This is a genomic window from Aureitalea sp. L0-47, assembly GCF_026126405.1.
In the GTDB taxonomy this organism is placed as follows: domain Bacteria; phylum Bacteroidota; class Bacteroidia; order Flavobacteriales; family Flavobacteriaceae; genus Pukyongia.
This window is the reverse complement of record NZ_JAFMTQ010000012.1, coordinates 1-113,683: the sequence shown is the minus strand read 5'-3', so window position 1 is coordinate 113,683 and position 113,683 is coordinate 1. Positions and strand designations below refer to the sequence as shown.

113 protein-coding genes are annotated in these 113,683 nt (G+C 43.6%); 78 read left to right on the top strand and 35 right to left on the bottom strand.

Going from position 1 to position 113,683, the window contains the following annotated elements; translation table 11 throughout:
- Positions 1-367: 367 nt before the first annotated feature.
- From J1N09_RS12005 to J1N09_RS11995, 3 genes are read right to left on the bottom strand one after another with little or no spacing between them, the layout of a single operon-like run.
- Complete coding sequence (locus J1N09_RS12005; RefSeq protein WP_265200475.1) at positions 368-1,129, bottom strand: hypothetical protein; 762 nt, start codon at positions 1,127-1,129, stop codon at positions 368-370.
- An 11-nt stretch (positions 1,130-1,140) separates the two neighbouring features.
- Positions 1,141-2,064, bottom strand: coding sequence for a zinc ribbon domain-containing protein (locus tag J1N09_RS12000; RefSeq protein ID WP_265200474.1), 924 nt, complete (start codon positions 2,062-2,064; stop codon positions 1,141-1,143).
- 20 nt (positions 2,065-2,084) lie between these two features.
- Positions 2,085-5,750, bottom strand: coding sequence for a hypothetical protein (locus J1N09_RS11995; protein WP_265200472.1), 3,666 nt, complete (start codon positions 5,748-5,750; stop codon positions 2,085-2,087).
- Between the two features lie 349 nt (positions 5,751-6,099).
- Between J1N09_RS11995 and J1N09_RS11990 the strand changes: the two genes are divergently transcribed.
- The 3 genes from J1N09_RS11990 (at position 6,100) to J1N09_RS11980 (ending at position 8,750) form a co-directional block, all read left to right on the top strand.
- Positions 6,100-6,831, top strand: a complete 732-nt coding sequence (locus J1N09_RS11990) for a sulfite exporter TauE/SafE family protein (RefSeq protein ID WP_265200471.1) — start codon at positions 6,100-6,102, stop codon at positions 6,829-6,831.
- Positions 6,832-6,883: 52 nt separating this feature from the next.
- Positions 6,884-7,804 carry a mechanosensitive ion channel family protein gene (locus tag J1N09_RS11985; protein WP_265200469.1) on the top strand — a complete coding sequence of 307 codons (921 nt, stop codon included), beginning with the start codon at positions 6,884-6,886 and terminating at the stop codon, positions 7,802-7,804.
- A gap of 61 nt (positions 7,805-7,865) precedes the next feature.
- On the top strand, positions 7,866-8,750 hold the full coding sequence (locus J1N09_RS11980) for a mechanosensitive ion channel family protein (RefSeq protein ID WP_265200467.1): 885 nt from the start codon (positions 7,866-7,868) through the stop codon (positions 8,748-8,750).
- A gap of 228 nt (positions 8,751-8,978) precedes the next feature.
- Here J1N09_RS11980 and J1N09_RS11975 read toward each other — a convergent pair whose 3' ends face one another.
- Genes J1N09_RS11975 through J1N09_RS11955 form a run of 5 tightly spaced genes read right to left on the bottom strand, consistent with a single transcriptional unit; the run spans position 8,979 to position 12,123 of the window.
- On the bottom strand, positions 8,979-9,389 hold the full coding sequence (locus tag J1N09_RS11975; protein WP_265200466.1) for a cyclic nucleotide-binding/CBS domain-containing protein: 411 nt from the start codon (positions 9,387-9,389) through the stop codon (positions 8,979-8,981).
- A gap of 55 nt (positions 9,390-9,444) precedes the next feature.
- Positions 9,445-10,020 carry a 2-oxoacid:acceptor oxidoreductase family protein gene (locus J1N09_RS11970; RefSeq protein ID WP_265200465.1) on the bottom strand — a complete coding sequence of 192 codons (576 nt, stop codon included), beginning with the start codon at positions 10,018-10,020 and terminating at the stop codon, positions 9,445-9,447.
- The gene (locus J1N09_RS11965; protein ID WP_265200464.1) at positions 10,017-10,799 is read right to left on the bottom strand and encodes a thiamine pyrophosphate-dependent enzyme; all 783 of its coding nucleotides are present in this window, start codon (positions 10,797-10,799) and stop codon (positions 10,017-10,019) included. The genes J1N09_RS11970 and J1N09_RS11965 overlap by 4 nt, the downstream gene beginning before the upstream one ends.
- On the bottom strand, positions 10,753-11,877 hold the full coding sequence (locus tag J1N09_RS11960) for a 3-methyl-2-oxobutanoate dehydrogenase subunit VorB (protein WP_265200462.1): 1,125 nt from the start codon (positions 11,875-11,877) through the stop codon (positions 10,753-10,755). Before J1N09_RS11960 ends, J1N09_RS11965 begins: the two co-directional genes overlap by 47 nt.
- 18 nt (positions 11,878-11,895) lie before the next feature.
- Positions 11,896-12,123, bottom strand: a complete 228-nt coding sequence (locus tag J1N09_RS11955) for a ferredoxin family protein (RefSeq protein WP_265200461.1) — start codon at positions 12,121-12,123, stop codon at positions 11,896-11,898.
- Positions 12,124-12,326: 203 nt separating this feature from the next.
- Here J1N09_RS11955 and J1N09_RS11950 point away from each other — a divergent pair, with 203 nt between their 5' ends.
- The 7 genes from J1N09_RS11950 (at position 12,327) to J1N09_RS11920 (ending at position 18,676) form a co-directional block, all read left to right on the top strand.
- A complete protein-coding gene (locus J1N09_RS11950; RefSeq protein ID WP_265200459.1) occupies positions 12,327-13,568 on the top strand; it encodes a hypothetical protein in 1,242 nt (413 codons plus the stop codon).
- A 41-nt stretch (positions 13,569-13,609) separates the two neighbouring features.
- Positions 13,610-13,897 (top strand): hypothetical protein, encoded by a 288-nt coding sequence (locus J1N09_RS11945; protein WP_265200457.1) that lies wholly within the window; start codon positions 13,610-13,612, stop codon positions 13,895-13,897.
- Positions 13,898-13,966: 69 nt separating this feature from the next.
- On the top strand, positions 13,967-15,463 hold the full coding sequence (locus J1N09_RS11940) for a hypothetical protein (protein ID WP_265200455.1): 1,497 nt from the start codon (positions 13,967-13,969) through the stop codon (positions 15,461-15,463).
- Between the two features lie 45 nt (positions 15,464-15,508).
- Positions 15,509-16,018 carry a DinB family protein gene (locus J1N09_RS11935; protein WP_265200453.1) on the top strand — a complete coding sequence of 170 codons (510 nt, stop codon included), beginning with the start codon at positions 15,509-15,511 and terminating at the stop codon, positions 16,016-16,018.
- A 211-nt stretch (positions 16,019-16,229) separates the two neighbouring features.
- Positions 16,230-16,832 (top strand): hypothetical protein, encoded by a 603-nt coding sequence (locus tag J1N09_RS11930; protein ID WP_265200451.1) that lies wholly within the window; start codon positions 16,230-16,232, stop codon positions 16,830-16,832.
- A gap of 43 nt (positions 16,833-16,875) precedes the next feature.
- Positions 16,876-17,226, top strand: a complete 351-nt coding sequence (locus J1N09_RS11925; protein WP_265200450.1) for a ribose-5-phosphate isomerase — start codon at positions 16,876-16,878, stop codon at positions 17,224-17,226.
- A 28-nt stretch (positions 17,227-17,254) separates the two neighbouring features.
- Positions 17,255-18,676 (top strand): CotH kinase family protein, encoded by a 1,422-nt coding sequence (locus J1N09_RS11920; protein ID WP_265200449.1) that lies wholly within the window; start codon positions 17,255-17,257, stop codon positions 18,674-18,676.
- 9 nt (positions 18,677-18,685) lie between these two features.
- On the opposite strand, the gene J1N09_RS11915 is transcribed toward J1N09_RS11920, so the two are convergent.
- Positions 18,686-19,033 (bottom strand): 4Fe-4S dicluster domain-containing protein, encoded by a 348-nt coding sequence (locus J1N09_RS11915; RefSeq protein ID WP_265200447.1) that lies wholly within the window; start codon positions 19,031-19,033, stop codon positions 18,686-18,688.
- Positions 19,034-19,095: 62 nt separating this feature from the next.
- Between J1N09_RS11915 and J1N09_RS11910 the strand changes: the two genes are divergently transcribed.
- From J1N09_RS11910 to J1N09_RS11865, 11 genes are all read left to right on the top strand, one after another.
- Positions 19,096-20,103, top strand: coding sequence for an acyl-CoA reductase (locus tag J1N09_RS11910; protein WP_265200446.1), 1,008 nt, complete (start codon positions 19,096-19,098; stop codon positions 20,101-20,103).
- A gap of 483 nt (positions 20,104-20,586) precedes the next feature.
- Positions 20,587-21,651 (top strand): 3-phosphoserine/phosphohydroxythreonine transaminase, encoded by a 1,065-nt coding sequence (gene serC / locus J1N09_RS11905; protein WP_265200445.1) that lies wholly within the window; start codon positions 20,587-20,589, stop codon positions 21,649-21,651.
- Between the two features lie 110 nt (positions 21,652-21,761).
- Positions 21,762-21,914 carry a hypothetical protein gene (locus J1N09_RS15520; RefSeq protein ID WP_321160813.1) on the top strand — a complete coding sequence of 51 codons (153 nt, stop codon included), beginning with the start codon at positions 21,762-21,764 and terminating at the stop codon, positions 21,912-21,914.
- Complete coding sequence (locus J1N09_RS15515; RefSeq protein WP_321160812.1) at positions 21,856-22,017, top strand: four helix bundle protein; 162 nt, start codon at positions 21,856-21,858, stop codon at positions 22,015-22,017. The genes J1N09_RS15520 and J1N09_RS15515 overlap by 59 nt, the downstream gene beginning before the upstream one ends.
- Positions 22,018-22,052: 35 nt before the next feature.
- Entirely contained in the window at positions 22,053-23,009 is a 957-nt protein-coding gene (locus J1N09_RS11895; RefSeq protein ID WP_265200444.1) for a D-2-hydroxyacid dehydrogenase, read from the top strand.
- 44 nt (positions 23,010-23,053) lie between these two features.
- Entirely contained in the window at positions 23,054-23,689 is a 636-nt protein-coding gene (locus tag J1N09_RS11890) for a DUF937 domain-containing protein (RefSeq protein ID WP_265200443.1), read from the top strand.
- Between the two features lie 111 nt (positions 23,690-23,800).
- Positions 23,801-24,235, top strand: a complete 435-nt coding sequence (locus J1N09_RS11885) for a DUF6146 family protein (RefSeq protein WP_265200441.1) — start codon at positions 23,801-23,803, stop codon at positions 24,233-24,235.
- On the top strand, positions 24,232-24,543 hold the full coding sequence (locus tag J1N09_RS11880) for a DUF6787 family protein (RefSeq protein ID WP_265200440.1): 312 nt from the start codon (positions 24,232-24,234) through the stop codon (positions 24,541-24,543). The genes J1N09_RS11885 and J1N09_RS11880 overlap by 4 nt, the downstream gene beginning before the upstream one ends.
- Positions 24,533-24,841, top strand: a complete 309-nt coding sequence (locus J1N09_RS11875; protein ID WP_265200439.1) for a hypothetical protein — start codon at positions 24,533-24,535, stop codon at positions 24,839-24,841. Before J1N09_RS11880 ends, J1N09_RS11875 begins: the two co-directional genes overlap by 11 nt.
- Positions 24,842-24,884: 43 nt before the next feature.
- Positions 24,885-27,287 (top strand): TonB-dependent receptor, encoded by a 2,403-nt coding sequence (locus tag J1N09_RS11870; RefSeq protein ID WP_265200437.1) that lies wholly within the window; start codon positions 24,885-24,887, stop codon positions 27,285-27,287.
- Positions 27,288-27,297: 10 nt separating this feature from the next.
- The gene (locus J1N09_RS11865; protein ID WP_265200436.1) at positions 27,298-27,858 is read left to right on the top strand and encodes a type 1 periplasmic binding fold superfamily protein; all 561 of its coding nucleotides are present in this window, start codon (positions 27,298-27,300) and stop codon (positions 27,856-27,858) included.
- Positions 27,859-27,888: 30 nt separating this feature from the next.
- Here J1N09_RS11865 and J1N09_RS11860 read toward each other — a convergent pair whose 3' ends face one another.
- The 3 genes from J1N09_RS11860 to msrA are packed head-to-tail and all read right to left on the bottom strand — an operon-like array spanning position 27,889 to position 29,387.
- Positions 27,889-28,197, bottom strand: coding sequence for a hypothetical protein (locus J1N09_RS11860; RefSeq protein ID WP_265200435.1), 309 nt, complete (start codon positions 28,195-28,197; stop codon positions 27,889-27,891).
- Between the two features lie 49 nt (positions 28,198-28,246).
- Positions 28,247-28,846, bottom strand: coding sequence for a GTP cyclohydrolase I FolE (gene folE / locus J1N09_RS11855; protein ID WP_265200434.1), 600 nt, complete (start codon positions 28,844-28,846; stop codon positions 28,247-28,249).
- 1 nt (position 28,847) lies between these two features.
- On the bottom strand, positions 28,848-29,387 hold the full coding sequence (gene msrA, locus J1N09_RS11850) for a peptide-methionine (S)-S-oxide reductase MsrA (protein ID WP_265200432.1): 540 nt from the start codon (positions 29,385-29,387) through the stop codon (positions 28,848-28,850).
- 134 nt (positions 29,388-29,521) lie between these two features.
- On the opposite strand from msrA, the gene J1N09_RS11845 reads away from it, so the two are divergent.
- The 10 genes from J1N09_RS11845 to J1N09_RS11800 all read left to right on the top strand — a co-directional run bounded on the left by J1N09_RS11845 (position 29,522) and on the right by J1N09_RS11800 (position 40,116).
- The gene (locus J1N09_RS11845) at positions 29,522-31,939 is read left to right on the top strand and encodes a carbohydrate binding family 9 domain-containing protein (RefSeq protein ID WP_265200430.1); all 2,418 of its coding nucleotides are present in this window, start codon (positions 29,522-29,524) and stop codon (positions 31,937-31,939) included.
- 65 nt (positions 31,940-32,004) lie between these two features.
- The gene (locus tag J1N09_RS11840; RefSeq protein WP_265200429.1) at positions 32,005-32,658 is read left to right on the top strand and encodes an ABC transporter ATP-binding protein; all 654 of its coding nucleotides are present in this window, start codon (positions 32,005-32,007) and stop codon (positions 32,656-32,658) included.
- Complete coding sequence (locus tag J1N09_RS11835; protein WP_265200428.1) at positions 32,659-33,423, top strand: TIGR02757 family protein; 765 nt, start codon at positions 32,659-32,661, stop codon at positions 33,421-33,423.
- Between the two features lie 127 nt (positions 33,424-33,550).
- Positions 33,551-34,111 (top strand): hypothetical protein, encoded by a 561-nt coding sequence (locus J1N09_RS11830; protein ID WP_265200427.1) that lies wholly within the window; start codon positions 33,551-33,553, stop codon positions 34,109-34,111.
- 130 nt (positions 34,112-34,241) lie between these two features.
- A complete protein-coding gene (locus tag J1N09_RS11825) occupies positions 34,242-35,450 on the top strand; it encodes a sensor histidine kinase (protein ID WP_265200425.1) in 1,209 nt (402 codons plus the stop codon).
- Between the two features lie 70 nt (positions 35,451-35,520).
- Entirely contained in the window at positions 35,521-37,446 is a 1,926-nt protein-coding gene (locus J1N09_RS11820) for a BatA domain-containing protein (RefSeq protein WP_265200424.1), read from the top strand.
- A gap of 3 nt (positions 37,447-37,449) precedes the next feature.
- The gene (locus J1N09_RS11815) at positions 37,450-38,706 is read left to right on the top strand and encodes a dihydroorotase (protein WP_265200423.1); all 1,257 of its coding nucleotides are present in this window, start codon (positions 37,450-37,452) and stop codon (positions 38,704-38,706) included.
- A gap of 3 nt (positions 38,707-38,709) precedes the next feature.
- Positions 38,710-39,027, top strand: a complete 318-nt coding sequence (locus tag J1N09_RS11810; protein ID WP_265200422.1) for a hypothetical protein — start codon at positions 38,710-38,712, stop codon at positions 39,025-39,027.
- 47 nt (positions 39,028-39,074) lie between these two features.
- Complete coding sequence (locus J1N09_RS11805) at positions 39,075-39,404, top strand: DUF4870 domain-containing protein (RefSeq protein ID WP_265200421.1); 330 nt, start codon at positions 39,075-39,077, stop codon at positions 39,402-39,404.
- 58 nt (positions 39,405-39,462) lie between these two features.
- A complete protein-coding gene (locus J1N09_RS11800; protein ID WP_265200420.1) occupies positions 39,463-40,116 on the top strand; it encodes an alpha/beta hydrolase in 654 nt (217 codons plus the stop codon).
- On the opposite strand, the gene J1N09_RS11795 is transcribed toward J1N09_RS11800, so the two are convergent.
- Together J1N09_RS11795 and J1N09_RS11790 are read right to left on the bottom strand one after the other, a co-directional pair.
- Positions 40,109-40,603, bottom strand: a complete 495-nt coding sequence (locus J1N09_RS11795; protein WP_265200419.1) for a hypothetical protein — start codon at positions 40,601-40,603, stop codon at positions 40,109-40,111. The two genes, J1N09_RS11800 and J1N09_RS11795, sit on opposite strands and share 8 nt — an antisense overlap.
- 1 nt (position 40,604) lies before the next feature.
- Entirely contained in the window at positions 40,605-41,369 is a 765-nt protein-coding gene (locus J1N09_RS11790) for an MBL fold metallo-hydrolase (RefSeq protein ID WP_265200418.1), read from the bottom strand.
- Between the two features lie 150 nt (positions 41,370-41,519).
- On the opposite strand from J1N09_RS11790, the gene J1N09_RS11785 reads away from it, so the two are divergent.
- The 4 genes from J1N09_RS11785 to J1N09_RS11770 all read left to right on the top strand — a co-directional run bounded on the left by J1N09_RS11785 (position 41,520) and on the right by J1N09_RS11770 (position 45,936).
- Entirely contained in the window at positions 41,520-42,632 is a 1,113-nt protein-coding gene (locus J1N09_RS11785) for a Re/Si-specific NAD(P)(+) transhydrogenase subunit alpha (RefSeq protein WP_265200417.1), read from the top strand.
- 9 nt (positions 42,633-42,641) lie between these two features.
- Positions 42,642-42,950 carry an NAD(P) transhydrogenase subunit alpha gene (locus J1N09_RS11780; protein ID WP_265200416.1) on the top strand — a complete coding sequence of 103 codons (309 nt, stop codon included), beginning with the start codon at positions 42,642-42,644 and terminating at the stop codon, positions 42,948-42,950.
- On the top strand, positions 42,950-44,341 hold the full coding sequence (locus tag J1N09_RS11775) for an NAD(P)(+) transhydrogenase (Re/Si-specific) subunit beta (RefSeq protein ID WP_265200415.1): 1,392 nt from the start codon (positions 42,950-42,952) through the stop codon (positions 44,339-44,341). The genes J1N09_RS11780 and J1N09_RS11775 overlap by 1 nt, the downstream gene beginning before the upstream one ends.
- Before the next feature lie 140 nt (positions 44,342-44,481).
- Positions 44,482-45,936 (top strand): TonB-dependent receptor, encoded by a 1,455-nt coding sequence (locus tag J1N09_RS11770; protein ID WP_265200414.1) that lies wholly within the window; start codon positions 44,482-44,484, stop codon positions 45,934-45,936.
- A gap of 27 nt (positions 45,937-45,963) precedes the next feature.
- Here J1N09_RS11770 and bcp read toward each other — a convergent pair whose 3' ends face one another.
- On the bottom strand, positions 45,964-46,419 hold the full coding sequence (bcp, locus tag J1N09_RS11765; protein WP_265200413.1) for a thioredoxin-dependent thiol peroxidase: 456 nt from the start codon (positions 46,417-46,419) through the stop codon (positions 45,964-45,966).
- A gap of 28 nt (positions 46,420-46,447) precedes the next feature.
- On the opposite strand from bcp, the gene J1N09_RS11760 reads away from it, so the two are divergent.
- Entirely contained in the window at positions 46,448-47,110 is a 663-nt protein-coding gene (locus J1N09_RS11760; RefSeq protein ID WP_265200412.1) for an endonuclease III domain-containing protein, read from the top strand.
- A 118-nt stretch (positions 47,111-47,228) separates the two neighbouring features.
- Here J1N09_RS11760 and J1N09_RS11755 read toward each other — a convergent pair whose 3' ends face one another.
- Both J1N09_RS11755 and J1N09_RS11750 read right to left on the bottom strand, forming a co-directional pair.
- Positions 47,229-47,381 (bottom strand): hypothetical protein, encoded by a 153-nt coding sequence (locus J1N09_RS11755; RefSeq protein ID WP_265200411.1) that lies wholly within the window; start codon positions 47,379-47,381, stop codon positions 47,229-47,231.
- 58 nt (positions 47,382-47,439) lie between these two features.
- On the bottom strand, positions 47,440-48,024 hold the full coding sequence (locus J1N09_RS11750; RefSeq protein WP_265200410.1) for an RNA polymerase sigma factor: 585 nt from the start codon (positions 48,022-48,024) through the stop codon (positions 47,440-47,442).
- Between the two features lie 346 nt (positions 48,025-48,370).
- Between J1N09_RS11750 and uvrA the strand changes: the two genes are divergently transcribed.
- The 4 genes from uvrA (at position 48,371) to J1N09_RS11730 (ending at position 54,803) form a co-directional block, all read left to right on the top strand.
- On the top strand, positions 48,371-51,145 hold the full coding sequence (gene uvrA / locus J1N09_RS11745) for an excinuclease ABC subunit UvrA (protein WP_265200409.1): 2,775 nt from the start codon (positions 48,371-48,373) through the stop codon (positions 51,143-51,145).
- 99 nt (positions 51,146-51,244) lie between these two features.
- Entirely contained in the window at positions 51,245-52,138 is an 894-nt protein-coding gene (locus J1N09_RS11740; RefSeq protein WP_265200408.1) for a T9SS type A sorting domain-containing protein, read from the top strand.
- A gap of 380 nt (positions 52,139-52,518) precedes the next feature.
- A complete protein-coding gene (locus J1N09_RS11735; RefSeq protein ID WP_265200407.1) occupies positions 52,519-53,145 on the top strand; it encodes a hypothetical protein in 627 nt (208 codons plus the stop codon).
- 338 nt (positions 53,146-53,483) lie between these two features.
- Complete coding sequence (locus J1N09_RS11730) at positions 53,484-54,803, top strand: MSCRAMM family adhesin SdrC (RefSeq protein ID WP_265200406.1); 1,320 nt, start codon at positions 53,484-53,486, stop codon at positions 54,801-54,803.
- Positions 54,804-54,871: 68 nt separating this feature from the next.
- On the opposite strand, the gene J1N09_RS11725 is transcribed toward J1N09_RS11730, so the two are convergent.
- From J1N09_RS11725 to J1N09_RS11715, 3 genes are all read right to left on the bottom strand, one after another.
- Positions 54,872-56,149: a glycosyltransferase family 4 protein gene (locus J1N09_RS11725; RefSeq protein WP_265200405.1), complete on the bottom strand. Its 1,278-nt coding sequence runs from the start codon at positions 56,147-56,149 to the stop codon at positions 54,872-54,874.
- 149 nt (positions 56,150-56,298) lie between these two features.
- Entirely contained in the window at positions 56,299-58,743 is a 2,445-nt protein-coding gene (locus J1N09_RS11720) for a YfhO family protein (RefSeq protein WP_265200404.1), read from the bottom strand.
- 28 nt (positions 58,744-58,771) lie between these two features.
- A complete protein-coding gene (locus J1N09_RS11715) occupies positions 58,772-59,038 on the bottom strand; it encodes a DUF4834 family protein (protein WP_265200403.1) in 267 nt (88 codons plus the stop codon).
- A gap of 104 nt (positions 59,039-59,142) precedes the next feature.
- On the opposite strand from J1N09_RS11715, the gene J1N09_RS11710 reads away from it, so the two are divergent.
- The 3 genes from J1N09_RS11710 to J1N09_RS11700 are packed head-to-tail and all read left to right on the top strand — an operon-like array spanning position 59,143 to position 62,273.
- The gene (locus tag J1N09_RS11710) at positions 59,143-60,159 is read left to right on the top strand and encodes a transporter (RefSeq protein ID WP_265200402.1); all 1,017 of its coding nucleotides are present in this window, start codon (positions 59,143-59,145) and stop codon (positions 60,157-60,159) included.
- A gap of 12 nt (positions 60,160-60,171) precedes the next feature.
- Positions 60,172-61,290, top strand: a complete 1,119-nt coding sequence (locus J1N09_RS11705) for a GTP cyclohydrolase (protein WP_265200401.1) — start codon at positions 60,172-60,174, stop codon at positions 61,288-61,290.
- A gap of 29 nt (positions 61,291-61,319) precedes the next feature.
- On the top strand, positions 61,320-62,273 hold the full coding sequence (locus J1N09_RS11700) for a transglutaminase domain-containing protein (protein WP_265200400.1): 954 nt from the start codon (positions 61,320-61,322) through the stop codon (positions 62,271-62,273).
- A 49-nt stretch (positions 62,274-62,322) separates the two neighbouring features.
- On the opposite strand, the gene J1N09_RS11695 is transcribed toward J1N09_RS11700, so the two are convergent.
- The 3 genes from J1N09_RS11695 to J1N09_RS11685 all read right to left on the bottom strand — a co-directional run bounded on the left by J1N09_RS11695 (position 62,323) and on the right by J1N09_RS11685 (position 66,972).
- The gene (locus tag J1N09_RS11695) at positions 62,323-63,582 is read right to left on the bottom strand and encodes an aminotransferase class I/II-fold pyridoxal phosphate-dependent enzyme (RefSeq protein WP_265200399.1); all 1,260 of its coding nucleotides are present in this window, start codon (positions 63,580-63,582) and stop codon (positions 62,323-62,325) included.
- Between the two features lie 134 nt (positions 63,583-63,716).
- The gene (locus J1N09_RS11690; RefSeq protein ID WP_265200398.1) at positions 63,717-64,754 is read right to left on the bottom strand and encodes a PLP-dependent cysteine synthase family protein; all 1,038 of its coding nucleotides are present in this window, start codon (positions 64,752-64,754) and stop codon (positions 63,717-63,719) included.
- A 79-nt stretch (positions 64,755-64,833) separates the two neighbouring features.
- The gene (locus J1N09_RS11685) at positions 64,834-66,972 is read right to left on the bottom strand and encodes a S9 family peptidase (protein ID WP_265200397.1); all 2,139 of its coding nucleotides are present in this window, start codon (positions 66,970-66,972) and stop codon (positions 64,834-64,836) included.
- 65 nt (positions 66,973-67,037) lie between these two features.
- On the opposite strand from J1N09_RS11685, the gene J1N09_RS11680 reads away from it, so the two are divergent.
- Positions 67,038-67,364 carry a YbaB/EbfC family nucleoid-associated protein gene (locus J1N09_RS11680; protein WP_265200396.1) on the top strand — a complete coding sequence of 109 codons (327 nt, stop codon included), beginning with the start codon at positions 67,038-67,040 and terminating at the stop codon, positions 67,362-67,364.
- 2 nt (positions 67,365-67,366) lie between these two features.
- On the opposite strand, the gene J1N09_RS11675 is transcribed toward J1N09_RS11680, so the two are convergent.
- On the bottom strand, positions 67,367-67,813 hold the full coding sequence (locus J1N09_RS11675; RefSeq protein ID WP_265200395.1) for a thioredoxin family protein: 447 nt from the start codon (positions 67,811-67,813) through the stop codon (positions 67,367-67,369).
- Between the two features lie 111 nt (positions 67,814-67,924).
- Entirely contained in the window at positions 67,925-69,028 is a 1,104-nt protein-coding gene (locus J1N09_RS11670) for an OmpA family protein (protein WP_265200394.1), read from the bottom strand.
- A 219-nt stretch (positions 69,029-69,247) separates the two neighbouring features.
- On the opposite strand from J1N09_RS11670, the gene J1N09_RS11665 reads away from it, so the two are divergent.
- Entirely contained in the window at positions 69,248-69,568 is a 321-nt protein-coding gene (locus J1N09_RS11665) for a YegP family protein (protein WP_265200393.1), read from the top strand.
- Positions 69,569-69,616: 48 nt separating this feature from the next.
- Here the strand turns inward: J1N09_RS11665 and J1N09_RS11660 are convergent, their stop codons facing one another.
- The 3 genes from J1N09_RS11660 to J1N09_RS11650 all read right to left on the bottom strand — a co-directional run bounded on the left by J1N09_RS11660 (position 69,617) and on the right by J1N09_RS11650 (position 73,879).
- Entirely contained in the window at positions 69,617-70,639 is a 1,023-nt protein-coding gene (locus J1N09_RS11660; protein ID WP_265200392.1) for a threonine aldolase family protein, read from the bottom strand.
- 193 nt (positions 70,640-70,832) lie between these two features.
- Complete coding sequence (locus tag J1N09_RS11655; protein WP_265200391.1) at positions 70,833-71,459, bottom strand: hypothetical protein; 627 nt, start codon at positions 71,457-71,459, stop codon at positions 70,833-70,835.
- 11 nt (positions 71,460-71,470) lie between these two features.
- The gene (locus tag J1N09_RS11650; protein ID WP_265200390.1) at positions 71,471-73,879 is read right to left on the bottom strand and encodes a zinc-dependent metalloprotease; all 2,409 of its coding nucleotides are present in this window, start codon (positions 73,877-73,879) and stop codon (positions 71,471-71,473) included.
- A 103-nt stretch (positions 73,880-73,982) separates the two neighbouring features.
- Here J1N09_RS11650 and prfB point away from each other — a divergent pair.
- The 10 genes from prfB to J1N09_RS11600 all read left to right on the top strand — a co-directional run bounded on the left by prfB (position 73,983) and on the right by J1N09_RS11600 (position 83,116).
- Positions 73,983-75,090 (top strand): peptide chain release factor 2 gene (gene prfB, locus J1N09_RS11645; protein ID WP_265200389.1). Its coding sequence is split into 2 segments (ribosomal slippage): positions 73,983-74,045 and positions 74,047-75,090, totalling 1,107 coding nucleotides; the frame shifts between segments, so codons are not numbered across the junction.
- 21 nt (positions 75,091-75,111) lie between these two features.
- Positions 75,112-75,816 carry a hypothetical protein gene (locus tag J1N09_RS11640; protein ID WP_265200388.1) on the top strand — a complete coding sequence of 235 codons (705 nt, stop codon included), beginning with the start codon at positions 75,112-75,114 and terminating at the stop codon, positions 75,814-75,816.
- 79 nt (positions 75,817-75,895) lie between these two features.
- A complete protein-coding gene (locus J1N09_RS11635; RefSeq protein WP_265200387.1) occupies positions 75,896-76,984 on the top strand; it encodes an amidohydrolase family protein in 1,089 nt (362 codons plus the stop codon).
- 3 nt (positions 76,985-76,987) lie between these two features.
- Positions 76,988-77,491 (top strand): cupin domain-containing protein, encoded by a 504-nt coding sequence (locus J1N09_RS11630; RefSeq protein WP_265200386.1) that lies wholly within the window; start codon positions 76,988-76,990, stop codon positions 77,489-77,491.
- Between the two features lies 1 nt (position 77,492).
- Positions 77,493-78,113: an HAD family hydrolase gene (locus J1N09_RS11625; RefSeq protein ID WP_265200385.1), complete on the top strand. Its 621-nt coding sequence runs from the start codon at positions 77,493-77,495 to the stop codon at positions 78,111-78,113.
- Positions 78,114-78,134: 21 nt separating this feature from the next.
- A complete protein-coding gene (locus tag J1N09_RS11620) occupies positions 78,135-79,112 on the top strand; it encodes a carbohydrate kinase family protein (protein ID WP_265200384.1) in 978 nt (325 codons plus the stop codon).
- Position 79,113: 1 nt separating this feature from the next.
- Complete coding sequence (locus J1N09_RS11615) at positions 79,114-79,596, top strand: hypothetical protein (protein WP_265200383.1); 483 nt, start codon at positions 79,114-79,116, stop codon at positions 79,594-79,596.
- Positions 79,593-80,222: a YceI family protein gene (locus tag J1N09_RS11610; protein WP_265200382.1), complete on the top strand. Its 630-nt coding sequence runs from the start codon at positions 79,593-79,595 to the stop codon at positions 80,220-80,222. The genes J1N09_RS11615 and J1N09_RS11610 overlap by 4 nt, the downstream gene beginning before the upstream one ends.
- Entirely contained in the window at positions 80,219-80,560 is a 342-nt protein-coding gene (gene arsC, locus J1N09_RS11605; protein WP_265200381.1) for an arsenate reductase (glutaredoxin), read from the top strand. The genes J1N09_RS11610 and arsC overlap by 4 nt, the downstream gene beginning before the upstream one ends.
- A gap of 75 nt (positions 80,561-80,635) precedes the next feature.
- Positions 80,636-83,116: an outer membrane beta-barrel family protein gene (locus J1N09_RS11600; RefSeq protein ID WP_265200380.1), complete on the top strand. Its 2,481-nt coding sequence runs from the start codon at positions 80,636-80,638 to the stop codon at positions 83,114-83,116.
- Positions 83,117-83,182: 66 nt separating this feature from the next.
- Here J1N09_RS11600 and J1N09_RS11595 read toward each other — a convergent pair whose 3' ends face one another.
- Complete coding sequence (locus J1N09_RS11595; protein WP_265200379.1) at positions 83,183-83,353, bottom strand: hypothetical protein; 171 nt, start codon at positions 83,351-83,353, stop codon at positions 83,183-83,185.
- Between the two features lie 146 nt (positions 83,354-83,499).
- Between J1N09_RS11595 and fumC the strand changes: the two genes are divergently transcribed.
- Positions 83,500-84,891, top strand: a complete 1,392-nt coding sequence (gene fumC / locus J1N09_RS11590; protein WP_265200378.1) for a class II fumarate hydratase — start codon at positions 83,500-83,502, stop codon at positions 84,889-84,891.
- Positions 84,892-85,161: 270 nt separating this feature from the next.
- A complete protein-coding gene (locus J1N09_RS11585) occupies positions 85,162-86,475 on the top strand; it encodes a 7TM diverse intracellular signaling domain-containing protein (protein WP_265200377.1) in 1,314 nt (437 codons plus the stop codon).
- 106 nt (positions 86,476-86,581) lie between these two features.
- On the opposite strand, the gene ccsA is transcribed toward J1N09_RS11585, so the two are convergent.
- Positions 86,582-89,749, bottom strand: a complete 3,168-nt coding sequence (gene ccsA, locus J1N09_RS11580) for a cytochrome c biogenesis protein CcsA (protein ID WP_265200376.1) — start codon at positions 89,747-89,749, stop codon at positions 86,582-86,584.
- Between the two features lie 150 nt (positions 89,750-89,899).
- On the opposite strand from ccsA, the gene J1N09_RS11575 reads away from it, so the two are divergent.
- The 9 genes from J1N09_RS11575 to J1N09_RS11535 all read left to right on the top strand — a co-directional run bounded on the left by J1N09_RS11575 (position 89,900) and on the right by J1N09_RS11535 (position 99,200).
- Positions 89,900-90,664: a Rossmann-like and DUF2520 domain-containing protein gene (locus J1N09_RS11575; protein WP_265200375.1), complete on the top strand. Its 765-nt coding sequence runs from the start codon at positions 89,900-89,902 to the stop codon at positions 90,662-90,664.
- Positions 90,648-91,181 (top strand): KdsC family phosphatase, encoded by a 534-nt coding sequence (locus tag J1N09_RS11570; RefSeq protein ID WP_265200374.1) that lies wholly within the window; start codon positions 90,648-90,650, stop codon positions 91,179-91,181. Before J1N09_RS11575 ends, J1N09_RS11570 begins: the two co-directional genes overlap by 17 nt.
- Before the next feature lie 6 nt (positions 91,182-91,187).
- Positions 91,188-92,093: a geranylgeranylglycerol-phosphate geranylgeranyltransferase gene (locus J1N09_RS11565; RefSeq protein ID WP_265200373.1), complete on the top strand. Its 906-nt coding sequence runs from the start codon at positions 91,188-91,190 to the stop codon at positions 92,091-92,093.
- A gap of 7 nt (positions 92,094-92,100) precedes the next feature.
- Entirely contained in the window at positions 92,101-92,703 is a 603-nt protein-coding gene (locus J1N09_RS11560; RefSeq protein ID WP_265200372.1) for a GNAT family N-acetyltransferase, read from the top strand.
- Entirely contained in the window at positions 92,696-93,283 is a 588-nt protein-coding gene (locus J1N09_RS11555) for a Maf-like protein (protein WP_265200371.1), read from the top strand. The genes J1N09_RS11560 and J1N09_RS11555 overlap by 8 nt, the downstream gene beginning before the upstream one ends.
- A gap of 32 nt (positions 93,284-93,315) precedes the next feature.
- Positions 93,316-94,263 carry a septum formation inhibitor Maf gene (locus J1N09_RS11550; RefSeq protein ID WP_265200370.1) on the top strand — a complete coding sequence of 316 codons (948 nt, stop codon included), beginning with the start codon at positions 93,316-93,318 and terminating at the stop codon, positions 94,261-94,263.
- 8 nt (positions 94,264-94,271) lie between these two features.
- A complete protein-coding gene (locus J1N09_RS11545) occupies positions 94,272-94,826 on the top strand; it encodes a mechanosensitive ion channel family protein (protein WP_265200369.1) in 555 nt (184 codons plus the stop codon).
- A 54-nt stretch (positions 94,827-94,880) separates the two neighbouring features.
- Entirely contained in the window at positions 94,881-97,370 is a 2,490-nt protein-coding gene (locus J1N09_RS11540) for a PIG-L family deacetylase (RefSeq protein ID WP_265200368.1), read from the top strand.
- Positions 97,371-97,478: 108 nt separating this feature from the next.
- On the top strand, positions 97,479-99,200 hold the full coding sequence (locus J1N09_RS11535) for a sodium:solute symporter (protein ID WP_414826849.1): 1,722 nt from the start codon (positions 97,479-97,481) through the stop codon (positions 99,198-99,200).
- 50 nt (positions 99,201-99,250) lie between these two features.
- On the opposite strand, the gene J1N09_RS11530 is transcribed toward J1N09_RS11535, so the two are convergent.
- Positions 99,251-99,589, bottom strand: a complete 339-nt coding sequence (locus J1N09_RS11530; RefSeq protein ID WP_265200367.1) for a hypothetical protein — start codon at positions 99,587-99,589, stop codon at positions 99,251-99,253.
- Positions 99,590-99,784: 195 nt separating this feature from the next.
- Here J1N09_RS11530 and J1N09_RS11525 point away from each other — a divergent pair, with 195 nt between their 5' ends.
- Complete coding sequence (locus J1N09_RS11525; RefSeq protein ID WP_321160811.1) at positions 99,785-100,657, top strand: helix-turn-helix transcriptional regulator; 873 nt, start codon at positions 99,785-99,787, stop codon at positions 100,655-100,657.
- A 110-nt stretch (positions 100,658-100,767) separates the two neighbouring features.
- Entirely contained in the window at positions 100,768-101,925 is a 1,158-nt protein-coding gene (locus J1N09_RS11520; RefSeq protein WP_265200366.1) for a T9SS type A sorting domain-containing protein, read from the top strand.
- Positions 101,926-101,977: 52 nt separating this feature from the next.
- Here J1N09_RS11520 and J1N09_RS11515 read toward each other — a convergent pair whose 3' ends face one another.
- The gene (locus J1N09_RS11515; RefSeq protein WP_265200365.1) at positions 101,978-102,823 is read right to left on the bottom strand and encodes a DUF2911 domain-containing protein; all 846 of its coding nucleotides are present in this window, start codon (positions 102,821-102,823) and stop codon (positions 101,978-101,980) included.
- 207 nt (positions 102,824-103,030) lie between these two features.
- Between J1N09_RS11515 and J1N09_RS11510 the strand changes: the two genes are divergently transcribed.
- The 5 genes from J1N09_RS11510 (at position 103,031) to J1N09_RS11490 (ending at position 106,501) form a co-directional block, all read left to right on the top strand.
- A complete protein-coding gene (locus J1N09_RS11510; protein WP_265200364.1) occupies positions 103,031-103,492 on the top strand; it encodes an SRPBCC family protein in 462 nt (153 codons plus the stop codon).
- A gap of 1 nt (position 103,493) precedes the next feature.
- The gene (locus J1N09_RS11505) at positions 103,494-104,189 is read left to right on the top strand and encodes an SDR family NAD(P)-dependent oxidoreductase (RefSeq protein ID WP_265200363.1); all 696 of its coding nucleotides are present in this window, start codon (positions 103,494-103,496) and stop codon (positions 104,187-104,189) included.
- A gap of 4 nt (positions 104,190-104,193) precedes the next feature.
- A complete protein-coding gene (locus tag J1N09_RS11500; protein WP_265200362.1) occupies positions 104,194-105,495 on the top strand; it encodes a cryptochrome/photolyase family protein in 1,302 nt (433 codons plus the stop codon).
- A 100-nt stretch (positions 105,496-105,595) separates the two neighbouring features.
- Entirely contained in the window at positions 105,596-105,832 is a 237-nt protein-coding gene (locus J1N09_RS11495; RefSeq protein ID WP_265200361.1) for a (4Fe-4S)-binding protein, read from the top strand.
- A gap of 87 nt (positions 105,833-105,919) precedes the next feature.
- Positions 105,920-106,501, top strand: a complete 582-nt coding sequence (locus J1N09_RS11490) for a tRNA (guanine-N1)-methyltransferase (RefSeq protein ID WP_265200360.1) — start codon at positions 105,920-105,922, stop codon at positions 106,499-106,501.
- A 31-nt stretch (positions 106,502-106,532) separates the two neighbouring features.
- On the opposite strand, the gene murA is transcribed toward J1N09_RS11490, so the two are convergent.
- Genes murA through J1N09_RS11475 form a run of 3 tightly spaced genes read right to left on the bottom strand, consistent with a single transcriptional unit; the run spans position 106,533 to position 108,851 of the window.
- Positions 106,533-107,843, bottom strand: a complete 1,311-nt coding sequence (gene murA / locus J1N09_RS11485) for a UDP-N-acetylglucosamine 1-carboxyvinyltransferase (protein WP_265200359.1) — start codon at positions 107,841-107,843, stop codon at positions 106,533-106,535.
- An 18-nt stretch (positions 107,844-107,861) separates the two neighbouring features.
- Positions 107,862-108,500 (bottom strand): DUF4290 domain-containing protein, encoded by a 639-nt coding sequence (locus J1N09_RS11480; RefSeq protein ID WP_265200358.1) that lies wholly within the window; start codon positions 108,498-108,500, stop codon positions 107,862-107,864.
- 60 nt (positions 108,501-108,560) lie between these two features.
- A complete protein-coding gene (locus J1N09_RS11475; RefSeq protein ID WP_265200357.1) occupies positions 108,561-108,851 on the bottom strand; it encodes a DUF493 family protein in 291 nt (96 codons plus the stop codon).
- Between the two features lie 187 nt (positions 108,852-109,038).
- On the opposite strand from J1N09_RS11475, the gene J1N09_RS11470 reads away from it, so the two are divergent.
- The 5 genes from J1N09_RS11470 (at position 109,039) to J1N09_RS11450 (ending at position 113,577) form a co-directional block, all read left to right on the top strand.
- A complete protein-coding gene (locus J1N09_RS11470) occupies positions 109,039-109,584 on the top strand; it encodes an ATP-binding protein (RefSeq protein ID WP_265200356.1) in 546 nt (181 codons plus the stop codon).
- Positions 109,581-111,482, top strand: coding sequence for an ATP-dependent DNA helicase RecQ (locus tag J1N09_RS11465; RefSeq protein WP_265200355.1), 1,902 nt, complete (start codon positions 109,581-109,583; stop codon positions 111,480-111,482). Before J1N09_RS11470 ends, J1N09_RS11465 begins: the two co-directional genes overlap by 4 nt.
- Complete coding sequence (fmt, locus tag J1N09_RS11460; protein ID WP_265200354.1) at positions 111,479-112,426, top strand: methionyl-tRNA formyltransferase; 948 nt, start codon at positions 111,479-111,481, stop codon at positions 112,424-112,426. Before J1N09_RS11465 ends, fmt begins: the two co-directional genes overlap by 4 nt.
- A 186-nt stretch (positions 112,427-112,612) precedes the next feature.
- The gene (locus J1N09_RS11455; RefSeq protein WP_265200353.1) at positions 112,613-112,885 is read left to right on the top strand and encodes an HU family DNA-binding protein; all 273 of its coding nucleotides are present in this window, start codon (positions 112,613-112,615) and stop codon (positions 112,883-112,885) included.
- A 131-nt stretch (positions 112,886-113,016) separates the two neighbouring features.
- Positions 113,017-113,577 carry a YqgE/AlgH family protein gene (locus J1N09_RS11450; RefSeq protein ID WP_265200352.1) on the top strand — a complete coding sequence of 187 codons (561 nt, stop codon included), beginning with the start codon at positions 113,017-113,019 and terminating at the stop codon, positions 113,575-113,577.
- Positions 113,578-113,683: the final 106 nt, after the last annotated feature.

The following is a 113,683-nucleotide window of genomic DNA, read 5'->3' as shown; positions in this document are numbered from 1 at the left end:
GTTAAGAAATCGCGAAGCCTTGTAGTGATTTTAGGAAATTACGAATGGTTTTAGGCTTTCAGCCTAAAAATACCTACGAAAAGGCGTCTTTTCTTCCCGCCCGTACCGAACGGTACATTCGGGCGGGTTGCTTCGTTTTCTTTGGACGAGCAAAGAAAATGAAGATAAAAATTTTAGGTAGTACTATTTGTTAAGTAGATGCTCGACATCGGACACCCGACACTGGACAATAATCAGTTGATTCGTTTATGTCTGGATTTGTCATGCTGAACCTGCCCGAAGGTCATGGCGGGCTTGATTCAGCATCTTTAGTCTTAGAAGGATTCCGAATCAAGTTCGGAATGACAGGCTTTAGGTTCCTATGACTTTAGCCCTCCAACTCATCAACAACTGCCTCAACATCTACCTCCTTCGGCGCAGGAATGAACAGTTCCTCCGTGTTCGTTAATGTGCGATCGGTATAGTAGTATACGAGTCCGAGGCCGTGAAAGGGTTTTTCCATTTTCCAGGCTTTTGTTAGTCCCGAAAGCGGGTAATCCCAGTTGTGGAAGATACCGTTTACGTAGGCATAGTTCTTCCCAACGAGTACCTGCCCGTCCCCTCTCAGGTTTCTGCGTTCGTAGTAAACGGGCATTCCGAATGCGAATAGTGCCAATATGGCTATAAGGCCCACCATCACAAGGGCCATAAACCCCTTTCCATCTTCGATAAATAGTATGAACCCACCAAATATCAGCAATATAAGGACAGTCGTCACTCCAAACATCACCCGGTTCTTTTGCTTTTCGTGTTTTACCATTTGCTCGGCGTAGGCCTTTTTTTCTTCGGAAGTCAGGCTCCAGGCAGCCACTATATTCTCACCTGTGATAAGCTTTTTCAACTTCTTAGCCCGTCCCCTGAACATCAGGGCAACGACAAGGGTTACCACGAACACGAAAAAACTTAGGACCGAGATGGCTGGATGCACCGGAAGTATTTCCAGGTCCATAAAGGCTACTATTATGATCACCAGCATGATCCCGGCAATGATCAGGGACCATTTCACAATGCCCAACTGGTTGTTTTTAACCTTCATCTTGCTGTTGATCCTCGAAAGATCTGAGGTTGCTATGTTTTTATGTCTTTCCATCCTATACTTCTTTAGCGTAGTTTATGTCCGCATTTTGCGCAGAAATTACTCTCGGGCTCGACATCAGCACCACATTCCGGGCAAAAGTTGATCTCTTTTTCTTCGGATACTTCTTCATCGTCCAGGTCCAAAGTGATCATGGAGTTTTCAAGAATTTTATTCCGAAGTAAAACAGGATAGGTATAACCGTCAATATCGAGGTAAGGACAATTCTCTATACTATCCTGCAGTTCGAGGGTCTTATCACCTATCGGAATCCATTTCAATTTTCCTTTTTCTATCCATGGGGCGATATCGAAATCGTAATCGGCGGGTTCGTCGAAGGTGCTTCCCATCACCGCTGCTCCGTCAATATCTTGCGAAAAGTAAGCATCGGTCCCCCAGGTATTGATCCGCTCTATCTCATAGCTCCTGTCTTTGGAAAAATAGACCACTACATAGGCATCGTACAATCCAACTTTCAGGTGCGACAACACTGCGCAGATATCTTCGTTCTCCAGGAGTCGTGGTGAAACCCAGGGCACGGCGGGACCAGGTTTTACAGCAAATGGAATATCCGGCGCTGCGCCTATGATGTTCACACTCCCGGTGAGTGCATAATAAGTTTCACTTTCCTCATCCACTGCCCGCAAGGGTTTTTCAGCATCCCACCAGGGGCCGTCCAGTCCGTTCGTGTCGCAGGAAAAACTATAGGATTCCCCGGTAAATGGACAGCGGGATATCTCAATTCGAGGCAATCCATTGGTGTAAGTCTCTGAAATCTCTTCGAGTTCAGCCATGGCCCTGTCGTATTCCTCGTCCAAACGAACTTGCAATGCCTCATCCCCAGGGTTCTCCTCCATTTGGTTGGTCAGGTCTTCAACCTGGCTCCTGAGTCGGTAGAAATCTGCGACCAGCTTTTTCCTTTCTTCCATGGTAAATTGAACTTCCCTCATAGTTGTTTTCCATTTTTCAGTTATGCGGCCCCTTTGTAGAATATCGTTTTAATCTTAACGCCTCCCCCGCTTCCGGGTTCAAATTCTACCAGAGGTTCTCCTCCCTTAGAATGTCCCTTAGCGATCTTCTTGTATATACCTTTGTTTACTTTGATATCCTTCGAACTGCCGGTTTTCATATACTCCCACCACAGGTGTGCGCCGTGTTCAACATTGGTCACACCCGAATCGACCAGGTGTTTTATGGCCCGATCGTACTGTGCTCGGGTGAGGCGTTCGCCATTCGGTCCCCTGATATCGAAAATATCAATGTCGCCTGTGAAGGGTTTGCCTTTTCCCCCTTTTTTTCCGGAATAAACCACTCCATCTTCAACATGTAGTTTTCCGGCATCGGTATACTTCTCGATGTGATCTTTTTGATTCTGCCACTCCCTGTGCCTTTGTTTGTAGCGTTTGACTATTGCATCCCGTTTGGCCGGCGACAGGTTCTTCATCATTTTCTTGTTGAATTCAGGGTGGAAACTACCCACTTTTCCAATATTCCCTTTCTTGGCTCCGATGTAGGTGTCCAGTTCGCTAATGGTCTTATTCTTTACGAACATCTTCTTGGGAACGGCCTGGCCTGATTTCAAAAGTTTTCGTGCCGCCGCATTGGTAGGCCTTGTGATTATCTTAATGTTTAGCTTATTAGCGATCCTCTGAATGGCCTTCATACTGGCACTGGTATAACCGCTCACATCAGGTGGATGTCCTGCTTTTTCATAGTCCCCTTTGCCTTTCCTGATCTTCTTCGCTAGTTTCTCTGCTTTGGCATCTGCGGTTTTTTGGGCCTTCTGCTTCATCACCTTTCCTTGCAAGAACCTAATAATGGCCTCATCCCTCAACTGGCGAGCAGTGAACTTGGCTGCTTCAGGCACGGATCCCAGTCGTTTATATGCCATAGCAAAGGTGGCAACCGCGTAGATGGCCCATACCTTGGTCTTACTGCCTTTGTAGAACTTTTCGATGGTGCGGGTGCTTACGATCTGACCTTTTGAAGCACTGTACACCATCTGTTTATAGGTTTCCAGTTGTGCGTCGATGTATTCATCCACCGACTTACCTTCTATCGCCATCTTGTAACCGGTAAGCGCCGTTTCTTTAAAAGCGCTGGCAGCAAAGCCCGCAAAGGAGCCGGTGTAGGTCGCCACAACTACCTGGAAGGCAATATCGCCCATCCAAACTACCCATTCCAGGGTATCGATTATTGCTGTATGCCAGTTGGCGATGGCGAGGTAACCATCCCTTTTGTTGATCATGAGGTCGTGGGCGGCACTCCATATCTTCCTTCGGAATTCCACCATTCCCTCTATATCCATCTTGTATTTGTGGCGCTCTAGCAGTTCCAGGAGTTGCTTGCGTTGGTCCGACTCCGGAACCAGGTAAATAGCCTTAATACAGTTATCGTATGCCTCCCGCCATTTCGGGAACTTCTCACCTATACCATAGGTCTGTACTTTCAGTTTCAGTATCTTTTCGAAGGCTTCCGGACGATCGGTTTCTGTAACCGGAGCCGAAACCTTGTAAAGGAGTTCGTGGACATCACCAAAGCCGGGGAACTTCAGCGGGGCATTGTAGAAATACCTGGCACGAGGGATTGTGGTGACCAGGCTGTCGAAAACAAACTCAGTTTGCATGGCTTGGTCTATATTCCTGTGCACCAGCTTATCACCCTGCAGTTCGAAAGTAAGGTTCTTTAAGGCTGCGGCATCGACTTCCAGCTTGTTTGTATTCTCATTCAGATAATACAGGCTGAATTCCAGTTCCTTCTGAATATCTCCCTTGGCCAGGTATGCCAACTCCCCTTTTTTATCGAGCCCTTTGGTAATGTAGAGTCCTTCGTGGGATACGTACACATAGAGGTGTCGTTCCAGCGGTTCTTCGTCCTTTTGCTGTGCGGAGATCACCAGTTTTTTCTGAATGGACTGCTCATCCTCTGAAGGAATTATCTCAGGCCCCACCAGCGTTACTTTCGCTTTGGTATCGGATACTTTCAGGACAGACACCAGGGAAAGTGCCGTATCAGGTTCCCCTTCGTCATTTTGATACGAGGCTTTGAAATCCCAAGGTTCGCTGCCATCACAGCCTTCAATAAAGGCATCGAAATTAAGCTCTGTTTTCTCTCCTGAAGCGGTAAAGTTCAGATCGTGGGTATCTACACTGGTATCTATCTTACAATCCAGCAACTGTATCTCTATGTCTTCTTGTAAAATTTGCTCATCTTCCGGCACCTTCTCCATGAGTACTGAAACCACAACCGATTCCGGTGGGTGGGACACAGCCGCATTGGCATCCGGATCTGAAGCTTCAATATTAATGGCCTTCCAACCATCGTCTTCAACGGCTTCCGAAAGGTCCAGCCACTCACTTTGTTTTTTGAATTGTATTTCAGCAGTGAGATCAGGCATGTCATCGCCCCGTTCGTCCACAACCTTGGCATAGCAGCCCAGTTTTAAGTCTAAGTTGGGGCGTAAGCTCCGCTTGTTGTTAGGCGAGGTCTTAACTACTAATTTCTTCTCTGTGCTTGCTTTTATTAGCACTTCCGCCTTGTGATTGCTACCCGCGGCTGATGCGAAAACCGTTATTTTAAATTCGTTGTTTTGCGGTTTATCTAAAAGGGTAAGCGTACTGTTAAGTGTTCCAACAGTGGTAAACGGCATGATCTTCAATGCTCTTTCTGAATTCTGAACGCTGATATTCGCACTAACTACCTTTTTATCCTTTTCGGTAACCCTCCAAACCTTGGCCTCCAGGGTTTGTGGTTTCTGAAGGTCCAGGGCAAATTCACCCTGGTTCAATTGAAGCACATAATAGGTCTGTTTTTTCTGCTGCTTCTTTTGTTTTTGCTGTTTTGGTTGGGGTTTGGTTTTTTCCGGCTGTTTCTTTGGTTTTGACTTGGTTAAAAGTTTGGCCAAACCAATCACGGAAGCAATGATGACTGCCCCTATCACCACTACCCAGATAATACCGTCGTTATCGGAACTGGAAGGTGTTGTTGTTGGCGGAGGCGCATCGATAAGTTCAAACTCCAATTCCTGCACATGCTGGAACATTAGATCCTGGTACTGTCTGAACGTCAATGGACTTTTGTCCTTGATGTAATTCACACCAGATCTAATGAACACACCGAGGTTGTTGTTCAGAAAAATAAAATAGCAATATTCTACGTGATTAGGGTCTGACCTATCCGCATAAAAAATCGTAGTCCTGCCACTTATCTCACCCATTTGCACATTGGGAGCCCGGTTATTCGGGTATTTTCTTTTGAAGTACTCTTCATAGGATAAGATGGCATTGTTTTGCCGGTTATATTCCTGGACCGCCTCAACGTACTGCGGATATTCATAATCAACCACATAAGCATTGTAAAAAGAACTGGGGGGTGCTCCTGAAGCACCGATCCTGATTCCTCCAGTGTTTCCCAGGTAATTCAGGAATAATTGAGCTACATCATCTCCCTGCCCCATATTGAGATTGCTGGTATAGTAGACAGAATAACTAGTATCTGTGGAATTCGGATTGTAGATCCAGGAATCGGATAAATTCCCGGGGTGGGTAATACGAACTGTTTGAGCAAATGAAAGTAATGTGTATAAGAAAAGTAGTGAAAAAAGCAGCGTTTTTCGAAGAGGTGCGGATCTATTCATGGAGCTAAATTTAACCCGTTACTAACAGCAAAAGGCCATGCAGACAGTCCCTGGAACGAACTTCACATGAGCCAGAATAAAACTAAGCGCATATCAAAATCTACGCAATGATATTCATCAGAAGTGAATAAATAATTAAAAAAACATTGTAATTTTTGTGGAGGACATGACAAAATTCAAGGTATTGATCATTCATCCCACACGAGGTTTTCGGATTTTGGTTTCATGCATGAAAATTCAGAATAAATACTTTAAACACGCCTCGAACAACAGGCGTTTAGTATCTTTAATGCACGGTACTATCAATTGGTACGGCGGTTAAATTCTTTTAATTGGCAGATCGGTCCCAATGAAGGATATTAATTACATCTTCTTGTTACTTGCCCTGGTGGCAGAGGTGATCGGGACTATAGGTGGATTTGGTTCTTCTGTGTTCTTCGTACCACTTGGGAATTTCTATTTCGATTTTTATTCGGTGCTGGGACTAACGGCTCTCTTTCACCTTTCGAGCAACCTCAGCAAGATCATGCTGTTCAAGAAAGGGCTGAATAAGAAATTATTACTCACCATAGGAGTTCCCTCAGTACTATTTGTGATCGTTGGGGGCTATCTATCCAAGATCTTTCAGAGCAACTACCTGGAACTTATCCTGGGGATCTTCCTGATCGCGTTCAGCCTGCTTTTCATCATTTTCAATAAGATTGTGATCAGCCCCAAAACAAGGAACGCTATCCTGGGAGGCTCTGCATCCGGTTTTTCAGCCGGTTTCCTGGGAACGGGAGGGGCTATCCGAGGCCTCACCATGGCTGCCTTCAACCTGGAAAAAAGCGTATTCATCGCCACATCGGCATTTATCGACTTTATGATCGATTTCTCCCGAACCTTTGTCTATTACAACAATGGGTATATCCATGCTCATGATCTGAAATATGTGCCTTTCCTTTTTGTTATCGGTTTGCTGGGTTCCTATATTGGCAAACGGATTTTAAAATATATACCTCAGGATAAATTCCGAAAGTTGTCTCTATTCTTCATCCTTATAATAGGAATAGTCACTATCTTTAATATACTATTGAAGTAATCACGGAATCAGGGCCTTACAATACATTTAGAGGCAGTAAACCTATTCAGAAATGAAAGAATTTGAACGTATTTTACTGGAATTCAAAAGCCTTGAATCAAGCGATCTCCTGATACAGCTCGCCCAATTCCTGCTGTGGACGTTTTTTATCATTTTTGTCACCTGGCTAGTCCGAAAAGCAATCACCCGAACGGTTGCCGATAACACTATGCGTTATCGTGCACGTAAGGTTGTAAGACTTTTTAGTTACACACTTGTTGTACTGCTGGCCATTATTACTTTTACCGGTAACGTACAGTACTTTACCATTGCCATCGGACTCATAAGCGCCGGTCTGGCGTTTGCCCTTCAGGAGGTGATACTGAGTATAGCCGGATGGATCGCTATTTTCGCTTCCAATATCTACAACCCAGGTGATCGTATAGAGATCAACAATGTGAAAGGCGATGTGATAGATATAAGCATTACCAAAACAACACTGATGGAAATCGGGCAATGGTCCAATAGTGACAATTACAGTGGTCGTATTGTGCAGGTGAGTAACGCCTTCGTTTTCAAAGGCAATGTGCACAATTATTCGACCGACTTCCCTTTTGTTTGGGATGAGATCATCTTACCGGTCAAATATGGTTCAGACGTTCAATTAGCCCAGCAGATCGTATTGGAAAACGCGCAAACCATGCTGGCTGAATACACCAAATTCGCTAAAGAACATTGGAAGAAAATGGTTAAAAAATATCTTATTGAAGACGCCAATGTTGAACCTACAATTTCAATAAAACTAACCGATAACTGGATAGAGTTCACCCTCAGGTATGTAGTTGATTACAAAAAAAGGCGACTGACAAAAAGTGCCTTATTCAAACAAATAAATGAAGGCCTGCAAGCTACGGAAGGCAAGGTGTCCCTTGCTTCGGCTACATTTGAATTGGTTGGTTTACCCGAAGTACAACTGGACATTAAAAAACAGTGACGAATCCAACAAGCGAAGCCTGAAGGCTACCATAATTTATTCACTTTAAAACTGAAATAAGATGACAATAGATCTCGGAACGATCTTTAAAGAATACTATATAGAGCTAACTAATTTGCTCCCAAAGATCATAACGGCACTAATAGTAATTGTGCTGTTTATTTTGCTGGGTAAATTGTTCTATATCATCCTGGGAAAACGGATACAGCGTAAATGGCAGGACAGTATCATTTCGAATTTCATTTCCCAGTCTGTTAAATGGTCGTTTTACATTTTCGGATTAATTATCGGGTTGAATATTGTAGGCTTTGGTGCAGTAGCGGGTAGTTTGGTAGCCGGTGCGGGAATTGGAGCCATTATCATAGGTTTTGCTTTCAAAGATATTGGTGAGAACTTCCTTTCCGGAATCATACTGGCAATTAAAAGACCTTTCGAGATTGGAGACATCATCGAGGTGGATACGTATAAAGGGAAGGTGGAAGATCTTGATCTTCGTCTCACCCACCTTCGGAATTTTGAAGGAAAGGACATTTATATTCCAAACGCCACCATCATAAAGAATACACTTATAAACTATACGAAGGACGGATTTCTACGTATAGAATTTAATATTGGGATCGCCCCGGAATGTTCTCTGGACCAGACCCGTGAACTTATTATGGATTACTTCGGAACAAATAAAGAAGTGCTGAAGAAACCCGCACCCTATGTCCTTGTTCAGGAACTCGGCGAATTCACTACCGATCTCCAGGTTTTGTTCTGGGTGGATATAATGTCGAATAAGAAATTACCGGACAGTTACCTGGGTCATACCATCCGAAGTAAAGTGATAACGGATGTCAAAAGCATTTTAGACAGCAATGGAATTGAAATGCCTTCTCAGGTGCTGGAGCACAAAATGTATAGAGATCACAAGCTGCGACTCTCGAAGGAGGAAACAACATAGGGTTCTTTAAATTCATTCAGATCAATATAAAAGTAAAACAACCCGGCCTGAACCGGGTTGAACTTAAATAAATCAACTATACTGATATACAGGTAAATCAATATATCATTATGACATGCTATGTCCTACTCGACCGATTTTATCGGACGTACTTCCAGCATCGGACTTAACCGACTACGATGACCGGCGATTACCATGGGTAATACCAGTGCCGCCCCTCGTGAGGCTCTAGATAACTGTATCCGTTTTCGTGTCCAACGCATAATTCGCAATTAGCTTAACAAAATCCTGGGAACTTATCATCCCAACTATCTTTCCATCATCCATTACCACCAGGTGGTGTATCTTGTGCTTCAGCATATTCTTTGCTGCACTTTGGGCATTGGTGTTCGGAGGGATCACATGTACCAATCCCGGTTTCAACACCTCTTCAATGATACGGGAATCGTCCATTTCAAGGCAGAGATCGGTGGCCGTCACTATACCTCGAATGTTTAACGCACCTAATGGGATCGCTTCTACTATCGGAAGGGCGTGTATCCCTTCCCTTTTCATCAGCGTACGCACTTCACCTACAGTGGTATTACCCGCTGCGGTGAGCACCGATGTGGTCATAAAGTCTTTTACCTGTATACTCATAATTTTAGTCTTTATGTTTATTGGGCGGCTTTCCCGCCTATTGGTTTTCCAAAGGCTAGACGTGTTCCGCGGTTAACGCCTTCTCAACGTCGTAAGGGAACACGTTCTCCATACCCTTGGTAATTGCTTCTTCGTTCAATGGTAACAAGTGATGGTAGCGTTCCGGTAAGGATTCTTTTAGTCCTTTGAGAACATTCTTAATAGTCACTACCGGGCGTATTTTCAGGAATGCACCCAACAATATCATATTAAATACCTTTCTGTTACCCATTTCCGTTGCAAGTTTATAACCATCTACCCGGAAGATCCTAATGTCTTTCCGCGTTGGATGTGATACAATGCCGTTGGGATCGTAGATCAATATACCTCCCGGTTTTACGGCATTTTCAAACTTATCCATGGATTGTTGGTTCAGGATAATGGCGGTATCGTATACCTTTAGGTATGGCGAACTAATACGGTCGTCACTTAAGATCACCGTCACATTCGCGGTTCCACCTCGCATTTCGGGTCCGTAAGACGGCATCCAGCATACTTCTTCACCTTGCAGCATCCCTGCATAGGCTAAGATCTTTCCCATGGACAATACTCCCTGGCCACCAAATCCCGCTATGATCATTTCTTGTGTCATGCTACTTGTTTTATTTTTCCATTTACCTTAATATCACCTAGTGGATAGTATGGGAACATATTTTCCTCCATCCATATATTCGATTCATTTGGCGTCATCTTCCATCCGGAATTACAATTGGAAACGATCTCAATGAAGGATAAGCCTTTCTTCAATCGTGTATTCTCAAACGCCTTCTTAATCGCCTTCTTGGCCTTGCGCACATGTTTGTGTGTATGTACCGACTGCCGCGTCACATAATAGGTTCCGGGCAGATTGGCCACCAGTTCACTCATCTTGATAGGTGATCCCATGGTGTCAATCTCACGTCCGTATGGTGACGTAGAGGTTCGCATACCTGGCAAAGTGGTTGGTGCCATCTGGCCACCGGTCATCCCGTAGATCCCGTTATTCACGAAGAGCACCACGATATTCTCACCCCTGTTACAGCAGTGAATGGTCTCGGCAGTACCTATGGCGGCAAGGTCACCATCTCCCTGGTAGGTGAAGACGTATTTCTCGGGCCAAATCCTGGCGATACCGGTCGCTACCGCAGGTGCACGCCCGTGAGCTGCCTGGGTCATATCCACGTTCATAAAATCGTAGGCAAATACCGAGCATCCTACGGGAGCTACACCGATAGTATCCTCGGCGATACCAAGTTCATCGATCACCTCCATGGCGATATTATGTGCTGTCCCGTGACCACAACCCGGACAATACGTCAAGGTAGTGTCGGTCATTAATTTGGTCTTACAAAAGACTTGGTTCTCGGGTCGTATGATGTCTAATACTTCCATCTTTCACGATTTTTTGTTCTAATGCTTCTAATATTTCTTCAGGGGTATGAATGATACCACCGGTTCTTCCGAAGTGCTCTGCCGGCACCTTGTGTTCTATTGCCAGGCGAACATCATCTATCATTTGCCCTGCATTCATTTCAACGCTGAGCACACCTTTTACCTGGTCCGCCAGTTTGTTCAATGGTTTCGTTGGGAATGGGAAAAGCGTGATCGGACGTAGAAGTCCGGCGCGAATTCCTTTCTTACGAGCAAGCTCGACGGTCTTTTGAGCGATACGTGCGCTCGATCCGTAGGCTACGATAAGATATTCGGCATCATCGCAGAAAATAGTTTCATAACGCATATCTTCTTGCTCCATGCGTTCGTATTTTTTCATCAAACGTCTTACGCGTTGTTCCATTCGCTCAGGTTCCAGGTACAAGGAAGTAATGATGTTTCTTTCCCTGTCTTTTTTACCAGTCGTAGCCCAGTCGCCATAACGCTCGGCTACCTCTTCGTCGGTCAATCGCTTTTGCTCATCTTTCAGCACCACTTTCTCCATCATTTGGCCAATTAGCCCGTCGGAAAGTATCATTACAGGTGTGCGGTACTTAAATGCCATTTCGAAGCCATCAGAGACGAAGTCGGCCATTTCCTGAACCGAAGCCGGTGCCAGGACATACATATGATAGTCGCCGTGGCCTCCACCTTTCACAGCCTGGTAGTAATCCGCTTGCGAAGGTTGGATAGTCCCTAAACCAGGACCACCACGTACTACGTTAACAATAAGAGCAGGAAGTTCCGCTCCCGCCAGATAGGAAATACCTTCCATTTTCAGGGAGATCCCGGGACTAGAGGATGAGGTCATCACTTTTTTTCCCGTACCAGCCGCTCCGTAAACCATGTTGATAGCGGCTACTTCACTTTCAGCCTGAAGCACAACCATACCCGTGCGTTCCTCGGGGCGTTCTGTCATCAGGTATTCGATCACCTCCGATTGAGGTGTGATGGGGTAACCAAAGTAGGCGTCGGCTCCGGCGCGTATAGCCGCCTCGGCCAGTGCTTCGTTACCCTTCATTAATCTTAACTCAGACATAATTTCGTTTTACTTTAGTTATGCTACCTTAACTCGATACACTGCTATCGCCCTGTCCGGGCAAACGATAGCGCAGTTAGTACATCCGGTGCAGGCTTCAGGATCGCTCATATAAGCGTAGTGATAACCCTTGCGGTTCACTTCCTGGGACATGCTTATCACATCTGGCCCACAAACCGGAATACAAACTTCACATCCTTTACAGGCTTCAGTGTCGACTACGATAGCTCCTCTTACTTTTGCCATATTCTTAATTTTAGATGCAATTCTTGCAGGTTATTTTTAAGATTCTGAAAATTAGGCAGGTTTTGATGAATTAACTATGATAATTATCAGTTACGATTAATTTGAGAGCTTGTGATTTTTACCTAGTTTTAATACTCTGAAAGTGGCGAATTATGTACTTTTAGAGTACTTCTTCCATGTCGATTGTTTAAACCGAATGTCCAGTGAAAGATCTAGCGCAGTTTATCCATAAAATAATAGAATCCAACCCTAAGGAAGTTGACCTTACCAGTGATCTGCATTCGGAATTGATCATTGAGACCGTAGAATCAATTTTGGAGCAGGTTTCCAGTATAAAGGATATAGAAACCATCGAAAGCCAACTCATAGAAAAGAACGATCCTTCGCTAATATTCATTTTGCTTGCCCTGAAAATTGTACGATCCAAACTGCTCGCTTCCGAAGTGAAAAAAACCATACATGTTTCAGTTGTTTTTGCCGTCTACAAGGAGCACAACCGAATACTCAAGAGCAGTGAACATCCTCATGGAGAGGATTTCCTTTTAAAAAAGGTTCGACAGCTGGAATGGTTGTTCAGTGATACACCGCAAATTAGCTGGGAATTGATGGTAGTAGACGACGGATGCCCGGAAGGGAGCGGTAAAATAGCCGAAGAAATCATAAAAGAGAACGATCTCGGTGAACAGGTTCGAGTGTTGTTCCTGGAAGAGGCGATTGCCAAAGGATATGCTCCCGCTAAGCAGTTGAACTCAACAAATGAGAGTCAGAAAGGCGGTTCCATAGTCTACGGTATGTGGGATGCGGTGCGAAGGCATGGAAAGGAAGATCATGTAGTGGTCTATACCGATGCTGACCTGTCCACGCATTTAGGGCAGCTCATGCTGCTGATCGATCCTATTCAGCATAAAAACAAAGCGGTGGCAATAGGTTCCAGAAGGGAAAAGGAATCGGTGGTTATTAAAAAAGGAGCGCGAAACGATAGAGGAAAGCTGTTTATCTATCTATGGAAACGACTCATTCCGAATTTAGGGCATGTAGTGGATACCCAATGTGGTTTTAAGGCATTTGAAGCCAGAATGGTTTCAGAAATAATAGATAATCTTATTGAAAAGAAATTTGCTTTCGATATAGAACTCCTACTACGGTCCGAGCTGGTTAAAAAAGGTTCAGTGATCAAAGTTCCAATCGCGTGGATAGATAGTGAAGCGGCATCGACCACTACCGACTTACAACCTTATTTGCCCATGCTGAAAGCCATAGTTAAAATGAACCGAAGGTATTTCCCGGATGAGGCTAGAAGGAATTATTTTGCCGATTTTATCGCTCAGCTGGATCCAGAGGCATTTGACATACTCCTTGAAAATATCCCGCAAGCAATTGTATCCAGGGAACCGGCTGAGTTCGCGGATTTCGACGGTGTAAGAGTTTCAGATTTGACCACATGACCCATTCGTAATAAAACAAGATAATTTCAATAGTTTTAAACATGACTCTTACCAAACGACTTCTCATCATTATTGGAACAGTGATAATTCTGCTCCTCATCCCTTTCACAGCCATGCAGTTCACGGATGAAGTGAACTGGGGCGTAATGGATTTTGTGATCATGGGCGCATTGCTACTGGCGATGGGATTGCTCATCAATATGATCGGCAAACGAATACGAAAGAAAACCTCAAAAATATTACTTATCGCTGCAGTGGTGGTTGTCTTCATGCTCGTTTGGGCCGAATTGGCTGTGGGGCTCTTCGGAACACCAATCGCGGGCAGTTGATCTAGAATCAATCTATATTTCTAGGTATCTAATGTTATTTTTTGAAACTAGCATGTATCTTCGTTACGTATGAAAAAAATTCACTTCGCGCTCTGCATTCTAATCAGTCTGTCTTGTTATTCACAAAACCGATCCGAATTTGACATCTATCGCAGTCCGGAATACAGGGATGCGCATAAGATAGACAGCATACTGGCGGTTCATACTTCACCAGATGGAAAGACGGGATTTATCCGACATGACAATAAGCGAATCTATTTTGATCTATTTGACGAGCGGTTGGTAAATATCCATACTGAAGAGATAAAAAAGGCCCGACGAGAGCAGGTTGTGGGGGAAATATTTTATAATAACGAAATTAAGGTGTTCACCCAAAGTTATCCGGAAAAAGATGAGCTTGTACTTTCATGCTATCAAATGAATTTTGAAGAAAAGTCGCATAATAGGATTGATCTTACTAGTTGGAACGTGGATAAAAAAATGGGGCTATTTTCAAACAAAAGAGGAACCAGCGTTGCATTATCTCCTGATGAGAAGTTTTTTTCGGTTAGTTCATTTACCATCAACCGGAATATGATCTATTTTCAGGTGACTGTCTTTAATGCTGAGACTCTGGAGGAGGTGTTCAGTAAACAAACCAGCCGAAATGAGAACAAATTCTACAGTGTACTTGAGTCATACCTGGACGACGAATTGAATGTTTTTATTCTGGGAGAATCGTATTACAATGAAGAGACGGAGATGGAGATATCTATTGAAAACCGTCACTTCCGCCTCGAGAAATATTCGGCAGACAATGTAACTGAAGTCAGGATTCAGAAGGCGGACAAGTACATAAACGTTGTGAAATCGATTCAAATGGATAGGAAACTCAACTTTTATGGTTTTTATTCTGAATCTGGCGACAATAGGATCAAAGGTGTGTGTAACTTCCATATTGACATGTTTGATCTTAGCTTATCTGAAATTAAATTGCAAGGTTTACCAACTGAAGTCTACGAAGGCATCTATGGTAAAAATCGAGCTGAGAGGAAGAAAAGGAAGGGTAAGGAATTATACGGTTTTATTGTGAACTATATACTTGAAGACGACGAAAAGAACAGCTATTTACTAGCCGAGGAATATTCTCCGGGAACCCATGGTGCCTTACCTCCAGCCGCCGGTGTACTAGGTGGTGCGTACCAATCAACACCATACTATGGGAATATTGTAATAATTAAGTTTGATAAAGCAGGGACCATGCAATGGGGACGAAGTATTTCTAAAAATGATTCAAGAGCTACCTATAATGCCTTTGTAAAGGATAATAATTTGCATGTTTTAGCTAATGCCGCCACTAACTTAAAGCAAAAGGACGACGGCCGAACCCGTGCCACTAAGAGTTTTTTTGGCCCAACAACACTCTACGATTTCAAATATGATGCGAATGGAGAGGTAATAATTAAAAGAATACAGGATAATAAAGGTAAAACATTGTACATTCCGCATAATGGAAATTATGTGAACGGACGTTTTATTATGCTAAGTGATTCCTGGACAGAGCGTCGTTTTTTGGTGCTGGAGTAATGTATGAGTTAATAGGGGCATTCTCCGTATCTTTATTTCTGAAGTATGGATCATCATAAAATAATTAGCGAACTCACAAGGAATTCACAGGTCTTTCATGATCTGCTGAAAGACAGCTCCAAAGAGATGGTGCTTTGGAAACCGGCACCAGACAAATGGTGCCTGTTAGAGATCGTTTGTCATCTTCACGATGAAGAATGTGAAGATTTTCGAGCCAGGGTGAAACATGTGCTTGAATGTCCGAATGAACCCATGCCACCCTTTGATCCTTTGGATTTGGTCAAGGCTCGGAATTACATAGGGCAGGATTTCCAGGTCATGCTAGATAAATTTTCAGAAGAACGATCAAGGTCCCTAAAATGGTTGAGCTCCCTTAAAGCACCTAATTGGGATAATTCCTATCAACACCCGAAATTAGGGCCTATGTCCGCCGAACTCTTCCTTACCAATTGGCTGGCGCATGACTACATTCACATCAGGCAGATCCTTAAGGTAAAGTTCGCTTATCTGCAACAATCCACAAATGAACCTCTGTCCTACGCAGGTTCATGGTAGGCTGGTACACTAAGCTTCAGGCCACTGATTATGAATATTAGAATTATTAATCTTTAAAAGGTGGTATAAATTCTTTTCGCCCAATTTTGTTATATTTATCTAAGATTGAGACTACTATCCCCTACTAGTCATAGTATAATTGCACAATGTTTCTGACCATTTTTAATGGTTTTTGCCAATTACTTATGTTAATCCATCTAAACACAGATTCATGAAAAAGACCATCCTCCTTATCGGCTTATTTATTACATGTATTTCAATATCATTTGCCCAAGTTGGTGCAGATCCCAATGCACCTGTATGGGGCTTATATGCATCCGGCGTGGGTGAAAGATTATCTCCGTGCATGGATCCGTGCTGGGTAACATATGGCGTAGCAATGACCACAGATCCGAATATTGTAGCCAATCTCGAATACGGAACCATGGCACCCATAGTTACCGGTGTGACCTGGGCAGAGGCGACCGCTCAACAAAGAAGATTTGGCCGCTACTTCGATGATGAGCCGGACGGAACCTGGAAATGCACACCTTGCGATGTTCCTCAGCCTGACTTGTCATGTGCCTGGAGTTCTACCTACGGCAAAATTCATTGGGGTGAAGGTTATTACGGATCCACTACAAAAACAATTTCAGGAAAACTTTTCAAAAAAGAAGGCGTCTGGGTATATGAGGGAACCTGGGGAAGAACAAATAGCAGTCGTTCAGGTAAAGTGGTTTTTACTTTTACGTCGGCAACATCCTTTAAAGGGTACTGGACAGAAGGAAATTCAGGAAAAAATACCACATGGACCGGTTCAGGTGATTGCGAGTAGGATCAGAGAAGTATTGATATAATGTTCATCCGATAGTTAATAAATGGCTAAGCCCCTATACCGCGTATACGTTATCGAATTAAAAAAGAAGGTCTTTACCGAGCATCGCCGTTTTAGGGAGACCAATCCGCAGTTTAACGGAGTCCTGGAATGTCTTTACGTGGGAATGACCTCAAAGACGCCCAAAGAACGGTTCCTTCAGCATAAAACAGGACATATCAGCAAAAAGGGGCACAATATCTCATCGAGCATAGTTCGGAAATACGGTTCTTATCTTAGACCCAGCCTGTACAATCATATCCCTCCTTTAGCCACAAGAGCCGAGGCTTTAAAGATGGAAGAACAGCTCGCAAAGGAGTTGCGAAGAAAGCGGTATGCGGTTTGGTATAACTAGTAGAATTATTTACTTTCATCGCTCTATTATGAAAGTGATAATTACTATTCTAATTACTGTCATAGCAATTCTGTTTTCTACTGAACTGAATGCGCAGGACCGTAGAGGCATTCAGCCCGAGAAAGGCAGGTATGCTATAGATTCCACGCTTAAATTAGCCGTGTGGTCGCCCGGGTTAGACGCTCGAAATTATTTGTGGCGGAATACAGGAGACAGCATCCTGGTGAATAAAAGTCTGTACGCCATGTCTTCAGATTCGAAGTGGCTCTACAATTATAAAGATTCTATTAAGCTCGTTAAAACCAGGCTGCCTTTTATTCAAATTCATACCGAAGAACCCATAGTGGATGAACCAAAAACCCTGGTCCGAATTCAATACACTCACAATGACACACTGCTAGATATGACCGCCGGGATCGAGTTGCGTGGTAACAGTGCCTTGCTATATCCGAAGAAGTCCTACGACCTCGAATTCAGGGACCCGAAGAACACCCGGGAATCCATAGACGTTCGACTTGAAAATATGAGGGAAGACGATGATTGGATCCTGAATAGCATCTACAACGAACCTCTCAGGTTGCGCTCACGATTCAGCAATGCCTTGTGGCTTGATATGCAAAGCGCTACCAAGGAACGAAAAGGCCAGGCAGGGGTGCGCATGCGCTATGCCGAAGTCTTCCTGGATGATAAATACCAGGGGATCTATCTGATCTCGGAACAGGTGGATCGAAAATTACTTGATCTCAAAAAAAAGAAAGGCGACACCGTAAGAGGGGAATTATTTAAAGCGTCCAGCTATCAACCGGGCTGCATGTTCACTGATGCGCCAGCATTCAACAACGCCTTTCCTACCTGGGCGGGATTCGAAATGAAATACCCTTATGAAGATTATACCGCGCACTATGACGATCTCGTAGCGTTTGTACGCATCGTAAGTAAGCGTAGTGACGAAGAGTTCAACAACTCGGTTTCCAAATGGTTGGACATCGAAAACGCTGTGGATTATTTCCTGTTTGTCAATTTACTCCGAGCCACGGATAATCTGGGTAAGAATTATTATTTAGCAAGAATGGATGAAGGGAAACCTTATTTTTTCATTCCCTGGGATCTGGATGGAGTGCTTGGAACAATTCAGGACGGTAAACGCATTCCAACCACTGATGACATCCTTTCCAATGGTCTATTCGACAGGCTTTGGGAAAACAATCCATTCAACTACAGGGAGAAAGTTATAAATCGGTGGAAGGAGTTGCGAACAGGTGAATTCTCCAACGACCACCTATTCAGCAAATTGGAACGACTGTACGTGGCCTTGTCGGATGCAGGTGTCTACGAACGGGAGCAACTGGTATGGAATAAAACCATGAATCCAAGCGAGGATTATGAATATCTCACTACCTGGCTGGAGGCCCGACTTGAATTTTTGGATGGGTATTTTTTAGCTAAGTAGGCTATCAGACTACTGGTGCATAAACGACTGCTTACCGAGTAGTTCCTCTTCGGTCTCTACATTATCCTCGTCAGGCACACAACAGTCCACCGGACATACAGCTGCACACTGAGGCTCATCGTGGAATCCTTTGCACTCCGTACACTTATCGGCTACGATATAGTAAAGCTCGTCGCTTACTGGTTCCTGTGTCTCATCTGCGTCTACCTCTTTTCCATTGGGTAAAACAACCTTCCCGGATAGATCCGTTCCATCGGCATAACGCCAGTCGTCAGCTCCTTCGTAAATAGCGGTATTCGGGCATTCGGGCTCACAAGCCCCGCAGTTGATGCATTCGTCTGTTATAATGATTGCCATAGCATTTCTTTTTCTAACTTTGCTCAAATTTAAAACCTGGAAAGGGGAACTCCAAACGTAAAATGCAATTACAACAAAGAATTAACGCTTTCGTGAAGCTGGGTGAAAAACTCAACAGCACCTTGCAGAACGAAAAGGAACTCTTTGAAACCGCCTCGGCGCATAACGGCTGGTTTACCCTCGAAAACCTGGAATTCGCCCTAAAAAGCTGGAATGAGGCCCTTTCCGAAGAAAATATCAACCAATGGTTAAAGGATTATACCATCCCTGAGACCGATCCCAAAACCGTCGCCATCATAATGGCGGGAAATATTCCACTGGTTGGATTTCACGATTTTATTTCAGTCCTGATCACAGGGAACCACGTACTAGCAAAGCTTTCTTCTCACGATACCATTTTGCTACCTTTTATTGCTGAAAAGCTCATAGAGATCGAACCGGGATTCAAGGACCGGATAGAATTTACGGATGGACGCCTTACCAACTTCGATGCTGTGATTGCCACGGGTAGTAATAATACGGCTCGTTATTTTGATTATTACTTCGGAAAGTACCCACATATTATAAGAAAGAACCGTAATTCAGTGGCTGTACTATCGGGAGAAGAAACACAGGAACAGCTGAAAGGTCTGGCAAATGATATTTTCAGGTACTTCGGACTCGGTTGCCGAAATGTCTCCAAGATCTTTATTCCGAAGGAATATAACTTCGATCCTTTTTTCAATGCCATGTTCAGTTGGAAAGAGATCATCAATAACAATAAGTACATCAACAACTACGACTACAATAAGGCCGTTTACTTAATGAGTGACATTGATTTGCTGGACAATGAGTTTATGCTGCTAAAAGAAGACAGCAACTACTCCTCTCCTATTTCGGTGGTGTTCTACGAATACTACGATTCGATCGATTCCCTGAAAAATAATCTCCGGGAAAATTCGGAACAGATCCAGGCTGTCGTTTCAAACACGGAACTTCCCAATGCTATTCCTCTTGGAAATGCCCAAACACCACAACTCTGGGACTACGCAGATGGGGTTGACACGGTGGAGTTTTTACTGAATCTTTAGGAGATTCGTTTATTCGTTTATTCGTTGATACGGTTAGGTGTAATTGTTGTTTCATAGATTCGGTACTTCCGCTTTCGACTTCGGACTTTTAACGTGGGGATTATCGTATCATGGCGTTATTAGTATCGCTACGCCCATGGAATCTTGGATCACAAGATGATAAACCGTCAACATTGGACAACTCACAACCCACAACCCACCATTCACAACCACAAAAATGTTGATGCGTTGATTCGTTGATTCGGGAATATTCACCATTCACTACTCACTCTTCACATCGGACAATCCACAATCCACAACTCGCAACCCTCAGCCGTTCACTGAGCCAGTAGCCAAGATATTTAAAACAACGAATCCACAAATAAACAAATCAACACCCTTCTTACCGGTTAATTTCCTGTTGAAACTTTTCCTAACAAATATCATTTTATTTACACTAAATAATTGGTTTCTTCACATCTTTGTATTCTGAAAAAATCTCTCATGAAAAAACACAATTTCAGCCCGGGCCCTTGTATCCTTCCTCAATCAGTTTTTGAAAAAGCCTCACAGGCGGTATTAGACTATGAAGGCGTAGGACTATCTATCCTTGAAATGTCGCACAGAAGTAAAGAATTTGTAGAGGTGATGGAGCGTGCAAAATCGCTTGCCCTGGAACATTTAGGACTACAGGGAAAGGGATACCAGGCACTCTTCCTTCAGGGTGGTGCAAGTACTCAATTCCTAATGGTTGCTTACAACTTACTTGAGAACAAGGCTGCCTACCTGAACACAGGAACCTGGGCGAATAAGGCGATCAAAGAGGCGAAACTCTTTGGTGAAGTGGTTGAAGTAGCTTCCTCCAAAGAAGCCAATTTCAATTACATTCCTAAGAACTATTCGGTTCCTTCCGATGTAGATTACTTTCACTGCACCAGTAACAATACCATCTTCGGAACCCAGATGAAGCAACTTCCGGATACGGATGCACCCATTGTCTGCGATATGAGTAGTGATATTTTCTCTCGTCAGATGGATTTCAGTAAGTTCGGTCTGATCTATGCCGGTGCCCAGAAGAATATGGGTCCTGCCGGAGCTACATTAGTGGTGGTTAAAGAAGACATCCTTGGGAAAGTAAGCAGAGTCATTCCATCCATGTTGGATTATAAGATTCATATAGGTAAAGACAGTATGTTCAATACCCCTCCTGCTTTTGCAGTATATGTTTCCATGCTTACGCTGGAATGGTTGAAAGATCAGGGTGGTATCGCAGGAATTGAGTCAGTAAACAACGCCAAAGCGGAACTGCTATATAACGAAATAGACCGCAACCCATTGTTTGTTGGTTTTGCAGCTGAAGAAGATCGTTCACCCATGAACGCAACCTTTAACCTTACGGATGAAAGCGTCAAGGACCGATTCGATTCTTTATGGCAAGAAGCAAATATCAACGGAATCAGCGGTCATAGAAGCGTAGGTGGTTACCGCGCTTCCATGTACAACGCTTTACCACTATCCAGTGTACAGGTGCTGGTGGATGTGATGCGGGAAGCTGAGCGTATATCTTAGTTTTAAGTGCTAAGTTTTAAGTGTTAAGTATGATTGAGGAGAAGAGTTTTGATTTTGCGTTGAAGATCTTAAAACTTGTGAAAATACTTAAAGAAGCATAAGAATTTGTTATTGCAGATCAGCTTTTAAAGTGCGGGACTAGTATTGGAGCGAATGTGAGCGAAGCCGGGGGCGGGACAAACCAGAAGAGATTTTATAGCAAAGATGTCCATAGCCTCCAAAGAAGCCAGAGAAACGAGATATTGGTTGCGGCTAATAAATGAAGGAAAATTAGTCAACTTTGAACTGGAAGAATATTTTGATGAAATAGACCAAATCATCAAAATGTTGACAAAAATTGTTAAAACGAGCCAATCAAATACTTAAAATTTAACATTTAACACTTAACGCTTAACACTGTTATGAAAGTACTAGCAAACGACGGAATATCACAAAGTGGGATCGATGCATTAGAAGCTGGGGGATTTGAAGTGATCACTACCAAAGTCGCCCAGGAACAACTGGAAAATTACATAAACGAAAACCAGGTAGATGTGATCCTGGTACGAAGTGCCACCAAGGTTCGAAAGGACCTGATAGACGCCTGCGAATCGCTTAAGATCATCGGCCGTGGTGGTGTGGGTATGGACAACATAGATGTTGATTATGCTCGCAACAAAGGCTTGCATGTTATCAATACCCCTGCAGCTTCGTCGTCTTCCGTTGCTGAACTGGTATTTGCTCACCTTTTCGGAGGGGTGCGTTTCCTCTACGATGCCAACCGAAATATGCCACTAGACGGGGATCAGAAGTTCAAAGAATTGAAAAAGGCTTATGCCGGGGGTCGGGAGCTTCGAGGAAAGACCATTGGTATCATTGGCTTTGGAAGAATTGGACAGGAAGTGGCTAAGATTGCATTAGGCTGTGGAATGCGTGTATTAGCCAGCGACATGTTCGTGGAAGAAGCGAATGTTACTGTGGACTTCTACGATGGGCAGAAGGTAACCTTTACTATTAAGTCGGAACCCATTTCAGAAGTATTAAAGCAAAGTGATTTTATTACCCTGCACGTCCCTGCACAAAAGGACTACGTGATCGGTAAGTCAGAATTAGCAATGATGAAAGACGGAGCTGCTCTTATCAACGCTGCCCGCGGTGGCGTTATAGATGAAGATGCCCTGCTCGCAGCCCTTGAAAGTGGAAAGCTTTCTTTCGCAGCCCTGGACACATTTGAGGCAGAACCGACACCTCCAGTAAAGGTACTTATGAATAGTAGCATTTCGCTAAGTCCACACATCGGCGCTGCTACAAAGGAAGCCCAAGACAGAATTGGTACGGAACTTGCTAGTCAGATCATTGAAATCCTAAAACCTGCTTAAGCAGATTTTTAGTACATTAATAACTTAATCTAAACGTAAAGATAATGGCAGGAATACTAGAATTATTAAATAGTGACCTTGGTAAGCAACTCGTAAATGGTGCTAGCCGGGAAACTCATCAACCTGAGGACAAAACTGCGCAGGTAGTACAAATGGCGCTTCCGCTCCTTATGGGGGCCATGAAGCGAAATGCCAGCACACCGGATGGTGCTGCGGGCCTTATGGGCGCACTGGATAATAAACACGACGGAAGCCTACTCGATAATCTTGGAGGGTTTTTCGAAGGTGGGGTTTCTGAAGAACACAAGGTAGATAGCCTTGGGATTCTTGGACATGTACTGGGAGGCTCCCAGGACAATGTTGTGGGTGCCCTATCCAAAAAATCGGGTATGGACTCAAGTTCGGTAATGAAGATATTGCAGGTAGCTGCCCCTATCATCTTAGGTTATCTAGGAAAACAAAAGAAGCAGCAGAATGTTTCTTCCCAAAGCGGAATTGAAGGATTACTAGGCGGAATGCTGGGTGGTGGACGCAAACAACAAAAGAAACAGCAATCGATGATCGAGATGCTACTCGATGGTGATAACGATGGGAGTGTTGTAGACGACATCGCTGGTATGGTGCTAGGCGGAAACAAAAAGAAAGGCGGCGGTTTGCTCGGCGGCCTCTTCGGAAATTAATATTGTATAAAAACAATTGAAACGCCCCGGACGATAGTTTGGGGCGTTTTCTGTTAAAGGGCGTTAAAAAACCTCAGTAAGCTCGGCTGATTCGTAATTTTGTTACATCCCATGAAATACTGTATCGGCATATTATTGTTTGGATTACTGATCTTCGGCTGTGAGTCGGGAAGGAAGCCCATTGATGGTGGAGCGAAAGCGACTTCAGAAGAAATGGATACCATCCGGATCGCGAACGACAGCCTGGAATACGAGATCATCATTATGGATCTTGGCTTCAACAACTGGCTGGTTACCCAACCACCGGAAGGATTCTACAGTCAGACATTTTTGGAGAATCGCAACCGACTATTTGTTACTGAATACAACAGGCGCGTTCAGAATTTCCAACTCTACGACAGGAATCTCTACTGGCAGGAGATCAATTACGATTTCAATATAGATTACGGATACGAAGTAAATTATTTGTTGTATAACTATTTTATGTTCTTCCAGGAACGGTACAGACAGTCGTTCGTGGGAGGCAGACAAGGCCCCAAAGGATGAAGAAACTAAAGGAGCGTTGGAATATTGATAGCGACTGGCAATTGTTTGTGATTTTTCTCGCGTTTGCAATTACCGGTAGCACGTCTGCAAAGTTCTCCGGACCGATTATGGAAAGTTTAGGCTTTGGCTGGGAATCAACACGCTGGTACATTTATATGCCTATATATGTGATGGTGCTGACTCCTTTGTATCAAATTATTCTAGTAATTGTGGGGTGGATTTACGGGGAAACCAATTTTTTTTGGAACTTTGAAAAGAAAATGCTCAGGCGATTAGGACTTGGGTTTTTGATAAAAAATGAATCTTAATACGCGTTTCATAGGGATCTTCATGTTACTGTCATTGCTTAGTCCATTGACAGTGCAGACTGTTCATGCTTTGGATGGGCATACCCACGAAATTTGTACGGATTTCTCTACACACGTTCACGAGCAGGAAATCGATTGTAGCATCGACCTGTTTCAGTTCTCGTCCTTTGATTTCAATCCCATTGATTCCGAAGTAGAATACATCGCCATTTTTATTGGCGACACTCCGGAGATCACAAATCTTCATATTACTTCTAATACCAGGTACGCAAACCATTTACGGGGTCCCCCGGCTTAAAGGATACTTCCGCTAATATCTTTTAATAATTAAATGGTTGATAATGCGATTAACCCTGTTTCTCCTGTTGCTTGTTTTTAGTTCAACAGGTATTGCTCAAAACTGTGACAACATCCTTTCTGGTCGGGTCACCGATCAACACGATGGCACTCCCCTCTCGGGAGCTACTCTCGTATTGATGGATACCGACAAAGCCTCGCTGTCCGACATCGATGGTACTTACCAGTTTTCCGATCTATGCGAAGGAACCTATTCTATTCAGGTTAGTCACCCGGAATGCGACCCGAAAGTATTTTCGGTTAAAGTTCCAAGAAGAGGTGGCTTCAATATAGAATTGGAACATCATGTTGAGTTGCTCAAACAAGTAACCGTAGTGGGCACTGCCTATAGCACGAAATCTGAAACCTTACTGGAAAACAGGATCAATCTCGCCACGCTTGAAGAGTTTTCCGGTGCATCATTTGGAGATGCTATTAACACCTTGAGTGGTGTAAGCTCCCTTAACACGGGAAATACGGTGGTTAAACCTATGATCAACGGCTTACATTCAAGCAGGGTTACCATTATCAATAACGGTGTTCGCTTACAGGACCAGGAATGGGGTGCGGAGCATGCTCCTACCATCGATATTAACACGGCCGGGGCTATAACAGTACTAAAAGGCGCCTCTGCGCTTCAATATAGTGGTGATGCCATTGGAGGTGTTATTATTTCTGAACCTACCAGAATACCAATAAAAGATACTATTTACGGTAAAACCATACTCTATGGTGCCACAAATGGACGTGGCGGGGCTTTGACATCCAGTCTCACCAAATCCTACGGAAGCGGCTGGTATGGAACCATACAGGGAACGTTTAAGCGATTCGGAGATTTTGAAGCGCCGGATTATATTTTAAGTAATACGGGCTTGTTCGAAAGAGACGGCTCGTTACGAGTTGGGTACAAGCAATTCGATCAGGGAGTTGAGGGATATTATTCTTACTTCAGAAATGATATCGGTATACTTCGCGCCTCTCACCTGGGAGGAGCTCAGGATCAAATTGCAGCCATTTCCAGCGAGCGACCATTGATAATTCGAGATTTCACCTACGACATCGGTTCGCCAAGGCAGGAAGTGACCCATCACGTGGCGCAGTTGTCTGCGTTCAAACGAGTGAACAACCTGGGGAAATTATCCCTCTCCTACAATTTCCAATTGAACGAGCGTTTCGAATTCGACGTGCGAAGAGGTGATGATGAAGATACCCCTGCTGTAGACCTTGAATTGACGACACACCATGTAGCACTTGACCTGGAATCCAACATCAAGGAAAACCTGGGTGTAAAAGTGGGTGTTTCCGGGAACTTTCAGAATAATTTTGCCGACCCTGCAACCGGGGTGCGGAGATTGATCCCGGATTACGATCAATATCGCGCCAGTGTATATGGTATAGCCGATCTTGGTGTGAATGAGAAACTGAACCTCGAATTTGGCGGACGCTTCGATTATACCTTTATGGACGCTCAGAAGTTTTACCGTACATCCTTCTGGGAAAGCAGAGGATACGATGAATTGTTTCCAGAATTAGTGGTTGATACGTTCGGTAACCAGATCCTGACCAACCCCGAACTCGATTTCGCGAATGTTTCGGCAACCGCAGGACTGAATTACCAGATGAACGAAAACTACATATTTTATGCTAATTATTCACTGGCATCCAGGGCGCCAAATGCTTCGGAATTGTTCAGTGAAGGATTGCACCATAGTGCTTCGAGAATTGAATTGGGAGACCTTAGGTTTACTTCAGAAGTAGGTCATAAAATTGGGCTTACACTTCAGAAGAAAACAGGCGTACTGAGATTCACAGTGAATCCGTACATCAATTTGATCTCCGATTTTATTGTGATCGAACCTACCGGGATACAGCAAACCATTCGTGGTAATTTCCAGGTTTGGGAATACAGGCAGACCTCTGCAAGGTTAGCAGGTGTTGATTTCGATCTGAACGCTGATCTAACGGAAAACCTGGAGTTTGAGCATCAGTTTTCCTATATAAATGGGAGCGACACGGACTTGGATGTTCCGCTTATCAATATGCCACCGGCTTCAACAACGAATTCTTTGCATTACACTTTTCCCAACTTTTACGACCTGGTTTTAAGTGTGAAAAGTGAGTATGTCTTTGAACAGACGGAGTTTCCTGATAACAATTTCGAGGTTTTCCTACCCGAAACCGGCACCACGGAACTAGTAGATGTGAGCACGCCACCGGATGCGTATCATCTTTTAGGGCTGAAAGCGCAGGCTGGGTTCCATCTTGGTGATGGAGGAAGTAAACTGGATGTCGGACTCAGTGTGGCAAATCTTTTCGATACAAACTATCGAAACTACCTGAACAGGCTTCGCTTTTACGCAGACGACCTGGGACGGAACCTATCATTAAACATTAAAATTTCATATTAAATCAAATAAAATGACACATAAACTTATAAAATCAGCTTTGATCTTACTGGCCATCGTAGTGGCCTCATGCTCTGATGATGATGGCAATGCTCCACTTCCAGTGAACGAAGAGGAGATCATTACAACACTAAGGGTTACTTTGAATCCTATTGGAGGAGGTGCTCCAATAACGCTCGAATCAGTTGACCTTGATGGTGACGGGCCGAATGCCCCGGTAATTGATGTTAGTGGCCCCCTAACGGCAGGCACCAGTTACAGTGGGACCATTAAACTTCTGAATGAAACAGTGAATCCTCCCGAGGATATCACCCTTGAGGTAGAAGGTGAGGCAGATGAGCATCAATTCTTCTTTGTTGTTGGCGGAGGTCTGGATGCCCTGTTTACTTATACCAACTTCGATGGTAATGGTAACCCTCTGGGAACCGAATTTAACCTGGATGCTAACAGTGCGAGTACGGGTACGGTGAACTTTGTGCTAAGGCACGAACCCACAAAGCCTAATAATGGCACCCTCGCAGGCGCCGGAGGAGAGACAGACATCTCGGTGACCTTCGACCTTACAATCCAATAAGAAAAAAGCCCCGGAAATCCGGGGCTTTTTTTATTCGTTTATTTCTACTTCGATTGTTTGAACCTTCTGTTTTGGCGTGGGCGCAAATACAAAGGTATAGATCCACATTAGGGTGAATGTAGGAACGAAATCGGTAAATGGAAGTATCTCTTCAAGGAATACCACCACGGCAGCGATCTTACCGGTATCGCCTTCGTACATATCCGTCATCTTCTTAGCCGCATAAGGTGCCCAGATAATATCGAGGAAGGGCCCGACGCCCGGAATAAAGGCCGTAGCCATACCAACCGCATCGTAAAAGAGTCCTTGTTTTAGTAGTTTGAATTTATTTTTCTTCATGTTGAGGTATTAAATTATATGAATCATAACGCAAGAAACCTGCCAAAAATTACGCCAGGTCCGTGCCTATGAGTCGCATAAACTCGCTTCTTGTTTCAATTTTCTCGAATTGCCCCCTGAATCCGGAGGTTGTGGTCATGCTGTTTTGCTTCTCTACCCCTCGCATCATCATACACATATGAGCTGCTTCGATAACCACGGCAACTCCTTTAGGTTGCAGAGTATCGTTTATACATTCCAGGATGTTGTGCGTAAGCCGTTCCTGTACCTGTAGCCTGCGTGCAAAGACATCCACTACCCTGGGTATCTTGCTCAATCCAACGATGCGGCCATCCGGGATATAGGCTACGTGTGCCTTTCCGAAGAAAGGTAGGATATGATGTTCACACAGGGAGTAAAGTTCGATATTCTTAACCACGATCATATCGTGATATTCCTCATCGAACATGGCAGAGGTAAGGATCTCGGCAGGGTTCATGTCGTAACCCGATGTAAGAAACTGTATGGCTTTTGCTGCCCGTTCCGGGGTCTTGGCAATGCCTTCTCTTCCTACATCCTCTCCAATTCCTTTCAGAATTTCGGAATAGTTTTGTTTCAACTCATCCGTGATGGGCTGATTGTATTCTTCATAGCGTTTATACGACCCCATATTATTTTAATTTTTCTGAATAAAACTTTTTTATCTTCTCGATCTTCGGACTTATTATGAACTGGCAATACGGCTGGTTCTTGTTCTGGTTGTAATACTCCTGGTGACTCACTTCCGCAGTGTAGAAAACATCCAAAGGTGTGATCTCGGTAACTATCTTATCGTTAAAGATACGTTCCTTCTCTAGAAATCCAATAAACTCTTCGGCTTGCTGTTTCTGTTCTTCCGATGTATAAAAGATCCCACTGCGGTACTGTGACCCTACATCATTGCCCTGCCTGTTGAGAGTGGTGGGATCATGAGTGGCAAAAAATACTTCAAGTAGAGTCTTGAACGAAATGACCTTCGAATCGAAAGTGATCTCTACTCCTTCCGCGTGGCCCGTCCTTCCCGAACATACCTCGCGGTATGCCGGATTTTTTATACTACCACCGGTATAGCCAGAAACAACATTTTCTACTCCATCAAACCTTTGAAACACCGCTTCTGTGCACCAAAAACAACCACTTGCAAAAACAACTTTTTCTAATTTCTTTTCCATAATCAATTCAACTATCTGACTGTGAACAGTCACTCATAAAAATGCATATTTTATTTAACTTTTCATTAATATCAACAGCAAAAATGTACTTGTAGCTTTGTGGCACGAACAATCGAGATAGAATCTCACTGTTTATGCGCAAAATAACCATCGCCCTACTTCTTTTCTTCTCTATCCAGATCTATGCTCAGGATAAAAAATCAATGGAGGCCATACGTGTAAACGAGGCTCCTACTATCGACGGGGTATTAGACGATACTTTTTGGGATTCATTACCCACATATGGAGATTTTAATATGTACGAACCGGGAAATGAAGGTGAAGTAGATTCAAAATACAATACCGAGGTAAAAATGGCCTATGACGATAACAACGTTTATGTGGCTGCCTACATGTACGATCCTGATCCCTCAACCATCCTAACACAATTCTCTCAAAGGGATGAGGTCTTTGTGCAGGCCGATCGATTTTCCATTGCGCTGAATACCTATAACGATGGAATCAACGAAACTCACTTCTTTGTCACCGCGGCGGGTACCATCGGTGATGCCCGGGCCGAAAGAAACGATTTCGACTTTGGATATAATGTGGTGTTTGAATGTAAAACATCGATGGATGAAAAAGGTTGGTATGCCGAATTCAGGATACCCTACAACGCCCTCCGATTTCCTCAGCAACCCGAGCAGGATTGGGGTATAAACTTCTACCGAAGGATCAACCATATCAACGAAACACACACCTGGAACCTGATCGATATTACCACCGGATCTGAGTCCTTGTATAGCGGTAACGTGACTGGTGTAAGAGATATCGACCCACCGATCCGCCTTACACTATTCCCCTTTGCACAGGGATTGGTGTCCGATAATGATGGAGAGACCGAAACAAACTTCAGCGCCGGTATGGATGTGAAGTATGGACTAAGTGATAGCTTTACCTTAGATGCCACGTTGATCCCGGATTTCGGACAGGTGGCCTTCGATGAAGTCCGACTAAACCTTGGACCATTCGAGCAAACCTTCAATGAAAACCGTCAGTTCTTCACCGAAGGTGTTGAGCTCTTCAATAAGGGTAGGATTTTCTTCTCCCGCAGGATTGGAAATGAGCCTTCCGGACCTCTGGAAGATCTGAACGAAAATGAAGAATACGATGAATTTCCGAACAAAGTAAACCTATTGAATGCGCTCAAGGTCTCAGGAAGGACTCAAAAGAAACTCGGGATTGGGGTTCTAAATGCAATTACAGAACGCACCTACGCCCGGGCTACAGATACCATAACCGGGATTAGTAGAAAGCTACTGGTCGAGCCCCTGGCCAATTACAATATCTTTGTTCTCGACCAGCAATTCAATGATAATTCCTCTGTATCGTTGATCAACAGTAATGTAACCAGGGAAGGGAGTTTTCGGGATTCTAACGTGACCGGTCTGGTTTTCGATATTGCTGATAAAGGCAATAATTTCAGGTTCTCCGGCCGTGGTATAATGAGTAATGTAAGTGAGATCGATGTGAATACCACTGGAATTCGAACTGAACTGGATATCTTCAGAATAAAAGGAAGGTTCAGATATAGGGTGGGTCACGATTTTGCAGATACCGAACTCGATATCAATGATCTCGGACTCAACTTCAGAAATAATTTCAACAATTTTACCGTAGGGATGTCCTACCAGATCTTCGAACCCACCAATACGTTTAATGAATACCGCTTCAGTTTTACTGCCCGACACAGGAGGCTTTATCGACCTTCAGTACAAACCAGTAACAATTTTGACCTGAATTGGTTTTTCCTCACCACCGAGCGTTTTGCATTTGGCGGGTTTGTTGGTTTCAACAGTGATAACGACGATTATTTTGAACCACGAGTGGATGGGAAATTCGTTACTTTCAGCTCAAACTTAGGAGGGCGTCTATGGTGCTCTTCAGACTACAGGAAGAAATTTGCCTATGACATAGGAATTGGTCACAGAACCTGGTTTGAAGATCCACAAGTGGGCTGGTTCTTTGATGCCTCACCTCGTTACAGGTTTTCGGACAAGTTTTTGGTTGTTTTAGCTACCGACCTCTCCTTCAGGGAGGATCAGTTTGGTTATATAGACGATGACGGTGTGGATGTGTTCATGGGTCAGCGTGATATCATTAATATTGAAAACGTGATAACAGCCAGTTATAACTTTGATCCCTACAAAGCGATCGATCTGCGTTTCAGGAATTTCTGGAGTACGGCCGATTACAGTGACGATATATTCTTTATTCTGAATGACGACGGAAGCAGAACGGAATTTGATTATGACACTTCGGAAAACGACCCGAATCGGAACTTCAATATCTGGAACCTCGACCTCAGTTTCCGATGGCGATTTGCTCCCGGTAGTGAAGCAACTCTGTTATACCGAAACCAGATCTTTAACCTGGATGAGCTCGCAACATTGAATTACCAGGAAAGCCTGGATAACCTGTTCGCGCAGCCACAACAGAACACCGTTTCCTTGCGGATCACCTATTTCATCGATTACAACAATGTAAAGGGATTATTTAAAAAGAATTCCTAATTAATTCTGAATTGTATGTATGGAAGGAAAGCTGTACTTTCACCTTGATTTTGGATTCCCAAACTATGATTGAAGCCAGGAATATTCATAAATATTTTGACGACCTACATGTTTTAAAAGGTGTGGATATCACCATAAAAAAAGGTGAAATTGTCTCCATAGTAGGGGCTTCCGGGGCGGGTAAAACCACGCTTTTACAAATCCTGGGGACGCTGGACAAAGGGAATGAAGGCGAAATAAAGATCGATAATACCGTAATCTCCTCCCTGTCGAGAAAGGAACTGGCAAAATTCAGAAATGCTTCATTGGGATTTATCTTCCAGTTTCATCAACTACTACCAGAGTTCACTGCCCTGGAAAATGTGTGTATTCCTGCCTTCATTAAGAAAACGCCAAGGGCTGAGGCTATGGCTCGAGCCGAAGAAATACTTGAGTTTCTCGGGTTGAAAGATCGGGCGCATCACAAACCCAACGAATTATCGGGCGGTGAGCAACAACGTGTGGCCGTAGCCAGGGCGCTTATCAATAACCCCAAGATTATCCTCGCCGACGAACCCAGCGGAAACCTTGATACCGAAAGTGCCGAAAATCTTCACAACCTGTTCTTTAAACTGCGGGACGAGTTTGGCCAAACCTTTGTGATCGTAACGCACAACCAGGAATTAGCGGGTATGGCCGACCGCAAACTGGTAATGCAGGACGGTAAAATCATCAACTAAATGAAACGTTCGGAACTGAAAGAATTCCTGGACGAAAAAGCAGCCTTATACAACCAGATATCATTTCTGGATACAGACCCTATACAGATCCCGCATCGCTTCAGTAAAAAAGAAGACATAGAAATTGCTGCCTTCCTAACTGCTACCATTGCCTGGGGTAACCGTAAAAGTATCATTCAGAACGCCGCGCGCATGGTGGAACTCATGGATGAGAGTCCTCACGACTTTGTTATGAACTTCAATCCGGACTTGGAAGCACGGTTCAAGGGTTTTGTCCACCGTACGTTCAACGAGGTTGATATGGTGTATTTTCTGAAGGCGCTACAACATATCTACCTGTATCACGGAGGACTGGAAACTATTTTCAGCGATCATGCCAAAAAGAACAATCTTCAACAGGCAATTCATGAATTCAGGGCTCTTTTTTTCGAACTACCCCACCCCGGGCGAACCGAGAAGCACATAAGTGACCCACTTAAGAACTCGGCGGCTAAGCGCATCAATATGTTCCTTCGCTGGATGGTTAGAGATAACAGTACGGGTGTAGATTTCGGATTGTGGAATTCAATATCCCCTGCTCAGCTATCTTGTCCGCTGGACGTCCATTCCGGGAACGTCGCCAGGAAACTAAAATTGCTGAAACGGAAAGCCAACGATGCAAAAGCGGTTCTGGAGCTGGATAACTCTCTTCGGAAACTGGATCCTATGGATCCGGTTAAGTATGACTTTGCTTTGTTCGGCTTGGGTGTATTTGAAAAATTTTAACATTATTTTAAGATATTTAGGGCTAAAAAATGTATTTCATCGATTTTTTATGTTTTTTATCTTAATTTTTTTGTTAATTATGTAAGTATTATCCTACATTTGACATCTAACCCCAAACCAATAAATTATGAGAACTAACATTACTCTATTCGCATTAGTAACTATTTTACTGTTTTCCTGTAGTCCGGAAAACGAAGATTTTGTTCAAAATGATGCTGTTGAAAATTTCGAGATCATTATTATCGATGGAGGCGTTACAGGTGATCCAACAGCAACCACATGTACTGAAACCACAGATTTGATAGCGGGTCAGAATACGGTTGTTGGTACTGTAGATATCACTTATGATCCTGCTAATGATACTTATACCATCACGTATACCACTGAAAATGGCTGGGAACTGGAAGAGACTCATCTCTGGGTAGGTGATTGTGCAAATCGCCCTGCTAATAATCCTGGCAACCCTCTAATTGGTCAATTTCCATTCTCTGAGTCACATACCGGTGGAACAACCACCTTTACCTATACCATTGATGGAGCCAATTTAAACACCATTGGTTGTCTGGCAGCTCATGCTTCTGTAGACGGGCCAAACGGAGAGAATGAAACCGCATGGGGAAATGGCTTACCTTATGGTGGAAACAGTTGGGCCATGTATTTTGAATACGATTTTTCCGAATGCCAATAAAATCCTAACTCGATAAAAGAAGCCGCTTTCGCGGCTTTTTTTGTGGGTTATAATTCAAATTCGCTCTAAATCAAGTATCTTTACGAGAACAACAATACCTCTCCGCTCTTGCGAGGATAAAATAAAAAAATTGATTGCACCAACGATACCGGCTGATGACCAGCAGAGGATCGACGCACTTCGAAGTTATGAGATCCTTCACACCGAAAAAGAGGAAGCTTACGATCAAATAACCGAACTTGCCTCGCATCTTACAGATACACCTATTTCCTTAATTTCACTAGTAGACAAAGACGAAGTCTGGTTTAAGTCCTCTTATGGCCTGGATATTACCTCCAGTACCAGGGAAGTTTCGTTTTGCGGACATGCCATAGGACGAAAAGAACAGATGATGGTTTTGGAAGATATTAGGAACCATCCGGATTACCACGATCATCCGTATGCACATCTCAAGAATAATCCTATTCAATTCTACGCGGGTGTCTGCCTGCTCGACAATGAGGGTCACGCGCTGGGAACCCTCTGTGTGCTGGACAACAAACCAAATACCATTTCAGAAAAACAGATCAAGGCGCTCCAAGTGCTTGCAAAGCAAGTGGTAAAATTGATCGAACTGAACAAAAAGAACAAAGAACTGAACTTGGTTCAATCTGAGTTGGAAGAAAAGAATAAAGACCTTCGCGATTTTGCCGGTAGGGTTTCGCACGACATGAAAATGCCACTTGCGAATATGATCGTTACAACCGATATCCTTCGCAGCCGCTATTCCGGAGATCTTGACGAAGAGGCTATAAAGTATCTTAATTATCTGAAGGATTCGTCATTTTCCCTTAGCGAATATATTTCAGGAATGCTCACTCATTACGAAAGCGACCGTATTGCCGCGGCCAGGGATGAGGAATTCGACCTCAACCATCTCCTGGAAGACATTATCGAGTTAATGAATATCGACCATCAGTGTGAGATCAATTTTCCGGAAACCGACTATGAACTGAGCTGCAACCGTTCGGCACTGGAGCAAATATTACTTAATCTCATTGGTAATAGCCTGAAATACAACGATAAAGAGACGATCATCATCAACATCGATTGTAAACTGGACGAAGGCTTATATCACTTTACAATTTCCGATAACGGGATCGGAATCCCTGAAGACAAGCTGGAAAGTATCTTCGATCTCTTTGCAACGGTTGGGAACCTGGATCGCCAAGGAAGAAAGGGAAATGGTATCGGACTGTCAACTGTAAAGAAACTGGTAACTAAGCTTGGCGGAACCATAGGTGTGGATTCTGAACTTGGAAAAGGAACCACTTTCAAATTCTCGATCAAAGGAAATTAGCAACATCTTAACAGCGATATCCCACTTGTTTATTCAAAGCATTTCATATCTTTGACAAATATTTGCCGGAATGCAGTTCAAACACCCTGAAGTACTATACGCACTCTTCTTACTGCTCGTCCCGATTTTCATTCACCTTTTTCAATTACGTCGCTTTCAGAAGATCGACTTTACCAATGTTGCATTTCTGAAAAAAGTAACGGTTGAGACCCGAAGAAGTTCTCAGCTTAAAAAGTGGCTTACCTTATTACTTCGGCTTCTTGCTATCGCATGTATGGTGCTGGCTTTTGCCCAGCCGTTCACTGCTTCTAAAAGTGCGTTGAACACCGAGAAGGAAACCGTTCTCTACATCGATAATTCATTCAGTATGCAGGCCAAAGGCGCAAACGGACCTTTGCTGCAACGCGCCTTACAACAATTATTTGAGAGCAGTTCAGGGGAGACTACCCTCAGCTGGTTTACTAATTCTGAAACGAGAAGAGAAGTCTCCACCCAGGATTTCAAGAGTGAAATTCTTTCCATTCCTTATGTTCACCAGCAACTTAGCCCTGAAGAGGTATTCTTGAAGGCCGAACAATTATTCTCCAATTCACAAACTGCTCAAAAACGTCTACTAATGGTGTCGGATATGCAGTTGAAAGGAGAACTGCCGGATATTCCTGAAGATATCATTCTTGAAATCGTTCAACCACGGCCGGTCTCCAACGTTAACATTGCTTTGGATACAACCTATGTTGCTGCCAAGAGTGCAACAACTACTTCACTGGATGTTGTAGTTAGTAGCCAGGGAGATACTCCAGAATCCGTCCCGGTATCGCTCTATAACGGAAATACCCTGATCGCCAAGATCGCTGCCGATCTAAGCGTCCGAAATCCGAATACCATACGTTTTGATATCGAAAATCCAGTTGGTTTCAAAGGCAGGCTGGAAATTAACGATGCGAACCTCAGATACGATAACTCGCTCTATTTCACCATTAATATTCCGAAGAAAGTTAAGGTGATGTCGATCAATGAAGCGAATTCCGACTTCCTTACCCGACTCTTCGAACAACCTGAGTTCGAGTACGAAAGACAGCAGTCCAGCAACTTGAATTACAACGATATACCTGATCAGAATTTCGTAATACTCAACGAACTGAGATCGATCCCTCCTTCGCTTGCTACCGCCCTTAATTCCTTCCTTGAAGGCGGGGGTAACATGATGATCATTCCTTCTGAAGAGGCTGATATTACAAGTTATAACAGACTACTAGCAGGTCTGAATGCCGGAGCTATTAATGCGGTAGTAAACCAGGAAAAAAAGATCTCGCAGATCGTATTTGCTCATCCCCTGTACGAGTCGGTATTTGAAAAGCAGGTTGTGAACTTCCAGTATCCGAAGGTGAATTCTTATTTCACCATGAATAGCAATGCTACTGCTGCCCTACGATTCGCAGACGGTAAACCATTCATACTGCAATCGGAAGGAGTTTATCTGGCAACAGCAGCTATGAACGCGGAGAATTCAAACTTTCAAAGTTCTCCCCTAATCGTTCCTACCTTTTACAATATGGCAATGCAGAGTTTACCGCTGGCTGAGTTGTATTATGAAACCGGAATTCAAAACACCTTTGCCATCCCAATTGAACTGAGCCAGGATGAAATTCTGAAGATCGCAGACAGCACCAGCACTTTTATACCTTTACAACAATCCAAAGCGACACAGGTGATCATTACTACCTCGGATTCCCCTGAAAATGCCGGAAATTTCGATGTATTGCGAAATAATGAACCTCTCGAGGGATTGAGCTATAATCACGGGCGAAGCGAGAGTTTGTTGCAGTACCACGCCCCCGAGTCTTGGGAAGGCGCGCGGTATTACGAGGATGTGGTTGCGATGTTCGATAGTATTTCAGAAGAAAACAGTATCAACAGCTTTTGGAAATGGTTTGTTATTTTTGCAGTAGTTTTCCTGGTACTCGAACTGCTGGTGCTAAAATTTTTTAAGAACTAAGTTATGAGTCTACTCCTACTGAAATCGGCTACAATAGTAGATGCTGCCAGCAAGCACCATCTGAAAAAAAGAGATATCCTGATCGAGAATGGGGTTATCCGGAAAATAGGAGCTTCAATAAAAAACGAAAAGGCCAAAACCGTCACACTGGAGAATCTTCATGTGTCTCAAGGATGGTTCGATTCCTCGGTTTCCTTTGGGGAACCAGGGCTTGAAGAAAGAGAAACGATTTCCAACGGTCTGAGGACAGCAGCACACAGCGGCTTCACGGCTGTAGCGGTTAACCCAAATACCAACCCGGTAAACGATAGCAAAGCAGGAGTGCAATTCCTAATGGCAAAAGGTGAAGGCAACCCGGTAAACCTCTATCCTGTGGGTGCACTCACGGTTAGAAGCGAGGGTGTAGATCTGGCCGAATTATACGATATGCATTCGGAAGGGGCTATAGCCTTCGGAGATTACAAACATCCGGTTGAAAACGCCAATTTACTCAAGATTGCACTTCAGTACGCTCAGAATTTCGGCGGATTGGTACAATCGATGCCCATGGAGCCCTCGGTTGCCAGGAAAGGGGTAGTGAACGAACATGTGAACAGTACCTTGCTCGGACTGAAAGGGATACCCTCACTGGCAGAAGAACTGCAGATCACACGCGATCTCTACCTGCTGGAATATACAGGAGGTAAATTACACATTCCAACGGTGTCAACCAGGGCCGGAGTTAAACTCGTCAGGGAAGCAAAGAAAAAAGGACTGGATGTGACTTGTAGTGTTTCAGTTTCTAATCTTGTACTTACGGACGACCGACTTGAAGATTTTGACACAAACTACAAACTTTTACCTCCGCTACGCACCGAGTCGGATCGGAAGGCACTCTTAAAAGGCCTGAAAGACGGAACTATCGATGGGGTAACCAGCGATCACAATCCTATCGATATCGAAAATAAGAAGACAGAGTTTGACCATGCCATGTTCGGAAGTATAGGACTGGAGAGCTGTTTTGGAGCGCTGAATTCGGAGATTGGGACGGAAGCTTCGGTCGCTGCCCTCGTGGCCCTGAAAGATCGCTTCGGAATTGATTCAAACTTGATTGAGGAAGGATCTACTGCCGAATTAACGCTCTTCAATCCGGATCACGACTATGTCTTTTCAGAAGAAAATATTCTCTCAGCATCAAAGAACTCAGCCTTCCTGGGTGTCCGAATGAAAGGAAAAGCCTACGGTATCTACTCGAACAAAAAACTAGTCCTTAATTCCTAAGCTATGGCTCCTCCTGGGAAATCAAAAGCTGTTATTGCATATATCACCATTATTGGTCTGTTGATAGCCATTTCCATGAACAAGGACGAGTCGCACGAATTCGCCTCTTATCACATTAAGAACATGTTCGGCCTTACATTGATGTTTTTTGTATCGGTTGCCATGTCCTACCAGGAGTACCTGCTCTGGCCGGGCGCGATTTTCTTTTACGGGAGCATGCTTTTCTGGCTCATTTCCCTGGTCATGGCCCTTTTAAACCGAAAGTCGGGCATTCCGTGGTTAAGTGATAAATTCGGCCAATGGTTTACTTTTTTAAACTAGGAAGTCCTATCTTTAAGGTATAAACTCTAACCCTTAAAATTTTAGCTATGTCGGATACTGCTTCAGGCGATGGGAAAACCATTGCGATCATTTCGTACATCACCTTAATTGGATGGATCATTGCTCTTGTTATGCACAATAATGATAAAACCGATCTGGGCGCCTTTCACATTCGCCAGTCATTGGGTATAATCTGTGTTGCCATTGCCCTGTCTATAATCAACGCCGTAATTGGTATCCCGATATTTGGCTGGATCATTCAGCTAGCTATCATTGCCTTCTGGATCCTTGGATTTATCGGTGCCATCCAGGGCGAGAAGAAACCGGTTCCCCTCTTGGGAGAACAGTTCCAGGAGTGGTTTAAAGGTATCGGATAATAACATTATTGTTTTAAGAAGCAGCCGCGGTTTTGTAACTTGCGGCTTTCTTTTTGTTATGAAAAAAACACTTCCATTAGAACACAATTATCGTCCGTCCAGCCTGGACAGCTCCCCTCCTGCCATCGTTATGTTACATGGCTTCGGGAGCGATGAGAATGATCTTTTTTCGTTTGCTTCTGAATTGCCTTCGGAATACGCCATCATCTCAGTGCGGGCTCCTCTGAGTATGCAACCTTTCGGAAATGCCTGGTATTCTATCTACTTTGATGCAAATGAAGATAAATTCAGTGACGATGAGCAGGCGATAGAATCCAGGGAACTGGTATCCATCTGTATAGACGAGATCATTTCAGCATACAATATAGACCCAAAAAGAATCACCCTAATGGGCTTTAGCCAGGGAACTATTCTCAGCTTTGCCGTAGCCCTCTCCTACCCTGAAAAAGTATCGAGAGTGGTTGGTTTAAGTGGTTATGTAAACAAAGACATCCTGAAAAAAGGATATGAGAGCAATGATTTTAGCAAACTTAAGGTATATACTTCCCATGGATCCGTGGATCAAGTGATCCCGGTGGAATGGGCACGAAAGTCCAAGCCGTTTTTCGATGAGTTGGGAATACCTTGTGAGTACTCGGAATTCCCGGTGGGCCATGGTGTGGCACCACAGAATTTTTACGAGTTTAAGGAATGGCTGAAAACCACTAGTTAGGATACAGCGTACTTCCAATAGGTGTAAGCAACAACTGGTTCTCCTGGTCGAAGAAATAATCGATCAACACCTCTCCCCAGTAGGTCCCGTCGGTGAAGTCTGCCAGGACCCATCGATGGTTAAGGAAGCGCACTTTGTTAATGCGCATTTTTCCATCCTGACTTTCAATAGGCACCAACGGATTTTGTTCGTTCCCGAAATTGGATTCGTAGATGGCCTCACTTACCAGGCCCTGTACTTCTTCTGCATCCATCGCCATGTTATCGAAATAACTCATCGCATTCTCGTTTCCAAGTAGCGTAAAATAATCCAGTTCCATGACCTTGTCGTTAAGGACATTATTTATAGAATCTCTTTCAGCCACCTGGTTGGTGAGTGAATTGATCTTTTTCTCCTGAGATTCGAAGATGGTCTTTTCGTTCATATACTGAAAAAGGATGAACAGTACAGCGAAAAAGAAGAGGTACATAAATATTCGTTTCTTCATCTTAAATGTTGATTTTTAAACCATCGTACGCGAGGAAGACGTTTTCCGGTAGTTTGGTTTCCACTTCAGCATGGAAGCCCATTAAATGACTAATATGTGTAAAATAGGTGGTTTCGGGTTGTATCTTATCTACTAACGCCAGTGCTTCCGAAATATTTAAGTGAGACTGGTGTTCTTCAAATCGAAGGGCATTAATTACGAGCACTTTGGTTCCCTTTACTTTTTCTACTTCTTCTTCGGAAATGGTCTTGACATCCGTGAGGTAGGTAAATTCATCTATACGAAAGCCAAGTACAGATAATTCTGCATGCAACACTTCTACCGGAACGATTTCTTTACCTCCAATTGCAAACGTATGGTGTTTGCTGATTTCGATCTCTTCAATTGTGGGAGCACCCGGATATTTATTTTCCGTAGTGAAGATATAAGCGAAGCGTTCATGAAGTGCCTTGAAAACGCGGTTATGAGCATAAAACGGTACGTTTCCCTGCCTGAAATAGAATGGACGAATATCATCGATACCAGCTGTGTGATCACTGTGTTCGTGGGTAAGTAGTATACCGTCGATACGCTGTACATCCTCTCGCAGCATTTGCTGACGGAAATCTGGGCCACAGTCTATTACATAGGTATATCCATCCCACTCAACCATTACAGAAACACGCAGTCGTTTGTCCCTGGGATCGGTACTTTTACACACGGGATGATTGCTACCGATTACCGGTATTCCCTGTGATGTTCCTGTGCCTAAAATTGTAACTCGCATTTCTAATTTCTGCGTTATTCTTAAAATTTTGTGTTTGGATATACTAAGATTTGAAAAATCCTTAAAATAACTTCCAAAAACTGACAATTATCAAAATCTGTTGACAAATTTAATTCTAAATTAGCAACCGATATCAAATTTTTATCAAATATGACTATTGGTATTCTAAAAGAAACGCAGCAGGGCGAAACACGCGTCGCCATTTCACCCAAAATTGCGAAACAACTCATCGATAAAGGATTCAAGATCCTAGTTGAAGAAGGAGCCGGCGAAAAAGCCTCATTTAAGAATTCAGAATACCTGGAAGCAGGTGCTGAGATTGAGATTAGAGGTGTTGTCTTTAAGGAGGCAAATGTACTGCTCAAGATCAACCCCTTCAATGAAGAAGACCTCAAGCTGATTGATGAAAGTCATGTACTTATTAGTCAGCTGTTCCACAAATCCCACCCGGAATTAATTAAGGCCCTGGCTTCGAAAGGAGTTTCGGCTTTTTCTTTAGATGCTATGCCAAGGATCTCGAGAGCACAGGATATGGACGTGCTAAGTTCGCAAAGTAACCTGGCGGGCTATAAGGCTGTGATCCGTGGTGCATATGAAATGACCAAGATCTTCCCACTTATGATGACTGCCGCAGGTACCATCACCCCGGCAAGGGTTTTGGTGTACGGTGTAGGAGTTGCCGGATTACAGGCCATTGCAACCGCCAAGCGACTGGGAGCAATTGTGGAAGCTACGGATATCCGTCCTGAGACCAAAGAACAAACAGAGTCACTGGGTGCAAAGTTCATCGTAGTAGAAGACGATGAACCTTCAGAAGCCAGTGTGTATGCCAAGGTTGCTTCCGAAGAATACCAGAAAAAGCAGAAAGAAGCGGTGAATAAGTCCCTCTTCCAGGCAGACCTGGTAATCACAACAGCAATGGTTCCCGGACGTAAATCGCCGGTTCTCATCACAAACGAACAGGTAGAACAAATGAAAAATGGTGCTGTGATCATCGATCTGGCAGCAGCACAGGGTGGTAACTGCGAAGCGAGTAGAATGAACGAGACAGTTGTGAAGAATGGTGTGCGCATCATTGGTACAACCATCGCTCCGGAGAGTGTCTCCACCAACGCCAGTGAACTATTTGGTAAGAACTTGTTGAATTTCCTTGATCTTCTTATCGAAGATGGTGAATTCAAATGGGAACTGGATGAAGAGATCACCGATGGCACACTCATCGTGCATAAAGGAACAATTCGAAAAAACGGTAACACAGAATAATTTTTTGATATGACTGAACTTATAGATTTTATTTCAAACAACCTTCAGATGATCTACATCGTGGTCCTGATGATTTTTGTTGGGGTTGAAGTAATCGGAAACGTGCCGGCGGTTTTACATACCCCACTCATGTCTGGTGCGAACGCCATTCACGGTGTTGTAATCATTGGGGCGATCCTGGTAATGCTGGGAGCCGACCCGGAAAATAAGTTGGCATTGTCTCTGGGCTTTGTGGCTGTTGTTCTAGGAACATTGAACGTAGTAGGTGGATTTGTAGTTACAGACCGTATGCTGGAAATGTTTAAAAAGAAAAAATAATGGAATATATCTTCGGACTGGAATTTATTTATCTCGTAGCTTCAGTAACCTATATCATAGGTCTGAAAATGCTGGGACATCCTGAAACGGCCCGCCGCGGTAACCTTATTGCCGCCGCAGGTATGACACTTGCCATCCTTGGAACGATATTCCTCTACCAGGGAGAAGTGCCCACCTTTATTTACATTCTTATTGGTGTAGCCATTGTTATTGGTACCATCATAGGTTGGTTAAAGGCAAAACGTGTTCAGATGACGGCTATGCCGGAATTAGTATCACTCTTCAACGGTATGGGTGGTGCCAGTGCGGCACTCATCGGATTGATAGAGTTTGAACACTATCACGGACAAACACTTTCTATCGTTACCATTTTAGGAGGTATCATTATTGGTAGTATCTCTTTCAGTGGTAGTATGATCGCCTATGGAAAGTTGAATGGAACGTTTAACAAGCCCATTCGACTTCCGAAGTACAACCTTATTAATAATGTGTTGCTGCTAGGCTTATTTGTATTTGCAGGTTATATTGCTTGGACGCATAGTGAAAGTCAGTTATTCCTATATCTGATTTTCTTTGCTGCCTTAGCCTATGGAATACTCTTCGTAGTACCAATTGGTGGTGCAGACATGCCAGTGGTAATTTCCTTGCTGAACTCATTTACAGGTTTGGCGGCTGCATTAGGAGGGTTCCTTTACGGTAATATGGTAATGTTAACTGGTGGTATCCTGGTAGGATCGGCTGGTACCATTCTAACCTTCGCTATGTGTAAAGCCATGAACAGGCCGCTGTCTAATGTGATCTTCGGTGGGTTTGGAGATAAAGACACTACAGCTGCAGAAGGCGGATCTAAAGTTACGGGTAGTATTAAGAAAGCAACTGTGAGTGATGTAGCCATACTGATGAACTACTCTCAGAAAGTGATCATAGTGCCAGGTTACGGTTTGGCTGTGGCCCAGGCACAACACGCCATCCACGAACTAGAGCAAATACTTGAAAGCAAAGGCGTACAAGTAAAATACGCCATTCACCCTGTTGCAGGTAGGATGCCCGGACATATGAACGTACTCCTTGCAGAGACCAACGTGGAATACGATAAACTGGCGGAAATGGAAGACGTGAACCCGGAATTCAACAGTACGGATGTTGTATTCGTAGTTGGTGCGAACGACGTAGTGAACCCTGCGGCTCATAACGATCCTAGCAGCCCGATCTACGGTATGCCAATCCTGGATGCCGAGAATGCTAAACAGATCATAGTTAACAAACGAACTATGAAGCCCGGGTATGCAGGTATTGACAATGAATTGTTCTACAATCAGAAAACATCCATGCTCTTCGGAGATGCCAAGGGTGTGATACAGGAACTGATCAATGAATTGAAAGGAATGTAGATCAAGTAATTCTTTTACATGATGATGAAGCCATTTTCGATAAAGGAAATGGCTTTATCGTTTTATTAACTGCCGTTTACTTTCAGTAACTATCGAATTTTAATACCTTTGCTTCAGGTCATTCAATCATTTTCGAGGCTATGGAAATCACGTTAAAAGGAGATAAAGAATTTGATAATATACCTTCCATAAAGCAGAAGGCTCTCCGCATTAATCTTAACGAGCACATCTACGGTACCTTCGCCGAAATCGGTGCAGGACAAGAAACTGTTCGCCAGTTCTTTCGTGCCGGAGGTGCTTCCGGAACCATTGCCAAGACGATGTCGGCTTACGACAAAGACTTCAGTGACGCCATTTACGGGCACGAAAAAGACGGTCGCTATGTAACAGAAGCGCGACTTAAGAAAATGCTCAATCATGAGATCGATCTTATCGAAGATCGTATCAGCAGGATCAAACATCCGGACAAGATGTTCTTTACTTATGCTAATACGGTTGCCACGATTGATTTTGCAAAAAGATACAAAGGACATGGTTGGGTAGGGATTCGATACCAGATAGAACCATACCAGGACTATAACGAAATTACCCTCCACATACGTTTCAAGGAAAACGATGCACGTCTACAGCAGGAAACTCTGGGGATTTTGGGTACCAACCTGATCTACGGTGCTTTCTACAAATATAACGAGCCTAAGAAATTACTGCGATATCTCTACGACCACCTGCACCAGGATCAATTGGAGATCGACACCATTAATTTCTCAGGACCACTGTTTGATGATGTGGATAACCGACTTATGAGTTTACAACTTGTAAAGAACGGAATGACGGATGCCGTGATGTTTTCTCCTGAAGGAACTAACATTCTTCCGGCCAAAGTACTTTACAAAAGAAATATTCTGGCTTTGAGAGGAAGTTTCCGTCCGGTGACCAAGGTGAATATGGATATGTATGAACGTTCTATAGAAATGTTCATGAATGAAACCAGGGTGAATCCTGATAAGACACAGGTAATCTTCGAGATCACACTTTCGAACCTGCGAGCAGAAGGTGAGATAGACGAACAGGATTTCATGGACAGAGCAGAATTGCTCTGTTCTCTCGGTCAAACGGTGCTCATTTCCAATTTCAAAGAGTACTACAAACTTGTTGAATACTTCTCTCAATATTCTAAGAATCGTATGGGACTTGCCATGGGAGTGAATAACCTGGTTGAGATTTTCGACGAAAAATACTATAGGCATTTGAGTGGAGGTATACTTGAGGCCTTCGGAAAATTATTCTTTAAGGATCTGCGGGTATATCTGTATCCAATGCAGGATGAAGAAGGTTCTATTGTTAACAGTGAGAACCTCAAGGTTCATCCTAGAATGAAGGAACTATACAAGTTCTTCAAATACAACGGTAAAGTAGTAGATATTGAAAATTTCGATCCTAATACCCTTACTATATTCTCAAGAAAGGTGCTGAAAATGATCGCCAATGACGAAGAGGGATGGGATGCCATGCTTCCCGAAGGTATCGCCAAGATAATAAAGAATCAGAATTTATTCGGGTACAAACCCAAGGCACTTGCCGGTAAAGACGAATAAAAAAGCGACCCTCGGGTCGCTTTTCTTTTATGCTTCGAGTATTTGTGCTGCGTGATCCTTCGTCTTCACTTTGTCTATTACGCGCTCCACTAGCCCGTTCTCATCAATTAGAAAAGTCTTTCGGTGGATTCCGTCATATTCGCGTCCCATGAACTTCTTAGGGCCCCATACGCCAAAAGCGTTTATCACTTCCTTTTCGGTATCGGCTAATAGTGGGAAAGGGAATTCGTATTTATTTCTGAAGTTGGCCTGTCTCTTTTCAGAATCCGCACTTACACCTAACAATTCAAAGCCTTGCGACTGCAATTCTTTATAATTGTCTCGTAAATTACAGGCTTCCATAGTACAACCCGGTGTACTCGCTTTTGGGTAAAAGAAAACTACGAGCTTCTTTCCTCGATAGTTGGATAAGGAAACAAGATTACCATCCTGATCGTTTACTTGAAAATTCGGGACCTTGTCCCCTGCTTTTAATGTTTGCATCGCTTATTTTTGTGTAAAATTAGAGAAAATGAACAAGCAGGAAAAGGTTGATTTTGTTATTGAAACGTTAAATACACTCTACCCTGAAGTTCCTATCCCTTTGGAACATAAAGACCCGTATACCCTGCTAATAGCCGTTCTCCTCTCTGCCCAGAGTACTGATGCCCGGGTGAACCTGATTACACCACTCCTTTTTGAGGTGGCAGATAATCCCTACGACATGGTGAAGCTTTCGGTGGAAGAGATAAGGGAAATTATCAAACCGGTAGGCTTATCTCCAATGAAATCAAAAGGAATACATGGGCTCTCACAGATTTTGATCGACAAGCATGGAGGAAAAGTACCTGCCGACATGCATGCTCTGGAAGAACTTCCAGCTGTGGGACATAAAACAGCCAGTGTGGTTATGAGCCAGGCGTTCAACGTTCCAGCCTTCCCTGTTGACACACATATTCATCGCCTTATGTATCGTTGGGGGTTTTCCAATGGAAAGAATGTGGTTCAAACCGAAAAGGATGCTAAACGGCTCTTTCCAAAGGATGTATGGAACAAATTACACTTGCAAATCATCTATTATGGGAGGCAATATTCACCTGCACGCGGCTGGGATCTTGAAAAAGATGTGATTACTAAAACTGTTGGGAGGAAGTCGGTGATCCGGGAATATGAGAAGGCTAAAAAGAAGAGGTAAGTTCTTTTAAATATCAAATTTCAAAAGCCAAATCACAAATAAAAAAATCCCCGTGACACATGGCTTCGGAGATTAAAGAAAAAACCCTCCGAAGCTTTCGCGGCGGAGGGTCCAAAGTTTAGTTTAGAAGTGCTTCAAACTTCATTTTATTATAATCTATAACACTTAAAGCCTTCGAATAGTCAAGGAGAAATTTAATTGTTTCGTCCTTCGGAACGTTATTTTTATTCACGCGTTCCGAACGTGAGGTTTCAGAGTACATTTTTTGCATAGAACGTTATTTTGAGGTTTTTGTTCCTTAATAACGAGCCTATTTTCAGATTATTGTATTAATTCGTTAATATAATATTGTGCTTACTAATAACCTTTCTCAAATTTATAAGAGCGTAACGCATTCTCCCTAAAGCGGTATTTATGCTTACCCCTGTTTGCTCACTGATCTCCTTAAAGCTCATATCCTTGTAAATTCGCATGATCAGAACTGTTTTCTGATCCTCAGGAAGTTCTTCAATAAGACGGCGAACATCACTTTCCACCTGACCCTTGATCATTCTTTTCTCAATATTCAGGCTTCCATCACTTAATACCGAAAAAATGTTGAAATCATCATTGTTCTCAAATTTCGGCATTCGGTTATTCTTTCTGAAGTGATCTATTACCAGATTGTGTGCGATTCGCATTACCCAGGGAAGAAACTTACCTTCTTCATTGTAGGCCCCTCTTTTCAAGGTGTTGATCACCTTGATGAAAGTATCCTGAAATATATCCTCGGCGACATCACGGTCGTATACCTTGGAATAGATAAAACTGTAGATTCTTTGTTTGTGACGGGTAATTAGCTCGCAAAGTGCAGTTTCATTGCCTTTCATGTATGCGCTCACGAGATGCGCATCGGTTGTCGTGCTTTGCTTCATATCAATACTCTTTTTATAAAATAAACAACTTTGGTTTTTTTGGTTGTCTAGCCGTAATGTTTATTTATGTAAAGTAGTAATGATCTATAGGCAATGAATTTTTTTGGTTCTTGTGAGGGTAAATATAAGAACAAAGATTTATGAAATGCAAAAAAAACATATGTTTTTAAACAATATTTTACCCTTTTACAGGTTTTTTCTCCGCTTTATCCCTTGTCAAGACTATTTTTATGCAATAATGTTAAAATCTGTATTTTTTTCTTTTCTGAATGAAAAAGAACAGGGATAGACCTAATATTCCTGGCTGAGTAGTATCTTTGCAAAATTCAGTAAAAGGAAGCCCAAATTGAGTACCGAAACCCTTAGCACCAAAGAAAATATCCTGATCCAGGGAGCAAAATTGCACAATCTTAAGAATGTGACCGTTGCCATACCCAGGAATAAATTGGTAGTGATCACCGGGCTTTCAGGAAGTGGTAAATCCAGCCTTGCCTTCGACACCTTATACGCAGAAGGGCAGCGGCGCTACGTGGAAAGCTTGTCTTCCTATGCAAGACAATTCCTTGGCAGACTCAATAAACCCAAAGTAGATGCCATAAAGGGTATCGCCCCGGCAATCGCCATTGAACAGAAGGTGAATGCTACTAACCCGCGATCTACCGTAGGTACCTCTACCGAAATTTACGACTATCTCAAACTCCTCTATACCCGCATTGGCAGGACCTATTCGCCGGTATCGGGCAAAGAGGTGAAGAAAGACACAGTAACAGATGTCATCGACCACATAAAAGGCCTGCCAGAGGGTGAAAAACTACTTCTCCTCTCTCGCATTCACCTGGAAGAAGGAAGATCGATGGAAAACAAGATCAAAGCATTGGCACAGCAAGGTTATGCCAGGGTGAAGATCGAAGAAAAGGTAGTAAGGATCGATGAGTTAAAGGAATCGCTTCCAAAGGATATATTTTTAGTTGTCGACAGGGTAATCACCCAGAATAACGAAGATTTTTATAATCGACTGGCAGATGCTGCAGAGGTTGCGTTTTTTGAAGGTAAGGGAGAATTGATCCTGGAGGACATCGCGAGCGGAAAGTCAAAAGAGTTCAACAACCGATTTGAAGCAGATGGAATCACTTTTCCGGAACCAAATGTCCACCTGTTTAGTTTTAATAATCCCTACGGCGCTTGTCCGAAATGCGAAGGCTATGGCGATGTGATCGGGATAGATGAGGACCTTGTTATTCCCAATACAGGTTTATCCATATACGAGAACGCCATCTTTCCATGGCGCGGCGAAAGCATGGGATGGTACCGTGACCAGTTAGTGAATAATGCCTATAAATTCGACTTCCCTATCCATAAACCCTGGTTTGAACTAACTGAAGATCAAAAGCAGCTGGTTTGGAGCGGCAACAAGTATTTCGAGGGGCTTCACGACTTCTTCAGTTTCTTAGAGTCCAAGAGTTACAAGATCCAGAATCGGGTGATGCTGTCGCGCTATCGTGGAAAAACCCGTTGTAGTACCTGTAATGGTAAGCGACTGCGTCCGGAAGCTTCCAATATCAAGATCAATGGTGTCGCCATACAGGAATTAGTTGAACTTCCGCTGCATGAGGTTGCGGATTTCTTCAATTCAATAGAACTCAACGAGTACGATCAAAAAGTATCCAAACGTATACTGATAGAAATAAAAAACCGACTTTCATTTTTAATGGATGTTGGACTGAGCTACTTAACCCTGAACCGGAAATCGAATACACTATCCGGTGGGGAATCCCAACGAATTAATTTAGCCACTTCGTTGGGGAGTAGTTTAGTAGGGTCCATGTACATTTTAGACGAGCCAAGTATTGGCCTGCATCCCAAGGACACCGAAAGATTGATCAGCGTATTACAATCCTTACGTGACCTGGGCAACACAGTGATCGTTGTGGAACACGATGAAGACATCATGAAAGCAGCCGATGCCATTATCGATATTGGTCCGGAAGCAGGTACTCATGGTGGTGAAGTAGTTGCTGAAGGCAGTTACGAAGATATCCTGACCGCCGATTCCCTAACAGCCAAATATCTGAACGGGGTTATGGAAATTCAGGTACCTGAAGCAAGACGGCAATGGAAGAACAGTATCAAGCTGGTAGGCGCCCGTCATAATAACCTTCGGAATATTGATGTTGAGTTCCCTATTGGTGCGTTCACCGCGGTGACCGGCGTTTCGGGAAGTGGAAAAAGTACGTTGGTCAAGAAGATCCTTTATCCTGCCATGCAGCGACATATTGGTGGTTACGGTGAAAAACCGGGTCAGTTCACTGCTCTCGAAGGAAATTTCGAAAGTATAAAAAGTATAGAGTTTGTAGATCAGAATCCTATAGGGCGCTCAAGCAGGTCGAATCCGGTGACCTACATCAAGGCTTATGACGATATCAGGAATCTGTATGCCGATCAGAAGCTTTCGGATATACGAGGGTACAAAGCAAAACATTTCAGTTTTAATGTGGATGGAGGCCGCTGCGATACCTGCAAAGGTGAAGGTGAAGTAACCATTGAAATGCAGTTCATGGCCGATGTGCATCTGGAATGCGATATCTGCGGAGGCAAACGCTTCAAAAAGGAGATCCTGGAAGTACAGTTCGAAGGAAAGAATATTAGTGATATACTGGGGCTAACCGTGGATGAAGCCATGGAATTCTTTTCCGAGCACGAAGTGAAGAAGATCACCAATAAACTGAAACCATTGCAGGACGTTGGACTGGGCTATGTACAACTGGGGCAGAGTTCTTCTACCCTATCTGGTGGTGAAGCACAGCGAATAAAGCTGGCATCCTTCCTGGTAAAAGGAACTTCCAAGGAAAAGGCCTTGTTTATCTTTGATGAACCTACTACAGGCTTACATTTCCATGACATCAACAAATTGCTTACTTCTTTCTACGCTTTGCTGGACCGTGGCCATACAGTGATCGTTGTGGAACACAATATCGATCTTATCAAGTGTGCGGATCATATTATCGACTTAGGTCCCGAAGGAGGTGAGCGTGGCGGACAGGTGGTTGCCAGTGGAACTCCGGAAGTTGTTTCCGAAACTACCGGATCATTCACCGCCGAGTACCTAAAGGGTAAGATTTAACAGCATTTCAGACATTTTTTTAATAACTTTAAGGGTTGGTTTTCTGGTCCATGGCGAAAATTTGGATCGGCAAACCTCCTAACCGTTAATGTGTCTGTTATGAAACGATTTCTACTCGTTGGATTTATCCTTTTTCTGAATTTATCTTTCGCTCAACCCTATTTACCCATGCTGGATGAAGATCATGTCTGGAATACCGACTTCTACGTAGATCCTTTCGGTGGAGGGCAAACCGGGATTGTTTCCAGTGAGAATTATGTAGCAGGTGAAACCGTGATCAATAATGAGACGTATAAATCGGTGTATATCGACGGTGAACTTGGAAGCTGCCTGGTACGAGAAGAGAATGGCATTGTGTATAGGTATGATACGAATGCGAACGAGGAAGTCATCATTTATGACTTCACCCTTGAAATTGGAGATACTTTTGAATTCCCCCAGATCATTTTCGAGGGTTTTTGTGGTGCATTGGGGTTTTATAATGGGCCTTTGGAAATGACCGTAACAGATAGAACCACTGAATTCATCGCCAACCAAAACAGGGTGGTGATCACCTTCGACTATATAAGTGAATTCAGTGTGCAATGTCAATGGATCGAAGGCATAGGTTCTACCTTAGGATTTGACCCCGTTGGTGATGTGATCGATATTGGCAGCCGCTACCTGGTATGCTTTACGAAAAACGGAACCACTTATTTCTTCAACAACGCCACAGCCTGCGACAATACCAATCTTTCAGTTCCTGATAACTCAAAAGACCAAATAGTTCTTGCCCCTAACCCGGTTCAGGATATATCAATTCTTCAGTTACCTTCGGAATTAAACGTGGATACTGTGCGCATTTATGATATCACCGGAAAGGTTATTTCCGAAGCAACAATAACAAAGAATTACCTAACGATCAACGCCATGGACTTTTCTGCCGGTATTTATTTCTACCGGGCAATTAGCGAAAACAAAGTGAACAAAACGGAGCGGTTTATTGTGAAATAGATGTAGGCTTCGGTTGTGGGTTGTCAGTTGTCAGTTGTCAGTTGTCAGTTGTCGGTTGTCAGTTGTGGGTTGTGAGTTGTGGGTTGTGGGTTGTGGATGTCCGATTTCCGATGTCCGATGTCCGATGTCGGTTGTGGGTCGTTAGTTTGTTGCTTAAGCAGACCATTCTATCAACAAACTAAAATACCAGAATACTAACATACCAAGATACCAACCATCTAATAATCCAACAGTCCAAAAATCCATAAATCTTCTAAACTCATAAACTAATAAACTCATAATCAATTACTTACATTTTTGGCACGGCTATTGGTTTTTTGTAACCGAATAGCGTAAGTCGGCATCGCTAATTATGCCGAATAACCCAAAATACATTGATTATGAAAAAAAGTATTTTACTAGTAGCACTGTTCCTTTTTGGAATGACTACGCAGACTTTTTCCCAACGCATCAGAAATGTAGATCACTTACCGGGTAATTACGATCGCTATTACAATTCGCATGAAATTCGTTTTGTAGAAAATGGTGTACTGTACTCGGTTGCTACCGATGGATCGTTCAAATTTCGACCACTTTATAGCCCCTACCACTCACAACGTGGACGATGGAACTACAACACGAGTTATTACAATTCAACCCCTGGAGGTGTAACCTATGCGAACACAAGACCTATTGAAAGGTTTAGAGTGAGATACGGCAGACACGGACGCATCAAAGCAATTGGTCCCGTACTCATCCGTTACCGAAGAGACGGTCGTGTAAAATACATTGGATCTGTAGCAATGACCTATCATCGCGGACTACTCCATACTGTTGGAAACCTACAGGTTTTATACAACCGAAGGGGTAAGATTCGTACCACGATCGGACATGTAAACAGACACAACAAAAGATTTTGGCACGATGATTGGTATAGAAATAATAACGATTGGGATGGCGATGATTTTTATGACGAATGGAACGATGATTGGAGCCACAATCGCAGAAAAAATAGAAAAACACATTAATACATAGTTTTTTGGTTGGTTAGTTTTTAAATCCGTCGGATACTCTCAAGTTCCGGCGGATTTTTCATTCTAAAAGATTTCTCGCTTCACTCCAAATCGATTCTTAAAGCTTAAAGATTATCTCACAAAGGTTCTCGATACAATCCGCCGCAGTCGGATCACTCGAACTGACAATCCACCAATCACTATTCACCTCTCACTTCTCACTTCTCACTACTCACCACGCAACTCCCCTCTCATAATCAAGCATTTAAGACTTTGGCACGGTCTGTGTATTTAAATAAACGTATTGCTGATTCAACCAAAAGTGAAGCAAGTACAATTTAAAACCCAGAATTATGAAAAAGTTAGTAACCCTCTTATTCGGAATCCTTTTGGTAGGTTTTACCGCCAAGGCGAACCACAATAGTGCAGCAGCTACAGGATCTTATTCTTACGACGGAAGCGCTTACGTATTTATCGAAGGCGCAGTTGAATTTTCGGTATTTCCCGATGGACAATTCGATTTTGTCTATCTCGGTAGAGATGCGAATGGAAACGTTAACGTGAACATTAACACCAATAATGTGAGCCTTAACTTCAACTCGGGTTACAACTACGATCCATATGTTCAGTATGACGACTACGGTGCCGTAATCCAGATCGAAGATATTCCGATCTATTACGATCATTACGGACGAATCATCCAGGCAGGTAATACGGATATTCGTTACCGCGACAGGCGCATAGTGCGCGTGGGTGGCTTGCGTGTCTTCTATAACTCCTGGGGTGGATTCGATTACTATACCGGGTATATCAACTTTTGGACACCAAGATATGTATGGAGACCATGGCACGTATGGTACTTCAGACCACTATGGAGTAACTGTATAGTATATGACTATCCGTACAGAGCTTATTACACTCCTATTCGCTACTCATATGCGTATCACAGGGTACATTATGGAAGCAGAGGACGTATAGCTTATGCCAATGGAAGACGTAGTTTTCACAGACCAGGTAGTCGTATCCATTATCGAGACGGCAGGACTGCGATCAATAGGGACTTCAAACCCAACAGGCGAAATACTATGGTCTCAAATCACGGCAGACGTGATGCGGTGGCCAGGAACGCAAAGAGCAACAAGCGCTCAGATCGCTTGAACAACAGAAAGGGTGTGAATCGCTCCGATAATAACAAAGGTGTATCCCGAAGTGGAAACAACTATAACAACTCACGCAACGGAAATGCGGTTGCAAGAAACAATAAGGTAGTAAACCGCAGCGATCGTGGTACCATCTCTCGAAATCGCAGTGATGTGAATCGAAAAGGAAGTTCTACTTACAAAGGGAACAACCGTAAGGCTACGACTTCAAGAGGAAACAACAAGTCACGTCCAAAGGTGAACTCTAATAGAAATACGTACAAGTCTCGTCCAAGCGTAAGCTCGAACAGACCAAAGAATAATAGAAAATCCACCTATAACAGGAGCACACCATCACGTAATAAAAGTGCTGTATCCAGCAGAAGTTCAAGTTCTCGAAATAAGAGTCGTTCTTATAACAACTCCAGCAGACAGAAAGTGAATAAAAGCAGTACAGTAAATCGTTCGAGACCTTCAGGAAACAGAAGTTCGAACAAAACGCGAAGCTCAAGCAGAAGCCGTCGCGGAATGTAAAAGTTTTTTGGTTGGTTAGTTAGAAACCCTCGTAATTCGCAATATAGCGATGCACGGGGGTTTCGCTCTTATAACGACTTTATCAGATCGCTAAGCACCCTGGTGAGTTCCCTCCTACTGTACTTATTTATATTCTTAGGCTGGGTATGAAATGCCCCGGATTTGTATTCAGAATAATAGCGAAGAATCTGTTCCTTCAAGTCAGATGCTTCGGAAGGAGTAAAGAAAGCACCACTCTCTGTCTCGGAAAGAATATCACTTATGTCACTTCCTTCCGGACCTATACTCAGGATTGGGCGTCCTGCCGCCAGGTACTCAAATAGTTTCCCTGGAATAATCGCCCTGGTCTCCTCCTTATCCATTTCAAGCAATAATAACACCTGGGCGCTGTGCTGAAGCCGTTTAGCTTCAGCGTGGGACACATAGCCGTTCACAATTAAATTCTGCTCCAAGCCGTGTTCTCTGATACTTTGCAGCACCTCCTCCCCTACGACACCGGTTAACGAGATTCTAAGTTCCTTTCTAAAATCGGTATCTTCTTCAGTAACTTCTTTGAGCACTTTCCAGAGTGTTTCCGGGTTGCGATCGCTTAAGAGCGAACCGATGTGAGCCAAGGTAAATTCATTATCGAGCTCAGAAGTTATGCTTTCCGTGATCTCATAGCCATTGGTGATCACCGAGATTGGCTTTTTTGTTATTTCTGAAAACTCCTTTTTGGTGGTCTTGCTGGTAACCACGATATGATCGGCACTATTCAGGACATCAGCCTCCAGTTTCTTGTGCTTCGCTTCTGAAGCTTTCGTAAGTCGCATAGATTTGTGGTAGTGAATAGTGGTCCATGGGTCCCGAAAATCGGCTACCCAGGGGATATCGAGTATCTTTTTCAGTTCAAGTCCGATGAGGTGCATGCTATGCGGCGGACCGGTAGTGATTATGACATCAAAGCTTCTTTCGGTTAAAAAATTCCGAAGGAATACAACCGAAGGCTTTACCCACCCTACCCTTGCATCGGGGATGAAGTAATTCCCTCGAACAAATAGCATCATTTTTTCCAAAGATGACGGATCCTTTTCAGAAATAATACCGCGACTGATCTGCTGTGTTCGTTTCTTTGAAAGGAATTTGGCCATTTTATAAGGCTCACGGATAGGTCTTTTAACCACCTCAACATCGGGGGTTTTGTCCGTCATTGCATCATCTACGATAGGATAAGTAGGGTTCTCAGGCACATACACCACGGGCTCCACACCAAAATCCTTGAGGTATTTAGCGAAGTACAGCCATCGCTGCACACCCGGACCTCCTGCGGGGGGCCAGTAATATGTTATGATCAGAACCCGTTTCACACGTTTAAATTTTAGTAATTATCCCATTATATGTTAATTATAAAATTGAGGACGTGTGTAACCACTCGCCATGCTCGTTCTCGCATAAAAAATTTAATTATTTCATCAGATAAGCAAATAATTAATTTTGTTTACGCTCGTTTCACGATTTATTCTTCGGAACTACTTACTTCCTGCTTTCTACTCCACCAATAGCCGCCAGCTACGATCAGAACTAGTAATATAAAACTTACTAATGCAATGGTGCCACCTGTTTTGATCACCTGGGCTTCGAACTTGAATTCAACCCTGTGATTCCCGGCGGGTAACGGGAGAGCCCTCAAGGCGTAGTTCACCCTAATATGTTCGGTTAATTCACCATTCACATAGGCATTCCAGCCATGCGGATAGTACACTTCGGAAAATACTGCCAGTTGTGCTGTTTTCGAGCTGCTCTCATACACCAGGTAGTCCGGTTTAACTTCGGTGAGATCAATACTCGCTGTGGAATCCCGGGCCATCTCGGCCAGCGGTAGTTTGTCTTTAAATTCGGCATGAACAACCACGGTACGCTTTGTATCCAGGCTATCGAGTAATAAGATCTCTTCGTTGGCACTCTCGGCCAGCAACACACTTTCGGGGAACCACGCATTTCCATTCGCAAATGGATTGCGCTGCGCCACAGGGCCGCCATTAGGACTTTCACCGATGATGTAGCGTACATTGAGCATATTCAAAACTCCTATGTCACCTTCCGCTAAATAAAAATCATCCAGATCCTGTATTCTACCGGGCTTAGCTGCATGATAACCTCCTAATGCATTGTGGAAATAACTTGCCCTTCCACTGCTGAATGGATTCGTCGTGATATCGTATACCCTGAAATGTCCTTCGTCCTCCAGGATCTGCATATCTGCGGGATTCTTCTGAAACGGTTGATCCATGATCCGTGCACTTACAAAATCGTCGTTGTTCACATAGCGCAGATTCACTCCAACAAGGTCCAGGGTAATTAACAGCACCAGTACCCCTATGGCGTAGATCTCCTTTAGTTTTCCTTTCAGAAAGAACCAAAGCACCGCTGCGGCCAGTAAAACTGCCACCAGGGAGCGTATAACATCTGTGTTGAACAAAGCAGCACGGTCATCGCGTATGGCTTCTACCAGGGGTGTTCCCAATTGTTCTCTCAGGTCCTGATCATAAGGACTAGCGAAATCCAGCCCCGGAATAGCCGATTTCCCCACTAAGAAAATTAGTGCCAGGCCACCGGTAATTCCTGTAGCCCATAGCAGTGCTTTCTTACGCTGCTCCGGTTTTACAAAATCGTTGAAATACTGATGAAGTCCTACCACGGCCAGGATGGGCACCACCAATTCGATGATCACCTGAATGGAGGATACCGCCCTGAATTTGTTATACAGCGGCACAAAGTCAATAAAGAATTCTGTTAGGAATCTGAAATTATCACCCCATGAGAGGAAAAGGCTCAGCAATAAACCGGCCGTAAGCCACCATTTGATCCTTCCTTTAACAAGGAATAAAGCCAATACCGCAAGGAATATCATTATGGCTCCAATATAAGCCGGGGCAGCCACAATAGGTTGGTCCCCCCAATACACAGGCAGTTGAGTTACAATTTCAGCAGCTTCCTGTGGTGAGGCTCCTAATTTTATCAATTCGTCCAGGGTGTTGCCGTCCTCCGGCAGAGGTTCACTGGATCCGCCTCCCATAAATCGAGGAATGAAAAGGTTAAAACTCTCCAACTTACCATAACTGTATTCGGTAATATACTCGTAACTCAGACCGCCGCTGCCCTCTTTCGGGCTGCCATCCGGGTTGATGGTTAGCTCACTATTACCTCGAGTCGAAGTATCCGCATATTCTTTGGTTGCCAGGATATTAGTGGCATTCAGGCCAACGGCGATGAGCACACCGGCCATCATGATGGCTACCGACTTAAAGAAATGCGGCAGTTTCTTCTTCCGATAGGCGTCGATTAGATAAGCAACACCCAGGCAGAGTACCAACAATAGAAGGTAATAGGTCATCTGAAAGTGATTCGCCACCAGTTCTAGCGCTAAAGCAATAGTGGTCAATACGAATCCCCAGAGGTATTTCCCTCGGAAAGTGAGTATGATCCCGCTTAAAACCAGAGGCATATAAGCAATGGCATGGGCCTTGGCATTGTGCCCTACTCCCAGTATGATTATCAAATAGGTTGAAAACCCGAAGGCTATGGCTCCCAGGAACGCGAGTTTGTAATCGATCTTCAGTACCAGGAAAAGTATATAGATGGAAAAAAAGTAAAGGAATAAATAATCTGCCGGCCGTGGGAGGAATCGAAGTGTTAGATCGAGTTTCTTGATGAAGTTATACGGGTATTTCGCTCCCAGCTGGTAGGTTGGCATCCCTCCAAAGGCGGAATTCGTCCAATAGGTCTCTTCACCTGTTGTCTTTCGATAATCGTTCTGCTGCTTCGCCATCCCGGTATACTGAACGATGTCGCTTTGGAATATTTTCTTTCCCTGAAGCACAGGATTAAAATAAGCCAGGGAGGCGATTACAAACAGTATAAGTACGATTATATGAGGTAAAAAGCCCTTTAGTCGATCCATAGAAGGAGTGTGTTAAGAAGCTTGAAAATTAATCAATTTCTTCGTAATCCACGTATTCTCCTACGGTAGATGTAGCCTTTCTTTTCTTTGGTGGCATCTTATCTATGGTCACACTGCCTTCCTTTTTGGTGGGCTCAGGCTCCTGGAACGGATTAGCTCCGAAAGAACGCTCGAATTGTTTACCTGCTTTTTTCATCAGGAAGCGAACTATATAGGGTTTGAGAAGCTTAAACAAAAACTTTACTCCCAGGTATACCAGAAGTATAATTAAAACCGTTTTCAGAAATGTGATCATATAGATTATATACTGTTCAAATGTAATTAATGAGTCGTAAAAAGACCAAAATCATCTATTAAATAAATTATAAAATAGTATATCTTTGAACTAAACCCATGTCCATGACCCGAATAACATCTCTGCTACTCCCCGCTTTGTTCCTGTTTAGTTTCGGACCACTAAATGCCCAGTACACAGACATGATAAACACCAACCGACCCGGAGTTTCCCAGGGCGCTTTCTCGGTGGGGAAAAATGTACTTCAATTCGAATCGGGACTTAGTTATGGGAAGGAAAAGCACGAATTACTGGAGACAGAAACCAATGTATTTGCCATTGATTACAGCGTGCGTTATGGATTTTGGCGCGAAGAACTTGAAGTAAGCCTCATCGGCTCATTCCAAAGTGACAATGTTACCGACATGCGAGGTGCCTTGCCTTTTGAATACACCCAGCGAAATTTCCGAAGTAATACCCTTGGAGCAAAATACCTGGTCTACGATCCTTACCGTAAAATGGAGGAAAAGGGACCCAATCTATACAGTTGGAGAGCAAACAACAAATGGCAGTGGAAAGACCTCATCCCGGCAGTCTCAGTATATGCTGGGGCCAACTTTGATTTTGCCGACAACCCCTTTTCACCGGAGCAGGAGTCGACAATTAGTCCGAAGGTGATACTTTCCACCCAGAACAATTGGATTGGTGGATTTGTCTTAGTGACAAACATCATCGCAGACAGGATAACGACCGATTTTCCCAGTTACGGCTACATTGTTACTCTTACTCATGCCACGAATGATTATTTTTCGATCTTCGTGGAGAACCAGGGATTCAAGAGTGATTTCTATGCCGATCAGTTACTACGTGGCGGTGCGGCGGCGCTAATTAGCGAGAATTTACATGTAGATGCCTCTGTAACGCTTAATTTTAAAGACACACCTTCTGTGTTCTACGGACGCATTGGGGTGGCCTATCGTTTTGATATGCACGACCAGGATGAGTATATTGAGGAAAAAGGCAAAAAAGGAAGAGATAATAAGCGAGCTGACAAAGGAAAGAAATCAAAAAAGAAAAAGAAGAACAGAAAGCGTCGCGATAATTTTGTTGAAGATGAAGGTGATGGAGGCGGACTCCAATAGTAGTAATGGCGTATGATTGAAATTACCAAAGTAACCACCAAAAAAGAGCTGAAGAAGTTTGTAACCTTTCCTTTTCAGCTATATAAGAATCATCCATATTGGGTCCCTCCGTTGGTCAAGGATGAAATGGAGACGCTGGACCTTTCAAAAAACCCCGTTGCTAAAAACGCTGAGGCAACATACTATCTGGCTTATAAAGATGGCAAACTCTCCGGACGAATCGCGGTGATAGTGAATCACCTTGAGATCACTGAAATGCGCAAAAAGAAGGTCAGGTTTGGATGGTTTGATGTTATTGATGACATCGAAGTTTCCAAAGCATTACTGGATAAGGTTTTTGAAAAAGGCCACTCACTCAAGCTGGAATATGCCGAAGGGCCTGTTGGTTTCTCAAACATGGAGAAAGCAGGGATACTAACAAAAGGGTACGAGGAGATGAATACCATGATCACCTGGTACCATCACCCGTATTATGCAGAGCATTTCAAGAAGCTTGGCTTTGAAAAACAAGCTACCTGGGTGGAATATCGCCTAAAGATTCCGAACGAAATTAAAGGAAAAGTAGCGAAATTCTCAAAATTGGTACGGCAACGATATAAGTTATCTGTAATTCGTTTTCAGAATAAAAAAGAGATCCTGCCCTACGTGGATGCCATGTTTGGTTTACTGAATAACACATACAATACGCTTCAAACATTCGTCCCTATTCAGCAGTACCAGATAGATTATTACAAGGAAAAGTATTTCGGATTTATTCATCCGGATTATATCACCTGTATTAAGGATGAAGAAGGTAAATTGATCGCTTTCTCGGTGGTAATGCCATCCTTCAGCAAGGCGCTGAAAAAAGCGAATGGTAAATTGCTCCCATTCGGGTGGTGGCACATACTTCAGGCCCAGAAAAAGAACGATACAGCTGCTTTTTACCTAATTGGAATCGACCCGGAATACCAGGGAAAAGGAGTGACAGCTATTATATTCGAAGAAATGCAGCACCTGTTCAACCAAAAAGGGATAGTAACCGTTGAAACCAACCCGGAACTGATTGAGAATACTGCGGTGCAGTTGCTTTGGAAGGATTATGACCCTAAACAACACAAGGAGCGGAGCACCTTCAGGATAGATCTCTAGCAGGCACGATTTTTGTTCGATTCTCCAATATGTTTGGAAAAACACTTCTGAAATTATTCTTCACAATCGTATTTCTTGCGACTTCTCTCAGTTATGGCCAGAGTCTATCCGCCGTAGATGCCAAAGTAAAGACCTACCCTACCATTCGTTTTAACACGGTTGAGCAGCTGGCCGAAATGATCGACCAGGATTTCGATACCAACCTGGAAAAAGTGAGAGCTATTTACAGTTGGATAACCAATAACGTGGCTTATAGTTACGATGCACGAAGTACAATGAGTATCTCGTACCGTTCGGAAAAGGAGCGAATTGAAAAATTAAGGCAATACCAGGAGCGTACAGCCACTATCACTCTAAAGACAAAGAAAGCGGTCTGTCATGGCTATTCAATGCTCTTCAAGGAACTATGCGATCAACTGGGAATACCTTGTAAAATAGTAAGAGGTTTTGGTAAATCGTTTCTTTCCGATATCGCTTCAGAATTCGAATCGAATCATGCCTGGAACATTGTAACCATAGACGATGAAGACTACCTGGTGGACAGCACCTGGGGTGCGGGATATATGAACGGGAATCGTTTTGTGAGGGAAGTTACCGATGTCTATTTCCTTACACCACCGGAGATCTTCGTTAGAAATCATTATCCCCAGGACTCCAGGGATTCTTTGCTGAATGAAATTATTGGAAAAGAAGATTTCCTGAACCGCCCGCTGGTTTACGAAGCAGGATTGACCGACTATAGGCTCAATAAACCAACTTCAGGAACTCTAGAGAGAAAAGAAACGCATTCTTTTGAAATAGAAAGCGAGGTTCCCATATCTCGGATCCGTATGTACTACAACGGAGGGTGGCTTGATGTTGGGGAACTCACGGTTAGCAATAACAAATACAGCTTTCAGGTTTCCCTACCGAACAAAGTGGATCATGAATTGCTTATCTACATCGACTCTGAAGCTATCTTCGGTTTTAAAGTGAAGTCATAAAAAAACCATCCGAAATCAACGGATGGTTTCCATTTATATTTTTCTGAAATTATTCGCCCATGGCTGCAGCTACGGCTGCTGAAAGGCGCTTGTAAGTTCCATTCTCAAGACGTTCGCGGATAGCACTAAAGGCCTCCAGTGTCTCGTTGATATCTTCCATGGTATGATTGGCCGTTGGGATCATTCTTAATAAAATCAATCCTTTAGGTATCACCGGGTAAACTACTATGGAACAGAACACTCCGTGATTCTCACGAAGGTCTTTTACTAAGGCCATAGCCTCTGGAATAGTTCCTTTGAGGTATACAGGAGTAACACAACTTTGAGTAGTTCCCAGATCGAAACCTCTCTCACGAAGTCCTCCCTGAAGAGCGTTTACATTCTCCCACAGTTTATCTTTATATTCTGTGCTGGAACGCATCATATCGAGACGTTTCAGGGCTCCGACTACTAACTGCATCTGAAGTGACTTAGCGAACATTTGCGAACGCAGGTTATATTTCAGATAATTGATGATCTCTTCATCTGCTGCTATGAATGCTCCCGTGCTCGCCATGGATTTCGCAAAGGTTGCGAAATACACGTCGATATCATCTTGAACACCCTGCTCCTCTCCTGCTCCGGCTCCAGTTTTTCCTAAGGTTCCAAAACCATGAGCGTCGTCAACAAAGAGACGGAAATTGTATTTTTTCTTTAGTTCAACGATCTCTTTCAACCTTCCTTGTTCACCACGCATTCCGAATACACCTTCAGAAATCAATAAGATCCCACCTCCGGTCTTTTCGGCAACTTTCTCTGCTCGTTTAAGATTCTTCTCTATACTTTCGAGATCATTGTGTTTATAGGTAAATCGCTGACCGAGGTGTAAGCGAACACCGTCGATAATACAAGCGTGGGCATCTACATCGTAAACGATAACATCATCTTTTGAAACTAGCGCATCGATGGTAGATACCATTCCCTGGTAACCGAAATTCAATAGATATGCGGCCTCTTTGCTTACGAATGCTGCTAATTCCTTCTGAAGTTGCTCGTGAAGGTCTGTATGACCACTCATCATACGAGCACCCATTGGATAAGCTGAGCCATAACTAGCGGCAGCTTCGGCATCTACTTTACGAACTTCGGGGTGATTTGCAAGACCAAGGTAATCGTTCACACTCCAGGTGATCACTTCTTTTCCATTGAACCGCATTCTGTTTCCAATAGGGCCTTCCAATTTGGGAAATACAAAGTAACCTTCAGCCTGCTCCGCCCATTTTCCTAGGGGTCCTTTGTCTCGGTAAATCTTCTCAAATAGATCTCTCATGTATCATCAAATGTTAATCAAGCGACAAAATTAGTTAATTCTATCCGTATAACCATACTATTTTTGTAGGAGTTGGAGCCATAAAAAAAGCCACCTGATTGACGCAGATGGCTTTAGCTGTTTAGGCTAATATATTATTTAACATATTGGACATTCATGACCTCGATATTTTCCACCTCACCAAATCCCTGCTTCTCCATCCAATCGTCACTGTAAACTTTGCTCATGTAACGCGAACCGTGGTCCGGGAATACAACTACAATATTACTGTTAGCGTCGAAAACACCTTCTTCCTCCAATTGACGCAGGCCTTGCATGGCTGCTCCACTTGTATATCCCAGGAATAACCCTTCTTTCATGGCCAGCTCCCTGGCTGTCAAGGCGCTCTCCTCATCGGTTACTTTTACAAACCGATCAATACTCTTAAAATCAGTAGCATCCGGCACCAGGTTCTTACCCAGTCCTTCAATGCGGTACGGATAGATCTCGTTCTTATCGAATTTCCCTGTTTCGTGGTATTTCTGAAGAACCGATCCGTAGGCGTCGATCCCTATTACTTTTACATCAGGATTTTGTTCCTTTAAATATCTGGATATTCCTGAAATCGTTCCTCCGGTGCCACTGCAAGCCACCAGGTGCGTAACTTGTCCACCCGTTTGCTCCCAGATCTCGGGTCCCGTGGTCTCGTAATGAGCGTCGATATTCAAGGTATTAAAATACTGATTGATGTATACGGAATTGGCAATTTCACTGTGAAGTCGCTTTGCCACTTCATAATAGGATCGCGGGTCGTCTGCGGCAACATTTGCCGGACAAACATACACCTGAGCCCCCATGCTTTTCAGCATGTCGATCTTATCTTTTGAAGATTTAGAACTAACCGCCAAAATACACTCATATCCTTTCAGAATACTTACCATAGCAATACTAAAACCTGTATTTCCACTGGTCGTCTCGATAATGGTATCACCCGGAGAAAGAATTCCTTCTTTTTCCGCCTTTTCAATGATATAAAGTGCAATGCGATCTTTAGCTGAATGCCCTGGGTTGAAAGCCTCTACCTTTGCGTAGTAGTTGCCTTTCATGCCTTTTGTAATGTTGTTGAGTTCTATTAACGGAGTTTTACCTATTAATTCCAACACATTCTTGTGGGCCTTTATAGCTTCTTTCATAAAGAGAGGTTTTGTTAGTTGAATGAGGAGATAAACTCCTCATTTCCTGAACGGGTCAAAGGTACATCAAAAATTTTAATTAGTCGGTAATTCCTTCCAAACTCAGCAGGAATGCATAGTCCATCGCAAGTTCCTTCAACGCCTGAAAACGCCCGGAAGCACCTCCATGTCCGGCGTCCATATTGGTGTGAAACAGGATCATATTTTCGCTCGTATTATATTCGCGCAATTTGGCTACCCATTTGGCTGGTTCCCAATACTGAACCTGGGAATCGTGGTAACCTGTTGTCACGAAAATATTCGGATAGTCTGTCTTTAGAACATTATCGTAGGGAGAATAAGATTTCATATACTCATAGTATTCCTTATCATTTGGGTTACCCCACTCATCGTACTCACCCGTAGTAAGTGGTATACTGTCGTCGAGCATAGTAGTGACCACATCTACGAAAGGCACTGCCGCGATCACCCCGTTATAACTTTCGGGAGAAAGATTCAAAATGGCACCCATCAACAATCCGCCTGCTGATCCTCCCGAAGCGTACATATGTTCCGGGGAGGTATACTTTTCAGCAATAAGATATTTGGATGCATCCACAAAATCCGTAAAAGTGTTTTTCTTATTCAGAAGTTTTCCATCTTCGTACCATTGTCGCCCTAAATACTCGCTTCCCCTTACGTGGGCAATTGCGTAAATAAACCCTCTGTCCAGCAGGGATAGCCTGCTGCTTGAGAAATAGGGGTCGATTGTAGACCCATAGGACCCATAACCGTAGAGCAAGAGCGGGTTTTTCCCGTTTTGTTCCATACCTTTTCGATACACCATGGAAATCGGGATCTCAGTGCCATCTTCCGCCGTTGCCCAAACCCGTTTGGACTCGTAGTTATTCTTATCGAATTTTCCTCCCAGCACCTCAACTTCCTTTTTGATCTCCTTTTCACGGGTTTCCATGTTAAAATCGATCACCGAAGCAGGGGTAGTAAGGGAATTGTAGTTATATCGGAGAATCTTGGTATCGAATTCGGGATTCTGCATGGTAAACGCCCTATAGGTTTCATTGTCGAATGGCAGGAAGTAAGCTTCCTTACTATCGTCCCAGGGATTGATCTTAAGTTTATTGAGTCCGTTGCTTCGCTCACTTACTACATAGTAATCCTTGAAAATATCCACATCCTCAAGGAGAACATCATCCCGGTGAGGGATCAATTCTTCCCAATTCTCCATCTCTATAGCATTCTCGGGTGTTTTCATCAGTTTGAAATTCTTAGCTCCGTCTTTATTGGTGAGCACATAGAAATTCCCATCGTAATGACTAATATTGTATTCGAGGCCTCGAACCCTGGGCTGGAAGACCTTAAATTCTCCATCGGGATTATCTGCATCCAGGATATGGAATTCGGAAGTAAGTGTAGAGTAACAACCTATTATCAGGTACTCGCGAGACTTTGATTTGTACACATAGGTTCCAAAGGTTTCGTCTTCTTCAGTATAAATCAATACATCATCCTGTGCGTCTGAACCACGCAGGTGTCGATATATCTTGTCCGATCGCAGCGTCTGTTCATCCTTTTGAGTATAAAACAATGTCTTATTGTCGTTTGCCCATGTTGAAGTACCGGTGGTTAGTGGAATTATATCGTCCAGTATCTCCCCGGTCTCCAGGTTCTTGATATGAATGTTGTATTTCCTTCGGCTGAGGGTATCCACCCCGTATGCAGCCCATTTATTATCGGGGCTAACGTTAATTCCTCTGAGGTTATAGAATGAGTAGCCTTCGGCCATTTCGTTTACATCGAACAGGACCTCCTCGGCTGCATCCAGCGAGCCTTTCTTTCTTGTGTAGATAGGATAATCCTTACCCGTTTCATAACGAGTGATGTAATAATAACCGTTGTAGAAGTAAGGAACAGACTCATCATCCTCTTTGATCCTGCTCTTTAATTCTTCAAACAGAGCATCCTTGAATTCATCGGTGTCTGCTGTCATCTTGCTGTAATAATCGTTCTCTCGCTCCAGGTAGTCGATTACTTCGGGATCGTCCTTTTTATTGAGCCAGAAATAGTCGTCTACACGGACATCACCGTGCATTTCAAGGTGCTTAGCTATTTTTTCGGCCTTGGGGGGAGTGATATCCATGCTTTTCTTAGTCTTTGAATTCTTTTCACAGGAAGTGGCAAAAATAAGGGATGCCATGGAAACTACGATTAAATATTGCATCTGATTTAAATTGAATTTTAGTCGCACAAAATACTAAATTTGCTTTCAAATTAAAATTTGGAAATATGTTTGGAGATATTATGGGTATGATGGGGAAACTTAAAGAGACCCGGGAGAAGGTAGAAGCCACAAAAAAACGTCTCGATACTGTTATGGTGGACGAGAAAAGCAGTGACGGGATGCTTACTGTTACCTTGACCGCAAATCGAGAGATCAAATCAATTGAGATCGAAGATCAATTACTTGAAGATAAGGAGCAACTGGAGGATTATCTTGTTCTTACGCTGAACAGGGCGATTGAAAAAGCTACAAATGTTCATGAAACAGAGATTGCAGCTGTGGCCAAGGAGGGTATGCCGAACATTCCCGGGATGGACGGAATGTTCAAATAAGCTTAAATATTACGGGCAATAAAAGCGAAGTGGCTGCTGGTGTCCCTTAGCGGACTGTAACCAGATATTTCATCTTTTTTCTTTCCCTTACTGTTCAATATCAGAAGTTTAGGAAAGGTCTTGTTCCTGTTCAGGTTTGCTATAACTTCTTTGTTGTAGGCCATTTGTTCTTCGGAAATAATATCTACACGCCTTGGGTAGTCTATCAGTACCAAAACAAAGGATTCGCTTTTTTCTATGAAGTCGGGATGTTCGAAGAAATCCGTTTTTAACATTTTGCAAGGCGAGCACCAATCGCTTCCGGTAAAGTAAACAAGAATAGGTTTCTTGTTTTTTTTTGAAATCTCACGTGCTTCTTCAAGGTTTGTCAGCCAGTTTACCTGGTATTCTTCCTGGGCGAGGTTTATTGTGCTCATTCCGAGGAACACAATCAGAAACAAATACTTCATGGTAGAAAATTTTATGATTTGAGACACATTTTCTATGCCAAATATGCATTAAAAAAAAAGGATTCCCAAATCAGGGAATCCTTTTTACCACGTTGATGGTTTGACAATCAATTAATTATTAATCAATCTGAATTCTGTTCTACGGTTAACAGCATGTTCTCTTTCAGTACATGAAACACCGTCTGAACAACGATTCTTTAAGCGGTTTTCACCGTATCCGTTAGCAACTAACAAACTTGGGTTAACACCTTTCGTTTGAAGGTAATTAGCAACAGCCTGGGCTCTTCTTTCAGATAAGTTCTGGTTAGAATCCTTGGTTCCTCTTGAATCGGTATGAGAAGCGATCTCAAGTTTTACACCAGGGTTTTGAGCTAGTACTGGCATTAGTCTTGTGTCGATAAGATTCTTAGCTTGTGGAGTAAGCGAAGCGCTTCCCAGGTTCCAGTTGATTGGAAGTGCCTGGTACTCTACTAGTTCACATTCTACTTCTTTCCAGGTAGTAAGTCCACCTTTAGTTTTAAGAACTTCTTTAGTTACTGTCTTATATTCGGCGGGAATAGTCTCTTCAATAACTTCAGCGTCTTTTACAAGTACAGTTCTTGTGATGTTCGCATACTCTGCAGGAATTTCTTCTTCAACTACACGAGCAGGCTCAACTACTACGCGCTTAGTATACGATCCCATTCTTTCCGGTACATTTGATCTGTTGGCAGAAGCATCTGTAGCCAATCGAGTTACAGAAACGGTAGTGTACTCGGCCGGGTATCCTTTGTAACACCAGTAGCGGCAATCGTTAGGATTCGACGAGTCACAATCAGGAGCCGGAGCACCAAGTTCCCATTGCGCGTAAGCTGGTTTGATTTCCAGTGTTTCTGAATCGCTTCTGAATGAAGCAGGGTTTACACTTAAAGTAGAAGCAGCTTGTTTCTTTACATAAGTTACTGTTTCAGTTCCCCACTTTTCAGGTATTACTCTCATTTTCGTTCCGGGAGCCTTTACCATTACACGCTCTGTAACAGTTTCGTATTGAGCAGGAACGGTTCTCATTTTTTTGTAGGCAGGTCTTACCATCACCTGAACAGTTTCATTTACGTAAACATCCGGTGTGGTACAACGAACATAACATTTCCCTGGCTCAGGATTTGATGGAAGGTCCTGAGCAAAGGTTATCGATGCTGTCAAGACCAAGATTCCGGTTAATAGAAGTTTCTTCATAGTGTTGATGTTTTAGTGATTACGAATTGTTTGTAGTGCAAAACTACCCACATCGGACGCACTAACGAATAGCGAAAAATTGCTTTTCGATTAGCCGTATGTTAAAAACGACCAAAAGTGCATTTTGTCGATAAACTCGGAGCCTTCGTCCTTTTTTTAATCGGAAATTTTTTCAGAACTTCGTATTCGTTAACATGTCTAATCTCTAAACACTAAAATATGTTCGAATTAAAGCAAAGCGGAGACAAATATCACTTCGTATTGAAGGCTGGAAATGGGCAGGTGATCCTTTCAAGCCAAATGTATTCTTCTAAGTCCGGTGCCATGAATGGTATCGAGTCTGTTAAGAAAAATTGTGGTGATGACAATTGCTTCGAAAGAAAGACTGCAAAAAATGGAAAATTCCACTTCAACCTAAAGTCCACTAATGGACAAATCGTTGGAAGCAGCCAAATGTATGCCGCTGAGAGCGGAATGAATAACGGGATCGATTCTGTTAAAAAGAACGCCCCCGGAGCTGACGTAAAGGAAGTAGAGTAAATTTATTCTTCCTTAAAAAATTAAAGACCCCTCTATCCGAGGGGTTTTTTATTTGTAGTTCTTAAGAACATCGAGAAACTTCGAATGCATCTCTGAAGTGTAATCCAGGTGAGTGACGATTCTAAGTTTACCATCACCCATATTACTTATATGTATATCCTCTCCCTTTAGGTCATTTATGAATTTTTCTTCGGAAAGGTTCTCATTCAAATAAAATATAACAATATTGGTTTCAGTAGGTTCCACTTTGCGCACAAAGTCGGATTCCTTTAATACTTCCGAAATCTCCTTCGCACGTTTATGATCTTCGGACAATCTTGAAACATGATGATCCAGTGCATATAAACCTGCTGCTGCCATGTAACCTACCTGTCGCATTCCCCCACCTAAGATCTTCCGAACGCGAATGGCGTTTTTCATCCGTTCTTTTTTACCAACAAGTACTGTACCCAACGGAGTGCCTAATCCTTTACTAAAACAGACTGAAATGGTGTCGGCCAATGAGCCAAAATCCTTAGGGTCCTGATCTTTTGCAACTATGGCGTTCATTAGTCGAGCCCCGTCCAGGTGAAGTCCGAGCTGGTGCTTATCACACACTTCCCGAATTTCACGTATAGTATCCAATTCATAGCAGGCACCTCCTCCTTTGTTGGTGGTGTTTTCCAGGCAGACAAGAGTGGTTAGCGGACTGTGATAGAAATCCGGCGGATTTATTGCGTTTAAAACCTGTGCCGCATTGATCATACCACGATCTCCATCTACCAGTTTGCAACTCACACCACTATTGAAAGAAGCACCACCTCCTTCGTAATTGAAAACGTGTGCCCATTTATCACAGATGAGCTGTTCCCCCGGATTGGTATGAAGTTTTATCGCCGCCTGGTTGGCCATGCTTCCGGAAGGAAAAAATAGCGCCTCGTCCATGCCGAAGAGTTTTGCCATACGATCTTCTAACTCGTTTACCGTAGGATCTTCCTTGTACACATCATCACCGGTTTCGGCATTCATTATGGCTTCCAGCATGCCCGGCGTAGGTCGGGTAACCGTATCGCTTCGTAAGTCTATTCGCATTGGGTGTTATGGATTTTTGTTGATTTGTTGATTTGTTGATTCGTTGAGTTGTTTGTTCTTACTATCTCATTATTCACTTCCAGCTTCGGACTCCTGACTTCTGACTCCTGACTTCGGACTTCTGACTTCGGACTCCGGACTTCGGACTTCTGACTTCGGACTCCGGACTTCGGACTTCAGACTTCTATCTCATTTATTGTTTTTGTCGCCTGAATTTGGATTGTAAGTTCTCGATGACCTCATCAATCATTTTATCTAGTTCAACGATCTTTAACGCATTGTTATGCTTGTAGTGAATATTGGGATGCTTTTCCGAGGTGGAAAGATCGAACAAATCGTAATTTGTTTCGGATACCCCACTACTATTTCTGAATGTATAAGAGCGCTTACATGAATGAATCGATGTGCTTAGTTCAGGGTTTCCCGTAATATTATCAGCCCTGTAGTTTTTTACTGTAGTGGTAGTTAATTCGTTTAGATTTTCATTGAAAAACTTGGTTAATTCATCCGATTTCAATGGGATTGAAAAGAACAAACCGCAGTTGTCTACCTTCTTTATCATCGAGGCACCATCATTTTCAGTCCACACCACATAGGTTTCATAATACGTCCCTTTAGAAGAACACCAGGATCCGTCCTCCATTAGAAACATTTCGATACTTCCGGTACAATATCTTTTTACCGAGAACCACGAACTAATAGAGCGTTCCTCCAGTTTGTTGGTGAATTCCGAAAGTTGTTGATCTACAAATGCCTCATCTCGCTGAGCATTCAATTGAAAGATAAAAAGGAGCGCTAAAACAAGTATTAATCTTTTCATGTGTGAGGTTGTTAATGATTGTAATTTGGTCCGGCGCAGTCCATACCTATCGGACTGCCGTCGGGAATCTTAGGAGCCTTGTCGATTTTAAACTCATCCGGGTCTTCTTTGTATGCCTGGTAGGTACGGGCAAGTTCCCTATGGTATAGATTGCCTTCCTTCCATTCAGACTCCAGGGTTGCAAGGCGATCGCTGATCACGGATTTAGCCTTGAGGCTTACATCAGGATCTGAGTGTGCTCCTAATAATTGTTGTAAGGCAACGTATTGCACCGTTTCGATTACTGCCTGTTCGTAGGATTCATTTGATGAGGTCCAGAAGGTGTTAGAAATTATTGCATCTATTACTTCTTCCACTCCCAGGTTTTTAGGCTCCATGGCCTTCTGCTGCACCAGTCGGTTCAATCGTTCAGGGTGCAGGAGCAGTGAAATGCTAACTTCGGAAGCCGCAGCCGCAGCAGCCAGCGGATCGAAGGTCACACCGGTGCTGCTACTGAAGGATTCGCGATCCCTTCCATAGCCAAAAGCCCGTGGCGGAAACAAGTCCAGTGTCTGCTTCGGAATTGCTAAATGCTTTGAAGAAATCGTTTTGATCAATTCTCCCAAAGCAATTTTCTGTTCCGCCGTTGCCACCCGAATTTGTTTGATTCCCTGGGCTCCTTTTATCTGGTAATCGTAGTCCATGCCTCCTATTAGCTTCACCGCCGCTTCGGTCTGGTATCGGTGCAGGAAATAGAGGGGGACAAAGACATCTTCCAGGCTTGTAAACGGTTGTCCGTTTGGAATGTTGTCTACGGAAAAGTTACTGATGGCGGCCTCCCTTATCTTAAGGATATTATTAAGTTCAACCTGCGCCTGCACTCCGTTATCCCAAAGGTGTGCCTTTGCATGGGCACCACCTTTCGCTCTGGCATCACTGTCTGTGATGTATCTCATGCCGCTTGCAAATGCCCGGTCCAACAACTCCCTTAAATATTCCTTTTCCGAAGAACCTGTGGGTACATCACTGTACGAATAGGCAACAGTCACCTTATCCCATTCTCCAATTCCGATATCATAGGCATTGCTGAAATCCACTTCCCCATCTTTCAAACTCAATGTTGGGTGGGGATAATCCATTACACTCGCCCTATCGTTGGTACTGGCCGCGAAATTGTGGGCAAAGCCAAGCGTATGGCCCACTTCATGAGCGGAAAGTTGCCGAATGCGGGCAAGCGCCATGTCCATCATGGGCTTCACATTAGCATCGCTCTGGGCAAATGGGCGGTTCATCAGGGCCTGCGCGATCATAAAATCCTGACGAATCCTTAGACTCCCCAAACTCACATGACCTTTAAGTATTTCTCCGGTCCTGGGATCGGTAATGCTTGCTCCGTAACTCCATCCCCTCGTGGAACGGTGCACCCACTGTATCACATTATATCTTACGTCCATAGGATCGGCTTCGGGTGGCAGCATCTTAACCTGGAAGGCATCCTTGTAGCCTATGGCCTCAAAAGCCTCGTTCCACCAACCAGCTCCTTCCAGTAGCGCCGAGCGCACTGGTTCTGGCGTTCCCGGATCCAGATAATATATAATAGGTTCTTTGGCTTCACTTACTTCTGCCTTTGGGTTTTTCTTTTCTAAGCGATGGCGTGTTACAAAACGCTTTGTAATGGGTTCCCAGATTGGAGTACTGTAATCCATATAGGTGGTTGGATAAGAACCACAGCGAGGATCGAACACTCGAGGGGTATAACCGGCTTCCGGTAGTTTCACGAAACTGTGATGCTGGATAACCGATACCGACTTCGAATCCGGAGCTACAGAACGAATTTTGCTACCCTCTGGCTCTCCCACATAGGTTATCATTGCTTCGAACTCCACATTCTCCGGAAAGGCCTTGGTACGTTCCATCCATAGTGCAGAGCGACTGGCATCCAGCTTATACGTACCTTCTTTCATAGATTTTAACCTGTCGATTACACCGTGGGTGTCCTGCATGAGAAATGGAGTAAGATCGATCACATAGGTCTGTCCCTGAGTTTCCTTAATAGGAAAACCAAAGATCACGGATTTGGCAAAGGCCTCCTCTATAGAACGACGCTCCAGGTTATTGTTCGAACTAGCCCTGTAATCGAGATTCGGTTGAATGAGTAATAGTTTGTTCCCGCTTTTCATGAACTTCACTACTTTTCCTCCACCCAACTGACCTCTATCCAGACCGATATCATTTGAACCCAGCCCCGTACGAAGTGAGTGTATATAGAGAAATTCAGTATTGAGCTTATCCACCTCCAGGTAGATCTCACCGGAATCATCCGAATAGTGAAAATCGAAATATCCTTCGAATTTTTTAAGGTTCTTTTTTTCTGAAAGGAATTGGGCTGAAACAGATGTTACACACAGGATTGCGATAACCGCGAAGACAAATCTATTCATATTGAAATGTTTATATTGGGGAGTGCTCTAAACTACTAAAAATCCTTCAGAATAAATTTCGCCTTGCGAACATAAAGCCTATTTTTGTTGAAAATCCAAATAAATGATTACAACCGATCAGCTCACCGATCTCAGAAATCGCCTGGATGCGTTAAGGAGGTATCTTTGACGTTGATGGCAAGCTTATAGAGATCTCCAACGACGAGGAGAAAACCTACGACCCGAATTTCTGGAATAACCCACAGGAAGCCGAAGCTTTTATGAAGAAACTTCGGAATAAGAAAAAGTGGGTGGAAGATTACAACAAAGCCGTCACTCTCACCGATGACGCTGAAGTCATTTATGAATTCTTCAAAGAAGGCGAAGGCAAAGCCGAAAATGTAGAAAATCGTTTTCAGGAAGCTCTCGAGGCCATTGAAACCCTGGAATTCAGAAATATGATGAGTGATGAGGGAGATGACCTTTCCGCAGTACTTCAGATCACAGCTGGTGCCGGTGGTACCGAAAGCTGCGACTGGGCACAGATGCTCATGCGTATGTACCTCATGTGGGCCGAAAAGAACGGCTTCTCCGTGAAGGAGCTCAATTTCCAGTCAGGTGATGTAGCGGGTATAAAAACTGTTACTTTGGAAATCGACGGCGACTATGCCTTTGGTTGGTTGAAAAGCGAGAACGGCGTGCACAGACTGGTGCGCATATCACCGTTCGACAGCAATGCGAAACGCCACACCAGTTTTGCCAGCGTATATGTCTATCCGCTAGCAGATGATAGTATAGAGATCGATATCAATCCTTCGGAAATTTCATGGGACTTCGCTCGTAGTAGTGGAGCCGGGGGTCAGAATGTAAATAAGGTGGAAACAAAGGCAATCCTTACTCACCACCCTACCGGGATCGTGATCCACAATTCAGAAACAAGATCACAACTGGAGAACCGTGAAAAGGCGATGCAAATGCTGAAATCCCAGCTTTATGAGATCGAACTGCGAAAACAACAGGCAGCCAGGGACGAGATCGAAGCCGGAAAAATGGCCATAGAATGGGGTTCACAGATTCGTAATTATGTGCTTCATCCTTATAAGCTGATCAAGGACGTTCGTACCCAGCACGAAACCGGAAACGTGGATGCGGTGCTCGATGGCGATATAAATGCATTTTTAAAAGCCTATTTAATGATGACCGGGCAAGGCGAAAAGGAGAACGAGTTGTAAACAATTAGAAAAGCCCCTCTATTGAAGAACCTCCTTATCATTTCGCTGTTTATTACTGCCTTTGTCCAAACGACAATAGCACAGGAGATCAAGACTGATTCAACCGCCACGGGGAGTGAATCCTATGCACTTTTCAATCTCTCTACTCCTTTCGATTTTATTTCCCCCAGACTTCGTGTGGGATATATTTGGGGAATGAGTGAAAAATGGAAAGTTGGTCTCGCGGCAGGCTATGGATTCAGTGGATACTCCTTATTCGTTTCTTCAAATAACGAAGGTAGTGACTATCAATTCTGGGAAATAAGACCTCAACTTTTCCTGTTTACACACCCTAAGAAAAAATCCAAACCTTATGTCTCGGCCGAATTTTTCTACATGGATCACAATCAGACGCTCGATAGTGATTTCTACTATCCCGAGGAATCTTCGGAATTTGTGGTTCGATACGAGCGTATTGACTACAATAGAAAGAAGTACGGCCTTAATATAAAAGGAGGCGGCATGATACCGATCTTCAAAGATTTCGGAATTAATATTTATGGCGGAATCGGGTTCAGAGTTCGGGATGTAAGTTTTTCAAATGCTATTGATCCGCGTTTTGAACTCAATGATATTGAGGATGAGTTGGGCTTTTTCGAAGCATTCCGCAGAGAGGAAGGAACTGTGGTTGGGTTTAATTTTAGTTTTGGCTTCAATATTTATTATCGAATCGGAGACCGCCAATAGTGCATTAATTCGTTAAAGCCGTACTAATATTTTTTCTGAATAGTCGCAACCCACTATTTTAGAGGGCAAATACAATCACATGAAACTAACCAGGCTACCTTTTTTTGTAGGGCTTTTATTATCGGTCATTACCTTCGCCCAGGACCTCACCTTTGAAGAATACAACCCCTCCTCCACCCTGGTGGTGCCGGGAGAACCCGTTCTAAAAGCTAAATTCCCTTTCATCGATGTTCACGGACACCAATACCGTATGCCTAACCAGGACCTGGTGCCCGTCGTAGCCGCAATGGACACACTGAACCTGCAGATCATGGTGAACCTCAGCGGTCGTTCAGGAGATGATCTTAAAAAGTCGGTTGCCAATATCAAGAACAACTATCCCAACCGTTTCGTGGTCTTTGCCAATGTAGATTTCGATGGTGTGGGCACGCCCGGCTGGACAGAAAATGCGGTTGCCCAACTGGAAGAAGATGTTAAGAGTGGCGCTAAAGGTCTAAAAATATACAAGAGCCTGGGATTGCGATACAAGGATGCTGATGGCAATAGAGTTCAGGTGGATGATCCGCGATTGGACCCTATCTGGGCCAAGTGTGGAGAGTTAGGCATCCCGGTATTAATCCACACAGCCGATCCCAAACCTTTCTGGGACGAATTCGATGGGGATAACGAACGCTGGCTCGAACTGAAATTGCGACCACGAAGAAAGCGAAGTGCTACAGATCCTGCGCCTTGGGAAAAGCTAATCGCCGAACAACACAATATGTTTAAAAAGCATCCAAACACAACCTTCATTAACGCTCACATGGGATGGTATGCCAACGACCTTGGAAAGCTGGGTGAACTCCTGGATGAAATGCCGAATATGAACGTTGGAATTGGTGCTATCATAGCAGAATTGGGCCGCCAACCGCGTAATGCGAGAGCTTTCTTTATCAAATACCAGGATAGGATCCTATTTGGAAAAGACAGTTGGAAACCGGAAGAATTCCCAACCTATTTCAGGGTGCTGGAGACGGATGACGAATATTTCCCATATCACAAAAAATACCATGCGTTCTGGGCTATGTACGGCATGGACTTACCGGATGAAGTTTTAAAAAAGGTGTATTACAAGAACGCCCTGCGTATAGTTCCCGGACTGGACGCCAGCCTATTTCCAAAGGATTAACTCATGGACAAAGTTCAGGAGATCATAAAGGCATTGGATTTGAATCCCCATCCCGAAGGTGGTTACTATCGCGAGACGTATCGCAGTGAAGGAACCATTCCGAAGGAGGTATTAGGCCAACCATTTACGGGTGATAGGAATTACTCCACTGGGATCTATTTTTTAATTACTTCGGAATCGTTTTCGGCGTTTCATAAAATCAACCAGGATGAGATGTGGCATTTTTACGATGGCTCACCTATGAATTTACATATGATCAGTCCTGATGGTGAGTACAAAGTCGTAAGAATTGGAAACGCTCTTTCCGAAGGGGATGTACCCCAAATCACTGTTCCGGCAGGTTATTGGTTTGCTTCTGAAGTGGCTGAAGAAAACAGCTTCTCACTGTTAGGATGCACAGTCTCGCCTGGATTCGACTTCGATGATTTTGTAATGCCAGATCGTGCGCAACTGATTACACAATTTCCGCATCTGGAAGATATAATCACCAAGTTAACACATTCGTAAGATGACAAGAGATTTTTCGACTATCATATTCGACCTGGGAGGAGTACTTATCGACTGGAACCCGGAATACGTCTACCTGAAGGAATTCAGGGGTGATCGTGACAAGATGAATTGGTTTTTGAATGAGATATGCGCCTGGGAATGGAATGCCAACCAGGACGCAGGTTACCCCCTGGCCAAGGCTACGGAAGAGCGTGTTGCCATGTTTCCGCAGTACGAAGAATTAATCCGTATGTACTATGGTCGCTGGGAAGAGATGCTCGGATTTACACACGATGATACACTTAAAATATTGGAACATCTGGTAAATCATCCCGATTACCGTGTTCTGGCACTAACCAACTGGAGTGGGGAGACCTTTCCGAAGGCTATCGCGAAATTCGATTGGCTTCAATGGTTTGAGGGAATCCTCGTTAGTGGTGATGAAGGTATGCGGAAGCCCTTTCGCGATATCTATGAATTGATGTTGTCCCGCTACAATATCAATGCTTCAGAAGCAGTGTTCATTGACGACAGCATAAAAAACGTGGATGGTTGTGAGGTGGTTGGTATAAAAGGTATACATTTTACTGGTGCTCAGGACCTTCGGAAATCACTTGAGGATTTAGGTATACGGATGTAGGATTTTTAGTAAATTTAGAGAATGAACAAGAGGAAAGTAGCAGTGCTGGGACCCATTCCCAGAGATTATATTGTAACTCATAACAATGAGGTTATTCAGAAGTATGGATGCGTGACGCACACTGCGATTGCCTTATCCAATCTGCTCGGTCCGGATGACGTTGTGTATCCGGTTACTCATATTCGGAAGAGTGATGAAGCGGGTATCAAGGATCTTTTCAGTAGCTATAAAAATATCGATACCTCTTATATTTCTTCGGAAGAAGACAGGGGTGATGTTATTCAATTAAAATTTACGGATCAGAACAACCGCATTGAAACACAAACGGCTTTTATGAAGCCCATAATGCCTGAAGATATAAAAGACCTCCTGGATTGCGAGGTTTTTGTCTGCGTTCCGGTCACTGATTTTGAAGTACCGCTGGATACCATTCAGTATATAAAGAAAAACAGCAACGCGGCCATCGTTTTTGATGCTCATGGCCCAACCACAGCCTTAACCACAAAAGGAGAGCGAGTAACCAAGTTTTGGGTAGATCGTGATCTGTGGCTACCGTATATCGACGTCTTGAAAATGAATCTTGAAGAGGCTAATTGCAGTTGGTTTCAGAATGAATATACCCTTGAAGAACTCAAGCACAACGACGAGATCGCCATGGAGCAACTACCCGTCTTCGCCGAGCATTGCCTGAGGCATCAGCTCAAGTCCCTGTTCGTTACACTTGATTCACGCGGAGTGATGGTGTATACCCTCGAAAACAATAAATTAAAACAGCAACTGGTGCCTTCCGTACCTGTTGAACATGTTGTGGATACCACGGGCTGTGGTGACTCCTTTGCAGGAGGTATTGCATTCAGTCTGTTACTGGCACCGGAGGATCCCATCAAAGCTGCCCAGTTCGGAAATGCTATGGGAGCCCAGCGAACGCAAGGAAAGACCTTCGATGTATTCAAGTCGCTGAAAGAGACCCAGGCTATCCTGGATAAGACCTATTCCTAAGATGAAAGCCGCCACGGCCGCACAGATCAAAAAAGAGCTGAAATATCGCAGCAGTGAGGAGTTGGAACAACTCTGCCTTCGACTGTCGCGATTCAAAAAAGAAAACAAAGAACTGCTTACCTATTTATTGTTCGAGAGAGAGGATGAAGCAGCTTATATTCACCATATTAAGGAATATATCGACGAACGACTCCTTGAGATCAATATCTCAAGTAGTTACTACATCAAGAAGAGCCTAAGGAGAATTCTCAGGGAAACAAAAAAATTCATACGCTACTCAGATGTAAAGGAAACCGAAGTGGAGCTCCTTCTCTTCTATTGCACCAGGCTGCTGGAATTCAAGCCTTCCATACGGAACAACAGAGTAATGATGAATGTGTTTTACAGACAGGTGGATCTAATCAAATCCAAGATAAAAGCACTGCACGAAGACCTTCAGTACGATTACAAACAAGAGCTCAATTCATTAATTGAAAAACTATGAGATCATTAATTAAAAAACAGGCCGTCAGAGGGTCACTGCTGCTTCTGGTCATGTCATTGCTCCTATTATCCTTCACAGGAACACCCACTGAAGTTAGAAAGTTGACCGCAGAGACCAACCATTCCTCCTTTTTGTTCTCAGTACCTATCGCCAATGGGATTACCCGGGTCACGGGAAAATTCAATGAGTATACCATCGACCTGGACTATGTGGATGAAGATTTCACAAAATCGACACTCTCTGCTTCAATAAAGTCGGCCAGTATAGATACAGGGATTGACGGAAGGGATGAGCACCTGAGAAGTACTGATTTTTTTGATACCGAAACTTATCCTGAGATTACTTTCGCAAGTAGCAGAATTGAAAAAACGGATGATGGTTATAAGGCGATTGGAGATCTTATACTTCATGGAGTGAGCAAAGAAACCGAAATCCCCTTTGTTGTAAATGGAATGGATGGTAAAAATACCTTCGGAATCTCGGCGCGATTCAGTGTAGACCGAACAGCTCATGGCGTTGGGAATGACTTTAAGCATACCTCTATCGAAAATTTTATTAGCGAGGTAATCGACGTTGAGATAGATTTCTGGACGAAGAAAAGAAAAGAACCAAAAAAAGAAGAATGACAACTATTTATCACAATCCGCGTTGCCGCAAATCCAGGGAAACACTGGCCTTACTTGAGGAACGAAATGAATCCACAGACATAGTCCTATACCTGGACAATCCGCCTTCCGAAGCCGAACTGGGCAAAATCCTCAAACAGCTGAATATGTCTCCTATAGAGCTGGTGAGAAAGAGCGAACAAATCTGGAAAGACAATTACAAAGGGCAGTCTATGAGCGATACTGAGATCATTTCCGCTATGGTGAAAAACCCGAAACTTATAGAAAGACCCATCGTTATAAAAAATGGTAAAGCGGCCTTAGGCAGGCCCCCCGAAAACGTTTTAAATATCTTATAGAATATTTAACAAAAGATTGGCTGTACGAGGTAAAACCTAGGACTATTTTCGTGGTCTAAAGGCAAAATCCTTCGAATGAAACCATCCATAACCCTGTTAATTTCATTATTCACATTGCTCGCATTTGGGCAACCCTCCAATCCCGATCCCGGAGTGGAACGGGATTACAAAGTGACTGGTAAAGTCCTTGAAAAGGGTAGCAATCAACCCCTGGAATATGCATCAGTAGCTTTCCTGGACAGCAATGGTGAAGTTGTTGCCGGTGGTATTACAGACATGAACGGAATGTACAGTTTTAAAGTTCCTGAAGGCACCTATACCATACAATTCGATTTTATTTCCTTTAAGCAAATCAAGCTTACTAACCAGGTCATCGACAAGAATATGGAAATGCCCCCCGTATATATGGAAATGAACACGGAAAGCCTGGACGAAGTAGTGGTGCGCGCCGAAACGACGGAAGTACAGATCCGACTGGACAAAAAGATCTATAATATTGGAAAAGACCTTACCACAAGTGGAGCTACAGTTAGTGACGCATTGAATAACGTTCCTTCGGTAACGGTAGACGTAGAAGGGGCAATATCGCTTAGAGGAAACGAAAATGTGAGGATACTGATCAATGGGAGGCCTTCCGCACTGGCGGGATTCGGATCAACCGATGCTCTACAACAACTGCCTGCTGAGGCCATAGAACGAGTAGAAGTGATCACTTCTCCATCGGCGAGATACGATGCCGAAGGAACAGCCGGAATCCTGAATATAGTGCTGCGTAAAGAGAAAACCCGAGGTCTTAACGGCTCCATTATCGCCAATGCCGGTTATCCCTGGACGGCGGGTATCAATGGAAATGTGAATCTACGTACCGACAACTTTAATATTTTCAGTACGACCGGATTCCGATATCGCGAATCTCCCGGTAATGCTTTTTTCGAAAACCGGTATTTCTCTTTAGAGCGCGACAACCCTCTCGTACGGGAAGATAGGGATTACGATCGTGTGGGTAGGAACTTCAATTCCAACCTGGGTATGGAGTATTTCCTCACCGAAAGTTCTTCGATCACAGCTTCGGGCTTTATTAGAATTGGGAACGATGATGATCTCACAACCAATATCACCAACGAGTTCGACCGAAACAACGCACTTGCCATCACAACCATTCGTGAAGAACTGGAAACGGAAGATGACAATAATTATCAATTGGCACTGAATTACAGGAACCAGTTCGACAATGACGGGCAGGAACTGACGATTGATTTCCAGTATGAAATAAGTGATGAAACTGAGAGTGCGGATATACTGGAATTCGTATCATTTCCAACCGCAACCGATCTTCCCACGGAAATCGTTTCAACTGTTGAGGACCAGACAGAATACCTGGCACAGGTCGATTATGTACTTCCTATTGGGGAAAATGCCCAATTTGAAGCAGGTTACCGCGGGAACTTCGAGGAGACAAACACCGACTTCTCAGTATTCGATGAAAACCAAACTACGGGAAATTTTGTGCGGAATGATAGTCTTTCAAATATTTTCAACTTTCGACAAGATGTAAATGCACTCTATACCCAGTACGGAAACAAGTATGGAAAGTTCTCCTTCCTCCTGGGGCTGCGTATGGAAAGTACTGTGTTAAAAGGTGATGTTTCTGCAGAAAACATTAATTCAACGACAAATGACTTCGATCTGGATTTTGACAAGGATTACCTCGGACTATTCCCCACGGTAAATCTCATCTATGAGATCGGTGATCGGGAGAACATAACTTTAGGATATAACAGAAGGATCAATCGGCCGCGGTCGTGGTTCCTGAATCCCTTTCCATCACGTTCGAGTGAGGCCAATGTATTCCAGGGAAATCCCGGACTTGACCCCGCATATGCTAGTGCTTTCGACCTGGGCTACTTGAAAAGGTGGGACAAGATCACTCTAACTTCCTCGGTTTATTACCAGTATGAAACAGATTCATTCGAACGAATCCAGGAAGATACGGGTGAATTAACCCCTAACGGTATACCAATTATCAGGACCTTACCGATCAACCTCTCAACAAATGAAAGAATCGGGTTCGAAGCAGGTATACTTTACAACCCCGCAAAATGGCTAAGATTTAACGGTAGTTTTAATTTCTTCAGGTTTTCAACTGAAGGGGAATTCAACGGAATTGACTATGGCGCAGAAAATACCAGTTGGTTTTCACGTGCCAGTGTTAAAGTTTCCCTACCCGCTAAGATCGATTGGCAGACCAATGCGTTTTACCGAGGACCTCGGAACAACGCCCAAACTGAGTTTGAGGGTATACTGTCTTTCAACCTTGCTTTTAGTAAGGAGTTGTTCAACGACAATGCAACCGTTGGGTTCAATGTTCGTGACCTGTTTAATTCAAGGAAGAGAATTTCGGTTACCGAAACTGAAACGTTTATCTCGGATTCCGAATTCCAGTGGAGAGAGCGTTCATTTAACCTTTCCCTTACCTACAGATTCAACCAGAAGAAGCAACGTGAACGAGGTCGTGAAAATGGTGGCGGTTTCGAGGACGAAGGATTCGAAGGATAATAAACTAGGATATATAGTATAAAAAAAGGAAGCCAATGGCTTCCTTTTTAATTTTGTGGGAGTTATTTACAGGTCTTCTTCTGCTTGTCTTCTGGCTTCACGTTTTAGTTTCATGTTCTCTAACAGCGCCCCACCTATCCAGTAAGGGATGAAAGCAACAAGGAAAATCATTAACCAAAATCCGATTGTTAAGATGGTTAAGAATGCTAAAAATCCTAAATATTGATCAAATTCCATGATAGCCTGTGTTTTGTTTTGGCAAAGATAAAATGATTTTTTCAGAAATTATAGCAATTGAACCCATTTTATTCACAGTAAATAAACAACCATTCATTTGAGTGAGATAGGCGTATTTCGTATTTTTGTACTTCAATTTTTCCACTATGAATTACAGAATAGAAAAGGACACCATGGGCGAGGTAAAGGTGCCTGCCGACAAGCTATGGGGAGCACAAACAGAGCGTTCAAGGAACAATTTCAAGATCGGTAGCCCGGCATCCATGCCACTTGAGGTCGTTTACGGATTTGCATACCTGAAGAAGGCTGCAGCCTATACAAATTGTGAGCTTGGAGTCCTTTCAGAAGAAAAAAGAGACCTTATAGCCGCCGTCTGTGATGAAATTCTGAATGGACAGCATGACGAGCAGTTTCCATTGGTGATCTGGCAAACTGGATCAGGGACGCAGAGCAATATGAACGTGAACGAGGTCATCGCCAACAGAGCGCATCAACTCGCAGGAAATGTAGTTGGCGAAGGAGACAAAACACTGGCACCGAATGATGACGTCAACAAATCTCAGTCGTCTAACGACACCTTCCCTACCGGGATGCATATAGCAGCCTATAAAAAGATCGTTGAAGTAACCATCCCTGGCGTGGAGCAATTGATGAAAACATTGCAGCGTAAGTCGGAAGAGTTCAAGGACGTTGTAAAAATTGGACGTACTCACCTAATGGACGCTACACCTCTTACATTGGGGCAGGAATTCAGTGGTTATGCCTCACAACTGGATCACGGACTTAGGGCGCTTCGCAATACCCTGGATCACCTTTCAGAGTTGGCGTTAGGTGGAACAGCAGTTGGAACCGGAATAAATACACCCGAAGGATATGCCAATAAGGTAGCATCTTTCATTGCTGAATTCACCGGGATGCCATTTGTTTCTGCAGAAAATAAATTTGAGGCACTCGCGGCACATGATGCCATCGTAGAATCTCATGGGGCGCTTAAACAGTTAGCGGTATCACTTAACAAGATCGCCAACGACATCAGGATGATGGCCAGTGGCCCACGAAGTGGGATCGGGGAAATTACCATCCCTGCCAATGAACCGGGATCTTCTATTATGCCGGGGAAAGTAAATCCTACACAATGTGAAGCACTCACCATGGTGTGTGCACAGGTTATCGGAAATGATGTTGCTATTGCCGTGGGAGGTGCACAGGGACATTATGAATTGAATGTCTTCAAACCTATGATGGCTGCCAACATATTGCAATCGGCGCAACTTATCGGGGATGCCTGTGTTTCTTTCGACGAACACTGTGCTTCGGGTATCGAGCCCAACCACGAAACCATACAAGAGTTATTGAACAATTCTCTAATGCTGGTAACTGCGCTTAATACGAAGATCGGTTATTACAAAGCCGCGGAAATCGCAAACACGGCACACAAGAATGGAACTACATTAAAAGAAGAGGCCGTGAATCTTGGCTATCTCACAGCTGAGGAATTTGATGCATGGGTTCGACCGGAAGATATGGTGGGTAACTAATTTGTTTTAATACAACAATAGTGGTTTGATTTTGTCATTCTGAATTAAATTCAGAATCTGAATCAAATTCAGATTGACAAACAGAGGGTTAGATTGACGCGCAGAGGGTCAAATTGACAGGAAAAGACCCGAATCGATAATTTCTTTAAACAGGTTTACTTTAAGTAAATCTGTTTTTTTATGCAAAAACATCGACGAAATGCATTTTTATTAGATTAAATGTAATTTTTGTGTATATTGTTGTACCCAAATTATTAAAACCTACTTATTATGAGGCTACGATTACTACCCCTCGCATTGTGTATGCTATTGATGCTTTTTATGCCTCAAAACGCATCTGCCATCAACGTAGAACACAATACTAATTCGTCTCTATCCCTTGCTAATACTACATTAGCATTCAAGACAAATCCTAAGACCGAAAGTAAAAAAATTGCTGAAGTCGAATTAAAATCGGCCACAAATCATGCCGCGAAAACGGTAAAAGATAAACTGGCCGCCCAAAATCCCGGAAAAAGTGATTTTTCAAGAGTTGAGGAATTTTCCTACAAAAATATTACAGATGTAAGAAGCAATTCTGGAAAAAATTATGCGACAGCCAGGAGTACTTATGAAAATTCACAGGAGTTAAGAGAAGCTTCCTTCGGACAAGGAATGTTTTACGGCTTTGCCATCATGGTGATCCTACTCAACCTGGTTTGTTACTTCCTATTCGATGACAGGTTGTTTCTTTTCTATTCAATAACACTATTTGCTACCGTTAACCTACTGCTTTTCAGTGATGGGTTGATGTTTCTAATAGGTTTTAACGAATTTGCAAATCCACTGGCCGTTGAATCTTTACTGGTACTCGCCACATGTGTCTTTGCCAGCTGGTTTGCTTCTAGATATCTTATTCTTTCTGAAGTCTTCCCTAAGCTACGATGGGTTGCTTCGGCCTTATTCGGTATAGCCGGGGTTCTGATGATCATGAGTTTTATAACAGGTTCTTCAGCCGTGGCGGTTTCCGCTATGATGATTTCTTACGCTGTCCTGGGTACTTACTTTCTATCGGGAGTGTATTTGTTCAGCAAAAAGAATTACCCGAAATTTTATGTTATTGCCCTGAGTATCCCTTTGTTATTCGCTATAGACTATTTCGTGATGAGGAATCTGGGATTGGAGTTTTTAATGACACAGCCATCGCATCTGAAAGCAGCGATCATTGCTGAAATGCTCATGCTATCCTACGCCATAGTGTACAGGATGAGGGCTATAAAGGATGAAAACGAATTGCGACAAACCGAATTACGCATTTTCCTGAAGCGCCAGGAGATCATGAACCGAAAGAATGCCATGCAACTTATGGAGGAGGTATATCTTGAAAACCTGATCATGCATTACGACCTGGACGGTTTTGAAATTAAGCTACTTCAGTACATTTCTGAAGGAAAAGATAATACCAAGATCGCAAGAAAATTAAAGATCACGGAATCCGAAGTAGAGGAAGTAACAAAAGAACTCTATCACAAACTGGAGATAAGCGAACAGATCCAGGAGGATTACAGAATGGTAGACGCCCAGGCGGACTACATATACAATTAACTGAGAACCGTTGTCTTAAGCGAGGTTCACACCAGAGACCTTTTGCACAGCGGCTCACTATCTCAGCCTAATTCAATTAATGGTGAGTAAGGATAGGCCCGAAGGCCTATCCTTTTTTTGTTTTGTAGTGCTTTTTATAACTGAAATACGCAAAGGTGCTTAACAAGAGCGAGAAACCTACAATGTACCACACAAAGGTTGGCGTTACCGGAACATCACCACTCGCATAGGAATGCAAGCCGGTTAGGTAGAAATTCACCCCAAAGTAGGTCATCATGATCGAAGCGTAAGCAAAAATTGCCATTACGTTGAACAACCATCTTCCTTTCAATCCCGGTATCAGGCGCATATGGATCACAAAGGCATATACCATAATACTGATCAACGCCCAGGTCTCTTTAGGATCCCAGCCCCAGTACCTACCCCAGCTTTCGTTGGCCCATTGGCCGCCGAGGAAGTTACCGATAGTGAGCATTACCAGACCAACAGTTAAGGCCATTTCATTGATCACGGTAATCTCTTTGATATTCAGGTCCATCCGCATCTTATTTCCTTTAGTAGTTAGCAGCATGAGCAACAAAGCCGCCACTCCCAGTATCATCCCTAGAGTAAAAGGACCGTAACTCGCAACGATCACGGCTACGTGTATCATTAACCAGTAACTGTCCAGAACCGGCTGCAAGTTCGCAATAGATGGATCGAGCCAACTCTGGTTTGCCACCCATAGAATAATACTTGCAACAAAAGCCGTAGAGGCGATCGTTAGATGACTTTTCCTTCCGAAGGCTAATCCGAAGAAGACTGTTGCCCAGGCAACATAGATGATGGATTCGTAAGCGTCACTCCAGGGGGCATGCCCACTGATATACCAGCGAAGGATCAGTCCGGCCGTCATCATAATAAAGAAAAGCCAGGTGATATACTTACAAATTCGGATGATCCAGTGATAGGTCTTTTTATCCGAAAATATCTGAAGAATTATCGCGATAAACATTACACCTCCAATGAGCAGGAAGTATTTATACAGCTTGTTGAATATATCCAGTTTGTTATAGGTGATCTCTGCTTTGACCTTGGTTTCTGAAGGCATCACCTCACTACCGAACTTCATCTGGAACTTGGCCAATCCGTCCAATATCTCTTCCGCCTGGGTATAATCCCCATCTATTCGTGCTTGCCGTATGGACTGAAAATAGGCGGGCAAAATAGTCCTGGTAGCAACAGAATCCATCCCTTTGAAATTCGCCTCGTTCAGTTCCGGGTAGGCTACCCATTTGTTGTTCTCGTCATTTGGAACCGGGAAGATCTTCAGTATACTGCCGCTCAGCGCCTGGTTCATCAGGTAAACACTCTCGTAGGTTTTTATAAAATCTTTCTCGAACTGGTTCTGATTGTTCTTCCGCGTAGCTTCCTCAAGGTAAGGTTCCAGTTTGTTGTTCCCCTGCTCATCGAACAGGTCTATCATTGCGATACGTTTGGCATCTACAGGCACACCAAGCACCTTTCGTAAACTGTCATTTCCGCGCTTTAGATAAATAATTGGCACTTCCAGCCATACGCGGGGCATTTCGGTCATTGAAACAAATACCTGGTTCGCATCCATACCGTTATAGGAGTTCTTCCGGCTTATTTTCCGAAGTAATTCACTGGCATAGGTGTTCACCGGTTTCATTCTACCCTCGTCCTGTATCACCAGCTCCGAAAATTTGGCAGCGTGTTCCTTACTTACCATATTAGCTGCGATGATGGAGTCCAGCTGTTCACGGTTGGTTTCTGCATGCCGGTGCGTGTCCTGCGCCATTCCTGCGCTCATCATTCCGAAGAAAAACAAGATACTCAGCGCAGCTTTCTTTCTTTTGATCTTATCGAGCGTTTTCTTCAAAAACCCGAAGCGTGTATTCCGGTCAAAAAGGATCGCCATCAACCCAAAATACAGCAGGAAATACCCGATATAAGTGATCCAGGTACCCCACCAGTCCTTGTTTACTGATAGTACCGTTCCTTTTTCATCCGGATCGAAACTCGCCTGGAAGAAACGGTAGCCGCCTTCATCCAGTACGTGGTTCATGTAGATATCATAGTCGTAGAATTCTTTCTCCGAATTGTTTACCGTCACCTTACTTTTAAAGGCAGAGTAGGCATTTTCGGTACCCGGATATTTGTCTGCGATGAAATCGTTCAACGTAATACTGAAAGGCAATTCGTATTTCTTCGAACCATAGGCCAGGTATACGTCCAGCCCGGCTATTGAAACTTTTTTGGGGTTGGGGAAAGAGCCCATACCTCCCAACAATTCGGCCCTCTCAACCTCTCCATTGGAGATCACGTCCACAATTAGCGCATCCTTGTTTGTCTTTTGTCCTTCGGTAGCTTTCACAACACCCATTCTTCCTTTCGTAATTCCTTCAGGAAAAACAAAGGAGGTACCTGCCATCTGGTAGAGGGACCTCAGTTGGAGCGGCTGAATACTATCTATAGCTACACTGCCCCGTTGTTGGTCGGCCATTCTCATATAACTCCCCTCAAACGGAGTTCTAAGAGTATAATTCCCAATGGAATCCACCATCACATTGATGGCACCGTCTGTAGGCATATTAAGTGCGAAAAGAAGATTATGGATCTCTGTTATCTGTCCGCTCTTCAACCAATGCTCATGACGGGTTCCATCTCCGGCTTCTACAATTTTAAGGTATTCTTCTCCATCTTCGGAGGGAATAAGCCCTTCCTCAGCATTTTTGATAAAATCCCGATACACCACCGTTACCGGTTGTTTGTTGTAATCTGTTCGTATCTCAAAGTCGTTATTTAGCCTTTCGGACAAACGCAGTTTTTCTGGATCAACATTCCTTCTCATGGGCACCCCATCCACTTCGTAGTCGCCGTCGATGAACATGGTGAGGTAAGTGTGTTCGGAAAGAAAAGTGTTTTCGGTGGCTCCTTCCCGTATGCTCATTCTACCTTCATAACCGATATACCGAGTAACGAAAGCCCCAACCAGGATAAGGATAAAGGACAAATGCAGGGTTAGCGTAGCCCACTTTTCCTTTCGGAGTAAGTTAAATCTGAAGATATTCCCTACAAAGTTGATCACGAACATCACCATGATGAGTTCGAACCACCAGGCATTGTAGACGAGTTCTCGAGTATAGGGTGTTGGCGATGTTTCGGCCGAAGCATCAAGGAAAGTCCCAACTGCCATGGCTATGGCAAAAGCGATAAACAAAATTGCGGTTAGACGTGTAGAAAAAAGAACGGAAGCCAGCTTCTTTTGCATTTGCAAATTTTTTGCAAATTTAGCCAATTGTGAGCATTCCTACTACTAAATTTTGTTAAGTGTATTGTATTGGTTCTAAAGAATCTTTTTAAGCATCTCTGAGGCCAGTGCCGGATGCATTTGTCGAAAAAAAGTTAGTACCTTCGTCTTATGATTTCTACTGTTGTTTTGGGCTTTGGAAACGTAGGTAAACATTTGTGCCTGGCGTTGGAACAATCTGATGCTGCCCAATTGGTCCAGATCTACAACCGTTCCGAAAGTGAAGTTCCCGAATCTCTTCAAAAGGTGGAATTCATACACGAACTAGGAGATCTCACGAGGGCCGACTTGTACCTTATCGCCTTGCCGGACGATGCCATCAAGAGCTTTTCGGATAAACTCAAGAAACACAATTCCGTTGTAGCACATACATCAGGTAGTAAGTCTCTGGAGGCGCTTAAGAAACATGACCGAGCTGGGGTTTTCTATCCCTTACAGACGTTTTCTTCGGAACGAACTATGGATTTAAGAACGGTGCCCATATGTATTGAAGCAAAACATCCTGAAGATGAAGCTATGCTGGTGCAGCTGGCCGAAAGTATTTCAGAAAAAGTAAAAGTGATCTCTTCCGAAGAGCGAAAAAAACTGCACCTCGCGGCCGTCTTCGCCAGTAATTTTCCGAATCATTTGTACCATATGGCGAGCGAAATACTTGGGGAACATCAGCTCGACTTCGACCTGTTAAAACCGCTTATCGCGGAAACAGCAGATAAAATCCAGTCGTTACCTCCAGTAGATGCTCAAACAGGTCCCGCCAGACGAGGGGACGAAAACACAATCGAAAATCATTTACATTTACTAACTAACAGTCGGTTTCGTGAGATTTACGAACTACTGACGCACTCCATTAAGGAAACCTATGGAAAAAAGTTATAAGGAATATCTGCAGCATATCACTACCCTCGTCTTCGATGTGGACGGTGTTTTAACCGATGGGAACGTTATAATTACAACTGATGGCGAACTCTACCGCACCATGAACACTAAAGACGGTTTCGCGCTGAAAACCGCCGTAGACAGGGGCTTTAATGTGTGTATCATAAGTGGCGGAACCAACGAAGGAGTTCGCGCCCGACTCAGCGGACTGGGTATTACAGATATCTACCTTGGGACGCATCAGAAGACAGAAACCCTGAATAATTATCTCGCGGCCAAGAACCTGAATAAGGAAAATGTACTTTTCATGGGCGACGATATTCCAGATCTGGAGGTGATGCAGCATGTGGGTCTACCCTGCTGTCCACAGGATGCAGTCCCCGAAATAAAGAACATTTCCAAGTATATCTCACATAAGATGGGTGGAAATGGTTGTGTTCGAGATGTGGTGGAACAAGTCCTCAAAGTCCAGGGTAAATGGATCTCATCACCGGGTACTTCGGCCAGATACGACTAATTTCCGATGGCTTACCTCTACATAATTCGTCCTGTAAACCTGTTGTTATTAGGTGTCGTACAGATCCTGATCAAATTTGTGCTGTTCGATGCTTTCAAGGTGGAAGCCGTTATGAACAATACTCAATTCGGACTACTGGTTCTGGCAACGCTGGCTATAGCGGCAGGAGGAAATGTGATCAATGATATTTACGACCAGGAGATCGATCGCATCAACAAACCGGACAAGCGGATCGTAGGTACAAAGATCAGCGAGAAAACGGCGTATACATTTTTTATTCTTCTGAATGTGATAGGCGTATTATGCGGATTCATTCTCGCCAACCAATTGGGAAAACCAGGACTGGCAGCCACGTTTATCGTTATCTCGGCCTTGCTATATATTTATTCGAGTCAGTTGAAAGCAATGCTCCTGGTAGGCAACTTGCTCATTTCAGTTTTGGTTGCTTTCAGCTTGTTAGTCGTCCTTATATTCGACTTTTATCCAATGGCATCCAATGGCCTCTCGGAAGAGCAACGACTGGTTTCAAAGATAGTTTTCGACTATGCTTTATTTGCCTTTATCGTGAATATCATCCGTGAAATAGTAAAGGACCTGGAAGACATCAATGGCGACAAGAATGGCGGTATAAACACCCTGGCTATTGTCCTGGGGCGTTCGCGGACCTCCAACCTTGTGTTTATTTTAGGTATTGGTTTTGCCCTGTCGATCATCGCGTATGTCTATGTCTATTTGTACGACAAGAAGCTTATGGTCTTTTATTTTCTCTTCGGAATTGTTGCACCACTGATCTATTTTTGTATCCGGGCCTGGACCTCTGAAACAGCAAAGGATTTTGGTAAACTGTCGAATATCCTAAAAGTAGTAATGTTCACGGGAATGTGTTCTATGATCTGTTACCGTTTTATTTAATTCTGAAATGAACTTCGATCCATCAACATCTCACATCCTGGAAAACGAACGCGTTTTGCTTCGTCCATTAGGTGAAGATGATTTCGAAAAACTACTTCAATTTTCCCTGAACGAACCAAACCTATGGACCTATTCACTGATCCCGGCAAATGGGAAGGAGAATCTAAAAACATATATGGAGTTCGCCCTTCAGCAAAGAAAAAATGGAACCTCCTACCCTTTTATTATTTGGGATAAACAGTTTGGAGAATACGCGGGTAGCACCCGCTTCTATGATATTCAGAGCAAGCACAACACACTACAGCTTGGCTACACCTGGTACAGCAAAAAGTTCCAGGGCACAGGCCTGAACAAGCACTGTAAATTACTACTGCTTACTTTTGCCTTCGAAGATATCGGAGTGGAACGAGTTGAGTTCCGTGCGGATGCAAAAAACGACCGAAGTATCGCTGCCATGAAGAGTATAGGCTGCACGGTGGAAGGCATTTTGCGATCTAATTGCACTAGTCCGGGTGGCCGACGGGACAGCATAGTCCTCAGTATTTTAAAGGAAGAATGGTTTTCAAACGTTAAAAGAGAACTGCTTAAAAAAGTTTCTGCAAATGCTTAGAGAAAAACTCAAAGATTACAATATAATTCTTGCTTCAGGCTCACCACGAAGACAGCATTTCTTCCGGGAACTGGATCTGGACTTCACTATTGACGTACGCCCGGTAGAAGAAGATTTTCCACCCGAATTGTCGGGCTCGGAGATAACAGATTACCTGGCACGACTTAAAGCATCGGCATTTAACGACCTCGAAGAGAAAGACATAGTGGTGACGAGCGATACCATAGTTTGGATGAACAACGAGGCAATCAATAAGCCGGGTAATTTCGAAGAGGCGAGAAATATGTTACGCCAGTTAAGTGGTTCCGTCCACGATGTGATCACTTCTGTGTGTTTTACGGGATCCGACTTTCAGGAAGTAGTGAACGATACCACCAGGGTTTGGTTTCGGGAGTTGACCGAGGAAGAGATCGAATACTACCTGCAAACCTACAAGCCCTTCGATAAGGCTGGAAGTTATGGTATTCAGGAATGGATCGGGTATATCGGTATAGAACGGTTGGAAGGTTCCTACTTCAACGTGATGGGATTACCCACCCGTCTTGTTTACAAAACGTTAATGGCTCTGGCAGCGCGTTAAGATTGTTGTAGCTTTACAGCAAATTGAATGCTATGAATAAATCGTTCCAATATTTCTTCGGAATTGCACTATTGGGGATCTTCACCTACAGTTGCAACAATAATTCGGGGAATATCAGTATAAACAATGCGTCCCTGGTACTTTCAGAAAAAAACAATGAAGAGAGTAAACGAAGAATCACTTCCGAATTCAAAGAGTACTGGTATGCCGGAAAGGCCGAGATCACTTCGTATGCATTGTCTCAGGAGCGCTATGGTGAATTACGAGAGGGCACCGCGGTTACGGTTTTCGTTACTGAAGATTTTAAGCCGGACAAGCAGGTAAAATCCGATCGCTACGCGAAGGAGAACATTCCGGTGATAAAGTTCAACGGTACAAAAAAATTCCTAACCGGAATATACCCCTATTCTATCATGACCAGTGTTTTTAACCCGGTTCAAACGGATAAACATGCGTTAAAGGTGGCCAATTCGGTACAGGAATGGTGTGGTCAGGTATACATGCAACTGAACAATCGGGAGGAGTACGAGTTTACAGGACATTCGTATTTTGAGTCGGAAGGAGACCAAAATCTTAACCTTCCCAAAACCTGGCTGGAAGATGAAATATGGAACAGGATACGGATCAACCCGGAAGAACTTCCTACTGGTGATATTGAGATGATCCCCTCCTTCGAATTCCTGAGATTGCGACACAAAGAAGCCCGAGCCTATGAAGCGACAGCAAGTTTTAAGCAGGGCGACTCCCTTAGCATTTACGAGATCAGATATCCATCGCTAGGGCGAGATTTGGTGATCTATTTCAACAGCAGCTTTCCCTTCGAAATTGAAAAATGGGAAGAAACAAATGTGGGATGGAGAGGAACCAATGAAAGTATGACCACTACCGCCAAAAGAATCAAGCGCATTCGAAGTGCATATTGGACAAAAAACAGTAACTCGGATACCTCCCTCCGCGATTCTTTGGGATTAAATCCGTAGTTTTAAATATGAAAGAATTCCTACCGGAACTGTTACAAACAGCGGTCATCATTGTTTTTCACATTGTATTGCGATGGATACTGGTTGGCGTTGTAAAAAGGTTCTCCCGTCGCTCCAACAGACTTGAACACCGTACCGGATTGGTTATCAAGTATATAGATTTCGGAATTATTTTCCTGATCATATTTGGGTTGATATTGGTCTGGGGAGTACAATTCGAGGACGTAGGTTTTGTTATGTCTTCGGTATTTGCAGTTATAGGCATCGCTTTCTTCGCCCAGTGGTCTATTCTTTCCAATGTGACCAGCGGGATCATAATGTTCTTTACCTTTCCCTACAAGATTGGGGATTTTATTATCATCCACGACAAAGAGTATGATTTTGAAGGTACCATAGAAGATATCAAGGGGTTTCATGTTGTGATGAGGACAACAAAAGACGAGATCATCACCTATCCAAACAGTTTGATGTTGCAAAAAGGAGTAACGGTTGTAAAACCGGATGACCTCGACGAGTTCTTGAACGAGGATGATAAAAATGTTAAAGAACAGCCAATAGATTAACTGCTCAGTGCCATTTTGGGTATATTTGGACGTCTCTGAATAACCCATCCGACAATGCGAAAATACTACGTTAGTCTACTAATTGTACTTTGTACCGCACTCTCTTCACTGGCTCAAAAACCCTCAAGACCAACTGCTTCAGAACTGTATCACGATCTGCAGAAATTGAATTTCCTGGGATCGGCAATGTATATTGCAGCGCATCCTGACGATGAAAATACACGTCTGATATCATGGTTATCGAATGATATAAAAGCCCGCACTGCCTATCTTTCCCTTACCAGGGGTGATGGTGGACAAAACCTCATTGGCCCGGAAATTCGGGAGCTTCTGGGTGTGATCCGTACCCAGGAACTACTGGCGGCCAGAAGGACAGACGGAGGAGAACAATTCTTTACCAGGGCAGTGGATTTTGGTTATTCTAAGCATTCAGATGAAACGCTTGCCATTTGGAACCGGCAAGAAGTATTGGGTGATGTAGTGCGAGCGATTCGAAAATTCAAACCCGATGTGATCATTAATCGATTCGATCACAGAACTCCCGGTGCTACCCATGGGCACCATACCTCCTCGGGTATGCTGAGCTATGATGCTTTCGATCTTGTGGGAGACGCAACCCAGTACCCGGAAACTGCCAAAACCTATGGAACCTGGCAACCTAAACGGCTATTCTTCAATAACTACTGGTCCTTTTTCAACGATCCTGAGCGAAGAGCAAATGCAGATATGACAAATATCGTTGAGTTCAATACGGGGACTTATTATTCTTCTCTGGGCTTGTCTAATGGTGAAATTGCATCCCTGAGCAGGAGCATGCACAAATCGCAGGGATTTGGTAGCACCGGCAGGCGAGGTGATCAGAGTGAATGGCTGGAGTTCCTGAAAGGTGATTTTCAGAAGAAAAGAACAAACCTCTTCGAAGGTATAGATACCAGCTGGTCACGAGTGAAAGGCGGCGATGCAATAGGTGCCATTCTTGTGCCACTGGAAGAAAATTTCAATTTCGAGGATCCGGCGGCTATGATACCAAGTTTGTTGCACGCCTATGAAATGGTTCGCAACCTGGAAGATGCGCATTGGCGAGAGATAAAGTCGAAGCAACTGGAAAAGCTAATCTTAGATTGCGGCGGTATTTTCCTGGAAGCAGTTTCAAACACCAATTCTATCAATCCCAAAGGCAGTTACGAACTAACCCTCGAAGCTATAAACCGCTCGGATTATTCAGTCACCTTGGTGTCGGTGACCAACGAGCAGGGAGATAAGTTGTTGGATTCTATAGTTTCTCTTCGGAATAATAAACGTTTCAATTTCAGCACGACAATCAACAGCTCCCGGACAACGAATTCAGCCCCCTACTGGCTTAATGCCAAAGGCAGCCTGGGAATGTACCAGGCACCCGAAGCATTGGTCGGTGTGCCTGAAACAGCAGCACCAGAGACTATACTGTTCAATCTAATCATGGGTAGAACGCAATTTACGGTGGAACGTGAAGTGGTGTACAAATACAACGATCCGGTTAAAGGTGAGGTTTACCAACCCTTGGAGGTGTTACCCGAGGTAACCACAAGCATCACCGAAAAAGTGATCATCTTTCCCGGAAGTGAAGCCAAGGAGGTAGTTGTAGAAGTGGTTGCCGGACGCGATAATATTAACGGTACACTGCAACTGAACCATCCGGATGGGTGGAAAGTAAGTCCACAACAACAACTATTCGAACTTGAGAACAAAGGAGCTTCCCAGAAACTGAGCTTTATAGTTACTCCACCAGACATTCAGAGTGAAGGGTATTTGAGGCCATTGGCTTCACTGGGGAGTAATTTCTACGATAAGGAACTTGTGAGCATCGATTACGACCATATCCCGTTTCAGCGGGTATTGATGCCTTCAGAATCGAAAGTAGTTCGTATCGATATTCAAAAGAAAGGCGATCGTATCGGTTACATCAATGGCGCCGGGGATGCCATTCCTGAAAATCTCGGATATATCGGCTATGATGTCACTACGCTTGACCCGGCCACGATAACTTCAGAAAAAATTAAAGATTTCGATGCCATCGTTGTAGGAATCCGCGCGTACAATACAGTCCCCGAACTGGCCTTCAAAAAAGAAGTGCTTATGGACTATGTAAAGAACGGCGGAGTTATGGTGGTTCAGTACAACACGAATCGCCGTCTCGTTACAGAAGATCTTGCTCCTTATCATTTACAACTTTCGAGGGATAGAGTTACAGATGAGCATTCCGAAGTAACTATTCTGGCGCCGGATCATCCCGTACTTAATAATCCCAACAAGATCGGCCAGGCCGATTTCAACGGATGGGTACAGGAACGTGGATTGTATTTTCCTAACGAATGGGACGATGCCTTCACTCCTATTCTTGCGATGAATGACAAGAACTACCCGGAAACAAGGGGCTCACTCCTTGTGGCATCTCATGGGAACGGATATTATGTGTATACGGGACTGAGTTTTTTCAGGGAATTACCGGCTGGGGTTAGTGGGGCTTACAGATTGTTTGCTAACTTGCTATCTCTGGGCAATTAATATGGAAGAAAAGCAAAAATACAGCTGGAAATGGAGCTATACATTGCTCCTGCTGCTTAATGCGGTCTACATCATTCTCTTCTATCTCCTAATGAAAAGCTATATCTGATGCAATTCGATAACCTGGGGCAAATAGATTGGATTGTACTTATCGGGACACTACTCTTTATCGTGTTCTACGGAACCTATAAGTCCAGAGGCAGTAAAAATGTTGTAGATTACCTGAAAGGCGGACATCAGGCCAGATGGTGGACTATTGGGCTGAGTGTTATGGCAACCCAGGCTAGCGCCATTACTTTCCTTTCAACACCGGGACAGGCGTTTCACGATGGTATGGGATTCGTGCAGTTCTATTTCGGATTGCCATTAGCCATGGTGGTTATTTGCCTGGTCTTCATTCCTCTATATCACAAACTAAAGGTCTTTACAGCATACGAATACCTGGAAACTCGCTTCGATCTTAAAACCAGGACCTTAACGGCTATACTATTTCTGGTTCAGCGAGGATTAGCGGCAGGGATCACCATTTTCGCTCCGGCCATTATTTTGTCGGCGGTTTTAGAATGGAACCTCATCTACCTCAATATCATTATTGGAGTGCTCGTGATCATTTATACGGTAAGCGGTGGTACCAAGGCGGTAAGTATGACACAAAAACAACAAATGGCTGTGATCATGGGCGGTATGTTGTTTGCATTTCTGATCATACTGAATTACCTGCCTTTGGATATTTCCTTCGACAAGGCCCTGGATATTGCCGGAGCTAATGGTAAGATGGAAATACTTGATTTTTCCTTCGATTTTGAGAACAGGTATACCTTTTGGAGTGGGATCATTGGAGGAACTTTCCTGGCCCTCTCCTACTTCGGAACCGACCAGAGCCAGGTACAGCGGTACCTTTCGGGTATGTCCGTAAGACAGAGTCAGATGGGCCTTATTATGAACGGTCTGCTGAAAGTACCACTACAGTTTTTCATCCTGCTTATAGGTGTGATGGTCTTTGTGTTCTATCAGTTCAACAGTTCGCCGCTGCATTTCAACCCTGCCGGTGTTAAGGATGTGATGGCTTCGGAATACGCTGGAGATTACCAGGCCCTCGAGGACCGAAAGCGGGAGATAGAGGCCGATCTGCGTGTAAAGCAGATTTCTTATGCACAGGCAGAGAAACCTTCCGAAGAAATAAAACTGAAAGAAGCGATCACTTTGCTGAATCGCGAAGAAGAGTCATTGAGAGAACAGAGCAGAGTGCTTATTAAAAAAGCAAATCCGAATGCCGAAACCAATGACAAGGATTATGTGTTCATTCATTTTATTCTGAACAACTTACCCCGGGGTCTCATCGGGCTATTGCTGGCGGTGATACTGAGTGCTGCTATGTCTTCCACGGCATCTGAACTCAACGCCCTTGGATCCACTACTGCCATAGATCTCTACAGAAGGAATACACCTAACCAAACGGAACGTCATTACCTGAGTGCTTCCAAATGGTTTACTTTGCTCTGGGGTATTATTGCGATACTGGTAGCTAGTTTTGCCAATTTGTTCGACAACCTGATACAATTGGTGAATATTATAGGTTCTATCTTCTACGGAAATATCCTGGGAGTGTTCTTATTGGGCTTCTTTGTTCGCTATGTAAAGGGTACACAGGTCTTCATTGCCGCTCTTATCAACCAGGCACTGGTAATCATTTTATACGTTCTTGATCTTAACGAGATCATTAATCTGCCTTATTTGTGGTTGAATTTCGTGGGATGCATTAGCGTAATGGCAATTGCAATCATACTTCAAAAGATACTTTCAAAGCCTAATTCTATTGTTGGGGTATAAAAAAAGGAGCGGTTTCCCGCTCCTACCAACATAATTGAAAATTAACAGAACTAATAGTTCAGTCCGGTTTTCACTGTGTAAGAGGTACGCTCGCCATTATTGGTGACAAAAGTGAACTTGTAGTTCCCTTTTAGCGCCGAATTGAAATCGAAACGCTTACCAAGACTGGTCTCGCTCCCCAAACGCTCTTTGAACACCAATTCACCATTGGGATTATAAATATATAGTGTATAGGTATTCTCCGAAGTGTTAAGGATGGAAACGTCTACCTGACGGTCGTCCTGAGTAATTGTTACATCACCGGAAGTGATAACTTTCTCTTCATTAGCCGCAGCACTTAGGCTTACCACTAACATTCCTGCCATTAAAATTCTTCTAATTGTCTTCATAACATTAAGATTTTAAGTTCAACGGTACAAAGATGTGGCAGGAATACATAATGCACATCCACTTCAATAGCCGATGCATGTGCTATTTTAACCCATTAGACTTATTAATAAACTGTTAAGGTTAAAATAACACATGTTTTGGTTAAATTTGCACATTCCCATTCCAATATTGAGGAGTATTTTCATACAATGAAAATGAGCAAGGAACCGATTTTAGAATCCATATCACCTAAGTTTGGCAGTTCGTTGAAGATTCACAACTTTGCGGTTGCTTCGAACGATTATGCCCCAACCTGGCATTTCCATCCCGAGATGGAGATTGCTTTTATAAATGGTGGTAGTGGAAAGCGGCATATCGGCAATCATGTTTCTTATTATAACGATGGTGACCTCATATTTATAGGGGCGAACCTCCCCCACTTTGGTTTTACCGATAGCCTTTCGGGGAATAAAAGCGAGGTCGTAATACAGGCCAAGGAGGATTTCCTGGGCGAGCATTTCTTCGACTTACCGGAAATGCAGCCCATCCGGCAGCTTTTCCAGCGGAGCAAGCAAGGCATGGTATTTCACGAGTCGGTACGAAATGAGATCGGACCTCAAATTGAAGGGCTTCTTGAACTTTCATCTTTTGAACAGCTGATGTCATTCCTAAACATACTGAAGCAACTGGCCTCAACCGATGACTACACCTTACTGAATGTTGAAAAGGTGGTACTGGAATCCAAGCCCCAGGACACTGAGCGGCTGGATATTATCTATTCCTTTGTAAGTAAGGAGTTTACTCGCACCATATTGTTGGCCGAGATCTCCGATAAGGTGAGCATGACCGAGCAGGCCTTCAGCAGGTATTTCAGAAAAAAAACAGGAAAGACATTTACTCAATTTGTAAATGAATACAGATTGGTGCATGCATCAAAGCTCTTAAGCGAACGACATCTGAGTATTACGGACGTTTGTTACGCCAGTGGATTCAATAACTTCTCTCACTTCAACAAGAGCTTCAAGGCATTTACCGGAAAGAGCCCGTCAAAATTCAGGGAACAGTTTAAAAATGTGGTTGATTCCTGAATTCTAACCCATTGGCGCTGAATTCTCACGGAAGGGTCCCGAATTCTCATCGTTCAGATTTAATTTACTGATAAACAATAGGTTTGATTATAACTTTTAATCTGAAACCTATGAAAACAATTACAACATTTTGCGTCGCATTGGCGCTAACGATGGGTCTGACGACCCTAGCCCAGCAAGCACGAACTTTACCCGCTCTTCTGGACGTACTGACAGAAAACCATACCGGACGAATCTCGGATGTATTTACAGAAACTGAAATCCAGATCCTGAGAGCTCATTTCGATCAGCTGAACGGGGATGAAATTCCACAAACCGAATTTCCAGGAAAAATGATTCGCACTACGGAAGCCGTTATGGGCCACTTCGCTAACATAATGCCAACCAATCTATCCATGATACAGATCGTCGCTCCTTCTCCACTGAGTGAATTTGAGGGTGCCGGGGCTACTATCCCGGGGAGCAAGGATGCTTACGTAGTGGACAACAATAATAACTTGTACCGAGTCTCAGATAACGGGGATTATCTTTTTATAGGTGAACTATCTCCAAATGGGGCACAATCCTTCACAGGGCTGGAATTTGCCTCGGACGGAACCCTATATGGCATAGCCACGGATGGGATGGGTAGTACCAGACTGTACGAGATTAATCCAATGAACCAGACCGTAACACCTATTGGAACGGACAACGGACTAGTTGTTGGGATAGCCCTCGGGCGTGACGCCAGCAACAACCTTTACAGCTATGACATCGATTCGGATACTGTTCATCGCATCGATAGGGTCACGGGCAACATTACTCTTTTAGGTCCGTTGGGCTTTGATGCAAATTTCGGACAAGGTATGGGCTATGATCATAAGTCGGGGAACCTGATGATGACAGCATTCAATAATGGAACCATTAAACCCGAATTACGTACGGTAAATACAACCACAGGGGCTACAACCCTGGTTGGTACCATAGTCCCTTCACAAACACTACAATTTGGTTGGATGAGTATGTTCGATCCGAACCTTGCTGTAGAAGACAAGAGTGCAATTCAATTTGGGCTGAGTCCTGTACCCGCAGGGAATTATCTGGACCTGAATGCAGCGATCAATATCGAAACTGTAGCGATCTACAATGTGCTTGGGCAGATCATTCTTCAGGAAACCGTAAACGATTCCACTGCACGTTTGGACATTTCAAATCTAAACGCAGGGGTATATATCCTTGAAGTGAATAGTAATAGAAGCCGTTCAGCCAAACGATTCATTAAACAATAAAAAAAAATGCCTTCAGAAAGCTGAAGGCATTTGATTTTATAGCGGGGGCGGTTTACATCGCTCCCCATTCTTTTAAGCTCTTGTTATTCAGCGAAACGTAATCGTCGTTGCCAGCAGCTTTAGCTAGCTCCAACGATCTCTTTGCTGCATTGATAGCACCTTTCTTATCTCCGGACTTCGCGTAGATAAGAGATTGTTGTCTGTGATACCAGAAAGCGGGTTGTTCTCGCATCTCAATAGCCTTATCGATCCACATTTTAGCCTTATTCATGTCCTTACCTGACTCCAGGTAGTATACAGCGGCCTGGTAATAGTCATTTGAAGATGGACCTGCCATTACTTTATCAATACTGGCACTTACCATTTTATCGGTGAAAACTTTGATTGGCAGAGAAACATAAGCACTCTCCCATATCATTCCCAGGTTTGCAGAATCATTCTTAACGTCGTCGAAAGAAATAGTGAAGGTCTGCACTTCCATTGGGATGGGTGCTACTCTTAACTTGGTTGATGCTACTACTTTACTTTGGTCCCATTCACTAGGTGTTCCCCAGTTCGAAGTATCGGCATAAATATAAACTTCCCAATTCTGAACTCCGGGCTTCGTATAAATAGCATAAGTACCTGCCTCAACAGTCTTTCCAGCTATTTGCACCGCATCCCCAAAAGTAATTTTGGTACATGCATTGGCTCCGGTTCTCCAGAGCTTGTCGTAAGGTACTAATCCACCAAAGATCTTTCTTCCCTTCATGGATGGACGAGAGTATTCAACGGTGACATCTGTTAGCCCAACTTTTTGTTCAATCTTTTGAAACGGACTGGGCGCAGGAGTTTGCAATTGTGCTTCAGCCGCAAAAGAAATGGCTACTGCACAGACAAATAGGAATATTTTTTTCATCGTGATGAGTGTTTTTATGGTTTAGTACGAAAATACAACAAGCCCCATATCCATTTAGTTAACGAAACCTTAAAAGAAATCCACAACACTCAATATTTGGTGCTTATTTGCCGTGGAAATCAAGGACAGTGTTAAACTTTTCTTTAACCTTAATTCTGTTTAACATATTGGGTGTAATTTTAAACATTATTTAGAAATACTAAACAATTGAAGATATACAGACTCCATACCAAGCAAAATTTACCTATCTCGAAACAACAGGCCTGGGAATTTTTGTCGGACCCAAAAAATCTTAAAGAGATAACCCCGGATTATATGGGGTTCAATATTCTATCCGGCGCAGATCGGCCTATGTTTGCGGGTCAGATCATTCAGTACATCGTTACTCCTGTTCTGGGCATAAAGACCAAGTGGGTTACGGAGATCACGCATGTGGTTGACGGGAGTTATTTTGTTGATGAACAACGATTCGGGCCTTATTCCTTATGGCATCACAAACACTTTATCAAGGAAATTGACGGTGGTGTTGAGATGGAGGATATTGTAGATTATAAGATACCTTTCGGATGGCTGGGTCAATTGATGCACCCTATCCTGGTGAAACCAAAATTGAATGAGATCTTTAAGTATAGGACAGCAAAATTGGAAGAACTCTTCGGAACAATATAATATGAAAAAGAACATTTTACTTATCGGTGGTTCCTACGGAATTGGTCAGGAAATCGCCAACCGACTAAAAGATGACCACACAGTGATGGTCGCCTCACGAACCAATGACGGCATCCCTGATGGCGTTCGTCATTTCGAATTCGATGTAGCAACCGACGACTTAATAACCCTCGACCTGCCTGAAACTATAGACGGTTTTGTGTACTGTCCGGGTAGTATCAATCTGCGACCCTTCAAAATGCTGAAGCCCGAGGCTTTTCAGAAAGAAATGGAAATCAATTTTATGGGAATGGTCCGATGTATTCATGGGATACTTCCCAAATTGAGCCAGGCAGATAACCCAAGTGTAGTACTTTTTAGTACGGTAGCGGTTAAGGTGGGAATGCCGTTTCATACCAGCATAGCAGCGGCAAAAGGAGCCGTTGAAGGATTCGCGAAATCACTGGCAGCCGAATATGCTCCCAAATTAAGAGTTAATGTAATCGCACCTTCCCTTACCGACACCCCTTTGGCGGGTAAACTATTATCTTCGGAAGAGAAAAAGGAAAAAATGGGAGAAAGGCATCCCCTGAAACGAGTGGGAACGGTGGAAGATATCGCAGCCACGGCTGTCTTCCTGCTGAAGGATGATTCGTCCTGGATGACGGGTCAGATTATTGGCGTAGATGGAGGAATGTCCACTTTAAACGTAAATTAATACTATGCAGGAGGTAAATGTATTTTGGTTCCGAAGAGACCTCCGGCTAGATGACAATGTAGGGTTCTTCAAGGCATTACAGGGTAAACACCCGGTTTTACTGCTTTTCATTTTCGACAAAAACATACTCGATGAACTACCTGCCGATGATGCCAGGGTAAGTTTTATCTTCAAACATGTGCAGCGAATGAGGGATGCACTCCAGGAAGAGGGTTCAAGTATCGCGACCTATTTCGGAGAGCCCATTCCTGTATTTGAAGAATTGATAAAGGATTATGACGTACAGAATGTAATCACCAACCATGATTACGAACCCTATGCTAAGGATCGTGATAATGCTGTTAAGGAGTTTCTTTCCGAAAAACAAATAGGTTTTTATAGCTATAAAGACCAGGTTATCTTCGAGAAGGACGAAGTTGTAAAGGACGATGGTGACCCCTATGTGGTTTATACACCCTATATGAAGACATGGCGGAGCAATTTTGACCCGGATAAGCATCTTAAGGATCATAATCCTTCAAAACATCTTAAAAATTTATACCAGCATTCACGATTGCCCAATCTTAGTTTAAGCGATATGGGGTTTGAGAAATCCTCCATTGAAGTGCCCGACTATGACGTTTCGTCTTCCCTCATTGATAATTATGAAAAGACGAGGAACTTTCCGGACAGGGATGGTACTTCGCACCTTGGCCCACACCTTCGTTTCGGGACGGTTAGTATCCGCCAGATGGTTCGAAGGGCATTAGATAGTTCCAATGACGTATTTCTGAAAGAACTGATATGGCGTGAATTCTTCATGCAGATCCTTTACCACTTCCCTCATACTGTGAATAAAGCATTCAAAGCCAAGTATGACCGCATTCCCTGGCGGAACAAGGAGGAAGAATTTGAGCGGTGGAAAGAAGGTAAAACCGGCTATCCGCTTGTAGATGCTGGCATGAGACAGCTCAATGCCACAGGCTATATGCATAATCGTGTACGCATGCTGGTGGCAAGTTTCTTATGTAAGCATTTACTTATCGACTGGCGATGGGGAGAAGCTTATTTTGCTGAAAAGTTATTGGACTATGAACAGGCCAGCAATGTCGGGAACTGGCAGTGGGCCGCAGGAAGCGGTGTGGATGCTGCACCCTATTTCCGAATATTCAATCCCATTACCCAGGTAGATAAGTTTGATAAGGACAAAAAGTACATTAAAACCTGGGTTAAGGAATTTGGAACAACGGCGTATTGCGACCAAATCGTGGAACATAAAAAAGGAAGAGAACGAGCCTTACACACTTATAAAGAGGCACTTATGTAAATGAAAATATTTGTAAGATTTTTCTTTAAAAGTGCTGTTTATCGATTTTTTTAATATATTTATCGATGTAATTTTGTGCAAGTCCCCAAATCGAGCCCCTATGAAATTATACGAAAACGAGTTCACCAACGGTGAAATTACAGTAACCTACGAGCCAAAAAAGTGTATTCATTCTGAAACCTGTGCCAAGGGGTTGTCGGATGTTTTTCGAACTTCTGTCATCCCATGGATCCATCTGGACGGTGTAGAATCGAAAAGAATTGTAGACCAGGTTAAGAGATGCCCTTCAGGAGCCCTTAGCTTTTGTTACAACAAGGAATTAGCTGGTGTTAAATAAATGGTAATTCCACGATACTGTTGGTAAATTCCGGACATTTTTCTACTCTTGTAGTCTAATTCTACAAGCAAACCTAATACCCAACAAATGAAAAGGACAATTACCTGCCTTCTTGTATCCCTTTGCTGTATACTATACCTCTCAGCACAAGAAGCATCCAATCAGAACAGCCTTGAAGATCAGTTCACCGATGTAATCGACAAATCCAACAGCTACCAGGATTTTAAGGTTATAAAAAAGGTTAAGATCAACCGTTTGAAACAAAACGTACTGGATAGCGTGGCCTCGTTGGAATCCAGAATAGACACGCTTTCCGGGCATATCGCTTCCCAGGATTCGGAAATTTCGAGTCTAAACCAGACACTTGAATCCACAAAAAGCGAATTAGCTACTTCCCGTGAGAAGGAAGATGGCATTTTTCTCTTCGGAATGCTACTCAGTAAATCAACCTATAATACCATATTATGGTCTGTGATCGGTATATTATTGCTGCTACTCATTGTCTTTATCATGAGGTACAGGACCAGTAACTCCGTAACGCGTTCAGCAAATGCCAAGCTGGCTGAGGTGGAAGCCGAATTTGAAGGGCATCGACAACGCAGCCTGGAACGGGAACAGCAAATTAGAAGAAAGCTTCAAGACGAACTAAACAAACAAAAGAAAGCATAAAAAAAGCCGCGGTATCCGCGGCTTTTTTGTTTTAGTCAATTCGTTTGATGTGCGCACCTACAGCACGCAATCGTTCGTCTATATTTTCATATCCCCTGTCGATCTGCTCAATATTGTGAATCGTACTTGTCCCTGTGGCGGACAGTGCCGCAATTAGTAGGGAAATACCAGCACGAATATCCGGAGAAACCATGGTAGTTGCCTTCAGATTCGACTTAAAGTCGTGGCCTATAACCGTTGCCCTGTGCGGATCACAAAGGATTATCTTGGCTCCCATATCGATAAGTTTATCCACAAAGAAGAGACGGCTCTCAAACATCTTCTGATGCACAAGCACTGATCCCCTGGCCTGTGTACAAACCACGAGTACGATACTCAATAAGTCCGGTGTGAATCCCGGCCATGGCGCATCGGAAATGGTCATGATAGAACCATCTATAAAGCTGTGTATTTCATAACCGTCCTGTTCCGGAATATGGATATCGTCCCCCACTTTTTCAAGTGTGATTCCCAATTTGCGAAAGGTATCAGGAATCAGACCCAGGTTTTCCCAGCTCACATTCTTAATAGTGATCTCACTACGCGTCATCGCAGCTAGTCCTATCCAACTACCAATCTCGATCATATCCGGTAGTACTCTGTGAGTACATCCTCCAAGGCTCTCCACTCCTTCTATTACGAGGAGATTAGAACCTACGCCTTCGATTTTAGCTCCCATGGAATTCAGCATTCGGCAGAGCTGTTGGAGGTAAGGTTCACAAGCGGCGTTGTATATCGTGGTTGTACCTTTCGCCAGTACAGCAGCCATTACAATGTTGGCCGTACCTGTAACGGAAGCCTGGTCAAGGAGCATATAGGTTCCTATAAGACCATTTGGGGCATCCACCCCGTAGAAACGTTCTTCGCGATTGTATCGGAAGTCGGCACCCAGCTTAATAAAGCCTTCAAAGTGAGTGTCCAGTCTGCGTCGGCCAATCTTATCTCCCCCGGGTCTAGGGATGTATCCCTTTCCGAAGCGAGCTAACATAGGACCAACTATCATGATGGATCCTCGCAGGGAACTTCCTTCCTGTTTAAATAGTTCAGATTCTAAATAACCCAGGTCCAGGTCATCTGCCTGGAAGGAAAAGGTTCCTTTATCCAGCTTTTCAACCTTGACACCCAGATTGCGAAGAATCTGTATGAGTTTATTAACATCCCGTATGTCCGGGATATTCTCAATGATAACTTTTTCGGGGGTTAGCAGAACGGCGCATAATATTTGAAGAGCTTCGTTCTTTGCACCTTGCGGATGGATATCTCCTTTGAGTTTATGTCCGCCTTCAATCTGAAATGTTGCCATGTTTATGGTAAGGCTGTTTTAGTATCTTTTGCGGCCGCGGCCACCCTTTTTACTCTTTTTACCGTTACTACTCTGATAACGCTTCTTCGTCTTCAGGAGTTCTGAAGAATTTGTAAGATCTTCGCTACTGTCCTTCATATTGAGCTTACCATCTGATAGCTCGAATAAATGCTGGAAGATCACATCATCTTCTACTGTGTCTTTGTTCCAGTTAAGGAAACTCTTTTTCATGTGGTTCGCGATGGTTAAAACCAGGCCGTCTTTCATATCACCGTCCTCCCAGCTGCAGGCAACATCGATCATCTTCTTGATGTTATTCCCGTAGAACCGGTATTTTGGATGGTTTTGAGGATAGGTAAGCGGCTCAGGACGCTCGCTAAGCTCTTCCTTAGAAGGCATAGGGAAAGGCGAATCCACATCCAGTTTGAAGTCGGAAATTATAAATAACTGGTCCCAAAGTTTATGCTGGAAATCCGGCACATCCCGAAGGTGGGGATTCAGGTTGCCCATTACGGCAATGATGCTTTTAGCGATCTTATTGCGTTCATCCCTGTCTTCCAGGGAAATACAATGATCGACCATCTTTTGTATATGACGGCCGTATTCAGGAATAATGAGCTTCTCTCGCTCAGTATTGTATTCAAGATTGTCTATCAAAATAAATTTTTTAAATGGGAAGTAACTTAAATGAAGTACTGCTGCCGCAAAATACTAAAATTATAGAGATATAACGCCCTCCACTTTAGAAACTTCCAGATATTTTTCCACTACGGCATCCGGCGATTCCATGGTTACCTTTATCGAAACGCTGGTATAATTGCCTTTAGATGAATCCCGTGTATTGATCACAGCGTCCATATCGTTAAAAGCTGCTTCGATCTCGGCGATCTTCTCCAAAGATGCCGGTACGATGAACTTATACATATACGGTGAAGGCCATGAGGTATCGTCCTGTAGCTGCTGCCGAAGCCTGTCGTAAAATGCTTTGGTTTCGGAATTCTGATTCATGCGGTTTTTCCTTTTTAAGACCCGGCAAAGATACGCTTTCGGGATCAATTTTTATTTACGAAATTTGTGTTTTACTTCTGAAGGGATCGGGCTATATTAACACCATCTCAATTCATACAAGATCACTTCAGCAAACACCGGAATCAATCCTCCGAAACATACACAACGGAGGTTAAAATTGTAACGTTTGAAAGCCAAAAGAATTGTTATCACGGGAGGACCCGGAACGGGCAAAACCACACTCGTAAAAGAGCTGGAGGACAAAGGATTCCCCTGTATGCACGAAATATCCAGGCAGGTGACTCTCGAAGCCCAGCAAGCGGGGATCGACCAACTCTTTCTGGAAGACCCGTTACTTTTCAGTAATAAACTGCTGCAAGGCCGATTGGAACAATTCAAGCAGGGAGATTCATTTCCTGAGGGTATCTTATTCTACGACCGTGGATTACCGGACGTAACGTCTTATATGGATTACCTGGGTACAGATTACCCGGAGCATTTCAACGAAACCTGCGCCAACTATAAATACGATGCTGTTTTTGTGCTTCCCCCCTGGCCCGATATTTATACCCAGGATAACGAGCGGTACGAAACTTTCGAAGAAGCCCAAAAGATATTTACACACCTGGTAAAAGGCTATAGCAAATACAATTACTACGTTCACGAAGTGCCCACCGGAGAAGTGGAAAACCGTATCGAATACATACTCAAACATTTAATCGGACTACATTGAAGTCGCCCATCCATATATTAAAGGAGTTTTTCGGACATGATTCTTTTCGTCCGTTGCAGGAAGACATTATCACTTCGGTGATGAACGGTAATGATACGGTGGCGCTCTTACCTACCGGCGGAGGGAAATCCGTATGCTTCCAGGTACCCGCTCTGGCTATGGGTGGCATTTGTATCGTGATATCACCTTTGGTAGCCCTGATGAACGACCAGGTGAACGAATTAAAGAATAAGGGCATCAAAGCATTGCATCTTGCAGGCGGCTTGTCCTTCGAGGAACTGCAAATTTCCCTGGACAATGCCTTGTACGGGAATTATAGCTTTTTATACCTGTCGCCGGAACGACTTCAACAGGAGATAGTTCAGAACGCCATTCGAAAGATGGACCTGTGCCTCATCGCAGTGGATGAAGCGCATTGTATTTCCCAATGGGGTAATGATTTCAGGCCCAATTACCGAAATATCAATATCCTTCGGGAATTGCATCCGCTGGTACCGATGATCGCCTTAACCGCTACTGCAACCCCGGAAGTACTCAAGGATACGATTTCAGAATTAAAACTGGAAATGCCCAAGGTCTATAAGCAAAGCTTTTTTCGACCCAATCTGGCATATAAAACGATCAAAGCCGAAGACAAGCTCTACCGGGTTGAGCAGTTGCTGAAGGATAACCGGGGATCGGCAATTGTTTATGTGCGTTCGCGCAGCATGGCGGTGGAAACCAGTGAACAATTAAATAAGCTAGGGATATCGTCAAGTTATTACCACGGAGGTATTCCTTCTGAAGTAAGACAAAAGCGATTGGAGGAATGGAAGAACGGCACTTTCTCGACTATGGTGGCTACCAATGCCTTCGGAATGGGAATAGATCATCCCAGAGTGCGATTTGTGATCCACCTTCAGCTACCTGAGAGCATTGAGAGCTACTTCCAGGAAGCCGGAAGAGCCGGGCGCGATGGAAATCCTGCAGAAGCTGTCCTTATATATAATGAGTACGACAAGATCCTTGTGAAGAAACAATTCATCGATGCGCTACCGGGGAGAAAACATTTGAAGAAGGTATACAGAAACCTGCTGAACTTCTTCCGTATACCCTATGGCGAAGGAGAATTTAGTTCGCATGCTTTCAACTTCACCGAGTTTTGCAAAACCTACTCACTACCTGCAAACCTAACTTACAACGCGCTCAATACCCTGGACAGAATTGGAGTGCTGCAGCTTTCGAGGCAATTCGGGCGTAAGTCGGTGCTGCGCTTTAGTCTCCCTTCGGAACAACTCCTCACCTACTTTGAGCAGGACCCAAAAGTTTCCCTTATCGGGAAAACCATACTGCGTATTTATGGTGGTATTTTCGAAATACTTACTCCCGTAAACCTTGACCTGGTAGCGGGGAAAATCGGGCAGTCGACGGGTATGGTGATAGAGGTGCTTCAGAAGATGGAAAAAGATGAAGTGGCCGAGTTGCAGTTGTTCGATACCGATGCTGTGATCACTTTCCTGGTACCACGTGAAGACGATAAGACCATCAACAGGATGGCAGTAGGTGTGAATGAATTGAATGAGAAAAAGGCTATGCAAGTGAAGGCCATGGTAACGTTCGTAACAAATAACTTCGATTGCAAGAGTGAGCAGCTGCTGCAGTATTTCGGAGAGGAGTTTACAGAGCGCTGCGGTGTATGCTCGGTTTGTCTGAAGGGAGAACAACTGCCTGGCTCGAACAAACCGGAGGAAATCGCGGCACAGGTTTTGACATTGCTGGGATCGGGAGGCATGGATTCCAGGGAAATTTCAGAAAAGCTTACTTTTACCGAAGCGGAAATCCTCACCGTTCTTAAAGCGCTGCTTGACAGCCGAAAAGTAGTATTAAACTCAAGAAATCAATATCAATTACCGGGATGAGAGACCTTAGGATCGTATTTATGGGCACGCCCGACTTCGCAGTGGGAGTGCTGAAATCACTTGTGGAAAGTGGGGCGAATATTGTTGGCGTGATCACGGCTACCGACAAACCCGCGGGGCGAGGAAGAAAGCTGCGTGCTTCAGCAGTTAAAACATATGCCGAAGCGCAGGGTCTGCACATCCTGCAACCAAAGAATTTAAAAAAGGAAGAATTCCTGGAAGAATTAGAATCGCTGAAGGCCAATTTGCAGATCGTAGTGGCTTTCAGGATGCTCCCGAAAGTGGTTTGGGCCATGCCTGAATACGGAACCTTTAATTTACACGCCTCCCTCCTGCCCGAATATCGCGGAGCTGCTCCCATAAACTGGGCCGTTATGAAGGGTGAGAAAAGAACTGGGGTTACAACCTTCTTTATAGATGAGAAGATCGATACTGGTGCTATTATCGCGAAGAAGGAAGTAGCGATAGACTCCAGGGAAACGGCCGGAAGCCTGCACGACAAGTTGATGGAGGTAGGTTCGGAACTGGTGTTGGAAACGGTTGAATTGATCACGGAAGGAGATGTTGAAACTACTATTCAGCCTACTTCAGAAGCATTAAAGGAAGCACCCAAGTTGAACAATGACAATACGAAGATCAACTGGGAGCAAACTTCGGAAGCGATCGATGCGCATATTCGGGGGTTGAATCCCTATCCGGGCGCCTGGTGTTACCTGGAGAACAATTCAGAAGAAATAAAAGTAAAGATCTACGGATGTAACTTCAGTTTAGAATCCCACGAGCTGTCTCCCGGAAGTATAATAAGTAGTAAAAAAGAGATCAAAGTTGCTACCGAAGACGGTTTTGTTGAAGTATTGGAAATTCAGCTTCCCGGAAAACGAAAAATGACGAGTTCTGATCTTCTGAATGGATATTCCTTTAATGTTGGAGCGAAACTTCTGTGAACCCTCATTATTGCTGAATTGGTGAAAATTCCTATGATTTTGGCTGTCTTTATTAACAAAGCAGCCGACTTATCAACAAAAACGCCGATTTCCCCCGTCATTCCTTGCGTGATATAAGAATCCGACTAAATTTGTAGAGCAATTAAGGAAAAGTTTAACCAACAATTTAATTTTAAACAGATAACTATGAACAAATCAGATTTAATCGATGGCATGGCAGAAGATGCTGGAATCACAAAAGCAGCTGCAAAAAAAGCATTAGAGTCTTTCCTAGGAAACGTTGAAGGCTCACTTAAAAAAGGTAACAGAGTATCTTTAGTTGGTTTTGGATCTTGGTCAGTTTCTAAGAGAGCTGCCAGAGAAGGAAGAAACCCTCAAACTGGAAAAACTATCAAAATCGCTGCTAAAAACGTAGTGAAGTTCAAAGCAGGATCAGATCTTTCAAGTTCTGTGAACTAAGAGTTACAAACTTAATTCTACTGAACCCTGCAATTCTTGCAGGGTTTTTTTTTGTACGAAAATCAGCGACTGGTCGTTGAAGTTGCTTTTTAAAAAATTAATACTTAGTTTTAATTAGACAAACTAACCGTATGACTACGATAAAACCGGACAAAGGAGTTTTACTCGTTGCGGAACCGTCTATAATAGGAGATGTTTCTTTCAACAGATCCATTGTGCTTTTAGCCGAGTATAATGACAATGGTTCGGTGGGCTTTATTCTGAACAAGCCTCTCAAGTACAAATTAAGAGATTTTATCCCCGAAATTTCTTCCGATCTCGAAGTGTACAACGGTGGACCCGTAGAACAGGACAACCTGTATTTCATACACAAAATCCCGGAACTCATCCCCGATAGTGTGGAGATCTCCAACGGAATATACTGGGGTGGCGACTTCAATGCTATTATGCACCTTCTGAAGGAAGATCGGCTAAAAAAGGAACAGATCCGCTTCTTCCTGGGCTATTCGGGCTGGTCGAGTGAGCAGCTTGAAGAAGAATTGGAAGTACAAAGCTGGGTTGTGGTTCCCAATATCTACGAAAACAAGATCCTTGGCAAATCAAACATCAATTTCTGGAAAGAAAAGATGATGGAGTTTGGCGGGGACTATCTTATCTGGTCCAACGCACCGGAAGATCCGAGTTATAACTAGGGCTGAAAGTTCGATGTCCGATGTCCGATGTCCGATGTCCGATGTCCGATGTCCGATGTCCGATGTCCGATGTCCGATGTCCGATGTCCGATGTCCGATGTCCGAT

Coding starts and splice junctions, on each gene's coding strand:
- J1N09_RS11935 (WP_265200453.1), top strand. CDS start 15,509: ATGGATCATCATAAAATAATTAGCGAACTCACAAGGAATTCACAGGTC.
- J1N09_RS11690 (WP_265200398.1), bottom strand. CDS start 64,754: ATGAAAGAAGCTATAAAGGCCCACAAGAATGTGTTGGAATTAATAGGT.
- J1N09_RS11865 (WP_265200436.1), top strand. CDS start 27,298: ATGACACATAAACTTATAAAATCAGCTTTGATCTTACTGGCCATCGTA.
- J1N09_RS11545 (WP_265200369.1), top strand. CDS start 94,272: ATGAAAGAATTCCTACCGGAACTGTTACAAACAGCGGTCATCATTGTT.
- J1N09_RS11565 (WP_265200373.1), top strand. CDS start 91,188: ATGGCTTACCTCTACATAATTCGTCCTGTAAACCTGTTGTTATTAGGT.
- J1N09_RS11770 (WP_265200414.1), top strand. CDS start 44,482: ATGGAAATCACGTTAAAAGGAGATAAAGAATTTGATAATATACCTTCC.
- J1N09_RS11795 (WP_265200419.1), bottom strand. CDS start 40,603: ATGAAGAAACGAATATTTATGTACCTCTTCTTTTTCGCTGTACTGTTC.
- J1N09_RS11945 (WP_265200457.1), top strand. CDS start 13,610: ATGACTCTTACCAAACGACTTCTCATCATTATTGGAACAGTGATAATT.
- J1N09_RS11655 (WP_265200391.1), bottom strand. CDS start 71,459: ATGAAAAGATTAATACTTGTTTTAGCGCTCCTTTTTATCTTTCAATTG.
- J1N09_RS11635 (WP_265200387.1), top strand. CDS start 75,896: ATGAAACTAACCAGGCTACCTTTTTTTGTAGGGCTTTTATTATCGGTC.
- J1N09_RS11835 (WP_265200428.1), top strand. CDS start 32,659: ATGAAACGTTCGGAACTGAAAGAATTCCTGGACGAAAAAGCAGCCTTA.
- J1N09_RS11535 (WP_414826849.1), top strand. CDS start 97,479: ATGCAATTCGATAACCTGGGGCAAATAGATTGGATTGTACTTATCGGG.
- J1N09_RS11810 (WP_265200422.1), top strand. CDS start 38,710: ATGGCTCCTCCTGGGAAATCAAAAGCTGTTATTGCATATATCACCATT.
- J1N09_RS11830 (WP_265200427.1), top strand. CDS start 33,551: ATGAGAACTAACATTACTCTATTCGCATTAGTAACTATTTTACTGTTT.
- serC (WP_265200445.1), top strand. CDS start 20,587: ATGAAAAAACACAATTTCAGCCCGGGCCCTTGTATCCTTCCTCAATCA.
- J1N09_RS11540 (WP_265200368.1), top strand. CDS start 94,881: ATGCGAAAATACTACGTTAGTCTACTAATTGTACTTTGTACCGCACTC.
- J1N09_RS11815 (WP_265200423.1), top strand. CDS start 37,450: ATGAGTCTACTCCTACTGAAATCGGCTACAATAGTAGATGCTGCCAGC.
- J1N09_RS15515 (WP_321160812.1), top strand. CDS start 21,856: ATGTCCATAGCCTCCAAAGAAGCCAGAGAAACGAGATATTGGTTGCGG.
- murA (WP_265200359.1), bottom strand. CDS start 107,843: ATGGCAACATTTCAGATTGAAGGCGGACATAAACTCAAAGGAGATATC.
- J1N09_RS11760 (WP_265200412.1), top strand. CDS start 46,448: ATGAACAAGCAGGAAAAGGTTGATTTTGTTATTGAAACGTTAAATACA.
- J1N09_RS11715 (WP_265200403.1), bottom strand. CDS start 59,038: ATGATCACATTTCTGAAAACGGTTTTAATTATACTTCTGGTATACCTG.
- J1N09_RS11775 (WP_265200415.1), top strand. CDS start 42,950: ATGGAATATATCTTCGGACTGGAATTTATTTATCTCGTAGCTTCAGTA.
- J1N09_RS11455 (WP_265200353.1), top strand. CDS start 112,613: ATGAACAAATCAGATTTAATCGATGGCATGGCAGAAGATGCTGGAATC.
- J1N09_RS11710 (WP_265200402.1), top strand. CDS start 59,143: ATGACCCGAATAACATCTCTGCTACTCCCCGCTTTGTTCCTGTTTAGT.
- J1N09_RS11975 (WP_265200466.1), bottom strand. CDS start 9,389: ATGAGTATACAGGTAAAAGACTTTATGACCACATCGGTGCTCACCGCA.
- J1N09_RS11790 (WP_265200418.1), bottom strand. CDS start 41,369: ATGCGAGTTACAATTTTAGGCACAGGAACATCACAGGGAATACCGGTA.
- J1N09_RS11555 (WP_265200371.1), top strand. CDS start 92,696: ATGCTTAGAGAAAAACTCAAAGATTACAATATAATTCTTGCTTCAGGC.
- J1N09_RS11940 (WP_265200455.1), top strand. CDS start 13,967: ATGAAAAAAATTCACTTCGCGCTCTGCATTCTAATCAGTCTGTCTTGT.
- J1N09_RS11840 (WP_265200429.1), top strand. CDS start 32,005: ATGATTGAAGCCAGGAATATTCATAAATATTTTGACGACCTACATGTT.
- J1N09_RS11450 (WP_265200352.1), top strand. CDS start 113,017: ATGACTACGATAAAACCGGACAAAGGAGTTTTACTCGTTGCGGAACCG.
- J1N09_RS11490 (WP_265200360.1), top strand. CDS start 105,920: ATGAAAAGGACAATTACCTGCCTTCTTGTATCCCTTTGCTGTATACTA.
- J1N09_RS11785 (WP_265200417.1), top strand. CDS start 41,520: ATGACTATTGGTATTCTAAAAGAAACGCAGCAGGGCGAAACACGCGTC.
- J1N09_RS11860 (WP_265200435.1), bottom strand. CDS start 28,197: ATGAAGAAAAATAAATTCAAACTACTAAAACAAGGACTCTTTTACGAT.
- J1N09_RS11990 (WP_265200471.1), top strand. CDS start 6,100: ATGAAGGATATTAATTACATCTTCTTGTTACTTGCCCTGGTGGCAGAG.
- J1N09_RS11630 (WP_265200386.1), top strand. CDS start 76,988: ATGGACAAAGTTCAGGAGATCATAAAGGCATTGGATTTGAATCCCCAT.
- J1N09_RS11600 (WP_265200380.1), top strand. CDS start 80,636: ATGAAACCATCCATAACCCTGTTAATTTCATTATTCACATTGCTCGCA.
- J1N09_RS11880 (WP_265200440.1), top strand. CDS start 24,232: ATGAAGAAACTAAAGGAGCGTTGGAATATTGATAGCGACTGGCAATTG.
- J1N09_RS11505 (WP_265200363.1), top strand. CDS start 103,494: ATGAAAAAGAACATTTTACTTATCGGTGGTTCCTACGGAATTGGTCAG.
- J1N09_RS11895 (WP_265200444.1), top strand. CDS start 22,053: ATGAAAGTACTAGCAAACGACGGAATATCACAAAGTGGGATCGATGCA.
- J1N09_RS11570 (WP_265200374.1), top strand. CDS start 90,648: ATGGAAAAAAGTTATAAGGAATATCTGCAGCATATCACTACCCTCGTC.
- J1N09_RS11575 (WP_265200375.1), top strand. CDS start 89,900: ATGATTTCTACTGTTGTTTTGGGCTTTGGAAACGTAGGTAAACATTTG.
- J1N09_RS11530 (WP_265200367.1), bottom strand. CDS start 99,589: ATGAAGACAATTAGAAGAATTTTAATGGCAGGAATGTTAGTGGTAAGC.
- J1N09_RS11560 (WP_265200372.1), top strand. CDS start 92,101: ATGAACTTCGATCCATCAACATCTCACATCCTGGAAAACGAACGCGTT.
- J1N09_RS11475 (WP_265200357.1), bottom strand. CDS start 108,851: ATGAATCAGAATTCCGAAACCAAAGCATTTTACGACAGGCTTCGGCAG.
- J1N09_RS11755 (WP_265200411.1), bottom strand. CDS start 47,381: ATGCAAAAAATGTACTCTGAAACCTCACGTTCGGAACGCGTGAATAAA.
- J1N09_RS11780 (WP_265200416.1), top strand. CDS start 42,642: ATGACTGAACTTATAGATTTTATTTCAAACAACCTTCAGATGATCTAC.
- msrA (WP_265200432.1), bottom strand. CDS start 29,387: ATGGAAAAGAAATTAGAAAAAGTTGTTTTTGCAAGTGGTTGTTTTTGG.
- J1N09_RS11805 (WP_265200421.1), top strand. CDS start 39,075: ATGTCGGATACTGCTTCAGGCGATGGGAAAACCATTGCGATCATTTCG.
- fumC (WP_265200378.1), top strand. CDS start 83,500: ATGAATTACAGAATAGAAAAGGACACCATGGGCGAGGTAAAGGTGCCT.
- J1N09_RS11700 (WP_265200400.1), top strand. CDS start 61,320: ATGTTTGGAAAAACACTTCTGAAATTATTCTTCACAATCGTATTTCTT.
- J1N09_RS11520 (WP_265200366.1), top strand. CDS start 100,768: ATGAAAACAATTACAACATTTTGCGTCGCATTGGCGCTAACGATGGGT.
- J1N09_RS11665 (WP_265200393.1), top strand. CDS start 69,248: ATGTTCGAATTAAAGCAAAGCGGAGACAAATATCACTTCGTATTGAAG.
- J1N09_RS11615 (WP_265200383.1), top strand. CDS start 79,114: ATGAAAGCCGCCACGGCCGCACAGATCAAAAAAGAGCTGAAATATCGC.
- bcp (WP_265200413.1), bottom strand. CDS start 46,419: ATGCAAACATTAAAAGCAGGGGACAAGGTCCCGAATTTTCAAGTAAAC.
- J1N09_RS11800 (WP_265200420.1), top strand. CDS start 39,463: ATGAAAAAAACACTTCCATTAGAACACAATTATCGTCCGTCCAGCCTG.
- J1N09_RS11735 (WP_265200407.1), top strand. CDS start 52,519: ATGAAAAAAAGTATTTTACTAGTAGCACTGTTCCTTTTTGGAATGACT.
- J1N09_RS11910 (WP_265200446.1), top strand. CDS start 19,096: ATGCAATTACAACAAAGAATTAACGCTTTCGTGAAGCTGGGTGAAAAA.
- J1N09_RS11515 (WP_265200365.1), bottom strand. CDS start 102,823: ATGAAAAAAATATTCCTATTTGTCTGTGCAGTAGCCATTTCTTTTGCG.
- J1N09_RS11820 (WP_265200424.1), top strand. CDS start 35,521: ATGCAGTTCAAACACCCTGAAGTACTATACGCACTCTTCTTACTGCTC.
- J1N09_RS11920 (WP_265200449.1), top strand. CDS start 17,255: ATGAAAGTGATAATTACTATTCTAATTACTGTCATAGCAATTCTGTTT.
- J1N09_RS11625 (WP_265200385.1), top strand. CDS start 77,493: ATGACAAGAGATTTTTCGACTATCATATTCGACCTGGGAGGAGTACTT.
- fmt (WP_265200354.1), top strand. CDS start 111,479: ATGAGAGACCTTAGGATCGTATTTATGGGCACGCCCGACTTCGCAGTG.
- J1N09_RS11845 (WP_265200430.1), top strand. CDS start 29,522: ATGCGCAAAATAACCATCGCCCTACTTCTTTTCTTCTCTATCCAGATC.
- J1N09_RS11885 (WP_265200441.1), top strand. CDS start 23,801: ATGAAATACTGTATCGGCATATTATTGTTTGGATTACTGATCTTCGGC.
- J1N09_RS11730 (WP_265200406.1), top strand. CDS start 53,484: ATGAAAAAGTTAGTAACCCTCTTATTCGGAATCCTTTTGGTAGGTTTT.
- J1N09_RS11930 (WP_265200451.1), top strand. CDS start 16,230: ATGAAAAAGACCATCCTCCTTATCGGCTTATTTATTACATGTATTTCA.
- J1N09_RS11595 (WP_265200379.1), bottom strand. CDS start 83,353: ATGGAATTTGATCAATATTTAGGATTTTTAGCATTCTTAACCATCTTA.
- J1N09_RS11965 (WP_265200464.1), bottom strand. CDS start 10,799: ATGGAAGTATTAGACATCATACGACCCGAGAACCAAGTCTTTTGTAAG.
- J1N09_RS11890 (WP_265200443.1), top strand. CDS start 23,054: ATGGCAGGAATACTAGAATTATTAAATAGTGACCTTGGTAAGCAACTC.
- ccsA (WP_265200376.1), bottom strand. CDS start 89,749: ATGCAAAAGAAGCTGGCTTCCGTTCTTTTTTCTACACGTCTAACCGCA.
- J1N09_RS11525 (WP_321160811.1), top strand. CDS start 99,785: ATGAGCAAGGAACCGATTTTAGAATCCATATCACCTAAGTTTGGCAGT.
- J1N09_RS12000 (WP_265200474.1), bottom strand. CDS start 2,064: ATGAGGGAAGTTCAATTTACCATGGAAGAAAGGAAAAAGCTGGTCGCA.
- arsC (WP_265200381.1), top strand. CDS start 80,219: ATGACAACTATTTATCACAATCCGCGTTGCCGCAAATCCAGGGAAACA.
- J1N09_RS11650 (WP_265200390.1), bottom strand. CDS start 73,879: ATGAATAGATTTGTCTTCGCGGTTATCGCAATCCTGTGTGTAACATCT.
- J1N09_RS11980 (WP_265200467.1), top strand. CDS start 7,866: ATGACAATAGATCTCGGAACGATCTTTAAAGAATACTATATAGAGCTA.
- J1N09_RS11750 (WP_265200410.1), bottom strand. CDS start 48,024: ATGAAGCAAAGCACGACAACCGATGCGCATCTCGTGAGCGCATACATG.
- J1N09_RS11550 (WP_265200370.1), top strand. CDS start 93,316: ATGAATAAATCGTTCCAATATTTCTTCGGAATTGCACTATTGGGGATC.
- J1N09_RS11960 (WP_265200462.1), bottom strand. CDS start 11,877: ATGTCTGAGTTAAGATTAATGAAGGGTAACGAAGCACTGGCCGAGGCG.
- J1N09_RS11875 (WP_265200439.1), top strand. CDS start 24,533: ATGAATCTTAATACGCGTTTCATAGGGATCTTCATGTTACTGTCATTG.
- J1N09_RS11660 (WP_265200392.1), bottom strand. CDS start 70,639: ATGCGAATAGACTTACGAAGCGATACGGTTACCCGACCTACGCCGGGC.
- J1N09_RS11585 (WP_265200377.1), top strand. CDS start 85,162: ATGAGGCTACGATTACTACCCCTCGCATTGTGTATGCTATTGATGCTT.
- J1N09_RS11500 (WP_265200362.1), top strand. CDS start 104,194: ATGCAGGAGGTAAATGTATTTTGGTTCCGAAGAGACCTCCGGCTAGAT.
- J1N09_RS11915 (WP_265200447.1), bottom strand. CDS start 19,033: ATGGCAATCATTATAACAGACGAATGCATCAACTGCGGGGCTTGTGAG.
- J1N09_RS11680 (WP_265200396.1), top strand. CDS start 67,038: ATGTTTGGAGATATTATGGGTATGATGGGGAAACTTAAAGAGACCCGG.
- J1N09_RS11705 (WP_265200401.1), top strand. CDS start 60,172: ATGATTGAAATTACCAAAGTAACCACCAAAAAAGAGCTGAAGAAGTTT.
- J1N09_RS11970 (WP_265200465.1), bottom strand. CDS start 10,020: ATGACACAAGAAATGATCATAGCGGGATTTGGTGGCCAGGGAGTATTG.
- J1N09_RS11670 (WP_265200394.1), bottom strand. CDS start 69,028: ATGAAGAAACTTCTATTAACCGGAATCTTGGTCTTGACAGCATCGATA.
- J1N09_RS11610 (WP_265200382.1), top strand. CDS start 79,593: ATGAGATCATTAATTAAAAAACAGGCCGTCAGAGGGTCACTGCTGCTT.
- J1N09_RS11925 (WP_265200450.1), top strand. CDS start 16,876: ATGGCTAAGCCCCTATACCGCGTATACGTTATCGAATTAAAAAAGAAG.
- folE (WP_265200434.1), bottom strand. CDS start 28,846: ATGGGGTCGTATAAACGCTATGAAGAATACAATCAGCCCATCACGGAT.
- J1N09_RS11685 (WP_265200397.1), bottom strand. CDS start 66,972: ATGCAATATTTAATCGTAGTTTCCATGGCATCCCTTATTTTTGCCACT.
- J1N09_RS11495 (WP_265200361.1), top strand. CDS start 105,596: ATGAAATTATACGAAAACGAGTTCACCAACGGTGAAATTACAGTAACC.
- J1N09_RS11740 (WP_265200408.1), top strand. CDS start 51,245: ATGAAACGATTTCTACTCGTTGGATTTATCCTTTTTCTGAATTTATCT.
- J1N09_RS12005 (WP_265200475.1), bottom strand. CDS start 1,129: ATGGAAAGACATAAAAACATAGCAACCTCAGATCTTTCGAGGATCAAC.
- J1N09_RS11955 (WP_265200461.1), bottom strand. CDS start 12,123: ATGGCAAAAGTAAGAGGAGCTATCGTAGTCGACACTGAAGCCTGTAAA.
- J1N09_RS11695 (WP_265200399.1), bottom strand. CDS start 63,582: ATGAGAGATCTATTTGAGAAGATTTACCGAGACAAAGGACCCCTAGGA.
- J1N09_RS11870 (WP_265200437.1), top strand. CDS start 24,885: ATGCGATTAACCCTGTTTCTCCTGTTGCTTGTTTTTAGTTCAACAGGT.
- J1N09_RS11995 (WP_265200472.1), bottom strand. CDS start 5,750: ATGAATAGATCCGCACCTCTTCGAAAAACGCTGCTTTTTTCACTACTT.
- J1N09_RS11675 (WP_265200395.1), bottom strand. CDS start 67,813: ATGAAGTATTTGTTTCTGATTGTGTTCCTCGGAATGAGCACAATAAAC.
- J1N09_RS11620 (WP_265200384.1), top strand. CDS start 78,135: ATGAACAAGAGGAAAGTAGCAGTGCTGGGACCCATTCCCAGAGATTAT.
- J1N09_RS11985 (WP_265200469.1), top strand. CDS start 6,884: ATGAAAGAATTTGAACGTATTTTACTGGAATTCAAAAGCCTTGAATCA.
- J1N09_RS11720 (WP_265200404.1), bottom strand. CDS start 58,743: ATGGATCGACTAAAGGGCTTTTTACCTCATATAATCGTACTTATACTG.